Origin of the sequence: Actinomadura chibensis NBRC 106107 (assembly GCF_001552135.1) — a bacterium.
GTDB lineage: Bacteria > Actinomycetota > Actinomycetes > Streptosporangiales > Streptosporangiaceae > Spirillospora > Spirillospora chibensis.
The window spans coordinates 1-115343 of record NZ_BCQP01000027.1 but is presented as its reverse complement, the minus strand read 5'-3'; the positions used below and the strand labels follow the sequence as shown (position 1 = coordinate 115343).

96 protein-coding genes, 1 tRNA gene and 1 riboswitch are annotated in these 115343 nt (G+C 72.2%); of the genes, 34 read left to right on the top strand and 63 right to left on the bottom strand.

The window, feature by feature from the left end; all coding sequences use genetic code 11:
* The first annotated feature begins 35 nt into the window (after nt 1-35).
* From ACH01S_RS16015 to ACH01S_RS15980, 8 genes are all read left to right on the top strand, one after another.
* Nucleotides 36-1145 carry a phosphotransferase enzyme family protein gene (locus ACH01S_RS16015; RefSeq protein WP_169809277.1) on the top strand — a complete coding sequence of 370 codons (1110 nt, stop codon included), beginning with the start codon at nt 36-38 and terminating at the stop codon, nt 1143-1145.
* A 102-nt stretch (nt 1146-1247) separates the two neighbouring features.
* The gene (locus ACH01S_RS16010; RefSeq protein WP_067891790.1) at nt 1248-2114 is read left to right on the top strand and encodes an NAD(P)-dependent oxidoreductase; all 867 of its coding nucleotides are present in this window, start codon (nt 1248-1250) and stop codon (nt 2112-2114) included.
* A gap of 49 nt (nt 2115-2163) precedes the next feature.
* The gene (locus ACH01S_RS16005) at nt 2164-2553 is read left to right on the top strand and encodes a VOC family protein (RefSeq protein ID WP_067891783.1); all 390 of its coding nucleotides are present in this window, start codon (nt 2164-2166) and stop codon (nt 2551-2553) included.
* 13 nt (nt 2554-2566) lie between these two features.
* Nucleotides 2567-3166 carry a class I SAM-dependent methyltransferase gene (locus ACH01S_RS16000; protein WP_067891780.1) on the top strand — a complete coding sequence of 200 codons (600 nt, stop codon included), beginning with the start codon at nt 2567-2569 and terminating at the stop codon, nt 3164-3166.
* Between the two features lie 126 nt (nt 3167-3292).
* Nucleotides 3293-4180, top strand: coding sequence for a hypothetical protein (locus ACH01S_RS15995; RefSeq protein ID WP_067891777.1), 888 nt, complete (start codon nt 3293-3295; stop codon nt 4178-4180).
* Nucleotides 4177-5271, top strand: a complete 1095-nt coding sequence (locus tag ACH01S_RS15990) for a hypothetical protein (protein WP_067891773.1) — start codon at nt 4177-4179, stop codon at nt 5269-5271. Before ACH01S_RS15995 ends, ACH01S_RS15990 begins: the two co-directional genes overlap by 4 nt.
* 7 nt (nt 5272-5278) lie before the next feature.
* Nucleotides 5279-6751 (top strand): hypothetical protein, encoded by a 1473-nt coding sequence (locus tag ACH01S_RS15985; protein ID WP_067891771.1) that lies wholly within the window; start codon nt 5279-5281, stop codon nt 6749-6751.
* The gene (locus ACH01S_RS15980) at nt 6742-8049 is read left to right on the top strand and encodes an AAA family ATPase (protein ID WP_067891768.1); all 1308 of its coding nucleotides are present in this window, start codon (nt 6742-6744) and stop codon (nt 8047-8049) included. Before ACH01S_RS15985 ends, ACH01S_RS15980 begins: the two co-directional genes overlap by 10 nt.
* Here ACH01S_RS15980 and ACH01S_RS15975 read toward each other — a convergent pair.
* Nucleotides 8046-8834, bottom strand: a complete 789-nt coding sequence (locus ACH01S_RS15975) for an ABC transporter ATP-binding protein (protein WP_067891765.1) — start codon at nt 8832-8834, stop codon at nt 8046-8048. The two genes, ACH01S_RS15980 and ACH01S_RS15975, sit on opposite strands and share 4 nt — an antisense overlap.
* A gap of 191 nt (nt 8835-9025) precedes the next feature.
* On the opposite strand from ACH01S_RS15975, the gene ACH01S_RS15970 reads away from it, so the two are divergent.
* From ACH01S_RS15970 to ACH01S_RS15960, 3 genes are all read left to right on the top strand, one after another.
* Nucleotides 9026-9541, top strand: a complete 516-nt coding sequence (locus ACH01S_RS15970; protein WP_067891762.1) for a hypothetical protein — start codon at nt 9026-9028, stop codon at nt 9539-9541.
* Between the two features lie 400 nt (nt 9542-9941).
* Nucleotides 9942-10631, top strand: a complete 690-nt coding sequence (locus tag ACH01S_RS15965) for a hypothetical protein (RefSeq protein WP_083980743.1) — start codon at nt 9942-9944, stop codon at nt 10629-10631.
* Between the two features lie 120 nt (nt 10632-10751).
* Nucleotides 10752-10967 (top strand): hypothetical protein, encoded by a 216-nt coding sequence (locus ACH01S_RS15960; protein ID WP_148344803.1) that lies wholly within the window; start codon nt 10752-10754, stop codon nt 10965-10967.
* Nucleotides 10968-10983: 16 nt separating this feature from the next.
* On the opposite strand, the gene ACH01S_RS15955 is transcribed toward ACH01S_RS15960, so the two are convergent.
* Together ACH01S_RS15955 and pip are read right to left on the bottom strand one after the other, a co-directional pair.
* Nucleotides 10984-12552, bottom strand: coding sequence for a coiled-coil domain-containing protein (locus tag ACH01S_RS15955; protein ID WP_067891753.1), 1569 nt, complete (start codon nt 12550-12552; stop codon nt 10984-10986).
* Nucleotides 12553-12689: 137 nt separating this feature from the next.
* Nucleotides 12690-13649 (bottom strand): prolyl aminopeptidase, encoded by a 960-nt coding sequence (gene pip / locus ACH01S_RS15950; protein WP_067891750.1) that lies wholly within the window; start codon nt 13647-13649, stop codon nt 12690-12692.
* Nucleotides 13650-13705: 56 nt separating this feature from the next.
* Here pip and ACH01S_RS15945 point away from each other — a divergent pair, with 56 nt between their 5' ends.
* Entirely contained in the window at nt 13706-13930 is a 225-nt protein-coding gene (locus ACH01S_RS15945; RefSeq protein WP_067891747.1) for a hypothetical protein, read from the top strand.
* An 18-nt stretch (nt 13931-13948) separates the two neighbouring features.
* Here the strand turns inward: ACH01S_RS15945 and hrpA are convergent, their stop codons facing one another.
* Complete coding sequence (gene hrpA, locus ACH01S_RS15940) at nt 13949-17875, bottom strand: ATP-dependent RNA helicase HrpA (protein WP_218010279.1); 3927 nt, start codon at nt 17873-17875, stop codon at nt 13949-13951.
* 252 nt (nt 17876-18127) lie between these two features.
* On the opposite strand from hrpA, the gene ACH01S_RS15935 reads away from it, so the two are divergent.
* Entirely contained in the window at nt 18128-19537 is a 1410-nt protein-coding gene (locus ACH01S_RS15935; RefSeq protein WP_067891744.1) for a serine/threonine-protein kinase, read from the top strand.
* A gap of 33 nt (nt 19538-19570) precedes the next feature.
* Here ACH01S_RS15935 and ACH01S_RS15930 read toward each other — a convergent pair whose 3' ends face one another.
* Both ACH01S_RS15930 and ACH01S_RS15925 read right to left on the bottom strand, forming a co-directional pair.
* Nucleotides 19571-20224 (bottom strand): DUF4360 domain-containing protein, encoded by a 654-nt coding sequence (locus ACH01S_RS15930; protein ID WP_067891741.1) that lies wholly within the window; start codon nt 20222-20224, stop codon nt 19571-19573.
* Nucleotides 20225-20375: 151 nt separating this feature from the next.
* Nucleotides 20376-20708, bottom strand: coding sequence for a winged helix-turn-helix transcriptional regulator (locus tag ACH01S_RS15925; RefSeq protein ID WP_067891738.1), 333 nt, complete (start codon nt 20706-20708; stop codon nt 20376-20378).
* A gap of 96 nt (nt 20709-20804) precedes the next feature.
* Here ACH01S_RS15925 and ACH01S_RS15920 point away from each other — a divergent pair, with 96 nt between their 5' ends.
* On the top strand, nt 20805-21695 hold the full coding sequence (locus tag ACH01S_RS15920; RefSeq protein ID WP_067891978.1) for an NAD(P)-dependent oxidoreductase: 891 nt from the start codon (nt 20805-20807) through the stop codon (nt 21693-21695).
* Between the two features lie 31 nt (nt 21696-21726).
* On the opposite strand, the gene ACH01S_RS15915 is transcribed toward ACH01S_RS15920, so the two are convergent.
* From ACH01S_RS15915 to ACH01S_RS15900, 4 genes are all read right to left on the bottom strand, one after another.
* Nucleotides 21727-23199, bottom strand: coding sequence for an NADH-quinone oxidoreductase subunit NuoF family protein (locus ACH01S_RS15915; RefSeq protein WP_067891736.1), 1473 nt, complete (start codon nt 23197-23199; stop codon nt 21727-21729).
* Nucleotides 23196-23954, bottom strand: coding sequence for a hypothetical protein (locus ACH01S_RS15910; protein WP_083980741.1), 759 nt, complete (start codon nt 23952-23954; stop codon nt 23196-23198). The genes ACH01S_RS15915 and ACH01S_RS15910 overlap by 4 nt, the downstream gene beginning before the upstream one ends.
* A 77-nt stretch (nt 23955-24031) precedes the next feature.
* Nucleotides 24032-24940, bottom strand: coding sequence for an SDR family oxidoreductase (locus ACH01S_RS15905; protein ID WP_067891733.1), 909 nt, complete (start codon nt 24938-24940; stop codon nt 24032-24034).
* Complete coding sequence (locus ACH01S_RS15900) at nt 24940-25707, bottom strand: SDR family oxidoreductase (RefSeq protein ID WP_067891730.1); 768 nt, start codon at nt 25705-25707, stop codon at nt 24940-24942. The genes ACH01S_RS15905 and ACH01S_RS15900 overlap by 1 nt, the downstream gene beginning before the upstream one ends.
* 76 nt (nt 25708-25783) lie before the next feature.
* Here ACH01S_RS15900 and ACH01S_RS15895 point away from each other — a divergent pair, with 76 nt between their 5' ends.
* From ACH01S_RS15895 to ACH01S_RS15880, 4 genes are read left to right on the top strand one after another with little or no spacing between them, the layout of a single operon-like run.
* A complete protein-coding gene (locus tag ACH01S_RS15895; protein WP_067891727.1) occupies nt 25784-26530 on the top strand; it encodes an enoyl-CoA hydratase family protein in 747 nt (248 codons plus the stop codon).
* Nucleotides 26527-27390: a CoA transferase subunit A gene (locus ACH01S_RS15890; RefSeq protein ID WP_067891724.1), complete on the top strand. Its 864-nt coding sequence runs from the start codon at nt 26527-26529 to the stop codon at nt 27388-27390. Before ACH01S_RS15895 ends, ACH01S_RS15890 begins: the two co-directional genes overlap by 4 nt.
* Nucleotides 27387-28130 (top strand): CoA-transferase subunit beta, encoded by a 744-nt coding sequence (locus tag ACH01S_RS15885; RefSeq protein ID WP_067891721.1) that lies wholly within the window; start codon nt 27387-27389, stop codon nt 28128-28130. The genes ACH01S_RS15890 and ACH01S_RS15885 overlap by 4 nt, the downstream gene beginning before the upstream one ends.
* Nucleotides 28127-29191 carry an NAD(P)H-dependent flavin oxidoreductase gene (locus ACH01S_RS15880; RefSeq protein ID WP_067891714.1) on the top strand — a complete coding sequence of 355 codons (1065 nt, stop codon included), beginning with the start codon at nt 28127-28129 and terminating at the stop codon, nt 29189-29191. Before ACH01S_RS15885 ends, ACH01S_RS15880 begins: the two co-directional genes overlap by 4 nt.
* Before the next feature lie 5 nt (nt 29192-29196).
* Here the strand turns inward: ACH01S_RS15880 and ACH01S_RS15875 are convergent, their stop codons facing one another.
* From ACH01S_RS15875 to ACH01S_RS15860, 4 genes are all read right to left on the bottom strand, one after another.
* Complete coding sequence (locus tag ACH01S_RS15875; RefSeq protein ID WP_067891712.1) at nt 29197-30174, bottom strand: quinone oxidoreductase family protein; 978 nt, start codon at nt 30172-30174, stop codon at nt 29197-29199.
* Nucleotides 30174-31175, bottom strand: a complete 1002-nt coding sequence (locus ACH01S_RS15870; protein WP_067891706.1) for an aldo/keto reductase — start codon at nt 31173-31175, stop codon at nt 30174-30176. Before ACH01S_RS15870 ends, ACH01S_RS15875 begins: the two co-directional genes overlap by 1 nt.
* Before the next feature lie 112 nt (nt 31176-31287).
* A complete protein-coding gene (locus ACH01S_RS15865; protein WP_067891699.1) occupies nt 31288-32148 on the bottom strand; it encodes a helix-turn-helix transcriptional regulator in 861 nt (286 codons plus the stop codon).
* Nucleotides 32149-32185: 37 nt separating this feature from the next.
* Nucleotides 32186-33091, bottom strand: coding sequence for an NAD(P)-dependent oxidoreductase (locus ACH01S_RS15860; RefSeq protein WP_067891693.1), 906 nt, complete (start codon nt 33089-33091; stop codon nt 32186-32188).
* Between the two features lie 47 nt (nt 33092-33138).
* On the opposite strand from ACH01S_RS15860, the gene ACH01S_RS15855 reads away from it, so the two are divergent.
* Nucleotides 33139-33489, top strand: a complete 351-nt coding sequence (locus ACH01S_RS15855; protein ID WP_067891691.1) for a winged helix-turn-helix transcriptional regulator — start codon at nt 33139-33141, stop codon at nt 33487-33489.
* 118 nt (nt 33490-33607) lie between these two features.
* Here ACH01S_RS15855 and ACH01S_RS15850 read toward each other — a convergent pair whose 3' ends face one another.
* The 3 genes from ACH01S_RS15850 to ACH01S_RS15840 are packed head-to-tail and all read right to left on the bottom strand — an operon-like array spanning nt 33608 to nt 37145.
* Complete coding sequence (locus tag ACH01S_RS15850) at nt 33608-34783, bottom strand: acyl-CoA dehydrogenase family protein (protein WP_067891686.1); 1176 nt, start codon at nt 34781-34783, stop codon at nt 33608-33610.
* Between the two features lie 37 nt (nt 34784-34820).
* A complete protein-coding gene (gene glpK, locus ACH01S_RS15845) occupies nt 34821-36347 on the bottom strand; it encodes a glycerol kinase GlpK (protein WP_067891678.1) in 1527 nt (508 codons plus the stop codon).
* 30 nt (nt 36348-36377) lie between these two features.
* Nucleotides 36378-37145 (bottom strand): IclR family transcriptional regulator, encoded by a 768-nt coding sequence (locus ACH01S_RS15840; protein ID WP_067891671.1) that lies wholly within the window; start codon nt 37143-37145, stop codon nt 36378-36380.
* A gap of 248 nt (nt 37146-37393) precedes the next feature.
* Here ACH01S_RS15840 and ACH01S_RS15835 point away from each other — a divergent pair, with 248 nt between their 5' ends.
* The 3 genes from ACH01S_RS15835 to ACH01S_RS15825 all read left to right on the top strand — a co-directional run bounded on the left by ACH01S_RS15835 (nt 37394) and on the right by ACH01S_RS15825 (nt 41547).
* Complete coding sequence (locus tag ACH01S_RS15835; protein WP_067891663.1) at nt 37394-38221, top strand: MIP/aquaporin family protein; 828 nt, start codon at nt 37394-37396, stop codon at nt 38219-38221.
* A 27-nt stretch (nt 38222-38248) separates the two neighbouring features.
* A complete protein-coding gene (gene glpK, locus ACH01S_RS15830) occupies nt 38249-39766 on the top strand; it encodes a glycerol kinase GlpK (protein WP_067891660.1) in 1518 nt (505 codons plus the stop codon).
* Nucleotides 39767-39876: 110 nt separating this feature from the next.
* A complete protein-coding gene (locus ACH01S_RS15825) occupies nt 39877-41547 on the top strand; it encodes a glycerol-3-phosphate dehydrogenase/oxidase (RefSeq protein ID WP_067891658.1) in 1671 nt (556 codons plus the stop codon).
* 9 nt (nt 41548-41556) lie between these two features.
* On the opposite strand, the gene ACH01S_RS15820 is transcribed toward ACH01S_RS15825, so the two are convergent.
* The 9 genes from ACH01S_RS15820 to ACH01S_RS15780 form a co-directional block, all read right to left on the bottom strand.
* On the bottom strand, nt 41557-42711 hold the full coding sequence (locus ACH01S_RS15820; protein ID WP_067891651.1) for an acetyl-CoA C-acetyltransferase: 1155 nt from the start codon (nt 42709-42711) through the stop codon (nt 41557-41559).
* 22 nt (nt 42712-42733) lie between these two features.
* Nucleotides 42734-43351 carry a TetR/AcrR family transcriptional regulator gene (locus ACH01S_RS15815; protein WP_067891644.1) on the bottom strand — a complete coding sequence of 206 codons (618 nt, stop codon included), beginning with the start codon at nt 43349-43351 and terminating at the stop codon, nt 42734-42736.
* 12 nt (nt 43352-43363) lie between these two features.
* On the bottom strand, nt 43364-44143 hold the full coding sequence (locus ACH01S_RS15810) for an SDR family oxidoreductase (RefSeq protein WP_067891639.1): 780 nt from the start codon (nt 44141-44143) through the stop codon (nt 43364-43366).
* Nucleotides 44140-45321, bottom strand: coding sequence for an acyl-CoA dehydrogenase family protein (locus ACH01S_RS15805; RefSeq protein WP_067891972.1), 1182 nt, complete (start codon nt 45319-45321; stop codon nt 44140-44142). Before ACH01S_RS15805 ends, ACH01S_RS15810 begins: the two co-directional genes overlap by 4 nt.
* A 10-nt stretch (nt 45322-45331) precedes the next feature.
* Nucleotides 45332-46570: a glycosyltransferase gene (locus tag ACH01S_RS15800; protein WP_067891631.1), complete on the bottom strand. Its 1239-nt coding sequence runs from the start codon at nt 46568-46570 to the stop codon at nt 45332-45334.
* Complete coding sequence (locus ACH01S_RS15795) at nt 46551-49469, bottom strand: bifunctional glycosyltransferase/CDP-glycerol:glycerophosphate glycerophosphotransferase (RefSeq protein ID WP_067891628.1); 2919 nt, start codon at nt 49467-49469, stop codon at nt 46551-46553. Before ACH01S_RS15795 ends, ACH01S_RS15800 begins: the two co-directional genes overlap by 20 nt.
* A gap of 229 nt (nt 49470-49698) precedes the next feature.
* Nucleotides 49699-50487, bottom strand: coding sequence for a CHAP domain-containing protein (locus ACH01S_RS15790; protein ID WP_067891624.1), 789 nt, complete (start codon nt 50485-50487; stop codon nt 49699-49701).
* An 11-nt stretch (nt 50488-50498) separates the two neighbouring features.
* Nucleotides 50499-50655, bottom strand: a riboswitch (cyclic di-AMP (ydaO/yuaA leader).
* Between the two features lie 455 nt (nt 50656-51110).
* On the bottom strand, nt 51111-53009 hold the full coding sequence (locus ACH01S_RS15785) for a SpoIIE family protein phosphatase (protein WP_067891621.1): 1899 nt from the start codon (nt 53007-53009) through the stop codon (nt 51111-51113).
* 183 nt (nt 53010-53192) lie between these two features.
* Nucleotides 53193-53903 carry a hypothetical protein gene (locus ACH01S_RS15780; RefSeq protein WP_148344805.1) on the bottom strand — a complete coding sequence of 237 codons (711 nt, stop codon included), beginning with the start codon at nt 53901-53903 and terminating at the stop codon, nt 53193-53195.
* Nucleotides 53904-54185: 282 nt separating this feature from the next.
* Here ACH01S_RS15780 and ACH01S_RS15775 point away from each other — a divergent pair.
* Nucleotides 54186-54259 (top strand) — tRNA-Pro (locus ACH01S_RS15775).
* A 125-nt stretch (nt 54260-54384) separates the two neighbouring features.
* Here ACH01S_RS15775 and ACH01S_RS46775 read toward each other — a convergent pair.
* Nucleotides 54385-54612: a tyrosine-type recombinase/integrase gene (locus tag ACH01S_RS46775; protein WP_218010280.1), complete on the bottom strand. Its 228-nt coding sequence runs from the start codon at nt 54610-54612 to the stop codon at nt 54385-54387.
* A gap of 241 nt (nt 54613-54853) precedes the next feature.
* Nucleotides 54854-55162 carry a hypothetical protein gene (locus ACH01S_RS45355; protein WP_067891618.1) on the bottom strand — a complete coding sequence of 103 codons (309 nt, stop codon included), beginning with the start codon at nt 55160-55162 and terminating at the stop codon, nt 54854-54856.
* A gap of 881 nt (nt 55163-56043) precedes the next feature.
* On the opposite strand from ACH01S_RS45355, the gene ACH01S_RS15765 reads away from it, so the two are divergent.
* Complete coding sequence (locus tag ACH01S_RS15765; protein WP_067891615.1) at nt 56044-57219, top strand: amidohydrolase family protein; 1176 nt, start codon at nt 56044-56046, stop codon at nt 57217-57219.
* Between the two features lie 42 nt (nt 57220-57261).
* Here ACH01S_RS15765 and ACH01S_RS15760 read toward each other — a convergent pair whose 3' ends face one another.
* The 9 genes from ACH01S_RS15760 to ACH01S_RS15720 all read right to left on the bottom strand — a co-directional run bounded on the left by ACH01S_RS15760 (nt 57262) and on the right by ACH01S_RS15720 (nt 66741).
* Nucleotides 57262-58233 carry an LLM class flavin-dependent oxidoreductase gene (locus ACH01S_RS15760; RefSeq protein WP_083980737.1) on the bottom strand — a complete coding sequence of 324 codons (972 nt, stop codon included), beginning with the start codon at nt 58231-58233 and terminating at the stop codon, nt 57262-57264.
* A gap of 149 nt (nt 58234-58382) precedes the next feature.
* Nucleotides 58383-59357 carry an alpha-ketoacid dehydrogenase subunit beta gene (locus tag ACH01S_RS15755; protein WP_067891610.1) on the bottom strand — a complete coding sequence of 325 codons (975 nt, stop codon included), beginning with the start codon at nt 59355-59357 and terminating at the stop codon, nt 58383-58385.
* A gap of 52 nt (nt 59358-59409) precedes the next feature.
* On the bottom strand, nt 59410-60417 hold the full coding sequence (locus ACH01S_RS15750) for a thiamine pyrophosphate-dependent dehydrogenase E1 component subunit alpha (protein ID WP_218010278.1): 1008 nt from the start codon (nt 60415-60417) through the stop codon (nt 59410-59412).
* Entirely contained in the window at nt 60414-60989 is a 576-nt protein-coding gene (locus ACH01S_RS15745; protein ID WP_067891604.1) for a VOC family protein, read from the bottom strand. The genes ACH01S_RS15750 and ACH01S_RS15745 overlap by 4 nt, the downstream gene beginning before the upstream one ends.
* Nucleotides 60990-61006: 17 nt before the next feature.
* Complete coding sequence (locus ACH01S_RS15740) at nt 61007-62590, bottom strand: amidase family protein (protein WP_067891603.1); 1584 nt, start codon at nt 62588-62590, stop codon at nt 61007-61009.
* A gap of 39 nt (nt 62591-62629) precedes the next feature.
* Nucleotides 62630-63172: a nuclear transport factor 2 family protein gene (locus ACH01S_RS15735; RefSeq protein WP_067891599.1), complete on the bottom strand. Its 543-nt coding sequence runs from the start codon at nt 63170-63172 to the stop codon at nt 62630-62632.
* A 3-nt stretch (nt 63173-63175) separates the two neighbouring features.
* Entirely contained in the window at nt 63176-64822 is a 1647-nt protein-coding gene (locus ACH01S_RS15730) for a purine-cytosine permease family protein (RefSeq protein ID WP_067891598.1), read from the bottom strand.
* A gap of 106 nt (nt 64823-64928) precedes the next feature.
* A complete protein-coding gene (locus tag ACH01S_RS15725; RefSeq protein ID WP_067891595.1) occupies nt 64929-65945 on the bottom strand; it encodes a TIGR03619 family F420-dependent LLM class oxidoreductase in 1017 nt (338 codons plus the stop codon).
* A gap of 40 nt (nt 65946-65985) precedes the next feature.
* A complete protein-coding gene (locus ACH01S_RS15720) occupies nt 65986-66741 on the bottom strand; it encodes an SDR family NAD(P)-dependent oxidoreductase (protein WP_067891593.1) in 756 nt (251 codons plus the stop codon).
* 175 nt (nt 66742-66916) lie between these two features.
* On the opposite strand from ACH01S_RS15720, the gene ACH01S_RS15715 reads away from it, so the two are divergent.
* Together ACH01S_RS15715 and ACH01S_RS45980 are read left to right on the top strand one after the other, a co-directional pair.
* Nucleotides 66917-67648: an IclR family transcriptional regulator gene (locus tag ACH01S_RS15715; protein WP_067891591.1), complete on the top strand. Its 732-nt coding sequence runs from the start codon at nt 66917-66919 to the stop codon at nt 67646-67648.
* Nucleotides 67649-68113: 465 nt separating this feature from the next.
* Nucleotides 68114-68248 carry a response regulator gene (locus ACH01S_RS45980; protein ID WP_148344806.1) on the top strand — a complete coding sequence of 45 codons (135 nt, stop codon included), beginning with the start codon at nt 68114-68116 and terminating at the stop codon, nt 68246-68248.
* Nucleotides 68249-68281: 33 nt separating this feature from the next.
* On the opposite strand, the gene ACH01S_RS42245 is transcribed toward ACH01S_RS45980, so the two are convergent.
* Nucleotides 68282-68416, bottom strand: a complete 135-nt coding sequence (locus ACH01S_RS42245; RefSeq protein WP_083980735.1) for a transposase — start codon at nt 68414-68416, stop codon at nt 68282-68284.
* Nucleotides 68417-68648: 232 nt separating this feature from the next.
* Here ACH01S_RS42245 and ACH01S_RS15710 point away from each other — a divergent pair, with 232 nt between their 5' ends.
* Nucleotides 68649-69083, top strand: coding sequence for a peptidase inhibitor family I36 protein (locus ACH01S_RS15710; protein WP_067891588.1), 435 nt, complete (start codon nt 68649-68651; stop codon nt 69081-69083).
* Nucleotides 69084-69902: 819 nt separating this feature from the next.
* Here the strand turns inward: ACH01S_RS15710 and ACH01S_RS15700 are convergent.
* Entirely contained in the window at nt 69903-70208 is a 306-nt protein-coding gene (locus ACH01S_RS15700) for a hypothetical protein (protein ID WP_067891586.1), read from the bottom strand.
* A 364-nt stretch (nt 70209-70572) separates the two neighbouring features.
* On the opposite strand from ACH01S_RS15700, the gene ACH01S_RS43540 reads away from it, so the two are divergent.
* Entirely contained in the window at nt 70573-70746 is a 174-nt protein-coding gene (locus ACH01S_RS43540; RefSeq protein ID WP_157406287.1) for a hypothetical protein, read from the top strand.
* Between the two features lie 207 nt (nt 70747-70953).
* On the opposite strand, the gene ACH01S_RS15695 is transcribed toward ACH01S_RS43540, so the two are convergent.
* From ACH01S_RS15695 to ACH01S_RS15680, 4 genes are all read right to left on the bottom strand, one after another.
* Nucleotides 70954-71607, bottom strand: coding sequence for an SMI1/KNR4 family protein (locus ACH01S_RS15695; protein WP_067891584.1), 654 nt, complete (start codon nt 71605-71607; stop codon nt 70954-70956).
* A gap of 2121 nt (nt 71608-73728) precedes the next feature.
* Nucleotides 73729-74595, bottom strand: a complete 867-nt coding sequence (locus tag ACH01S_RS44430) for a hypothetical protein (RefSeq protein ID WP_169809276.1) — start codon at nt 74593-74595, stop codon at nt 73729-73731.
* On the bottom strand, nt 74592-81596 hold the full coding sequence (locus ACH01S_RS15685; RefSeq protein ID WP_148344808.1) for an RHS repeat-associated core domain-containing protein: 7005 nt from the start codon (nt 81594-81596) through the stop codon (nt 74592-74594). The genes ACH01S_RS44430 and ACH01S_RS15685 overlap by 4 nt, the downstream gene beginning before the upstream one ends.
* 135 nt (nt 81597-81731) lie before the next feature.
* Nucleotides 81732-85238 carry a LamG-like jellyroll fold domain-containing protein gene (locus tag ACH01S_RS15680; RefSeq protein WP_246237217.1) on the bottom strand — a complete coding sequence of 1169 codons (3507 nt, stop codon included), beginning with the start codon at nt 85236-85238 and terminating at the stop codon, nt 81732-81734.
* Nucleotides 85239-86012: 774 nt separating this feature from the next.
* Here ACH01S_RS15680 and ACH01S_RS15675 point away from each other — a divergent pair.
* The 5 genes from ACH01S_RS15675 to ACH01S_RS15655 all read left to right on the top strand — a co-directional run bounded on the left by ACH01S_RS15675 (nt 86013) and on the right by ACH01S_RS15655 (nt 95394).
* A complete protein-coding gene (locus ACH01S_RS15675) occupies nt 86013-86231 on the top strand; it encodes a hypothetical protein (RefSeq protein WP_067891575.1) in 219 nt (72 codons plus the stop codon).
* A 621-nt stretch (nt 86232-86852) separates the two neighbouring features.
* Nucleotides 86853-88442, top strand: coding sequence for an outer membrane protein assembly factor BamB family protein (locus tag ACH01S_RS15670; protein ID WP_218010277.1), 1590 nt, complete (start codon nt 86853-86855; stop codon nt 88440-88442).
* A gap of 114 nt (nt 88443-88556) precedes the next feature.
* Complete coding sequence (locus ACH01S_RS45350; RefSeq protein ID WP_218010276.1) at nt 88557-90143, top strand: polysaccharide deacetylase family protein; 1587 nt, start codon at nt 88557-88559, stop codon at nt 90141-90143.
* 41 nt (nt 90144-90184) lie between these two features.
* Nucleotides 90185-94915: a lysylphosphatidylglycerol synthase domain-containing protein gene (locus tag ACH01S_RS15660; protein WP_067891568.1), complete on the top strand. Its 4731-nt coding sequence runs from the start codon at nt 90185-90187 to the stop codon at nt 94913-94915.
* A gap of 134 nt (nt 94916-95049) precedes the next feature.
* Nucleotides 95050-95394 carry an STAS domain-containing protein gene (locus ACH01S_RS15655; RefSeq protein WP_083980731.1) on the top strand — a complete coding sequence of 115 codons (345 nt, stop codon included), beginning with the start codon at nt 95050-95052 and terminating at the stop codon, nt 95392-95394.
* Nucleotides 95395-95563: 169 nt separating this feature from the next.
* Here ACH01S_RS15655 and ACH01S_RS15650 read toward each other — a convergent pair whose 3' ends face one another.
* From ACH01S_RS15650 to ACH01S_RS15555, 20 genes are all read right to left on the bottom strand, one after another.
* Nucleotides 95564-96301, bottom strand: a complete 738-nt coding sequence (locus ACH01S_RS15650) for a GyrI-like domain-containing protein (protein ID WP_148344810.1) — start codon at nt 96299-96301, stop codon at nt 95564-95566.
* Nucleotides 96302-96587: 286 nt separating this feature from the next.
* Entirely contained in the window at nt 96588-98198 is a 1611-nt protein-coding gene (locus ACH01S_RS15645; RefSeq protein WP_169809274.1) for a S1 family peptidase, read from the bottom strand.
* A 133-nt stretch (nt 98199-98331) separates the two neighbouring features.
* Nucleotides 98332-99327, bottom strand: coding sequence for a hypothetical protein (locus ACH01S_RS15640; protein ID WP_169809273.1), 996 nt, complete (start codon nt 99325-99327; stop codon nt 98332-98334).
* Between the two features lie 13 nt (nt 99328-99340).
* A complete protein-coding gene (locus ACH01S_RS15635; protein ID WP_169809272.1) occupies nt 99341-101857 on the bottom strand; it encodes an ABC transporter permease in 2517 nt (838 codons plus the stop codon).
* Between the two features lie 32 nt (nt 101858-101889).
* Nucleotides 101890-102660, bottom strand: a complete 771-nt coding sequence (locus ACH01S_RS15630; RefSeq protein ID WP_067891558.1) for an ABC transporter ATP-binding protein — start codon at nt 102658-102660, stop codon at nt 101890-101892.
* A 238-nt stretch (nt 102661-102898) separates the two neighbouring features.
* On the bottom strand, nt 102899-103378 hold the full coding sequence (locus tag ACH01S_RS15625; RefSeq protein ID WP_083980729.1) for a V-type ATP synthase subunit D: 480 nt from the start codon (nt 103376-103378) through the stop codon (nt 102899-102901).
* A gap of 121 nt (nt 103379-103499) precedes the next feature.
* A complete protein-coding gene (locus tag ACH01S_RS15620) occupies nt 103500-104939 on the bottom strand; it encodes a V-type ATP synthase subunit B (protein WP_083980728.1) in 1440 nt (479 codons plus the stop codon).
* The gene (locus ACH01S_RS15615) at nt 104936-106462 is read right to left on the bottom strand and encodes a V-type ATP synthase subunit A (protein ID WP_067891556.1); all 1527 of its coding nucleotides are present in this window, start codon (nt 106460-106462) and stop codon (nt 104936-104938) included. Before ACH01S_RS15615 ends, ACH01S_RS15620 begins: the two co-directional genes overlap by 4 nt.
* Nucleotides 106447-106971: a V-type ATP synthase subunit E family protein gene (locus ACH01S_RS15610; RefSeq protein ID WP_067891554.1), complete on the bottom strand. Its 525-nt coding sequence runs from the start codon at nt 106969-106971 to the stop codon at nt 106447-106449. The genes ACH01S_RS15615 and ACH01S_RS15610 overlap by 16 nt, the downstream gene beginning before the upstream one ends.
* The gene (locus ACH01S_RS15605; RefSeq protein ID WP_067891551.1) at nt 106968-107192 is read right to left on the bottom strand and encodes a V-type ATP synthase subunit F; all 225 of its coding nucleotides are present in this window, start codon (nt 107190-107192) and stop codon (nt 106968-106970) included. The genes ACH01S_RS15610 and ACH01S_RS15605 overlap by 4 nt, the downstream gene beginning before the upstream one ends.
* A gap of 5 nt (nt 107193-107197) precedes the next feature.
* The gene (locus ACH01S_RS15600) at nt 107198-107449 is read right to left on the bottom strand and encodes an ATP synthase subunit C-like protein (protein ID WP_083980727.1); all 252 of its coding nucleotides are present in this window, start codon (nt 107447-107449) and stop codon (nt 107198-107200) included.
* On the bottom strand, nt 107434-108825 hold the full coding sequence (locus tag ACH01S_RS15595) for a V-type ATPase 116kDa subunit family protein (protein WP_067891548.1): 1392 nt from the start codon (nt 108823-108825) through the stop codon (nt 107434-107436). Before ACH01S_RS15595 ends, ACH01S_RS15600 begins: the two co-directional genes overlap by 16 nt.
* A gap of 19 nt (nt 108826-108844) precedes the next feature.
* Nucleotides 108845-109768 (bottom strand): hypothetical protein, encoded by a 924-nt coding sequence (locus tag ACH01S_RS15590; RefSeq protein WP_067891546.1) that lies wholly within the window; start codon nt 109766-109768, stop codon nt 108845-108847.
* Nucleotides 109765-110217 (bottom strand): hypothetical protein, encoded by a 453-nt coding sequence (locus ACH01S_RS15585; RefSeq protein ID WP_083980726.1) that lies wholly within the window; start codon nt 110215-110217, stop codon nt 109765-109767. The genes ACH01S_RS15590 and ACH01S_RS15585 overlap by 4 nt, the downstream gene beginning before the upstream one ends.
* A 113-nt stretch (nt 110218-110330) precedes the next feature.
* Nucleotides 110331-110606 carry a hypothetical protein gene (locus tag ACH01S_RS15580; RefSeq protein WP_067891543.1) on the bottom strand — a complete coding sequence of 92 codons (276 nt, stop codon included), beginning with the start codon at nt 110604-110606 and terminating at the stop codon, nt 110331-110333.
* The gene (locus ACH01S_RS15575; RefSeq protein ID WP_067891540.1) at nt 110603-110854 is read right to left on the bottom strand and encodes a DUF1876 domain-containing protein; all 252 of its coding nucleotides are present in this window, start codon (nt 110852-110854) and stop codon (nt 110603-110605) included. Before ACH01S_RS15575 ends, ACH01S_RS15580 begins: the two co-directional genes overlap by 4 nt.
* Nucleotides 110855-111086: 232 nt before the next feature.
* On the bottom strand, nt 111087-112136 hold the full coding sequence (locus ACH01S_RS15570) for a class I fructose-bisphosphate aldolase (RefSeq protein ID WP_067891538.1): 1050 nt from the start codon (nt 112134-112136) through the stop codon (nt 111087-111089).
* A 317-nt stretch (nt 112137-112453) separates the two neighbouring features.
* Nucleotides 112454-112930, bottom strand: coding sequence for a cyclic nucleotide-binding domain-containing protein (locus tag ACH01S_RS15565; protein WP_067891954.1), 477 nt, complete (start codon nt 112928-112930; stop codon nt 112454-112456).
* A 71-nt stretch (nt 112931-113001) separates the two neighbouring features.
* On the bottom strand, nt 113002-113847 hold the full coding sequence (locus tag ACH01S_RS15560; RefSeq protein WP_067891535.1) for a universal stress protein: 846 nt from the start codon (nt 113845-113847) through the stop codon (nt 113002-113004).
* A gap of 101 nt (nt 113848-113948) precedes the next feature.
* Nucleotides 113949-114362 (bottom strand): OsmC family protein, encoded by a 414-nt coding sequence (locus ACH01S_RS15555; RefSeq protein ID WP_067891533.1) that lies wholly within the window; start codon nt 114360-114362, stop codon nt 113949-113951.
* A 216-nt stretch (nt 114363-114578) separates the two neighbouring features.
* On the opposite strand from ACH01S_RS15555, the gene ACH01S_RS15550 reads away from it, so the two are divergent.
* Entirely contained in the window at nt 114579-115256 is a 678-nt protein-coding gene (locus tag ACH01S_RS15550; protein ID WP_067891530.1) for a CBS domain-containing protein, read from the top strand.
* Nucleotides 115257-115343 lie beyond the last annotated feature (87 nt).

Below are 115343 nucleotides of genomic sequence, written 5' to 3'. Positions count from 1 at the left end.
GACCATCGTCCGTCCGACGCAGCCGAGGTGCCGAGGTGCCGACGTCACACAGCGCCGAAGAGCGGGGCGCGGAGCAGAGCGCCGACGCCGGACCGCCGCCGCGGCTGCTCGGGCGCTGGGAGATCGGCGCGGCCGGCGGCGCGGATCCGCTGCGCGGCGGGTCCGGCCGCCGGTCGTGGCGCGTCCGGACGGCGGCCGGGGAGTACTTCCTGCGCGAGCACGACCGGCCCGACCGCCGGCGCGTCCTCTTCGAGCACGCCGTCACGACGGCGCTGGACGAGGAGGGCCTGCCCGTCCTCGCGCCGCTGCCCGCGCGCGGCGGCCGGACGCTGGTCACCGCCGCCGGGCGCGGCTACGTCCTGTACCCGTGGGTCGGCGGGCGCGGGCGCGGCGGCCTTGAGCTGACGTTCGGCCAGTGCGAGGCGCTCGGCGAGCTGCTCGGCCGCCTGCACGAGGCCCTCGACCGGCTGACGCCGCCGGTGCAGCAGAGCCTGCTCGTGCCGACGCCGCGCGCCGCCGCCGCGGCGGCCGCCGTCGAGGAGATGCTGCGGGACGTCCCCGGCGACGGCGACGGCACCGACTTCGACGCGCTGACCGGGCGGCGGCTGCGGGAGCGGCGCGCCCTGCTCGCCGAGTTCGCCGGGCACCAGCCGCCGGAGATCGAGGTCAGCACGGTCGGGCATCTGCACGGCGCGTTCGACGCCGGTCATCTGCGCTACGGCGGGTCCGGCAACGTGACGGCCGTCCTCGGCTGGGACGGCCTGACCACCGGGCCGGTCGCGGGCGAGGTGGTGCGGTCGGCGGCGCGGCTGTTCGCCTGCGACGACGAGCGGGGCCTCGACCTCGACCGGGTGGAGGCGTTCGTCCGCGGGCACCGGTCGGCGTTCCCGCTGGACGCCGGGCAGATCCAGGCGGCGGTGCACCGCGAGTGGTGGGAGCGGCTCTGCGACGTGGCGCCGCTGCGGAGCCGCTATCTCGGGGACGGCGGCGAGCACGGCGACGACGCCGAGCGCGGGTCGGCCGCCCTCGTCGCGTGGTGGTCGGCGCACCTCGACCGCACGCTCGACGCGTTCGCCGCGCCCTACACCGCCGCGCACACCGCCTCCTTCACCGACGCCACGGGCGACAACCCCGCGTACGGCTAGGGCGAATCCCTGGCGCGTCCGAAGGCGAGGACGGCACGTTCCCTGGGTAGGCGTCCAAGGGCGGATCCTTTCTGTACCATACGATCCAAAAGGAGGGCGATCATGACGGAAGTGGCGGTGCTCGGCACCGGGATCATGGGCGCGGCGATGGCCCGCAACCTGCTCAGGCACGGGAACCAGGTGACGGTGTGGAACCGCACCCGGTCCAGGGCCGAGCCCCTGGCGGCCGACGGCGCGGCGGTGGCGGACTCCCCCGGCGAGGCGGTCGTCGACGCCGACGTCGTCATCACGATGCTGAACGACGGCGACACGGCGCTGTCGGTCCTCAGCGACGCGGCGGGGGCGCTGCGCCGGGGGCAGGTCTGGGCGCAGATGGGGACGGTCGCCGTCGCGTCCGTGCCGGTGCTCGCCGGGTTCGCCGCCGAGCACGGGGTGGTGTTCGTCGACGCGCCCGTCCAGGGGACGCGGCAGCCCGCCGAGCAGGGGAAGCTGATCGTCCTCGCGGCCGGGCCGCCGGACGCGCGGGCCGTCCTCGACCCGCTGTTCGACGCGGTCGGCTCCCGCACCCTCTGGCTGGACGGCGACGGCGCGTCCGGCGCGGGCACCCGGCTGAAGCTCGCCGCGGTGAGCTACGCGATCTCGCTGACCGCCGTGGTGGCCGAGTCGGTGGCGCTGGCGAAGGGCCTCGGACTCGACCCGGCGTTGCTCGGGGACGTCCTCACCGGCGGCCCTCTCGACAGCGTCTACCTGCAGATGAAGATGAAGGCCATGCTCGCCGAGGACTTCTCGCCGAGCTTCGCCGTCGACAACGCGGAGAAGAACACGCGGCTGATCCACGACGCGGCCGAGGACGCGGGGATCCGGGTGGACGTCAACGACGCGGCGGGCGAGCGGTTCCGGCGCGTCATCGCGCAGGGGCACGGCGGCGAGGACATGGCCGCCACCTACCGCGCGAGCTTCCCCGCGTGACCGGCGCGCGGGGCGCGGCCGCCCGGCGGTCCGTGCGAGGGTGGCGGGCATGGACGTTCTGAGCAGCCGCATCCTGCTGCGTCCCGCCGACGCGGCGCGCACGCAGCGCTTCTACCGCGACGTGCTGGGCCTCGCGGTGTACCGCGAGTTCGGCCCGGCCGACTCCCCCGGCGTCGTGTTCTTCCTCGGGCCCGGCTTCCTTGAGGTGTCGGGGCACGGCGCGGGCGGGACGGGATCGTCCCCGATGATCTGGCTGCAGGTCAGGGACGTCCGCGCGGAGCACGCGCGGCTCGCCGCGGCGGGGGCGCGCGTCACGCGGGAGCCGAGGCCGGAGCCGTGGGGCCTCGTCGAGATGTGGATCGAGGACCCGGACGGCGTGCGCGTCGTTATCGTGGAGGTTCCGGACGACCATCCCATGCGCCGCGACCCACGCTCCTGAGCCGGTGGAGACGATGACCGACTACTGGAACCACAACACGCACTACCACGGGATCATCCTGCGCGGCATGCCGCGCGGATGCGGCGAGGCGCTGGACGTCGGCTGCGGGGACGGCCTGCTCGTCCGCCGGATGGCGCCGCGCGCCGCGCACGTCACCGGCATCGACCGGTCGCCGGACATGATCCTCAAGGCGAAGACGCTGAGCGCCGGGATCGGCAACGTCGACTTCGTCGAGTCCGGGCTGCTGGAGTACGACCTGCCCGAAGACCACTACGACTTCGTGTGCAGCGTCGCCGCGATCCACCACATGGACTTCGCGAAGGGCCTGTCGGCGATGCGGGACGCGGTCGCGCCCGGCGGCACGCTCGTGGTCATGAGCGTGGCGAACAACAAGGGCGCCCGCGACTGGGCGTACGCGGTGGCGGGCGTCCCGGCGCACCATTTCCACCGGTTGCGGAACCGTCGGCGGGCGGGCGGTCCGGACGCCCCGGTCGCCGATCCGGACATGACGTGGGACGAGGTCCGCGACGAGGCGCTGCGGCTCCTGCCCGGCGCCGTCTTCCAGAGGCACCTGCTCTGGCGCTATTCCATCGTGTGGCGCAAACCGCGCTGACTCTGGTTGCACGTCCCGAAACGGCGCGCCTTTCCGGCCGCCGGGACGCCTGGACGCCGGGACGCCGGGACGCCGCAAAACTGGAGAACCCTGGAATTGTCTGGAAGCTCCGGTACTGTCTGCCGCATGTTCCGCTCCCCCGGCGTCCCGACCCCCGACGAGCTGGAGGCGCGCATCACCGAGCTGCGCGCCGCGGTGCGCCGGGCGATGGCGGCGGGCGACCGGGACGGGGCGCGCGGGCTGCGCGCCGCGCTCCGCGACGCCGAGCGCGCGTGGGACGACGCCGTCCTCGGCGACGCCCCCGCGCCCGACCCGCCCGCCCCGGCCGCCGCGCCCGCGAACGGGGACCGGCGCGGGCTGCAGCCCGTCCGCGAGCAGGTGCACCAGGCGCTGACGCTGCTCGGCGCCCCGGCCGCGCCGAAGCTCATCGGGACGGTGTACGCCGCGTTCTTCCCCGGCGAGATCCCCGGGCACCGGCTGGCGAGCCTGCGCCGCGACGAGGAGCGCTCGTTCCGCACCGCGCCCTACGCCCGCCCGTACTACCTGTGCGCCGCGCTCACCGCCGACATGCTCGCCCCCGCGCGCGGGCTGCTCACCGTGAGCACGTGGCCGCTGGAGCGGCGGATCGTCGGGCCGCTGAGCCCGCGCGCCGACTTCCTGACGGCCGCGATCCGGCTCGCCGAGCACGCCGGGCGCGGGACGCCGTCGCCCGACGCGCGGCGGCTGCTGTGGCGGTTCGCGTCCACGATCCCCGGCGCCGCGACCGGTACGGTCGGTACGGTCGACCCGGCGGCGCTCGCCGCGGCGGCCCGCGCCGAACTGGACGTGCACCGCGACCGCGACCTGCGGCGCCGCGCGTCCGCCGCGCGCCGCGCCCGCGACCGGCTGGACGACGCGGAGCGGCTGTTCGGCAGCCGGCTGCGCGCCGTCCGCGAGCCGGGCCGCCGCGCGGCCTCCGACGCGGCACACGACGCAGCACACGACACGGCCCACGATGGAGAGACCGACGGATGACCGAGACCGCGCCGGACCTGGCCCGGCTGCGCGGCGGCGCGCCCCCGCGCAACCACGACGCCCGCACGATCGCCGCGCTGACGTCCAACCCCGGCTGCGCGCGGCGCGGCGTGCTGGACGCGGCGGCCGTCGACAAGGACGCGGTGGCGCGGGCGCTCGGCTTCCCGGCGCCGTTCGGCCAGTCGCAGTTCGCGATCACCCGCGGGAACGCGTTCGAGGCGCAGGTCAAGGCCGACGGCTGCGCCGAGCTGCTGGCGCTGCTGCGCGACCGGCTCGGCCTCACCGTCCCCGAGGTCGCCTACGACGACCTGGAGTCGGTCGCGGGCAACGACGCCCGTGAGCTGCGGCGCGCGCGCACCCGGCGGCTCGTCGCCCAGGCGCTGGAGTCCGGCGAGGGGACGCTGTTCGACCATCCGCTGCTCCGGCTGGAGATCGCCGGGCACCCCGCCTACCTGGAGCCGGACGTCCTCGCGTTCCAGCTCGCCGGGCGGCTGCACGTCATCGAGATCAAGTCGTTCGCGGTCGTGGACGGGCAGGCCGAGCCGGAGCAGGTCGCCGCGGCGGCCCGGCAGTCGGCGGTGTACGTGCTGGCGCTGCGCCGCCTGGTCGCCGAACTCGGGCACGACCCTGCGCGCGTCTCGCACGAGGTGTTCCTCGTCTGCCCGGAGAACTTCTCCAACCGTCCGACCGCGACGCCGCTGGACGTGCGGCCGCAGCTCGCCGTCCTGGAACGGCAGCTCGCGCGGCTCGTCCGCGTCGACGACATCCTCGCGGAGCTGCCCGCCGACCTGTCGTTCGAGCTGGGCGGGGAGCTCGCGGCCTCGGTCCGCGCGGTCGAGGCCCGGTACGCGCCCGACTGCATGTCCGGCTGCGAGATGGCGCTGTTCTGCCGGGACGAGGCGCGCGCCTGCGGCCGGACGGGCGCGCTCGGCCGGTCCGTCCGCGACGACCTCGGCGGCGTCGACACGATCGGCACCGCGCTCGCGCTGGCCGACGGGTCGCTGCCGCCGTCCGACGACCTGGCCGAGACGGCCGAGCAGCTCCGCACGGCGGCGCGGCTGCGCGCCGAAGCGCTGGGCGGGGTCGCGTGATCGGCCGATGAGCGCGCTGTCCTCGCTCGCCCGGGTGCAGGCGGCGGCGGCCGGGGTCGCGCAGCCGCTCGCCACCGTGCGGCACTGCCATCTCGCGGACGCGCCGCTGGTGCTCGTCCCGCTGAAGCTCGCCGGGGAGGCCGCGGCGCCGCTCGCGGTCATGGTCGGCAGCGATCCCGCCGACCCGGCCCTGCTCGTGGTGCCGCAGCCGCGTAACCGCGACCTGCGGTTCGCGTTCGCCGCGTCGCTGGCGAAGATCGTCCTGAAGCACGTAGAGACGAGCCGGGGCGCGGTCGAGGAGCTGCCGCCCGGCAAGGACGGCGAGGAGCGGATCCGGTACGGGGACGCGCCGCAACTGCTCGTCCCGAACCGGGGCGGCGTCGCGTTCCTGCGCCTGATGGGACGTTCCACGCGCTTCCGCAGCACCGAAGGCCCGTACGCGGTCGATCCGGCAGTCCCGGTGCTCGGACGCTGGCTGACCTGGTTCGCCGACCGGTTCGACCATCCCGGCTCGTCGCTGCTCGGCGCGATGACGGAGCTGCTGCGGCTGCACTGGGCGACCGGCCAGAGCTCCCTTGAGGACGGCAACCTCGCCGCGCTGGTCGGCTGGATCGACCCGCCGGACGGCCTGGACGGCCCGTCCGCCGCCGCCCGCGCCGAGGACCCGGTGCTCTGCCCGCCCGCGGGCCCGACGACCGACCCGACGTTCGACAACGAGGTCCTCGCCCCGGCGATCGCCGCCTACGACCGGTCCGGCGGCGACCCGCGCGCCGAGGAGCGGCTGCGCGCGGTCCTCGCCGACCAGCTCACCCCGACGTGGGAGCTGATGTGGCGGGCGGCCGACCTGCTGCGCAAGCTGCCGGAGGGGGCGAGCGTGCCGAAGCGCTGGGAGCGCGACCGGGACGCGTTCACCCACTACCACCAGACGTTCGGCGAGGCGTATCCGCAGGCGCGCCGGGACGCGCCCGTCCGCGCGGCGCGGCGGCTGCACGACCTGGAACGCGCCCAGGACGCCTACGACGCGCAGCGCGCGTTCGACGACCCGCTGGTCATGGCCGAGCACCGGCTCGCCGGGCAGGCGTTCGGCGGGACGGTCACCGACGCCGACCCGACCCGCCTGGACGAGACCGGCAAGCGCCCCAAGCTGCGTCCCCTCCTCCGGGTCGCCACGCAAGACCCGGTGCGCCTCGACGAGGGCACGACCGTATGCAACGCCGCCCGCCCGGGCCTGAAGGGGAGGATCGTGGAGATCGGCGACGGCGACGTCCTGCTGGAGCTGACCGGCGGGATGGGCCGCAAGCTCACCCCGGAGCCGGGCGCGGTCCCCGAGGTGGGCGACCGGGTGTGCTTCACCTCGCTCACCGACGGCTCGTTCGGCGCCGCGAGGTTCCCCGACCGGGAGGACACGCCGTGGACGCACGGCGGTCCGCCCGAGGAGTACGCGCCGACCGCCGAGGACGCCGAGGAGGCATGGTCGTGACCGCGTCCGACGAGGCGGCGAAGGTCGTCGGCGCCGTCATCGCCGACCTCGGCGGCGGGCACCGCGGCGTCGTGGTCGACTCCCCGCCGGGCGCGGGCAAGTCGACGCTCGTCGTGCGGGCCGCCGCGCACCTGGCCGAGTCCGGCGCGCGGCTGATGATCGTGGCGCAGACGAACGAGCAGGTCGACGACCTGATCGACCGGATCGCGGGCAAGCACCCCGGGATCACCCTCGGGCGGCTGTCGGCGTCGGGGTACGCGCCGTCCGAGCGCGTCCTCGCGCACCCGGCGGTGCGGGTCGCGCAGAAGGCCGACGACCTCGCCGAGCACACCGTCGTGATCGCGACCGCCGCGAAATGGGCCACCCTCTCGGACGGCACGTGGCCGTGGGCGATCGTCGACGAGGCGTACCAGATGCGCTCCGACATGCTGCTGCGGATCGCCGGACGGTTCGAGCGGGCGCTGTTCGTCGGCGACCCCGGCCAGCTCGACCCGTTCTCCACCGTCGAGGTGGAGCGCTGGGCCGGGCTCACCTGGGACCCGATGCGCAGCGCCGTGTCGGTGCTCCTCGCGCACAACCCGGAGCTGCCCGTCCACCGGCTGCCGGTGTCGTGGCGGCTGCCCGCGTCGGCCGCGCCCGTCGTGTCCGAGGCGTTCTACCCGTTCACCGGCTTCCGCGCCGGGACGGGCCCCGGCGACCGCCGCCTGGAGTTCGGGACGCGCGGCATGGACACCTCCTACGACCGCGCGGTCGAGGAGGCCGCGGCCACCGGCTGGGCCCTCTACGAGCTGCCCGCCCGGCACACGCTGCGCACCGACGCCGAGGCCGTCCGGGCGACGGCGGCGCTCGCCGTCCGGCTGCTGCAGCGCGGGCCGGTCGCGCATTCGGAGCTGGGCTCGCGTCCCGTCGACGCGACCCGCGTCGCGATCGGCGCGGCGCACCGCGACCAGGTCGCCGCGATCCGCGCCGCCCTCGGCCCGCACGGCGGCGGCATCACGGTCGACACCGCGAACCGGCTGCAGGGCCGCGAGTACGACGTGACGGTCGTCCTGCACCCGCTGTCGGGACGCCGCGACGCCACCGCCTTCCACCTGGAGTCCGGGCGGCTGTGCGTGCTCGCGTCCCGGCACCGGCACGCCTGCGTGGTCGTCGCGCGGGCGGGGATCCCCGAACTGCTGGACGCGCACCCGTCCGCCGAGCCGGTGCACCTCGGTGTGCCGGTGAAGTTCCCGGACGGCTGGGAGGCCAACCAGTCGGTGCTGGCCCACCTCTCCGCCCACCGCGTGGCGGCGGGTTAGGCGGGCCCCGCGGTCGCCGCCCAGCGGCCGTTGTTCCGGGTGATCGTGATCGGATGGTCGAAGCAGGCGCTGACCAGCTCCGTCGTCAGCACATCCGCCGCCGGGCCGGACGCGAGCACCTGCCCCTCCCGCAGCAGCAGCGCGTGGCTCGTGCTGATCGGCAGCTCCTCCAGATGGTGCGTGACCAGCACGGTCGTCAGGTCGGGACGCTCCGCGCGGAGCTGGTCGATGCTGGCGAGCAGGCGCTCGCGGGCGGCGACGTCCAGGCCGGTGGCGGGCTCGTCGAGCAGGAGCAGCGGCGGGTCGGGCATCAGGGCCCGCGCGATCAGCGTCCGGCCCCGCTCGCCCTGCGACAGGTTCGGCCAGCGCGCGTCCGCCCGGTGCGCCAGGCCGAGCAGGCCGATCAGCTCGTCCGCGCGGCGGAGGTCGGCGTCGGACGGCGTCCAGCGCGGGACGAGCTCGATCGTCCCCGTCACCCCGGTCAGCACGACCTCCCGGACGGTCCGCGCCGACTCCAGCGGATGCCGCGGGTTGACCTGCCCGATCAGCTTGCGCAGCTCCTGGACGTCCACCCGGCCGAGCCGCCGCCCGAGGATCTCCGCCGTGCCGCGCGTCGGATGCGTGTACGCGCCGAGGATGCCGAGGAGCGTGCTCTTGCCCGCCCCGTTCGGGCCGATGAGCGCCCAGTGCTCGCCGCGGAGCACGGTCAGCGTGACCCGGTCGAGCAGCGACCGCCGCTCCCGGACGAGATCGATCTTGTCGGCGTTGAGGACGACGTCGGACACGGAAACCTCCCGTTCGGCTGCAGAAGGCGCGGGGATGGGACGCACGAGGGGCGCGGACGGCCGGGATCGCCGGGGACGGCCCGCGAAAGAGAATGGATCTTCAATTTAGCCGAGATCGCGCCGCCGGTACGCGTCGGGGCCCCGGCCGGATACTGTGAGTTCCGGTGCCTCAGCGATCAGGGGAGGGGGACATGGAGGACATCGGCTTCATGTGCGCCCGCTGCGGGGGCGAAGTACACGACGTCACGCACAACCGCGAGGGCTCCCTCGACGGCGTCGGGTACCGCCACAACCGGCGGGTGGAACCCTGGGACCACGAACTCGAACTCGCCGTCGGCGAACCCGCCCAGCAGGACCAGTGCTGCGACTTCTGCGGCGCCGAGGGCCCGAGCTGGCTCTACTACCCGACGCTCGACCCCGACGACACCGACATGTTCGAGGTCGAGCTCGACACGACACACCTGTCGGACGACGACACGGCGGTCGCCGTCCTCAACATGCTCTACCCGTGGTACGCGTGCGACACGTGCTCCGTCCTCGTCGCCGACCGCAACGTCGACGTCCTCATCGACCGCGCCCTGGACGTGACCCCCGTCCCCGCCGAGGGCCCCGTGGACGAGACCACCGCCCGCGCCCGCCTCCAAGGCTCCTTCTCCGTCTTCTTCACCACCCGCCCCGGCCGCCCCCAACCCTCCAGGGCCGTGTAGACCCAGGGGGGCGACCCCCTGGAACCCCCGTCACGACGCAGGCGATCCTCACGCCGCCCATCGGTCTGTCGTGCCCGCACGGACGCGAGCGGCGTCGCTGCGGTCGCTGTGTAGACCCAGGGGGCGCCCCCTGGAACCCCGTCACGACGCAGGCGATCCTCACGCCGCCCATCGGTCTGTCGTGCCCGCGGGGGCGAGCCTGGCGTCGCTGCGGTCGCCTGCGTCGGCGGGTCGTGCGGCCTCCGGCGCGGGGCGCCTCTGGCCGCACGACCCGTGCCGCCGCTGTGGAGCGTTTCAAGGGTGGGTCAGTACTTGGGCAGGTGGGGGCGGTGGGTGTCGGTGGCGCGCATTATGATCGGTGCCGCTTTTGTGTGGTGCGGGTGAGTGCGGGGGGACGCGAGTGATCATCGACAAGCGGTTCCACGGGCCGGACGATTCGGGGAACGGCGGCTACGTGGCCGGGCGGCTCGCCGGGCGGGTGCCGGTCGACACGGTGACGGTGACGCTGCGGCGGCCGCCGCCGCTGGACACCGAGCTGACCGTCACGGCGGCGGACGAGCGCGGGAACGCCGTCCGGCTCTGGGACGGCGACGTGCTGGTCGCCGAGGCGCTCGCGGGCGCGATCGTGGTGCCGCCCGTCCCGCCGGTCCCGTTCGAGGACGCGCTGGCCGCGGCGGAGAAGTACCGGGCGGCGGGCGAGCACCCGTTCCCGCGCTGCTTCGTCTGCGGTCCGGAGCGGGAGGCGGGCGACGGGCTGCGGCTCGAACCGGGCCCGGTCGCCGAGGGCACGGTCGCCGCGCCGTGGACGCCCGAGCAGGTGCCGGGACGCGAGCTCGTGTGGGCGGCGCTCGACTGCCCCGGCGGCTGGTCGTTTGACGTGCGGGGCCGTCCGGCCGTGCTCGGCACGATGACCGCGCAGGTCATGGACGTGCCGGACGCCGGTGAGCGGTGCGTCGTGATGGGTTACGCGCGCAGCCGCGAGGGCCGCAAGATGCACGCGGCGACCGCCCTCTACGGCGCGGACGGACGGCTCCTCGGCCGCGCCGAGCAGATCTGGATCGAGATCGACCCCGAGCGGTTCGGGAGCTGAGCCGGGCCCGGTCGATGTCGGCCGGGCCCGCGTGGTTTTCGGAGAATGTGTCGCCGGACGTGGTGCGGACGTCCGGTTCCGCTGTTGAATCGAGCTTCCGCGGCAACGGAGGCGGGTCTGATGAGCGGAGAAGGGTTACTGGTCCTGGGGCTCGTGGTCCTGGCGATCTCTACGGGCGTGCACTGGGGGCGCGCCCGCCGCGCGGTGACCGACACGCGGTCGCGCCGCCAGCGGCTGAGCGAGCTGCGGCAGGCGGTCGCGCGCGAGCGCGGCCAGAGCGCGATGGTCACGGTCGTGACGGTGGTGGCGATGTTCGTCCTGGTGACCTACCGCTAGCGGGGGCGTGCACCGGTCAGGGGCCGGTGAACAGCGGGTCCTCCCGGTCCGCGCCGTTCAGCGGGCGGCCGCGGCGCGGCGGGACGCCGGGCTGCGGGTGGCCGCCGGAGCCGAGCGGGCCGTCGGCGGGCGCGCCGAGCGGGGCCCCTTGCGCGCCCGCCGGAACGGGTGCGCCGGGCTGGGCGTTCGGTGCGCCGGGCTGCGCTCCGGCCGGGACCGGGCCGCCCGGACCGGCCGGGGCCGGGCCGCCGATCGGCGGCGGGCCGGGCGGGACGGACGGCTGCTGGTGCGCGGACGGCGGGGCCGCCGGGCCGCCGCCGGGCATCCGGCCGCCGGGCGGGAAGTTCGACGACAGCGTGTGGTGCGTGAACTGGTCGATCTGGCGGCGGGCGCGGTCGGCCTCGGCGCGGGCGGCGTCGCGCTCCTCGGCGAGAGCGGTGAGCGCCGCCTGCTGCTCGGCGACCGACTGCGACAGCTGCCGGAGCTGCACGCCCTGGTCGTTGACCTTCGCGGTGAGCTCGTCGCGCTCGGCGATCGCGGCCTTGGCCTGGGCGTGCGCGGCGTCGCGCTCCTTGACGGCCTCCTCCACCCGGGCGTTGGCGCGGACGACCTCGGCCTCCGCCTCCGACTGGGCGCGCAGCGCGGCGGTCCGCTCCGCCTCGGCCTTGCTGGTGGCCTGCATCGCGCGCTGCCGCTGCGCCTCGGTGTCGCGCATGGCGTTGCGCAGGTCCTCGGCGCCCTGCTTGGCGACCGCGGCCTCGACCCGCTGCGCCTCGGCGGCGCCCTCCGCCTCGGCGAGCTTGGAGCGCGCGGCGACGAGCTCGGCGCGGGTGCTCTCCAGCGCGGCGAGCAGCTCGGTCTCGCGGGCGGCGATGCGGTCGCGCTCGCTCTCGGCGGCGAGCTTCGCCGTCATCGACTGCTGCGCGACCTGGTGCGCCTCCTCCCACGCCTGCTGGGCGGCGTCGCGCTTGGCGGTCGCGAGCTTCGCCTCCTCGCGGGCGCGCGACGACTCCCGCTCGGCGGTCTCGGCGCGCTGCCGGGCGGACGACGCCTCCTGCCACGCCTCCTCCGCCTTGCGCTGCGAGGCGTCCCGCTCGCTCTGCGCGATGGCCAGCTCGCGGGCGGCCTCGGCCCGCACCTCGGCGACGCGCCGCTCCACCCCGGCGACGCTCAGCTCGGAGGTGAGCGAGTCGGCGAGCAGGTCGGCGGCCTTCTCCAGCCGCTCCACCATCTCCCACGTCGAGGCGACCTGGCCGGTGAGGCCCGGCGCGTCCCGGCCGCGCTCGCGGCGCTCGCGCGCCTCGCGGGCGCACGCGCCGTCGTTGTCCTGGCAGTACCGGACGGTCCGGACGGCGCCCACCGGCTGCGGGACGGGACGTCCGCAGTTGGCGCACGGCCACACCGTCACCGGCTCCCCGAGCCGGGCGACCGCCGTCTCACCCGACTCCGCGGGCCCGGCGGGAGCGGGGCCCGCAGGCCCGTCCGCCGTGTCCTCGGCACCGTCCCCCGCGCCTTCGGCGACCGCGCTCTGGGGAGCCACGGCCGCCTCCCGGCCGCTATTGTCGCGCTCTTCGCTGTTAGGCATGGAATGAACCATACGCACTGTTCCTCGATGTCGCAGTGAGTTGTGAGGGACATGTGGGGACGGTCATGCCGTGGCGGAGCGGGCACCGGGGACCACCGAAAGCCGGGAGGCCCCGCCGCGCGGGGCCCCGCGCGAGGTCACCGGTCGCGGAACCGGTCGGTCGCGGCGATGAGGAGGTCGCGGGTCCCCGGTTCGGAGCCGCCGTGGCCCGCGTCCTCGACGACGTGGAACTCCGCCTCGGGCCAGGCGCGGTGCAGGTCCCACGCCTGGTCGGGCGGTGTCTTCATGTCGTAGCGGCCGTTGACGACGACGGCGGGGACCGACCGGATGCGGTCGACGCCCGCGAGCAGTCCGCCCTCGGGCAGGAACCCGCCGTTGGCGATGTAGTGGTGCAGGATGCGGGTGAACGCGAGCACGGTGGCGTCGTCCAGGTCCGGCGGCGGGACGGGCAGCAGCGTGTTCGCCGCGAGCTCCCAGTCCATGAACGCGCGGGCGGCGGGGACGCGCACCGCCGGGTCCGGGTCGTTGATGCGGCGGCCGTAGGCGGCGAGCAGGTCGTCCCGCTCGGCGGCGGGGACCGCGCCGCTGAACGCCTCCCATTCGGCCGGGAAGAGGTGCGCCAGGCCGGTCGGGGCGAAGGCCCACTCCACGTCCGGCGGGCGGACCAGGTAGATGCCGCGCAGGACCAGTTCCGTGACGCGGCCGGGGTGCGCCTGCGCGTAGGAGAGGGCGAGGGTGCTCCCCCAGCTTCCGCCGAACACGAGCCATCGGTCGACGGACAGGTGCTCGCGCAGCCGCTCGATGTCGGCCACCAGGTGCGGCGTCGTGTTGTGCTCCAGCGAGACGTCAGGGTCCCCGGCGTGCGGCCGGCTCCGGCCGCATCCCCGCTGGTCGAACAGGACGATCCGGTACGCGGCCGGGTCGAAGAAGCGCCGGTTGTCCGGCAGCACCCCGCCGCCGGGGCCGCCGTGCAGGAACACGGCGGGCTTGCCGCCAGGGTTCCCGCACGTCTCCCAGTAGATCTCGTTGCCGTCGCCGACGTCGAGCAGCCCGGAATCGTACGGCTCGACCGGTGGATAGAACTCCCGCAGACCCATGTGATCAAGTAGTACCGCATGAACGATCATGACTGGACCGCACTGATCTCCTGGAGATGATCACGGTGACGTGCACGCAATGCGGCGGCGAGAACATGGAGCCGGGCTTCGTCGAGGACACCGGCGAGCACTCGCGCGGCTACGCGCGCTGGATCGCCGGGCCGCTGGAGCGCGGCGTCTTCGGCGGCGCGAAGCGGCTCGGCAGGCCGCGCTGGCAGATCGACGCCTGGCGGTGCGTCCAGTGCGGGCACCTGGAGCTGTACGCGCGCAACCCGGCGTGAATGGCCCCGGAGGGCGGGCTAGAGCTGGGCCAGCGCCTTGCGGACGCGCTTGTCCGAGACGGGGTAGCGCGTCCCGAGCTGCTGCGCGAACAGGCTGACGCGCAGCTCCTCCAGCATCCAGCGGACCTGCCGGACCGGCTCGTCGTCGCGGCGGGCCGGGGGCAGCCGCCGCACCGCCTGCTCGTACTCCTGCCTCAGGACGTCCACCTGGTGCGCGAGCATCCGGTCGCGTCCCGGGTTCTCGGGGAGCTTGTCGAGCCTGACCTGCAGGGCGCGCAGGTAGCGCGGCAGGTCGGGCAGGCGCGCCCATCCGGTCGCGGTGACGAAGCCGGGCCGGACCAGCCCGTCGAGCTGCCCGCGGATGTCGGTGAGCGCCGGGACGAGCGTGAGGCTCGTCGTCCCGCGCAACCGGCGGTCGACCTCGTGCGCCTCGGCGAGGACGCGCTCGACCAGCGCGACGACCTCGGCGGTCGCGTCGTGCAGGTCGGCGCGGACGCGGTCGTAGAGGGCGCGGAAGCCGTCCTCGTCCCAGGCCGGGCCGCCCGCCGCCGCGATGAGCCGGTCGGCGGCGGCGGTGACGCAGTCGTCGAACAGCGCCGCGATCGACCCGTGCGGATTGTGGCTGAGCGCGAGTTTGCCCTTGTTGGTGAGACGGCCCTGGATGAGTTTCACCGGGGACGGCGCGTTCAGCAGGATGAGCCGCCGGGTGCCGAGCCACATCGCGCGTGCCTGCTCGGCCTCCGTCTCATACATGCGGACGGCGACGCTGCCGCCTTCGTCGGTGAGCGCCGGATACGCCTTGACGTCGTAACCGGCCTGGTTGCGCTCGTAAGTGCGGGGCAGTTCGCCGATCGTCCATTCGGTGAGGCCGGAGCGTTCGATGGTGGACGCGGCCTTGGACAATGTGCCGCGTACCTTGCCCGCGAGGCGGCGTTTCAGTTCGTCGAGGTCGGGGCCCTCGCCGAGGGTGCGTCCCTTGTCGTCGACGACGCGGAACGTGATGTGCAGATGGGCGGGGAGGCGGGACGTGTCCCACGCCTCCCGCGCGACCGGCACGCCCGTCATCGCGGTGAGTTCGCGTTCGAGGGCGGTGAGCAACGGCTCGCTGCGCGGCGCGACCCTTTCGAGCACCTTGCGCGCGTAGTCGGGCGCCGGGACGAAATTGACGCGCAACTGCTTCGGCAGCGACCGGATCAATTCGGTGACCAGTTCGCCGCGCAGGCCCGGGACCTGCCATTCGAAGCCGTCCGGCCGCACCTGGTTGAGCACCTGGACGGGGACGTGGACCGTCACGCCGTCGGCGTCGGCGCCGGGCTCGAACTGGTAGGTGAGGCGCAGCCGAAGCGCGCCCTGTTTCCACACGTCCGGGTAGTCGGCCTCGCTGACGCCGCCCGCCGTCTCGTTGATGAGCATCGACTTCTCGAACCCGAGCAGGTCGGGGTCGGAGCGGCGGGCGTTCTTCCACCAGGCGTCGAAATGGCGGCCGGAGACGACGTCCTCGGGGATGCGCTCGTCGTAGAAGTCGAAAAGGGTCTCGTCGTCCACGAGGATGTCGCGGCGGCGGGCCCGGTGCTCCAGTTCTTCGACCTCGTCCAGCAGGGCGCGGTTGTCGTGGAAGAAGCGGTGGTGCGTCTCCCAGTCGCCTTCGACCAGCGCGTGCCGGATGAACAGTTCCCGCGACGTCGCCGGGTCGATGGCGCCGTAGTTCACGCGGCGGTCGGCGACAATCGGCACCCCGTACAGCGTCACCTTCTCGTGCGCCATGACGGCGGCCTGCTTCTTCGACCAGTGCGGCTCGCTGTAATTGCGCTTGACGAGGTGCCCGGCCAGCGGCTCGATCCAGTCGGGTTCGATCTTGGCGTTGATGCGCCCCCACAGCCGGGACGTCTCGACCAGTTCCGCCGACATCACCCAGCGCGGCGGCTTCTTGAACAGCGCCGAACCGGGGAACACGGCGAACCGCGCGCCCCGTGCGCCGAGGTACTCCTGGCCGCGCCGCTGCGGTTTGCCGTCCTTCTTGTCGGCGTCAGCGAGCCCGATATGCGACAGCAGGCCGGACAGGAGCGCCACGTGGACGCGGTCGGGCGGGGCGTCGGCGTTGTTGAGCGTCACGCCGAGCGACTTCGCGACCTGCTTGAGCTGGCCGTGCAGATCCTGCCATTCGCGGACGCGCAGGAAATGCAGGAACTCGTTCTTGCACATCCGCCGGAACGCGCTGCCCGACAGTTCCCGCTGCTGCTCGCGCAGGTAGTTCCAGAGGTTCAGGTAGGCCAGGAAGTCGGACGTCGGGTCGGCGAACCGCCGGTGCTTCTCGTCGGCGGCCTGCTGGTGCTCGGCCGGGCGCTCGCGCGGGTCCTGGATGGACAGCGCCGCCGTGATGATGAGCACCTCCCGGACGCAGCCGTTCTTGTCGGCCTCCAGGATCATCCGTCCGAGACGCGGGTCGACGGGGAGCTGCGCGAGGCGGCGGCCGAGCGGGGTGAGGCGTTTGCGCGGGTCCTTCTGCGCCGGGTCGATCGCGCCCAGCTCATGCAGAAGGTCGACCCCGGCCTTCACGTTGCGGCGGTCCGGCGGCTCGACGAACGGGAAAGCGGCGATGTCGCCGAGTCCCAGCGAGGTCATCTGCAGAATGACGGAGGCGAGGTTCGTCCGCAGGATCTCCGGGTCGGTGAACTCGGGACGCGACTCGAAATCGTCCTCGGAATAGAGGCGGATGCACACGCCCTCCGACACGCGGCCGCAGCGTCCCTTGCGCTGGTTCGCCGACGCCTGCGACACCGGCTCGATCGGCAGCCGCTGGACCTTCAGCCGGTGGCTGTAACGGGAAATGCGCGCGGTCCCGGGATCGACGACGTACTTGATGCCGGGAACGGTCAGCGACGTCTCCGCGACATTCGTCGCGAGGACGATCCGCCGCCCGCGATGGGCCTGGAACACCCGGTGCTGCTCAGCCGAGGAAAGGCGGGCGTAGAGCGGCAGCACCTCCGCCGTCTCCCGCCGCCGGGTGAAATGCTTCGCCAGCGCGTCGGCCGTGTCGCGGATCTCGCGCTCGCCGGAAAGGAACACGAGCACGTCGCCCGGGCCCTCGCGGGACAGTTCGTCCACCGCGTCGAGAATGGCCTGGATCGGGTCGCGGTCCGGGTCGGCGGACGGGTCGTCCGGGTCCACGACCGGCCGGTACCGCACCTCCACCGGGTACGTCCGCCCGGACACCTCGACGATCGGCGCGTCCCCGAAATGCTCGGAGAACCGCTCCGGGTCGATCGTCGCCGAGGTGATGATCACCTTGAGGTCGGGGCGGCGCGGCAGGATCTCCTTGAGGTAGCCGAGCAGGAAGTCGATGTTCAGGCTGCGCTCGTGCGCCTCGTCGATGATCAGCGTGTCGTACTGGCGGAGCAGCCGGTCGGTCTGGATCTCGGCGAGCAGGATGCCGTCGGTCATCAGCTTGACCAGCGTGTCGTCGCTGGACCTGTCGGTGAACCGCACCTTGTACCCGACGGCGTCGCCCAGCTCGGTGCCCAGCTCGGAGGCGATCCGGTCGGCGACGGTGCGGGCCGCGAGCCGCCGCGGCTGGGTGTGCCCGACCGAGCCGAGCACGCCGCGTCCGAGCTCGAGGCAGATCTTCGGGATCTGGGTCGTCTTCCCCGAGCCGGTCTCGCCCGCGACGATCACGACCTGGTGGTCGCGGATCGCGGCGAGGATGTCGTCCTTCTTCTGCGAGACCGGGAGCTGCTCTGGGTAGCTGATCGCGGGCACGGCGGCGCGCCGCCGCTCGACCCGCCGCTCGGCGGCCTCGACGTCGGCGGTGATCTCCGCGAAGACGGCGGCGCGGCGGGCCGCGTCGCTCATCTTGCGGGCTCCGTCGATCCGGCGGCGCAGCCGGTGCTGGTCGCGCAGCATGAGCTGCGGCAGGCGCGCGCGCAGGTCGGCGAGCGGCGTTCTCACACTCGTCCTTAGGGGTAGCGATGGGGCGGCGGGCCGTCCGGCGGTTCCAGGCCCGCCGGTCCCGCTCGCCCCGCAAACCTTCGCACCGTAACCGGAACGCCCGGCGAAGGCGATCCATTTTCCGGTGCCTTCACCGTAGAACGTCCCTCCCGGAGAGGGCATTCCGCCCCCGGGACGCCACGGAGCGTGGCGGGTCGTTCGCGGTGAGGATGCGCCGCCCCGGTCCGTCGTCCATCATTGGGAGGCGTGGACATGCCGAGTGCCGCCGGCCGCTACCGGATCGACCGCCTCCTCGGCACGGGCGGGTTCGCCTCGGTGTGGCTCGGGCACGACCCCGAGCTCGACTCCCCCGTGGCGATCAAGATCCTGGGCGAGCACTGGACGCTCCGCACCGACGTGCGGGAGCGGTTCGTCCGGGAGGCGCGGCTGCTGCGCCGGGCCGACTCGCACCGGGTGGTGCAGGTCTTCGACATCGGCGAGCTGCCGGACGGACGCCCCTACTTCGTCATGTCCTACGCCGACCGGGGCACCCTCGCCGAGCGGCTCGCGGACGGCCCGCTCCCGCTGAACGAGGCGGTGCGCACCGCGCGGGAGATCATCCTGGGCGTTGAGGAGCTGCACCAGCTCGGGGTGGTGCACCGCGACCTCAAGCCGTCGAACGTGCTGCTGCGGTCCGCGGCGGGCGGCGCCGAGCGGCTGATGATCTCCGATCTCGGGATCGCCCGCACCGAGGACCACCTGTCCAGCCTCACGCTGCCCGCCGGGTCGCCCGGGTACATGGCCCCCGAGCAGACGCAGGTCGACGGCGCGCCGGACCGCCGCTCGGACGTGTACGGCCTCGGCGCGCTCACCTACCACCTGCTGACGGGGAAGCCTCCCGCGTCCCCGGCCCGGCCCCCGTCCGAACTGCGCCCCGGCGTCCCGCCCCGGGTGGAGACGGCCGTGCTGCGCGCCCTCGCCCCGGACCGGGAGAAGCGCTGGCAGTCCGCGGCGGCGTTCGAGTCCGCTCTGTCCGAGGTCGCCAGCGATATCGACACCGACCCGCTCCCCGACGCTCCCCCGCCCCGACGCCGCGCCTGGCGAAGGCGGCGCGTCGCGCTGGTCGCCGGGACCGGCGCGGCGGTCGCCGCGACGGCCGCCGCGGGCGCGATCTGGGCGCTGACCGGCGGCGGCGGCTCCGAGCAGAGCCGAGCGGACGACCGCTGGCTCCGCGCCGACTCCGACATCCCCGCCCAGTACCGGGACCTGATCGTCCGCGCCGGGACGTGGTGCGAGATGCGCGGGCTCAGCCCGGCGCTGATCGCGGCGATGCTGAAGGCGGAGAGCGGGTTCGACCCGCGTCTCGCCGACCCGGCGAAGAACGAGTACGGGATCGCCCGCTGGACGCCGGGCGTCCTCGTGTTCTGGCAGCCGGGCGGCCTCAACAACCCGGAGCCCAAGCCGGAGCAGATCACACCCGAACTGTCCATCCCGGCGATGGGCCGCTTCCTCTGCTACTGGGGCAAGGACCTCAAGGACGTCCCGGGCGACCCCGCGCTGAACCTGGCGGCGACGTACCGCAGTTCGTCCAAGACCATCGTGAAGGCGGGCGGCGTCCCCGCCAGGTTCAGGCCCTACACCGACAAGGTCCACCGGTACCTGGAGGCCTACCGCCCGCGCTGACGGCAGGCAGGGCCGTCCACGCCTTGACGCGGGTCAGGGGCATTCCTTCCAGACCAGGTGGTAGGTCGTTTGGAAGGTGCCGTCGGCGGAGTTCATGGAGACGGAGCTGACCTTCGACAGGTCCGAGGTTCCCGGGGCGACTCGCAGTTCGGTGTTGACGCCGATGGACCGCGTGTCCTCGCATATCTTCCACACGAGTTCGTCCGCGGGCACAGTCTCGGTGATCTGGTAAAGGTCGTTCAAGGGGCCGGACATGCTGAACGTTTTGAGGTCGCTCCGATCGGAGCCCAGGAAATTGTGTTCGGCCTTCAAGGTGGCCTTCGCGCCGGACTGCAGGGCGGGGGTCAGGCGGTAGTCCACCCGCGAGACGGCGTAGGTCAGGTTGTGGCGGGTGGTCACCTTCACGGCCAGCGCGCAGTTCTTGCGAGCGTCGGCGGGCTTCGAGGAGCCGCCCACCTGGGCCGTGTAGTCGCGGTAGTCGATGGTGAAAGCCTCGTTGCCCCACTTGAAGGCCGCGCCGGTCGTGGCGGTCGTGCATCCGGAGCCGTTCGCGGTCGTGATCTCGACAATGGCGTCGTCGGGCCCTTCGGCGGTGGGCTGGGCGGAGGCCGAAGCGGACGCGACCGGAGCGGCGGTCAAGGCGAACGCGGCGGCGGCCGCGGCGGAAAGTGCGATCCCCTTGCGCATACGGTTCCCCTCCACGGAATTGACGGTCCGGTCAATGGAAATCGAACCATGATCGTTTTACCGGGAAAGTAATCGAGTATGCGAGTGCTGTCAATCAGCCAAAAATTCACTTCGAAGAACGAACCAGTGAAAATCCAGCCCGGGTCGGGCTCTACGTCCGGGCGCGGCCCCAGGCGGCGAGCGGCTTCAGCGCGGCGTTGAGGCGTTTGCCGTCCTCGGTCAGCGAGTACTCGACGCGGGGCGGCACCTCGGCGTAGGAGACGCGGCGCACCACGCCGTCCGATTCGAGCTCGCGCAGGTGAGAGGCCAGCACCTTCTCGGTGATCCCGGGGACCAGCCGACGCAGCTCGCCGAAGCGGCGGTAGGGGTGCTCGTGGAGCGCCCAGAGGATGAGCACCTTCCACTTGCCGCCGATCACCTCCATCGCGGTGTCGATCCCGCAGACGTGCCCGCCCCGGGTGGCCGGCCGGTTCGACGTCGTCATGCCTCGCCCTTCCGACGTGCTCGCTCACCCCGGGGTAAGTACCCACCACGAAGTGCGTACTTGATCGCCTCCGGAGCTTTGACCAGCCTAATCGGCATGGCACAGAACACCGCTGAGAAGACGTCCGTCACTTTGCTGGGGCTCGGCGCGATGGGCACCGCGCTGGCCCGCGCCTGGCTAGCCGCCGAGTACCCGCTCACCGTTTGGAACCGCAGCCCCGCCCGTGCTGAGGCACTCGCCTCCGAAGGGGCGAAGGTCGCCAGCACCGCCGCTGAGGCGGTCGAGGCGGGCACCCTGATCGTCGTCTGCCTCCTGGACGACGATTCGGTCGCCGAAGTGTTGGAGGGTACCGATCTGGGCGGCAAGGACCTCGTCAACCTGACCACCGGTACGCCCGCCCAGGCCCGCGCCCGAGCCGACTGGGCCCGCGAGCGCGGCGCCCGCTACCTGGACGGCGGGATCATGGCCGTCCCCCCGATGATCGGCGTTCCGGAGGCGGGCGGTTACGTCTTCTACAGCGGGTCCCGGGAGCTGTTCGAGCGGCATCGCGGGACGTTGGGCGTCCCGACCGGCACCAACTACGTCGGCGAGGACGCGGGCTTCGCGGCCCTCCACGACGTGGCCCTGCTCAGCGCCATGTACGGGATGTTCGCCGGCGCCGCACACGCTTTCGCCCTGATCCGCACGGAGGACATCGACCCCACGGCGTTCGCACCGCTTCTCACCGACTGGCTCGTCGCGATGGCTCCGGCGCTTCACCGGACCGCCGGACAACTGCGGAGCGGCGACTACACCAAGGGCGTCGTCTCGAACCTGGCCATGCAGGTGGCCGGTACGCCCACTTTCTTGAGCACCGCCGAGCAGCAGGGGGTGAGCCCCGAACTGCTCAGCCCCTATTTCGAACTGATGCGCCGCCGCCTGGCCGAGGGCAGCGGCGAAGAGGACCTGACCGGCGTCATCGACCTGCTGGTGAACGACAGGCCCTAGAGCGACGACGGCCTCGGCGCCGCGGGTGGTTTCAGCGGACGCGTGGGACGAGGCGCAGGGCTAAGCCCGGGCACATCGCCACGGCGCGGCGCGCGTCCGCTTCCAGGCGGTCGGGGATCGGCTCGGACGGGATCACCGGGTAGTCGTGTTCGTCCATCCGGACGGTGCCGCGCAGGATGTCCGCGCACAGGCCGTGGCCGTCGCAGCGGCTCCAGTCGACCTCCAGGCTCAGCCGGGCGTCGGTCCCGGCGGGGAGGACGCCCCGGACGGGACGTCCGCAGCCGCCGTGCTCGATGTGGCGGGCGACGTCGTCCGCGAACACGTCAAGGGCGGACAGGACGAACCGGGCCGAGCCGTCGGGATGGGCGCAGGCGCCGCGTCCGGCGGCCATCCGCGCGGCGCGGCGGACGGTGTCGCGCGCGGCGGCGGCGTCGCGTCCGGCGGCGAGGTCGGCGAAGGCCCCGGCGACGTCGGGCAGGCCGAGCCGGCAGGGGCCGCACTGCCCGGCGGACTCGGCGGCGAGGTAGCGGGCGACCCGGGCGCATTCGCCGAGCGGGCAGGTGCCCCGGCCGAGCGGCATGACGATCCCGGCGCCGAGGACGCCGCCGGACTCGGCGAGACCGGCGCGGGAGACGCGGGTCCGGGACGCGCGCTCGCCGGTCAGCCAGGCGCCGTGGTAGCCGCCGACCAGCACGCCCTCGCCCGCGCGGGCCCCGCACAGGTCGAGCAGGTGGCCGAGCGGCGCCCCGGCCGCCGTCTCGACGACGGCGGGGAACCGCGCCGCGCCGGTCACGGTGAGCAGGACGGTGCCCGGCTCGTCGGGCGTCCCGGCGCGGGCGTAGGCGCGGGGGCCGAGCCCGGCGAGGACGGCGAGCTGCGCGTAGGTCTCGGCGTTGGAGAGGAGCGTGGGCAGGCCGTCGACGCCGCTGGTGGACGCGCGGCCCTTGCGTCCGGGCGGGATCGGGCGGCTGCCGTTGATCCCGCGGACCACCGAGCCGCTCTCGCCGGTGACGAAGTGCTCGGGCAGCCGGACGGTCCGGGCGCGGGCGCCGAGGCCGCGTTCGGCGATCGCGTCGTCGAGCGAGCGGGCCGCCTCCTCGTCGGTGACCGCGACGACGATCTCGACGGAGCCGAGCGCGGTGGCGGCGAGGGCGGCGCCGTCCAGGACGAGGTGCGGGGCGCGTTGGAGGAGCACCTTGTCCTTGGCGCTGCCGGGTTCGCCCTCGGTGCCGTTGACGACGACGACCGTGCGCTTGCGGCGGCGCACGGCGCTGTCGGCGGTCGCCTTCACCTTGCGCGCGAAGGGGAACGCGGCGCCGCCCCGGCCGTGCAGGCGTCCCGCCTCGCACAGCGCGATGAGCTGTGCCGCCGTGAGCGGGCGCGGGTGCGGGTGGAGGGCGCGGTGGGCGTCCCAGCCGAGGCGGGCGCCGCCTTCGAGGCCCTTGGTGAGGCGCGGCGGGCCGATGTGCCGGACCGCGACGCGCGGGGGCGCGAGGGTCGTCACGACGTCCTCCCGGCGCGCCGCCGCAGGACCGGGCGGGCCGCGACGGCGAGCGCGACCCCGGCGAGGCAGAGCAGGTATCCGGCGGTGACCCAGGGCGCGGGCGGACGTCCGGACGTCAGCCCGTGCAGGACGCCGACCGGCCAGGCGGCGTAGGCGGTGAGGTGCAGCGCCCGCCACGTCCAGGGGCGGCGGGCGGCGGCGAACCGGCCGCGCGCGATCCCGCCCGCGAACGCGACGACCATCAGGTAGAGCGCGAGGGTGCCGAGGCCGTAGTCGGCCAGGTGGTCGGCGGAGAGCGGGAGGAACGCCTGCGCCGCGCCGATCCGGTGCCGGGCGATCTGCGAGGCGATGTGCAGGACGAGCGTCGCGACGGCGAGGAAGGCGAGCGCCCGGTGCGCCGCCTGCGCGCGGACGCGCCGGGCCGGGGCGAGGATCGCCTGGTCGGTGGCCAGCACCCCGACCATGACCGTCAACGAGAGGGAGACCAGCGCGAAGACGCCGCAGTAGAAGTCGACGAACGATCCGACGGCGCGCAGCTCGGGCAGCAGGACGCCGGTCGAGACGCCGAGCCCGAGGAGCAGCCCGGCGCAGCCCGCGGCGGCCGCGCGGCCGGCGAGCCGGAGCCGGGGTCTGGCCCGGTTCCGGCGCCCCTGCGGCCCGCTGCGGTGGAACCCGTCCGGTGCTATGAGGAACGCTTGGGTCCCCTCATGGGCGAGGCCCTGCGGCGGCCCCGGACGTTCCCGTCCCCTTCTCATTCAACGCCCCCTTGTCGTGTGGATCGGCCGACAAGTACGACGCGTGATCAAGCTCTCTCAGTTCAGTGACATTTGTGTCAACCCGCCCCATAAACGGGTTCGGGCGCGGGCGATTTCGCGAGCAGGCCCGCGACCACGTCGCCGACCTCGGCCGGGTCCCAGCGGGCGCCCTTGTCGGCGGCCGGGCCGTGGCGGAAGGCGTCCATGACGCAGATCCGTCCGCCCTCCGCCTCGAAGACGCGCCCGGTGACGCCGCGGGACGCGGCCGAGCCCAGCCAGACGACCAGCGGCGAGACGTTCTCGGGCGCCATCGCGTCGAATTCGCCTTCGGCGGGGGCCGCCATCGTCTGCGCGAAGACCTCCTCGGTCATGCGGGTGCGGGCGGCGGGCGCGATCGCGTTGACGGTCACGCCGTAGCGGGCCAGTTCGGCGGACGCGACGAGCGTCAGCCCGACGATGCCCGCCTTCGCCGCCGAATAGTTGCCCTGGCCCACGCTGCCGAGCAGGCCCGCGCCGGACGAGGTGTTGATGATCCGGGCGTCCACCGGGCGGCCCGCCTTGCTCTCGGCGCGCCAGTGGCGTCCGGCGTGCTTGAGCGGGAGGAAATGGCCCTTGAGGTGGACGCGCATGACGGCGTCCCACTCGTCCTCGCCGAGGTTGACCAGCATGCGGTCGCGGAGGAAGCCCGCGTTGTTGACGAGGGTGTCGAGCCGTCCGAACGCGTCGAGGGCGGTGGCGACCAGGGCGGCGGCGCCCGCGTCGGTGGCGACGTCGTCGGTGTTCGCGACGGCCCGCCCGCCGAGGGCCTCGATCTCGCGGACCACGTCGTGCGCCGGGCCCGCCGACGCGCCGCCGGTGCCGTCGCGGGCGACGCCCAGGTCGTTGACGACGACGTGCGCGCCCTGCCGGGCGAACTCCAGGGCGTGGGCGCGGCCGAGCCCCCGCCCTGCCCCGGTGATGGCGACCACGCGACCCTTGCAGATCATCACTGCTCCTTGTTCACGCTGGCGGCGTCCAGAAAAGCGGGACGTTCTCCGCCGCCGTGCAGCAGGAGCGACGACCCGGTGATGTAGGCGGCCCGGTCCGACGCCAGGAAGACGCAGGCCGCGCCGACCTCGTACGGGTCGGCGAGGCGGCCCATCGGGACGGTCCGCTCCACCGCCGCGATGCCCTCCACGTCGCCGTAGTGCAGGTGCGACTGCTCGGTGCGGACCATCCCGAGCGTCACCAGGTTCACCCGGATGTCGGGCGCCCATTCGACGGCGAGCGACTGCGTGAGGCTCTGCAGCCCGGCCTTGGCCGCGCCGTAGGCGGCGGTGCCGGGCGACGGCCGGATCCCGCTGACGCTGCCGATGTTGATCACCGAGCCGCCGCCGCGCTCCAGCAGCCGGGGCCGCAGCGCCCGCGCCATGATCAGCGCGGTGGTCAGGTTGAGTTCGAGGATCTTGACGTGGGTGCGCAGCGGGCCGTCGGCGACCGGCAGGAACGGGGCGCCGCCCGCGTTGTTGACGAGGATGTCGGCGCGGTCGAGGCCGTCCGCGAACGCCTCGGCGGCGTCGGGGTCGCGGGCGTCCAGGGAGACGAACCGGGGCGTCCGGCCGCCGGACTCGGGCAGCGTCTCCGGTTCGCGCCGGGCCACCGCGACGACGTCGGCGCCCGCGTCCAGGAGGGCGCGGGTGATCCCCGCGCCGACCCCGCGCACGCCGCCCGTGACCACGGCGGTCCGGCCGTCCAGATCGAGCGTCAGTGACATCGCGTCTCCTCTGCGATCCCCGAGTTCCGCCTCTGCTACCTTCTGTTCTAACAAATGTTTGGTGGAAAGGTAGCGCATGGGAGTCTCCACCACGACCCGGGACGGGGTCGCCGAGATCGTCGTGGCCGCCCCGCCGGTCAACGCGCTGACCGTCGCGGGCTGGTACGAGCTGGCCGACGCGGTGGTCGCGGCGGGCCGTGATCCGCGGGTCGGAGCGGTCGTGCTGCGCGCCGAGGGACGGGGCTTCAACGCGGGCGTCGACATCAAGGAGATGCAGCGCACCGACGGCCACACCGCCCTGGTCGGCGCGAACCGAGGCTGCTTCGCGGCGTTCGCCGCCGTCTACGACTGCGAGGTGCCGGTGGTCGCGGCCGTCCACGGGTTCTGCCTCGGCGGCGGGATCGGCCTGGTCGGCAACGCGGACATCGTGATCGCCTCCGACGACGCCTACTTCGGCCTGCCCGAGGTCGACCGGGGCGCGCTCGGGGCGGCGACGCACCTGGCGCGGCTCGTCCCGCAGCACCTGATGCGCGCGATGGTCTACACGTGCCGCAACGTCACGGCGGACGAGCTGCACCGGCACGGGTCGGTGCTTGAAGTCGTCCCGGCGGACGGACTGCGGGCGAAGGCGATGGAGGTCGCCGCGTCGATCGCCGCCAAGGACCGGTACGTGATCCGCCGCGCCAAGGAGTCGCTGAACGGGATCGACCCGGTCGACGTCAAGCGCAGCTACCGCTACGAGCAGGGCTTCACCTTCGAGCTGAACCTCGTCGGCGCGGGCGACGAGCACCGCGACGCGTTCGTCGCCAAGGGGGCCGAATGAGTTCCAAAGTGCTTTCGATCGAGGCGGTCGTCGGGTCGCTGGAGAGCGGCATGACGCTCGGGATCGGCGGCTGGGGGTCGCGGCGCAAGCCGATGGCGCTCGTCCGGGCGATCTGCCGGTCCCCGATCACGGACCTGACCGTGGTGACGTACGGCGGGCCGGACGTCGGGCTGCTGTGCGCGGCGGGCAAGGTGCGGCGGCTCGTCACCGCGTTCGTGACGATGGACTCGATTCCGCTGGAGCCGCATTTCCGGCAGGCGCGCCAGTCCGGCAAGATCGAGCTGACCGAGTACGACGAGGGCATGTTCATGTTCGGGCTCTACGCGGCGGCGCACCGGTTGCCGTTCCTGCCCACGCCGGTCGGGCTCGGCTCGGACGTCCTGCGGATCAACCCGGAACTGAAGACGATCCGCTCGCCCTATGAGGACGGGCGGGAACTCGTCGCCGTCCCCGCGTTGACGATGGACGCGGCGCTCGTCCACATGAACCGGGCCGACGCGCGCGGCAACGCCCAGTACCTCGGCCCCGACCCGTACATGGACGACCTGTTCGCGAAGGCCGCCGACCGCACGTACGTGTCATGCGAGCGGCTCGTCGACACCGAGGACTTCGCCAAGGAGGGGCCGGTGCAGTCCCTGCTGATCAGCCGGGCGCACGTGACCGGCGTGGTGGAGACGCCGAACGGCGCGCATTTCACCGACTGCGCCCCCGACTTCGGACGGGACGAGAAGTTCCAGAAGCTCTACGCCCGGTCGGCCGCCGACCCGGCGGAATGGGCGGAGTTCAGCGACCGGTTCCTGTCCGGCGACGAGGCGGCGTACCAGGACGCGGTCCGGGTGTGGCGGGAGGAGAACCGATGAACGCGACCACCCACACGGCCACAAGGGCCGAGGTGTGCGCGGCGGCGTGCGCGGACCTCTTCCGCGGCGACGGGGAGATCGTCGCGGCGGCGGTGGCCGGGTTCGTGCCGATGCTGGGCTCGCGGCTGGCGCGGTCGACGTTCGCGCCCGACCTGCTGACCACGGACGGCGGGCCTGCGCTGAGCGGCGAGCCCGTCCCGCTCGGGGCGTCCGCGACGACGGTCGAGGGGTGGCTGCCGTTCCGCGACCATCTGTGGCTGGTGCTGAACGGTCGGCGGCACGTGGTGATGGGGCCGAGCCAGATCGACGCGCACGGCAACACCAACATCTCGTGCATCGGCGAATGGGAGCGCCCGACGCGGCAGTTGCTCGGGGTGCGCGGCGGGCCCGGCAACACGCTGCTGAATCCGACCAGCTATTGGGTGCCGAGGCATTCGACGCGGGTGTTCACCGGGAAGGTCGACATGGTGAGCGGCGTCGGCTGGGACCGGGGCGCGCACGAGATCCGCCGGGTCGTGAGCAACCTCGCCGTGCTCGACTTCGACACCCCGGACCGGCGGATGCGGCTCCGCTCCGTCCATCCCGGGGTGAGCGTCGCGGATGTCGTGGCGGCGACCGGGTTCGAGCTGGTCGTCCCGGACGAGGTGCCCGAGACCCGCCTCCCGGACGCCGAGGAACTGCGGATCATGCGCGAGGAACTCGACCCGAAGGGACTGCGGGAGCGCGAGGTCCCGTCGTGAGCGGACAGGTGCTCGACACGCCGTTGACGCGGCTCGCGGGAGTCAAGCATCCGGTCGTGCAGACGGGAATGGGCTGGGTGGCCGGGCCCCGGCTCGTCACGGCGGTCGCGAACGCGGGCGGGCTCGGAATCCTGGCGTCCGCGACGATGACGCTCGACCAGCTCGCCGACGCCATCCACGAGGTGAAGGACCGGACGGGCGCGCCGTTCGGCGTCAATCTCCGGGCGGACGCCGGTGACGCGGGCGACCGCATCGACCTTCTCATCAAGGAGGGCGTGAAGGTCGCGTCCTTCGCGCTCGCGCCCAAGCGGGAACTGATCGGGAGACTGAAGGACGCGGGCGTCGTCGTGATCCCGTCGGTCGGCGCGCGGCGGCACGCGGAGAAGGTCGCGGCGTGGGGCGCCGACGCCGTGCTCGTGCAGGGCGGCGAGGGCGGCGGGCACACCGGCGCCGTCGCCACGACGCTGCTCCTCCCCCAGGTCGTGGACGCCGTCGACATCCCGGTGATCGCGGCGGGCGGGTTCTTCGACGGGCGCGGGCTCGCCGCCGCGCTGGCGTACGGGGCGGCGGGCGTCGCGATGGGCACGCGGTTCCTGCTGACGTCGGACAGCTCCGTCCCGGACGCGGTCAAGCAGGTCTACCTGAGGACCGGCGAGACCGTCGTGACCCGGCAGGTGGACGGCATGCCGCACCGCGTGCTGCGCAGCGAGCTGGTCGACACGCTGGAGCGGTCGGGACGGATCGGCGGCCTCGTCCGCGCGGTGCGCAACGGGGCCCGGTTCAAGCGGCTGTCCGGGATGTCGTGGCGCGCGATGATCGCGGACGGGAAGGCGATGAAGCACGGCAAGGACCTGTCGTGGTCGCAGGTCCTGATGGCCGCGAACACGCCGATGCTGCTGAAGGCGGCGATGGTGGACGGCCGTCCCGACCTCGGCGTGATGGCGTCCGGGCAGGTCGTCGGCCTGATCGACGACCTGCCGAGCTGCGCGGAGCTGATCGGGTCGATCGTGGCGGGCGCGGCGGAGGCCATCGCGGCGCAGCAGGCCCTCCTGGTCCGCTAGCCGGGCTAGCGGCGCACGGCGAGGACGAGTGCGCCGGACACGGCGCCCGACTCGATGCGCCGGTGCGCCTCGGCGGCCCTGTCCAGCGGCAGTTCCTCGACCTCGATCCGCAGGTCGCCGGAGGCGGCGGCGGTGACGGCGCGGCGCAGGGCCCGGCCCGTCTCGTCCGGGAACGTTCCAGCGAACGCGGCCAGGTCGAAGCCCGACACGGTCTTGTTGGCGGCCCGCAGCTCGTTCACCGGGACGACCGCGTCGGCCGCGCCGGACGCGTCGCCCGTCACGACCATCCGGCCCATGGGCGCGAGGGCGTCGAGGCTCGCCCGCAGGGCGGGGCCGCCGACCATGTCCACGACGATGTCGAACCCGCGTCCGCGCGTCAGGGCGGAGACGGCGCCGGGCAGGTCGTCGCGGAGGACGACCTCGTCGAAACCGGACCCGCGCGCCGTCCCGATCTCGGCCGGGGACCCGACCGTCCCGGCGACCCGTCCGGCGCCGAGCAGGCGGGCGGCCCGGCCGAGCGGGCCGCCCGCTCCCCCGGCCGCCGCGTGCACGAGCACGCTCTCGCCCGGCTCGATGCGCGCGACGCGGTCCAGGACGAGGAACGCCGCCGTCCCGTTGGCCGGGACGGCCGCCGCGACGTCCAGCCCCAGCCCGTCGAGCGGCCCGTCCAGCGGCACGACGAGGTCCGCCGAGGCCACGGCGACCTCGGCGTAGCCGCCGCCGGCCACGACCGTCAGCGCCGCGACGGGCCGGCCCCCGCGCAGCCCCTCGACGCCGGGGCCCACGGCCCGCACGTGCCCGGACACCTCGATGCCGGGGACGAACGGCCGCGGGGCGTCCCGCCGGTGGAGGGCCCCGGCGTGGTGCGTCCCCGCGTACGCCACGTCGACCGAGACCTGGCCCGGCCCGGGCTCGGGGACGCCGACGTCCGCCACGCGCAGCACGTCGGCGCCGCCGAGCCCGGGGCCGGTGATCGCCCTCATCAGTACCGTGTCCCGACCGGGTCGGGGACGCCGTCCAGGTCGGCCAGGTCGGCGTCGGTCAGGTCGAGGTCGGCGGCGCCCGCGTTGTCGAGCAGGTAGTGCCGCCGCTTCGTCCCGGGGATCGGGATGACGTGGTCGCCCTGGGCGAGCGTCCAGGCGATGGCGACCTGCGCCGGGGTCGCGTCGTGCCGCTCGGCGACCCGCCGAACCACGTCGACGATCGCCATGTTGGCCTTGAGCGCCTCCTCCTGGAAGCGGGGGTTGCCGCCGCGGAAGTCGGACGACTCGAAGTCGGCGGAGGTGACCGTCCCGGTCAGGTAGCCCCGGCCGAGCGGCGAGTACGGGACGAACGCCGCGCCGTTCGCGGCGCACCAGCCGACCACGTCGCCCATCTCCTCCCCCTCCGTGGCGCCGGGCACGGCGCCCGCGAGCGCGCCCGGGACGCCCAGCGGGTCGCGCGTCCACAGCGACAGCTCCGACTGGATCGCCGCGACCGGGTGGATCGCGTGCGCCTCCGCCGCCTGCGCCGCGCTGACCTCCGACAGGCCGAGCCTGCGGACCTTGCCCGCCGCGACCAACTCCGACAGCGCACCCCACGTGTCGGCGAGCGGATACCTCGGGTCGACCCGGTGCAGGTAGTACAGGTCGATCACGTCGGTGCCGAGGCGGCGCAGGCTCTCCTCGGCGGACGCCGTGACGAACTCAGGGCTTCCGTTCCGGGTGATCTTCCAGGTGGGCTTCGTCTCGACGATCAGACCCGTCTTGGTGGCGACGACCGCGTCGTCCCGGCGGCCCGCGAGCGCCCGGCCCACCAGCGTCTCGTTGTGGCCGGCGCCGTACGCCTGCGCCGTGTCCAGGAACGTCACGCCGTGGTCGACGGCCTCGCGGATCAGCGCGACCGACGCGTCGTCGTCCGTCGCCTCGCCGTACACCCCGCTCATTCCCATGCAGCCGAGCCCGACGGCGCCGACCTGCGTTCCCGCGAAATCACGCGTCCTCATGTGCTTCCCTCCGTGGTTCTCTCTTACGAGAACGATCCTGCGGCACGGAGCGGGGACGAGGCAGACGCGGCTCATCCTGGGTCTGGCACCACCAGGCTCGGGCGGACGCCGGTCAGGTCGCGGCGATCAGCCCCCGGCGGGCCATCAGCGCTTCGAGCCGCTCCTGCGTGCCGGTGCCGGGACGCGGGTTGTTCAGCACCAGGAGCTGCCCGGGCCGGTCGGCGAGCGGCAGCAGCGTCCCCTCGAACACCAGCTCGCCCGCCTCCGGATGCCTGATCGCCTTCACCGCCTGCGCGGGCGCGCTCACCTCGTGCCGCGGCCACAGCTCGGCGAACTCAGGGCTGACCGCGAGCAGGTCGTCGACGATCCGGGTGAACTCGGGGTCGTCGGGGAAGCGCGCGGCGTCGGCGCGGAACCGGGCGACGACGCCCGGCGCCGCCGCCACCCAGTGCGCGTACACCGACCGGTACCGGACGTTCGTGAAGAACGTGACGAGGCAGTTGTGGTCGACGTCGCCGTACCCGAACACCTCGCGCGCCGCGTCGTTGATCGCGACGAAGTTCCAGTGCCGGTCGCGGACGTAGGCGGGGCGCGGCGACCAGGCGTCCAGGATCCGGCGCAGCTCCGGCGTGATCGGGACGGCCGGGCCCGCCTCCGCCTGCGGCGGGTTCAGCCCAGCGAGCAGGTACAGGTGCTCGCGCTCGGCGCGGTCGAGGCGGAGGGCGCGGGCGATCGCGTCCAGCACGTCCCCGGACACCTTGATGTCGCGGCCCTGCTCCAGCCACGTGTACCAGGACACCCCGACCCCGGCGAGCACCGCGACCTCCTCGCGGCGCAGCCCCGGCGTCCGGCGGCGGCCGCCGTCCGGCATGCCGACGTCGGCGGGGGCGAGCCGGGCGCGGCGGGTCCGCAGGAAGTCGCGCAGTTCCCCGTGGCGGCGGCCGGGAGCGGAGGCTGAGGCGGGACTGGCCATGCCGTCCACGATAACCGCCGCTCCCGGCCGGCCACGGCTACCGGACGGCGGCCTCCGCCCGCCCGCCGGGCCGCCGGAGGAGGTCGGTGACGCGGATGAACCCGTCCGCGCCGTGGCCCGTCCCGATGACGCGGCGGGCCAGGCCCTCGGCGGCCCGCATGACGCCCGCCTCGATCCCGTGCCCCTCGGAGGTCTCGATGATGTGCGCCATGGACGAGGCCGCCGAGGTGATCGGGTTGCTCTCGCCGGAGTAGTCGCCGCCGTCCACGCCGGCCGCCAGCTCCTCGAAGATCGGCGGCAGGATCGCGCCGATGCCCGTCGCGAACGGGGCCAGCTCGCGCGCGGTGATGCCCTCCGCCCGCGCCACCGCGAGGGCGTGCGCGTAGCCCGCCATCGCGGTCCAGAAGACGTCCAGCAGCGCGATCTCGTAGGCGGCGGCGCGGCCGGGGTCCTCGCCGAGGTGGGTGTGGGCGCCGCCGAGCGCCTCCAGGACGGGGAGGTGCTCCTGGTAGAGGTCCTTCGGGCCGCTGTGGAGGAACACGGCGTCCGGCGTCCCGATGGTGCCGATCGGCGTCATGATCGCGCCGTCCAGGTAGCGGACGCCGTGGCCGGACGCCCACGCGGCGGCGGCGCGGGACTTGGCGGGCGTGCTCGCGGAGAGGTTCACCACCGTGCGCCCCTTGAGCGCGCCGGTCACCGCCTCGCGCCGCAGCACCGAATCCGCCGCCTCCTGATCCACGACGCACACCACGGTCAGTCCGCTCACGGCGGCCGCCTCCTCGGGCGTCCCGGCGCGGACCGCGCCGAGTTCGACGAGTTCGCCGTCCCGGCCGGGCGTTCGGTTCCAGACGGTGGTCCGCAGCCCGGCGCGGACGAAGGCGCCCGCGAGGGCGCGCCCCATCGGGCCGAGGCCGATCACGGTGACGCCAGACCGATCGGTCATCGATTAACCTCCATAAAAGAATCGACCAAGCGGCAAACGGGAATTCGATGACGCGCAAACAGGCTCGGGAGACGGGCGTCTGCGGGGTGACCGCCGCGATCGCCGTGATCGACGGCAAATGGAAGACGACCCTGCTCTGGCTGCTGGAGGACCGCCCGTACCGCCCCGGCGAACTGCGCCGGAGGCTTCCGGGGCTCAGCGAGAAGGTGCTGACCCAGGCGCTCCGCGAAATGGTGGACGACGGCCTGGTGCACCGCGAGGTGCACGAGGGGCTGCCGCTGAAGACGGTGTACTCCCTGACCGGGTTCGGCCGCGACCTCTCCGAGGCATTGGCCCCCTTGTCCGACTGGGGCCACCGGCGGCTGGAGAAACTGACCGCCGCCCAGCCGGCCAACTGAACGCGCGCCACCTCCGTTCTTCCTGGTGGGCGGCCGGTCGACCGCCCACCACCCACCTTCGTCCGAATGGCGCGCCCAGCCAAGTACCCACAAAAAGGTGGGTATCGCGGAGGGCCGGTCAGCCTTCCAGGAGGCGGCGGCCGATGATCATCTTCTGGATGTCGGCGGTGCCCTCGCCGATCAGCAGCATCGGGGCCTCGCGGTAGAGGCGCTCGATCTCGTACTCCTTGGAGTAGGCGTAGCCGCCGTGGATGCGGAAGGCGTCCTCGACGACCTCCTTGCAGTATTCGCTCGCCAGGTACTTCGCCATCCCGGCCTCCAGGTCGTTGCGCTCGCCCGCGTCCTTGCGGCGCGCCGCCATCACCGTCATCTGGTGCGCGGCCTCGACCTTCGTCGCCATTTCCGCGAGGCGGAACAGCACGGCCTGGTGGTCGGCGATCGGGCGGCCGAACGTCTCGCGCTGCCGCGCGTAGCCGAGGGCCAGCTCGTAGGCGCGGCGGGCGACCCCGCAGGCGCGGGCGGCGACGTTGACGCGGCCGACCTCGACGCCGTCCATCATCTGGTAGAAGCCGCGGCCCGGCGTCCCGCCGAGAATCCGCGCCGACGGGATCCGGTATCCGTCGAAGACCAGCTCGGTGGTGTCGACGCCCTTGTAGCCCATCTTCTCGATCTTGCCGGGGACGGTCAGCCCCGGCGCGACCTCCCCGAACCCGGGCGTCTTGTCGACGAGGAACGTGGTCATGCCGCGGTGCCCGGCGTCCGGGTCGGTCTTGGCGAGGACGGCGACCAGGTTCGCCGACCCGCCGTTCGTCACCCACATCTTCTGGCCGTCGATCACGTGCCGGTCGCCGTCCGGGACGGCCCGCGTCGTGATCGCGGAGACGTCCGAGCCGCAGCCGGGCTCCGACATCGAGAACGCGCCCCGGACGTCGCCGGTGGCCATTCTCGGCAGGTAATGCGCCTTCTGCTCGGCGGTGCCGTGCTGCGCGATCATCCACGCGACGATGAAATGGGTGTTGACGATTCCGGAGACGCTCATCCAGCCGCGCGCCAGTTCCTCGACCACGAGCGCGTAGGTCAGCAGGGACTCGCCGAGACCGCCGTGCTCCTCGCCGATCGTCAGGCCGAACAGCCCGAGGTCGCGCATCCCGTCGACGATCGCGTGCGGATACTCGTCGGCACGTTCCAATTCGGCGGCGACCGGGAGGATCTCCTTCTCGGCGAACGCCCGGACGGTCGCGACGATCTCGCGCTGCTCGTCCGTCAGCCCGTGCGTCTGCTGCAGCCTGCTCACTCGGGTTCCCTTTCGCGAAGCGCGTGTCGCGCCGGTGTCACGGCCGCGCGGCCGGGTCCTCGCCCGCGCGGATCCAGTCGAACGTGCGCTCCACGGCGCGTTTCCAGTTGCCGTACTCGGCGGCGCGCCGCGCGGGCTCCATCGCCGGGACCCAGCGGGCCGCGCGGTGCCAGTTGCGGCGCAGCCCCTCCAGCCCCGCCCAGTAGCCGACCGCGAGCCCGGCCGCGTAGGCGGCGCCGAGCGACACCGTCTCCACCACCATGGGGCGTTCCACCGGCACGTTCAGCATGTCCGCGACCATCTGCATGACGAGGTTGTCGGACGTCATGCCCCCGTCGGCCTTCAACTCCCTCAGGCCGAGGCCGGAGTCGGCGTTCATCGCGTCCACCACCTCGCGGGTCTGCCAGCCGGTCGCCTCCAGCACGGCCCGCGCCAGGTGGCCCTTCGTGATGTAGGACGTGAGCCCGACGATGATCCCGCGCGCCTCGCTGCGCCAGTGCGGCGCGAACAGCCCGGAGAACGCGGGGACGATGTAGCAGCCGCCGTTGTCCTCGACCGAGCGGGCGAGGGTCTCGATCTCCGGCGCGGTGGTGATCAGGCCGAGGCCGTCCCGGAACCACTGGACGAGCGCGCCGGTGATCGCGATCGAGCCCTCCAGCGCGTACACGGCGGGCTCGTCGCCGATCTTGTAGCCGACGGTGGTGAGCAGCCCGTTGTCGGACCTGACCGGCGTCGTCCCGGTGTTCATCAGCAGGAACGCGCCCGTCCCGTAGGTGCACTTCGTCTCGCCCGGGGAGAAGCACGTCTGGCCGAACAGCGCGGCCTGCTGGTCGCCGAGCGCCGCGCCGACCACGACGCCCGGGATCACGCGGCGGGCCGTCCCGTAGGTCTCGGTGGACGACCTGATCTCCGGCAGCATCGCGCGCGGCACGCCGAAGAAGTCGAGGAGGCCGTCGTCCCAGGTCAGGGTGCGCAGGTCCATGAGCAGGGTGCGGCCGGCGTTCGTCACGTCCGTGACGTGCACGCCGCCGTCGACGCCGCCGCTCAGGTTCCAGATCAGCCAGCTCTCCATCGTGCCGAACAGCACCTCGCCGCGCTCGGCCCGCGCCCGCAGGCCGGGCGTGTGGTCGAGCAGCCAGCGGACGCGCGGCGCCGAGAAGTACGTCGCGATCGGCAGGCCGCTGCGCTCGGTGACCATCGCCGCGCCGGGGGCGCGGTTCAGCTCGTCCACGAGCGCGCCGGTGCGCATGTCCTGCCAGACGATAGCGCGGCCGATCGGGACGCCCGTCAGCCGGTCCCACAGGACGGTCGTCTCGCGCTGGTTGGCGATCCCCACCGCCGCTATCTGCGATGTTGTGGCACCCGCCTGGGCGAGGGCCTCCGGCGCGACGCGTTCCAGGTTGCGCCAGATCTCCATCGGGTCGTGCTCGACCCAGCCGGGCCTCGGGAAGTGCTGGCGGTGCTCACGCTGCGCGACCGACACGAGCCGCCCGGCGTGGTCGAACAGGATGCAGCGGGTGGACGTGGTGCCCTGGTCGATCGACATCACGAAGCGCTCGGTCACGTCCGGTCCCCTCCCCGGGCGGGCCGGGCGTCACCAGCGGGAGCCGCCGAGGTCGCGGGAGACGGCGCGGGCCGCGTCCCGCACGAACGCGACGAGCCGCGGCTCCGGGACGCGCCGGGAGTCGCAGATCCGCTCGACCGCGCCGGAGATCCCGATCGCGCCGACGACGAGCCCGCCGTGCCCGCGGATCGGCGCGGCGATCCCGGCCTCCCCGATGGACAGCTCCTCGGTCTCCGCGGCCCACCCGTTCTCGCGTACCTGGGTGGCGGCCCGTGCGAGCCGGCGCGGATCGGTGATCGTGCGCCGGCAGTAGGACTCCAGCTCCGTGTCGCGGACGGCCGCCATGGCGTTCGCGTCGTGCGCCAGCAGCGCCTTGCCGAGCGCGGTGGCGTGCAGGGGCAGCAGGCTGCCGACGTCCATCGCCTGGAGGGTGTCGTCGGGACGGAACACGTGGTGCACGACGAGGACCTTGCCGTCCAGGAGCGTCCCGATGCGGACGGCCTCGCCGCTGCGGGACGCGAGCGCGTCGGCCCAGTTGATGGCGCGCGAGCGCAGCTCGTTGACGTCCAGGTAGCTGGTGCCGAGGTGCAGCAGGGCGGCGCCGAGCTGGTACTTGCCGGAGCCGCCGTCCTGCTCGACGAAGCCGACGCGCTCCAGCGTGCGGAGGATGCCGTGCGCCGTGCCGCGGGCGAGCCCGAGGGACGCGGCGATCTCGCCGACGCCGAGCCGTCCGGAGCTCGCGGCGAGGAGGCGCAGGATGGCCGCGGCCCGCTCGATCGACTGCACGGGTCCTGGCATGGGCCGAATGCTAGTTCTACGGGCGAACCGCCGACAATGTCGGCGCCCGCCGCGCTCCCCGTCCCGTGCGCCCCGAACTGCCCGGATTCGGTGATCTGGTGCACACCGGGGAGGGTAACCGCCGCCGCGCGGCGGGGAAAGTGTTCGACATTGTCGGCACCCGCCGGTTGTCGGGCGGTCCGTCCCGGCCTAGCGTCCGGGGCAGCCTCCCGGGGGCCCGCTTCCACCCAGCAGCACGAGGAGTGCCCATGGCGGAACGTCCGAGAATCCCCGCGCTCGCCGGCGAGCTCGCAGCCGAGTTCGCCGGCACCATGATCCTCATCCTGTTCGGCGTCGGCGTCGTCGCGCAGGTCGCCGGCGCCGACATCGGCGACCACGACAGCATCGCCTGGGCCTGGGGCATCGGCGTGACGCTCGGCGTCTACGTCGCGGTCCGGACCAGCGGCGCGCACCTGAACCCGGCGGTGACCGTCGCGCTCGCCGCGTTCAGGGAGTTCGCGTGGCGGAAGACCGCCCCGTACATCGCCGCGCAGACGGCGGGGGCGTTCGTGGCGGCGCTGATCGTCCGGTGGAACTACAGCGAGGTGCTCGCCAGGGTCGACCCCGGGCACACGATCAAGACGCAGGGCGTGTTCTCCACCCTGCCGGGCAACGGGACCCTGCCGGTCGGGACCTGGGGCGCGTTCCGCGACCAGGTGATCGGCACCGCCATTCTGCTCTTCGTGATCAAGGCGCTGACCGACGCGCGGAACGCGCCGCCGCTCGCCAACCTCGCCCCGTTCCTCATCGGGCTGCTGGTGGTGGCGATCGGGATGGCGTTCGGCACCGACGCCGGGTACGCGATCAACCCGGCCCGCGACTTCGGGCCCCGGCTCGCGTCGTTCCTCACCGGCTACGACACCGCCTGGCGCGACCAGCACGGGGATCTGTACTTCTGGGTGCCGATCGTCGGGCCGCTGATCGGCGGCGTGCTCGGCGCCGGGCTCTACAAGGTCCTGGTCGGCCGGTTCCTGCCGCCCGCGGGCGAGAGCCCGTCCGTCCCCGCCGAGCCCGAGCCCGAGTACGAGAAGGCGTGACCGCACACCCCTCAGGAGAACCCACGCATGGCTGACTTCGTCGGAGCGCTCGACCAGGGCACCACCAGCACGCGCTTCATGGTCTTCGATCACGGCGGCAACGAGATCGCCCGCCACCAGCTCGAACACGAGCAGGTCCTGCCGCGGGCCGGGTGGGTGGAGCACAATCCCACCGAGATCTGGGAGCGGACGCGCGCCGTCATCCAGAGCACGCTGCACAAGTCCGATCTCGGTCACACGGATCTGGCCGCGCTCGGCATCACCAACCAGCGCGAGACGACGGTGGTGTGGAACCGGCGGACGGGGCGTCCGTACTACAACGCGATCGTCTGGCAGGACACCCGCACCGACCGCATCGCCGCCGCGTTGGAGCGCGACGGGCGCGGCGAGACCATCCGCCGGAAGGCGGGCCTGCCCCCGGCCACGTATTTCTCCGGCGGCAAGATCCAGTGGATTCTGGAGAACGTCGACGGGGCTCGGGAGGCCGCCGAGAGCGGCGACGCCCTTTTCGGGACGACCGACAGCTGGCTGCTCTGGAATCTGACGGGCGGTGTGGACGGCGGTGTGCACGTCACCGATCCGACCAATGCCAGCCGCACCATGCTCATGGACCTGGAGACCCTGGACTGGGACGACGAACTCCTGTCGTTCTTCGGAATCCCGCGTTCAATGCTGCCGCAGATCAAGCCGTCGTCCGCGCCCGACCCCTACGGGGTGACCCGCCGCGACGGGCCGCTCGGCGGCGAGGTCCCGCTGACCGCCGCCCTCGGCGACCAGCAGGCGGCGACGGTCGGCCAGGTGTGCTTCGCGCCCGGCGAGGCCAAGAACACCTACGGCACCGGCAACTTCCTGCTGCTCAACACCGGGCATGAGCCCGTCCGGTCGTCGCAGGGACTGCTGACCACGGTGTGCTACCAATTCGGCCGCGAGAAACCCGTCTATGCCTTGGAGGGGTCGATCGCGGTGACGGGGTCGGCGGTGCAGTGGCTGCGCGACCAGCTCGGCATCATCTCCGGCGCCGCCCAGAGCGAATCCCTGGCCCGGCAGGTCGACGACAACGGCGGGGTGTACTTCGTGCCCGCCTTCTCCGGCCTGTTCGCCCCCTACTGGCGCTCGGACGCCCGCGGCGCCATCGTCGGCCTGTCCCGCTACAACACCAACGCCCACCTGGCCCGCGCCACCCTGGAATCCATCTGCTACCAATCCCGCGACGTCGTCGAAGCCATGCGCGCCGACTCCGGCGTCTCCCTGGACGTGCTCAAGGTCGACGGCGGCGTCACCGCCAACGAACTGTGCATGCAACTCCAAGCCGACATCCTCGGCGTCCCCGTCTCCCGCCCCGTCGTCGCCGAGACCACCGCCCTCGGCGCCGCCTACGCCGCCGGACTCGCCGTCGGCTTCTGGAACACCACCGACGAACTCCGCCAGAACTGGAACGAGGACAAACGCTGGCACCCCGCCTGGGACGACGACCAGCGCCGGACCGGCTACGCCGGATGGAAGAAGGCCGTGGAACGGACCTACGGCTGGGTGGACATCGACTGATCCTTTCGCCGGGCCGCGGCGAACTGTTGTCCGGGACGTCCGTCCCGGGACGGCTCGCCGCAACCCGGCCGACCGACACTCTTGACGGACCTCTTCTCGGGAGCATCGCAGTGACATCGGTAGCCCTCGGACCGCTCTACCGCGCGGACGCCGTGCGCGGCCTCACGGAGACGGAGTTCGACGTCCTGGTCGTCGGCGGCGGGATCGTCGGCGCGGGCGCGGCGCTCGACGCGGTGTCCCGGGGCCTGTCCGTCGCGCTGGTGGAGGCGCGGGACTGGGCGGCCGGGACGTCCGGCCGGTCGAGCAAGCTGATCCACGGCGGGCTGCGCTACCTGGAGCGGCGCGACTTCGGGCTCGTCCGGGAGGCGCTGCGGGAGCGCGGCCTGCTCCTGCACCGGCTCGCGCCGCATCTGGTGCGCCCCGTCCCGTTCCTGTATCCGCTGCGCGGGCGCGTGTGGGAACGGGCGTACGTGGGCGCGGGCGTCACCCTGTACGACTCGATGGGCGGGACGCGGGCGCTCCCCCGGCACCGGCAGCTCACCCGGCGCGGCGCGCTGCGGGAGGCGCCCGCGCTGCGCCCGGACGCCCTCGTCGGCGCGATCCAGTACTACGACGCGCAGGTGGACGACGCCCGCTACACGATGATGGTCGCCCGCACCGCCGCCCAGTACGGCGCGCAGGTCGTCACGCGCGCCGAGGTGACCGGGTTCCTGCGCGAGGGCGAGCGGGTGACCGGCGCGCGCGTCCTCGACCTGGAGGGCGGGCGGGAGATCGCCGTCCGCGCCCGCCGCGTCGTCTGCGCGACCGGCGTGTGGACGGACGGCGCCCAGGCCATGACCGGCTCCCGCGCCGCGTTCGGGGTGCGGGCGTCGAAGGGCGTCCACCTGGTGGTGCCGCGCGACCGGATCCCGATGGACACCGGCCTGATCACGCGGACGTCCAGAAGCGTGCTGTTCATCATCCCGTGGGGGCGGCACTGGCTGGTCGGGACGACCGACACCCCGCACGAGGACGGCCCCGACGAACCCGTCGCCACCCACACCGACGTCGGCTACCTGCTCGACCAGGCGAACGCCGTGCTGCGCACGCCGCTGACCCGCGACGACATCGAGGGCGTGTACGCGGGGCTGCGGCCGCTGCTGTCCGCCGAGGCGGACGACACGGCCCGGATGTCGCGCGAGCACGCCGTCGCCGAGCCCGTGCCCGGCCTCGTCGTCGTGACCGGCGGCAAGTTCACCACCTACCGGGTGATGGCGCGGGACGCGGTGGACGCCGTCGCCGCGAGCCTGGACGACGCCGTCCCCGAGTCGGTCACCGGGCGCCTCCCGATCCTCGGCGCGGTCGGCTTCGAGGTGCTGTGGAACGAGCGGCGGCGGCTCGCCGCCGCGTCGGGGCTGCACGTCGCGCGCGTCGAGCACCTGCTGCGCCGGTACGGGTCGTGCGCGCGGGACGTCCTGGACCTCGTCGCCGACGACCCGGCGCTCGCCGCCCCGATCCCCGGCGCGGACGACTACCTGTGCGCCGAGGCCGTCTACGCGGTGACGCACGAGGGCGCCCTGCACCTGGACGACGTCCTGGTCCGGCGGCTGCGGATCTCGATCGAGGAGTGGGACGGCGGCGTCGCCGCCGCCGCCCGCGTCGCCCGCCTGCTCGCGGACCGGCTCGGCTGGAGCGAGGACGACGTCGCCGCCGAGATCAAGCGGTACGTCCTCCAGGTCAGGGCGGAGCGGCGCGGCGGCCCGGCCGTCGCCGAGCCCGAACCGCCCCTCACGGCCGTCTAGAACCGCCCTTCAGAGGCGTTCGAGGATGGTGACGTTGGCCTGCCCGCCGCCCTCGCACATCGTCTGGAGGCCGTAGCGCCCGCCGGTCCGCTCCAGCTCGTGCAGGAGCGTCGTCATGAGGCGGGCGCCGGTCGCGCCGAGCGGGTGGCCGAGGGCGATGGCGCCGCCGTTCGGGTTGACCTTCGCCGGGTCCGCGCCGGTCTCCTTCAGCCAGGCGAGCACGACGGACGCGAACGCCTCGTTGATCTCGACGGCGTCGATGTCGTCGATCGCCATGCCGGTCTTCTTGAGCGCGTAGGCGGTGGCGGGGATCGGCGCCGACAGCATCCGGATCGGGTCCTCGCCGCGCGCCGAGACGTGGTGGACGCGGGCGCGCGGCGTGAGCCCGTGGTCCTTCACGGCCCGCTCGGACGCGATGAGCAGCGCCGCCGCCCCGTCGGAGATCTGCGACGACAGCGCGGCGGTGAGCCGTCCGCCCTCGACCAGCGGCTTCAGCCCGGCCATCTTCTCCGGCGAGGTGTCGCGGCGCGGCCCCTCGTCCGCCGACACGCCCTCGTAGGCGACGATCTCGCGCTCGAACCGGCCCTCGTCGATCGCCCGGATCGCCCGCTGGTGCGACTCGAACGCGAACTCCTCCATCTCCGCGCGGGAGATGTCCCAGTCGCGGGCGATCATCTCGGCGCCGTTGAACTGGGAGACCTCGGCGTCGCCGTAGCGGCGCGTCCAGCCGGCCGAGCCGTGGAACGGCCCCCGCGTGAACCCGAGCGGCTCGGCCGCGGTCATCGCGAACGCGATCGGGATCTGCGACATGTTCTGCACGCCGCCCGCCACCACCAGGTCGGACGTCCCGGCGAGGACGGCCTGCGCGGCGAAGTGCACGGCCTGCTGCGACGACCCGCACTGCCGGTCCACGGTGACGCCCGGCACCTCCTCGGGGAGCCCGGCGGCGAGCCAGCAGGTGCGGGCGATGTCCCCGGCCTGCGGGCCGACGGCGTCGACGCAGCCGAACACGACGTCCTCGACCGCCGCCGGGTCGACCTTGGTGCGTTCCATCAGCGCGGTCAGCACGTGCGCGCCGAGGTCGGCGGGGTGCGCGCCGGACAGGCCGCCGCCGCGCCGCCCGACCGGAGCGCGGACCGCGTCGACGATGTAGGCCTCGGCCATGGGACTCTCCTTCGTACGGGGGCTAGCCTGCCTCGATCCCCTCCAGGAACAGGGCGAGGTACTGCTTGGCGATGTCGTCGGCGGACAGCCGTCCGCCGCGCTTGTACCAGTTGGCCGCGACCCAGACGGTGTCGCGGATGAACCGGTAGACGAGGCCCGGGTCGAGGTCGGCGCGGAAGGAGCCCTCCCGCACGCCGCGCTCCAGCAGCGCGAGCCACATCTCCTCGAACCGGCTCCGCGACTCGCGCAGGTACGCGAACCGCTCGCTGGTCGCGAGGTGCTTCGACTCGTTCTGGTACAGGACGACGGCCGGGCGGTGCCGGTCGATCGTCCGGAACGACTCGACGACGATCCCTTCGAGCGTGTCGCGGGCGCTGAGCCCGGCGCCGAGGACGCGCTCGTAGGCGGCCCACATCTCGTCCAGGAAGGTCGACAGGATCTCGTCGGCCATCGCCTCCTTGGAGTCGAAGTGGTAGTAGAGGCTGCCGCCGAGGATCCCGGCGGCGTCCGCGACCTGCCGGACGGTCGTCGCGGAGTAGCCCTGGGAGGCGAACACCTCGGCGGCCGTGGCGAGCAGTTCGGCCCGCCGCTCCGCGCGGGCGGCGGCGGTGCCCTCGGCGTCGCGCCGTCGTGGACTCATCGTGGATACGTCCTATGCGTGCTGTGAGGAGACGGAGACGACCTCGCCCGTCATGTACGAGGAGTAGTCGCTGGCCAGGAAGACGATAACGTTGGCCACCTCCCATGGTTCGGCGTAGCGGCCGAAGGCCTCGCGGCGGGTCAGCTCGTCCAGGAGTTCCTCCGAGGTCACCTTGACCAGGTGCGGGTGCATGGCGAGGGACGGCGACACCGCGTTCACCCGGACGCCGAAGTCGGCCGCCTCCAGCGCGCAGCAGCGGGTGAGCGCCATGACCCCGGCCTTGGCGGCGGCGTAGTGCGACTGCCCGCGCTGCGCCCGCCAGCCGATCACCGACGCGTTGTTGACGATCACGCCCGAGCCCTGGTCGCGCATGGTCCGCAGGGCGGCGCGGGTGCAGCGCATGGTGCCGGTGAGCGTGATGTCGAGGACGCGCCCCCACTGGTCGTCGGTCATGTCGACGAGGTCGGCCGTCCCGCCGAGCCCGGCGTTGTTGACGGCGACGTCGACGCGCCCGAACCGCTCGACGGCGCGGGCGTACAGGGCGACGACCTGCTCCTCGGACGTGACGTCGCAGGCCAGCGCCGCGACCCGGTCGGCGCCGAACTCCTCCGCCAGCTCGCGGGCGGACGCGGCGAGCCGCCGCTCGTGCGCGTCGGAGACCAGGACGCGGGCGCCCTCCTCCAGGCAGCGCCGCGCGGTCGCGCCGCCGATCCCGGCCCCGGCCGCCGCGGTGATCACGACGGCGCGGTCCGTGAGCAGCCCGTGCCCGGGGACGTAGGCGGGCGGCGTCATCCGCGGGCCTCCCTCGGCAGGCCGAGGACGCGCTCGGCGATGATGTTGCGCTGGATCTCGTTCGACCCCGCGTAGATCGTGTCGGCGCGGGAGAACAGGAACAGCCGCTGCCAGTCGTTCAGGTCGTAGGGCTCGCCGTCCATGACGAGCCCGGCGGCGCCGAGGACGTCCATGGCCAGCTCCCCGAGCTCGCGGTGCCAGGTGCCCCAGACGAGCTTGGAGATCGACGACTCCGGCCCCGGCGCGCCCGCCGCGACGCCCGCCATCGTCCGGACCGCGTTCAGCCGCATGATCTCCAGGCCCATGTAGGACCTGGTCAGCCGGTCGCGCAGCAGCGGGTCGTCGATCGCCCCGGTGCGCCTTGCGAGCTCGGCGACGCCCTCGAACTCGCGCCGGAACCCGACCTGCTGGCCGAGCGTCGCGACGCCGCGCTCGAACCCGAGCGTCGCCATCGCGACCTTCCAGCCGTCGCCTGGCGCGCCGACGATGTTGGACGCGTCCGTGCGGGCCCCGTCGAAGAACACCTCGTTGAACTCGGACGTGCCGGTGAGCTGGACGATCGGCCGGATGTCCACGCCGTCCTGGCGCATCGGCACGAGCAGGTAGGACAGTCCCTGATGCCGGGACGAGCCCGGCTCGGTGCGGCAGACGGCGAAGCACCAGTCCGACTCGACGGCGAGGGACGTCCACACCTTCTGCCCGGTGATCACCCACTCGCCGCCGTCCAGCTCGGCGCGGGTCTGCACGTTGGCGAGGTCGGACCCGGCGTCCGGCTCGGAGTAGCCCTGGCACCACAGCTCCTCCGCCGCCACGATGGGCGGCAGGAAGCGGGCGCGCTGCGCGTCGGTGCCGAACGCGATGAGGGTCGGGCCGAGGAGGTTCTCCCCGATGTGGTTGACCCGGGCGGGCGCGTCGGCGAGCGCGTACTCCTCGTTGAAGATCACCTGCTGCTCGACGGTGGCGCCGCGCCCGCCGTACTCCTCCGGCCAGCCGACGCAGGTCCACCCGGCGGCGGCCATGTGCCGCTCCCAGGCGAGCCGCTCCTCGAACGCCTCGTGCTCGCGGCCCGGGCCGCCGAGGCCGCGGGCGTGCGCGAACCCGCCCGCCAGCTCGGTCCGCAGCCAGTCGCGGACCTCGGCGCGGAAGGCCCGGTCCGGCGGGGACTCATGCTCCGTCACGCCGAGCACTCTACCAAACACTTGTTAGAAAGACCCCCCGGACCGCGGGTTCCGCGATCGGGCCGGAGCGCGCCGCGCGCTCCGGCGCGCCGGACGGCGGGTCGCGGTGCAGCAGGTCGAACAGCCGGTCCCAGCGGGCGAGCACCGCGTCCGGATGGAACCGCAGCACCGAGGCGCGGGCCTGCGCGCCGAGCGCGCGGCGCAGGTCCGGGTCCTCCATCAGCCGCTCCAGCTCCTTCGCGAACAGGGCCGTGTCGCCCGGCGGGACGAGCACGCCGCCCCGGCCGTCCTCGATCAGCGCGCGGACGCCCGGCGCGCAGTCGAAGGCCACCGTCGGCAGACCGTACGCCATCGCCTCCAGGACCGACATCGGGAACCCCTCCGCGCGGGACGGCAGCGCGAACACCGACGCCTCGACCAGCGCCTCCTCCACGTCCGCGACCACGCCCCGGAACTCCACGGAGCCGAGCGCGGCGGCCTGCTCGCGGAGGCGCTCCTCGTCCGGGCCCGCGCCGTAGACGTGCAGCCGCCAGCCGGGATGCCGAGCCGCGACCCGCTCCCACGCCTCCAGCAGCAGGTCGACGCCCTTCTCGTAGGAGAGGCGCCCGACGCAGGCGACGACCGGGAGGTCGAGCGTCGGATGGACGACCGGCGTCACGTGCACCGGGTTCGGGATGTAGTCGGCGTTGGTCATGCCCGCCCTGGCCCAGGCGTCGGCGTCCTCGGCGGTGAGCACCAGCATCCGGTCGGCGTCGGCGTAGTGCTCCTTGACCCGCCGGTAGCGCGACGACGCGCGCGTCGCCTCGAAGGACTCGTGGCTCATCGCGACGACCCGCAGCCCGGAGGTGTCCGCCCGCCGGACCCACTCCATCGCCCACACCTGCGCGGCGATCACGACCGCGCCGGGACGGGCCCCGGCGAACAGCTCCGACAGCCGGGCCGCGCCGCGCCGCTGGACGGCCGTCCGCCACGCGCCGCGGACGCGGGCCGCGACGTTCAGCCGCTGCGCCGCCGTCACCGGACGCCAGGCCAGCACGGGCGGGCGCCACTCCGGGTGCAGCACCTCGACGGCATAGGAGCCGTCCCGGTCGTGGTGGTGCGGGAGGTCGCCGCGGGTGATCCCGACGAGCGTGACGCGGTCGCCGCGCTCGGCGAGCCGCCGCGCCATGTGGTGCGCCCAGCGCTGCAGGCCGCCCATGTCGTCGGCGTTGTTGCAGACGATGAAGACGTCACGCGGCGCGGCGGCCATGGCGCTCCCTCCTCCGGGCCGTCCGTCCCGCGGGGAAACCGCGCGCGGGGAAATAGCGCTCTACGACGGCCCTGGCCGCCGATCCCCGGTCGTGCTCGCCGAAGCGGGCCGCGAACGCGCGGCGGCGGTCGGCGTGCCGGGGCGCGGCGTCGTCCAGGGCGGCGAGCGCGGCGACCAGTTCGTCCTCGGTGCGGGTGACCGGGCCGGGGGCGTGCCGCTCCAGGTCGAAGTAGCCGGGCGCGAGGTCGCCGCCGTCCGGCAGGTGCAGGACGATCGGCCGGTCCAGCAGCGCGAAGTCGAACATGATCGACGAGTGGTCGGTGACCAGGGCGTCGGCGAGGAGCAGCAGCGGGGTCACGTCGGGGACGCGGCCGACGTCCCGCATCACCGCGCGGGCGCCCGGCGGGACGTTGGCCCGGCACAGGTAGTGCGGCCGGACGAGCAGCACGGCCTCCTCCCCCAGCTCCCGCGCGAACACCTCCGGGTCGACGGGCGGGTCGAGGAGCTTCACCGGGCGGCCGCGCGGGCCGGTCGCGAACGTCGGCGCGTACAGGACGGCGCGGCGGCCGTCGTCCAGGCCGAGCGCGCGGCGCAGCGCGGCGACCTCGGCGGCCAGCTCCGGGTCGCCGTCCAGCCCGTTGACCAGCGGGTCGTTGCGCGGATACCCGGCCGCGAGCAGCTCCGAGCGGACGCCGAGCCCCGCGCACAGCGTCTCCACGTCGTGCCCGGACCGGACGAGGAAGCAGTCGAACCGCTCCACCATCCGCCGCAGCTTGGCCCGGTCGGCGGCCGGGCCGTGCTTGAGGCGCGGCTGGTCGAGCCCCATCAGCTTGAACGCCGAGCCGTGCCAGGTCTGGATGTAGGTGGTCTCGGGGCGCTTGCGCAGGCCGTCCGGGAAGCCCTGGTTGTCGATCCAGTAGCGGGCGCGGGCGAGCGCCAGGTAGTACGCCCACGTGCCGCGCCGCACCAGGCGGGCGTCGTCCGGGAAGCCCTCCCGGGACGACGCGTACGACCACACCGCGTCCACCCGCCTGCCCGACCTGCGCAGCTCCCGGTAGATGTACTTCGGGTTGTCGGAGTATTGGCGTCCCATGTGGCTCTCGAAGACGGCCAGCCCGGGTTTGACGGGGAGCCTGCTCAGCACCCGGTTGAACACGGCGGTCTTGGTCTTCCTGGACGTCAGCGCCGCGCGGACGCCTTTCCTCGCGCGCCGCGCCCGCCGCCCGGTGTGCCGCCAGGCCAGCCGCCCGGCCCGGGAGCGGACGGCCCGGCGCGCGGCCGCCGCCGCCCGCCGCGCCCACGGGCTCCCCGCCTCCAGGGCGAACGCCAGGTGCCCGCCCTCGGTGACGTACGAGCGGAGCCGGTCGGCGGCGAACCGCGTGAGCCGGGGCCGGACGGGCAGCGCCACCCCGTCCAGCGGCGGCGCGCCGGGGCCCGGGCCGGGCCGGGTGACGATCTCCTCGCCGTCCACGCGGAGGCGGAGCCGGACGTCCCACACCGGGTCGACGAGCCCGACCGGCCTGATGCGCCGCCGCGGGTCGAACTCGGCCCGCCAGCCGATCCGGTCGCCCTCGTACCGGACGGACGCGGGCACCCGCCCGCGCGGGGCGCGGCGCCGTCGGTCGCGGAACTCCAGCGTGCCGGACAGCTCGGCGTCCGGGCCGATCCGGTCCAGCGGGTTCAGCACGTGCCCGGCCATGCGCACGCGTCCGTCCCGCACCTCCAGCCGGGTGACCGTGTTCGCCGGGCGCAGCTCCTTCAGGGGCCGGACGTGGAAGCCGAAGCCGGTCACGTCCAGGACGCGGTGGCCCAAGGACCCGCTCGGACCGCTCGCTCCCCAGAAGACCCGCCCGTCCCGCTCGACCAGCCGCGCCCGCAGCTCGGCGCGCCCGGCCGGGTCGTACTCGGCGGCGGCGAGCGCGCCCGCGTGGTCGCCCTCGCGGATCAGGTAGGCGGCGATCGCCGACAGCGGATTGGCCTCCTCGAAGACCCGCGGGTCCAGGTCGGCCAGGTAGGCGGCGGCGAGATCGAGGAAGCTCGCCCGGTAGGGCGCCTCGCGGTCGCGCAGTTCGCGCAGGTAGAGCATCAGGTCGTGGTTGACGAACTTGACGTCCTTGGCGCGTCCGAGCGCGTGCGCGCCGCGCCCGTCGAACAGGCGGTCGATGCGGCGGTGGATCTCCAGCCGGTCGGCGAAGTTGGCGAGTTCGGCGCGCCGGTTGGAGATCGACGGGGCGGGCGACCGCTCCCGGACGAGCCAGTTGTAGACGCGGTGCGGGATCAGCGCCGTCCGTCCGGACGCGAGATAGGCCTCGGCGGTGAACAGCAGGTCTTCGTAGTGCAGCCGCTCCACGAAACGGAGGTCGTGCTCCTCCAGGAAGCCCCGCCGGTACGCCTTGTTGGTCGAGAGCGTGTCGTAGAGGAGGTCAGGGTTGTCGTCCAGGGACTCGTACACGGCCCTGTTCCGGTAGAGCCACGGATACCAGGGGCGGACGCGTCCCTTCGCGCCCGCGGGCACGTCCAGGAAGATCCGGTCGCACAGCCCGGACGCGATGTCGGCCCCCGCGTCCTCGGCGGCGGCGAGGAGGTTCAGGCAGGCGTGCCGGTCCAGCAGGTCGTCGCTGTCGAGGAACATCACGTACCGGCCGGAGGACGCCTCCACCCCGGTGTTGCGGGGACGTCCGCAGCCGCCCGAGTTCACCGGCAGGTGGACGGCCCTGACCCGGCCCGGATGCGCGGCGGCCAGCCGGTCGGCGGTCTCGGCCGTCCCGTCGGTGCTGGCGTCGTCGACGACGACCGTCTCGACGCCGCCGAGCGACTGCGCGAGCACGGTGCCGACCGCGCGGGGCAGCCGCCGCGCGTCGTTGTAGGCGATCACCACGACGCTGACATCGGGGCGCACGGCGACCTCTCCTTCCCACGCTCCGGCCGGACGCGGTGTCGGATTCCTTTCCAGAAACGCCGCAGTGAGGTCCAAGGGCGTTCAAAGGCTGTCAACGCTTGGCATTACCCGACTTCACCGGAGGCATGGGTCACTTCACCCGGAACGCCAGAAGGCGCCCGGCCGGGGAGCCGGGCGCCTTCCTCCTGAATGGCTCGGGCGTCCTGAGCGGATCAGGTTTCCGAGTGGGTCAGGACGCGTAGTCCGGGTAGCCGTAGCCGACCACCTGGGCCTTGTCGCGGACCTTCTTCTTCACCGCGTTGTCGGTGTTGCCCTCGACAGTGGTGATCTTGCCGTTGCCGTTGTCCTTGACGACGATGCCGACGTGGTCGATCCCGCCGATGCCGCCGCTGGAGCCGTTCTTCCAGTCGAAGAACACCACGGCGCCGGGCTTGGCCTTGTGGCCCCACCGGTCGGTCTTCTTGAACCAGGTGGCGTGCTGGACGGTGTAGGCGTCCCAGCCCATGTTCTTGACGCCGGTCTGGGCGCCGAGCCACGAGACGAACATGTTGCACCACTGGGCGCCCTTGTAGTCGTCGACGGAGAAGCCCCCGTCACGCTCGGCGGTCGCGGCGGCCTGCGGGGTCGACACGTACCAGCGGTGGTACTTGGTCATGCCGCCCTTGCCCTCGTGGGTGCCGATCTGCTTCTCGGCCAGCTTGATGACCTCGTCGGGCTTGACGGCGCGGGGCGCCACCTTGAAGCCCTCCGCGCGGGCGTCGGCGGCGGAGACGTTGCCCGTCCCGCCGTCGGCCTTCTCGGCGGCCTTCGCGGCCGCCGGGGACTCGGCGGACCCGCCCTGCTGGACGACGGCCGCGGCCTGCGGGGCGGCGGCGTCGGCGGCGGCGCGGTCGCCGGCGAGGGGGTTGAACACCGCGAGGCCGATGGCCCCGGCGAGGACCGCGCTGGCGGCGACGCCGACGGCCTTGTCCTCGGGCGTGAACCTGCTCAGGGAAAGACGATCGAAACGACCGGTCATGCAGGAAATCTCCTTACTCCCATGACGCCTACCGGGTTAGCTGACGGATTCGGGCATGGAAGCAGCCCTACGGCGCGGCTCTCGGGTCGCGCCGATTCACCCCTGGAACCTGGGTCCCCGGCTCCGTTCCGGTCGTGTCGACCAGGACGGACTCGGCCTCGCACCGCGGATCGCGGTGCCGGATATTCGGATTGATCTACTGACTGATCTTGATGGGATGCAGCGCCCCTGGTCGGGTGCGCGTTCGCGGGCGGGATCCGCTCCGCGATCCTCGGCCGCGCGCGGCGCGACCGGCGGCAACGCATGGGGTGCGTTGCGTGATTCGGACTGAAGGTACCAACCTTCTCAAGGAAAGCAAACCAGGCACAAAACTCCGTCGCGCCCGCTCAAGGCCTCCTCAAGAATCCATCAACACCCCATGGCCCGGGGGTGTTCCCGATCTTTCCCGGATCGCCCCTCAGCCCCTTGCCCAGCGGCCTTACCGGCCTTCTCGCATTTGGTAAAGAACCCTTGGGCGCCCGCTGCCCCGACAAGGTCATCCGGTTCCGGGAGGGCCTCCAGGCCCGCCTGCGGTGAGACGCAAGTCACACGGGGTGATCATCGCAGGTCAGAGATGCCGTCCGTCACTCCACGTGCAGGGCGAAGAGCGTGGTGTCGTCGGCGGCGCGGTCGTGCCCCATCCGGGCCAGGACCTGGTCGAGCATCCGCTCCGGCTGGCGGGCGCAGTCCCGCAGGATGCCGGTGAGGCGGGCGATCCGCTCGTCCAGGTCGGCGTCGCGCCGCTCCACCAGCCCGTCGGTGTACAGGAACAGCATGTCGCCGGGGAGGAGCCGGGTCGCGACCGTCATGTACTCCCACTCCGGCATCGCGCCGAGCAGCGGGTCCCGGACGGCCTCCAGCGGCACCGCCCGCTCGTCCCGGATCAGGATCGGCGGCGGGTGCCCGGCGCAGGTCCACTCGAGGACGCGGCCGCGCGGCTCGAACTCGGCGACGATCGCGGTGCCCGTCGCGGGCGGCTCCATGCTGCTGACCAGGTCGTTCAGCCAGCCGACGAGCCGCCCGACCGGCTCGCCCGTGCAGGACAGGCCGAGCAGCCCGTTGCGGGTGCGGGCCATCGACGCGGCCGCGGGCAGGCCGTGCCCGGCCGCGTCGCCGATCGCGAACAGGGCCCGGCCGTTCGGCAGCGGGCGCAGCGCGAACCAGTCCCCGCCGATCCGGGCGGTGCTCTCGGCCGCCATGCTGCGGATCGCGGTGCGCAGGCCGGGGAGCTGCTCCACCTCGTCCTCGTCCGGCATGATCGCGCGGCGCAGCGTCACCGCGACGCGCCGCTCCTGCGCCATGCGCTCCTGCTGCTTCAGCATCTGCCGGCGCGTCTCGGCGAGCGCCCGCTCCACGCCCCGCCGCCGCGTGATGTCCTGCGAGACGATGTTGATCGACACCGGCAGCCCGGACTCGCCGAGGACCGGCTCGGCGAACACCCACAGGTTCCGCGGCGTCCCGTCCTTGCCGATCACCCGGTGCTCGGCCTCCACCGGCTCCCGGCGCGAGAACATCGTCTGGACGGCCTCCTCCACCAGCGGGAGGTCGTCGTCGGCCACGACCTTCGGCAGGTCGTGCGGCATGGGCGGCACCTCGTCCGGGGCGAGGCCGTAGTTGGCGAGCATCTGCGGCGTCCAGTCCGCCTCGCCGGTCGCGAGGTCCCACTCGCCGAACCCGATCAGGGCGAGCCGCTCCACCCGCTCCAGGCGCCGCGCGATCCGGTCCTCGTGGAAGTGGTAGCGCCAGGTCACGCAGACGCCGGTCGGCACCGCGACGCACCGCACGCTCATCCGGGACGACCGGGACAGCCCCCGCTGCGCCGTCGAGTAAAGAATCGAGGAACGTTCCAGGCTGGGGCCGCCCTCCAGCACCTCGACGTACTCGTCGAAGAGCCCGCTCAGGACGGCGCCCGGATCCGTCTGCAGCAGGCGGAGCCCGGTCAACTCCTCCTTGCCGCGCCCGAACATGTCCCGGGCGACGTCGTTGAGGTCGGCGTAGAGGAAGTCGGCGACGCGTCCGTCCGGCCCCCGGACCGGGACCAGGTGCGTCGCGGAGTCGAGCGCCCCGTCGAGCACCGCCCGCGCGGCCGGGTCGTCCGGCACCGCGGCGAGGATCTCCGCGTCGCCCGCGGTGTCCTCGGCCGTCACCCGGCGCAGCACGTCCTCGGCCTCGGACAGCACGACCTGGCGCTCCGCCGTCGCCTCCTGCGCGCGGGGCGCGTTCCGGCCCGCCGCGACGGCCCCGACCGCGCCGCCGCCCGCGTCCTTGACCAGCAGGGACGCGGCCTCGGCGAGGTCCATGTCGAGGTCGCGGGCGAGCCAGATCAGGTGCTGCAGCGCCTCCGCGGGCGGGACGCCGAGCCGCCGCGCCAGCACGACCCGCGCCTCCGACAGCACCGCGCGGTCGTGCGCGGCGTCCCGCAGGTCGTCCAGGTCCGCCACGTGCGCCCCGTGCTGCGCCGAGGCGCCCTCCGCGTCCGCCAACCTGTCCCCCGTTCCGGCGAGGCTGCTCTTGGCAGAAAAAAGCTACATACGCCACCCACGGACTATTCGCCTCGAACCGCGCAAACAGTCCAGATCTTTGCCCGACTTTTCCGTTGACGTCCGAACTCGACCGGTTCCGATGACCTTCCTCGGACGGAACCGTGGACCAGCGCGTGACTCGCGTCACACCCGCACGAGCTGCCTCGCCAGATCCGTGACCCGCGCGGCGGCCGTACGGAACGACGTGCCCGCCGGCTGCAGCGTCAACACCACCACGATCTTGCCGTCCCCGACCACGCCGGTCGTGTGCAGGACGGGCCGTCCGAGCCCGAGATCGGGCCGCCACGCCGCGGGCCGCGCCCCGCCCTTCCGGCACGGCTCCGCCGGGACGTCCCCGAACCCCGACCACCCCTGCTTCACGGCCCACGGCCGCTTCGCGGCGCTCGGGATCCCGAACGTCTGGTCGAAGCCGTCCGTCCCGCACGGAGTCGACCTCCGCAACTGCTCCAGGACGAACTCCCGCTGCCCCTTGGGCGCCTTCTCCAGCAGGTACCGGTACGTCTTCACCACGTCCCGCGCGCTGAGCGCCGTGTACCCCCAGAACCCGGGCTTGTCGCCGGGCGGCGGCGCCGTCTCCGCCAGCCCCACCCTCTCGACCATCCGCTCGACGACCTGCCGCTGCCCGCCCCGCCGCCAGAACTCCGTCGCCGCCTTGTCGTCACTGGACCGCAGCATCACCTGCAACAGCGCCCGATCCGCCGCCGACACCCGGTTCCGCTCCAGGAAGTCGAGCGCGATGAGGATCTTCACCACCGACGCCGACCGGAACGTCTGCCGCGACCGCCGCTCCGCGACGACCCGCCCGCGCTCGAACACCACATAGGAAACCCGCACCCCACGAGGCACCCTGACCACCGGGGGTTTACGCGCGGCCTTCTTGGACGCCTCAGGACTCCCACTCGCCACCGGAGCGCTCCCACCGCCGTCCCGCGGCCCGTCCCGCTCCACCCCACCACCGCCGCCGCACGCGCATAGCAACCCAAGGCACACGATCCCGGCCAGCCCCGTCCGCAACCACACCATCCGGCCTGCCTACCAGAGATCCACGGCCTCGTATCTCGGTACGCACGACCTCGCAGACTGCGCTACAGTAATCACGCCCGCTCCAACGGGCACCGGGACGTAGCGCAGTTTGGCAGCGCACTTGACTGGGGGTCAAGGGGTCGTGGGTTCAAATCCCGCCGTCCCGACAGCAGGTCGAAGGCCGGATCCGATCTAGCGGACCCGGCCTTTTCCCGTCCGTCCAGCAGTGAAGTACAGCTACCACTCCAAGGGCGGTGGGCAAGGATCGCGGATGGACGCAGCAGGTGATCCTCTAGGCGCTTGAGCGCTGCCTTGGTGACCTCGGTCGGCACCTGGCGTAGACCTCCATGGTGATGCTGATCTGGCTGTGTCTGAGGATCTGCATCGCCGTCCGAGGGTGGACGTCCAGCGCGGCCAGAAGCCGACCGCAGGTATGCCGGGTGTCGGGCACCCGGATGGCTCGGATGCCAGCTCGCTGGCACCGGTGGGCGAAGCTACGGTTGAGGTTCCGCGGTTCGATCGGCCTTCCCGTTCGGGTGGTGAAGACGTCCGGGCATGTGTGAGAGCAGCCCTCAGCGTGTTACCTACCGCTTGAATAGTGCGGCGGCTCGGGTAGGCCCGGCAGCATCGCCCGATAGCGCAGCACCTTTGCCGCCTACGTGGATTGGAGTGTCGTTTCGGTCTGGCGGCGTCCTTGCTCTGCGCGCAACACTGGCGCGTCTTCGGCAGGCGCGTGACCCGGGTCTGTACGTCCCGGACGGTCAGCCGGTCCAGTCGCTTCGGCCAAGTGCGGGGATGACGTACAGCCGGGCCATGGTCTCGTATTGGGCGTAGGTCTGCGCCTCGCGGTTGGGTTCGATGACCTCGCTCAGCCAGTAGGTCGGGTATTTCTCGTCGGTCGGCACGGTCGTAGCTATCGGCCGTTCCTTAGTTTCATTGAGAAGCTTGATGTACTTGTCATGGACGACGTCGCGCGTCTTTCCGTAGACCCAACGCTGGACGTTGGCGCGGGCGCGATTCCGTCGTTTGCGGTTTCCGTTGTCGTCCGGTTCTTCCGGGTTGCCGAGCATGGTCTTTGTCGTGTAGCGGACTTTCGTGACTGGCGGGCGGGCGTGGATCAGGCAACGTGTTCGGCCTGGCGGCGCCGGGGATGAGGCGGGAACGGCCTTGCTTGACCGACCGCAGGCGGCCGGAGCGGATGAGTTCGAAGACGGTGTTGCGACCGAGAGACGGCAGGGTCATGACGTCTTCGACCTTGAACAGGCGCATGTCGGGCGGCACGGCCAGCGGCTGTTCGGACATGATGGGGCGGCCTCCTTGGTGAGGTAGGCCCCAGCGGGTGTGCTTGGTTGTGTGTCCGCCGGGGCGGTCTGAGCGTGGGTGAATGAGGAACGGCCGCCCCGGAGGTGGGGGCGGCCGTTGTGCTGTGTGTGGGACCCTCCGTCGTGGTGTTCGACCCAGAACACGTTCCGGTTGCCGCGTTCGTGTTTGCCGGAGCGGATGACGTAGTCGCCGCGCCACCGGCCGGTCTGGCCTGTGAGCAGGCGGCCCAGGGGCAGCGCGTTGGGTAGGGGGCCGGTGTGGATCAGCCCGGGGACACGCGGGAGGCGGGACGCCCGCTTGGCGCCTGCGGAGCCGTCGAAGACGCCGTCTTCGGAGGCGTAGAGCGTGCACGTGGACGACCGCGCCGTCGGCGTTGTCGTCAGCGGCTGTCGATCCCGTGGATCGCGTCGAGCGCCCCCGCTCCCCCGTACCGGTGACCGGCCCGAACACGGCCGGGGTCTTCAATGCAGTGCGCAGGAGGGGCCGGCTGGGCCGTCGTTGTTCTCCAGGGGGCCCATGCTTGTGACTGCGACCAAGCATGCGGACGCGCGCCAAAGGGCACATGGTGCGCGCCAATTTCTCTGCACGGTCTACGGCGTTCTTGGGCCGTCCGGATACCGTTCCTCGGGTGAGCAGACTTGCGATTGGTGTGGACGGGCTGTTCGATGGCGAACAGTCACTTGACGGGCCGACCTTGGTGCTGGTGGAGGACGGACGGATCGTCGGCGTCCAGCCGGGCGCGGAGGCGCCCGATGGGTGGACGACGCGGCGGCATGACGGGACGGCGATGCCCGGCCTGATCGACGCGCACGTGCACCTGTGCGCGGACGGCGGCCCTGGCGCGCTCGAACGCGTCATGGACTTCTCCCAGGGAGAAGTGCGCGCCACGATTGAGGCGTCGCTGCGCCGGCACCTGGCCGCGGGCGTGACCACCGTACGGGACTTGGGCGACTATCAGGACGCGGTGCTGGAGTGGAGGTCACGGAACAGCCCCGGGCTGCCCACGGTCGTGGCATCCGGGACGCCGATCACCAGCGTGGGCGGGCACTGCGCGGCGCTGGGCGGGGAGGCGCGCGGCGTGGCGGAGATACGGGCGGCGGTCCGGCGGCGGGCGGAACGCGGCGCGGACATCGTGAAGCTCATGGGCAGCGGCGGTGTGCTGACGCCCGGTACCGACACCATGAACCCGCAGTTCACCGAGGTGGAGGTGCGCGCGGCGGTCGACGAGGCCCACCGGGCCGGACTGCCGATCACCGCGCACGCGCACGCCCTCGACGCGGTGCGGCAGGCCGTGGCCGCGGGCGTCGACGGCATCGAGCACTGCACCTGCCTGACTCGTGACGGCGTGCGCGTCGACGACGCGCTGCTCGCCGCGCTGGCCGAGGCGGGGACCGCCGTCTGCGCCACGCTCGGGTCGGACCCCGACGTCGTGGTCCCACCGGAGATCATCGCCGTGGCCGCGCGCGCCGGTATCACCGAGGCGGCTCTGCGTGATGCCGCCGTGCGGCTTCACCGGGGCGGGATCCGGCTGGTGGCAGGCTCGGACGGAGGCATCGGCCCGGCCAAACCGCATGGGTTGCTGCCCTTCACCCTGGAGGAGTACGTGCTCGCCGGGCTGCCCGCGACGGCGGCTCTGCGAGCCGCCACGTCGGCCGCCGCCGAAGCGTGCGGCCTGCCGGACCGCAAGGGACGCCTCCGGGCCGGATATGACGCCGACCTGCTGATCGTGCCGGGCGACCCGGCCCGCGACATCACCGCGTTGCGGAAACCCGTTGCGACCTATCTCGCCGGGCTGCCCCAGTAGAGCGGGAGAAGCCGGTCCGGGCCCCCGTCCCGGACCGGGACGCTACGGCTTCGGGTCGCCGCCCGGAGCCGTGGCGACCTCTCGCGCGACGCGGCGGAGTTGCTCGCCGAGCCGCTCCGGCGGGAACAGCCACAGCCCGAGGGAGTCGGCACCGGCCGCGCGCAGCTCGCGCAGCCCGCTCCGAACCCGGTCCGGAGTACCGGCGACGGCGAACTCGTCGATCCACTCGTCCTCCACGACGAGCGGGTCCCTCTCGCCGAGGCCGGCGATCCGCTTCCTGATCTCGGCGCCGTGTTCTGATCGGCCGACCAGCGCGGTGTGGGACTCCGCCCGCAGGAAGAAGCCGACGGCCTGCCGTACGGCGTCGCGGGCCGTGCGGTCGTCGTCGGCCACCGCGGCCAGGACGAAGGCGCTGATCGGCGCCGTCCCCACCTGGCGCCTGGCCCAGGCCACATAGGCGGGACCGGCCAGCACCGACAGCAGCACCCCGTCGGCCAGCGCGCCGGCGGCCCGCAACGCGCGCTCGTTGACGGCGCCGATCCACAGCTCCGGCGGTTGTTCCGGCGCGAACTCCAGCCGGACGTCGTCGAACACATGAGCCGTGGTCGTGCGGGAGACGGCCGCGCCGGTCAGAAGTTCGCGCAGCACCTCGAAGGTCTCCGTGACAGCGGTCAGCGGACGTTCGGGCAGCAGGCCCATCTGCCCGAGCCAGTGACTGTTGCCGAGGCCGATCGCGGCGCGGCCGCGGCCCGGGTACATGCGGGCCAGGCCGGCCAGTTCCATGGCGAGGATCGCCGGGTGCCTGGTCATCACGCTGGCCAGGCCCAGCCCGGCGGGCACCTTCCGGGTCGCCGCCAGCAGCTGGGTCAGTCCCGAAAGGCCGCCGGTGAAGAAGCAGTCCTCGGAGAACCACAACTCACCGAAGCCCAGTTCTTCCGCCTGGGCGGCGGCGTGCGTCAACTGCTCCGGCGGAGTCAGGCTGCCGAAGACCACGCCCAAGCGGCTCAGATCCATCTCGTCTCCTCTTCAGGCGAAGCGGGCCCGCATGGTCCGGGACAGTCGGTTCGGGGAAAGGGGTTGATGTCCATAGCGTGGACAACCTTCCATCGCGGGCTCTTCTTCCGGGCCACGGTCCGCTTATGGCAGATTCGCGGTGATGCCGATCAGTCCAGCGACCTCCGGATCGTGTCCGCGATGCGCGCGACGCTCGGCAGCGCGGCGTCCTCCAAGGCGCCGGCGGCGGGTAGCGGGACATGGGGTGTCGTGATCCTGACCAGCGGCCCGTCGAGGTCGTTGAAACGTTCCTCGGCCACGATGGACACCAGCTCGGCGCCCCAGCCGCACAGCCGCGGGTTCTCCTCGACGGTGAACAGCCGTCCCGTCGCCGAGAAGGCGTCCAGGATGGTGGTGGTGTCGAGCGGGACCAGGGATCGGACGTCCACGACCGTCGCCTCCACGCCCTCGCGGGCCAGTTCCTCGGCGGCGGTCAGCGCGCGCGGCACCATCATGCCCAGCGCGGCGATCGTGCAGTCGCCGCCTTCCCGGACGATCCGCGCCGTCCCGAGCTCGTCGACGATCTCGCCGTCGGGGACCTCGGCCTTCGTCGCGTACATGCCCTTGGCCTCGAAGAACAGCACCGGGTCGGGGTCGCGGACGGCGGCCGCCATCAGCCCCACCACGTCGGCGGGAGTGGCCGGGGCGACCACCTTCAGGCCGGGGACGGCCATCGCCCAGTTCTCGATCGCCTGCGAGTGCTGGGCGCCGAAGCGCAGGCCGCCGCCGTTCCCCGACTTGACGACCAGCGGGAACGTGACCTGGCCGTTGGTCATGTACCGGGACTTGGCGATCTCGTTGACCACGATGTCCCAGCACACGGCGTAGAAGTCGCTGAACATGATCTCCGCGATCGGGCGCAGGCCGGTCATCGCCGCGCCCATCGCGGCGCCGAGGATGGCCTGCTCGGAGATCGGGGTGTCGCGGACCCTGTCGGGGCCGAACTCGTCCAGCAGCCCGACCGTGGTCTTGAACACGCCTCCGGCGGCGGCGACGTCCTCGCCGAGGAACACCACGCTGTCGTCGCGGCGCATCTCCTGCGCGATCCCGCGGGCCACGGCCTCCCGGTAGGTCAGCGGTGCCATCACGATCCTCCGTTCATCTCGTCCGCCGTCGGGCCGGCCGGGTTCTCGCGCCTCACCTGCGCCATGCCGCGCCTCCGTCGGCCCACACGTCCTTCTCCACCAGCTCGGCGCCCGGTTCTGCGCCGGCCTTGGCCTGCTCGGTGGCCAGGTCCACCGCCGCGAGGACCGCGGCGTCGATCTCGTCGAGCCGGCCCGCCGGTACGCCGAGCCCGAGCAGGCGGTCCCGGTAGGCCGGAAGGGGGTCGCGGGCCAGCCATGCGTCGACCTCGTCCCGGGGCCGGTACTTGCCGGGGTCGGCGCGCGAGTGGCCGCCGTGGCGGTAGGTCTCGGCCTCGATGAGGGTCGGGCCTTCGCCCGCGCGGGCCCGTGCCAGCGCGGCGACGGCGGCCGCGTGCGTCTCGTCGGCGTCGTTGCCGTCCACCACGACCGGTTCCAGGCCGTAGGCGGCGGCCCGGTCGGCGGCGGGACGCGGAACAGCGGTCACGGCCGAGATCGGCGTGTACTCCATGTAGTGGTTGTTCTCGCACACGAACACGACGGGCAGCTTCCACACCGCCGCCAGGTTGAGCGCCTCGTGGAAGGCGCCGATGTTGGTGGTGCCGTCGCCGAAGAAGCAGACGGCGACCTGGCCGGTGCCGCGGTACGCGGCGGACCACGCCGCTCCCAGCGCGATCGGCAGGTGCGCGCCGATGATCGCGTAGGAGCCCATCATCCCGTGCTCGACGCTGGTGAGGTGCATCGAACCGCCCTTGCCGGCCATCAGGCCGTTGGCGCGGCCCATCAGCTCCGCCAGCACGGGCCCCATCGGCACACCGCGCGCGAGCGTGTGGGCGTGGCCCCGGTAGGTGGCGAAGGTGTAGTCGCCGGGACGCATCGCCACGCCGAAACCCGCCGCGATCGCCTCCTGCCCCAGGGACAGATGGCTGGTGCCCTTGACCAGGTTCTGCATGAACAGGTCGTAGGCGCGTTTCTCGAACAGCCGCATCTCCCGCATCGCGCGGTAGAGGCGCAGCCGGACGTCGAGGTCGACGCCGGCGGTGTCCGGATGAGTGGTGGTCACGCGGGGCCCTCCGATCGTGGGATGGATGTGGCCGGGGCGGCGCCGGCCCGGTGGCTCAGGTCCCAGGCGTCCAGGGACGGGCGGCGGCGGGCGGGACGCTCGATGGCCTCGATGATCACCTGGTAGTCGTCCAGGGTGTCGAAGTAGGCGAACGCGCCGTCCCCGTCCAGCCCGTAGCCGCGGCCCGCCTGGATGACCTCGTGGCCGCGTTCCGCCATCGCGGCGGCCGCCCGCTCGACCGAGTCGACGAACACTCCCACGTGGTGCAGGCCCTCGCCCGCGGTGCGCAGGTGCTCGTCGTAGACCGAGGGGCCGTCCACCGGCTCGATCAGCTCGATCTGCGGGTCGGCGCCGCCGAGCGCGATGTGCGCGGTGAACTCGCCCGGCCCGTGCCGGTATTCGAGCACCGGGACGGTGCGCGGGCCGTAGGTGTAGCGGAGCCAGGAGCCGATGCCGAAGATCCGGCCGTACCGCCGGCTGGCGGTGACGATGTCGGTGACGACCAGGCCGATCTGGCCGACCGGCCCGAGCGGCGGATCTTCCGGCGGGGATCCTGTGAAGGACGTGGTCATGTGCGGTGCGCTCCTGATCAGTTCGTTCTCGGGGCTCGCGGGGTCCGTGGGATGTCCGGTCCGGTCAGGGGCCGGCGGCCGAGCGCGGCCTCGCAGCGCGCGGCCGTGCTCAGCAGCTCGGCGTCGGCGAAGCGGCGCCCGACGAGCATCACCCCGACGGGCAGCCCCGCCGCCTCCGCGAGGGGCAGCGATATGGCGGGGTGCCCGGTCAGGTCGGTCGGCGTGGTGTTGGCCAGCAGCGCCCAGCCGCGCCGGACGTTGTCGCCCGGCGAGGGCGGCGGGTCCAGGGGGAAGGGCAGGCCGGGGGTGGTGGGCAGCAGCAGGGCGTCGACGGTGCTCAGCGCGCTGTCGTACGCCGCCGTGAGCGCCGGGCGCAGGTTCTGCGCCCGCGCGTACACGGCGCCGCCGTACCGCTCCTGGAGGTAGCTGCCGACCATCAGCGTGATCTTGATCTGCGGGCTCAGCGCGTCGGCCGACTCCCGCAGACCGCGCTGGACGGCGGCGGCCAGGTCGGGCGAGTAGCGGCCGCGCCACTGGTAGCCGTTGCCGCCCGACCGGAGCAGCGGCGGCGTGCCCTCCAGGAAGGTGGCGTAGGCGATGCCGCCCGCGGTGAGGTGCGCGGGCAGGTCGACCGGGACCACCTCGGCACCGCGCCGCCGCATCTCGTCGGCGGTGGCGTGGACGGCCTTGACCACCAGAGGGTCCGCGCCGACGTCGTCCGAGATCGCCTGCCGGACGAGGCCGAAGGTCAGCCCGCGCAGGTCACCGCCCGCGGCGGCGGCCTCGGCAACGGCGGCGACGTAGTCCTGCGGGACCGTTCCAGCCGGCTGCCGGGGGTCTCCGGGGTCCGGCCCGGCGAGCACCGCGAGGAGTTCGGCCGCGTCCGCGACGGTCCGCGCGAGCGGGCCGGCGTGGTCGATGGTCTGGTCGATCCCGGGGATCCCGGTGTAGGGCACCAGCCCGTGCGTGGGTTTGAGGCCGACGACGCCGCACCAGGCGGCCGGGACGCGGATGGAGCCGCCCTGGTCCGTCCCGACGGCCGCGTCGATCTCCTCGTACCACAGGCACGCGGCCGAGCCGCCGGACGAGCCGCCGGAGGTGCGGGACGGGTCGAACGGGTTGCGCACCGGCCCCCGGGCTCCGGTGTCGCCGCCGCCGCTGAAGGCCAGGTCGTCCATGGTGGTGACCGCGACCAGCCGCGCGCCGGCGGCCAGCAGCCGGGCGGTGACCGCGCTGTCCTCCGCCGGGACGAAGTCCTTCAGTAGGTGCGATCCGCAGGTCATCGGCATCCCGGCGATCGGGATGGAGTCCTTGACCGCGATCCGCCGCCCGGCCAGCGGGCCGAGGGCCGCGGGCGCAGCGACGTCGATCCAGCGTGTGATCGCGTTGAGCGGGTCCTCCTCCGGCGAGGCGGGGCCGCTGTCGCGGCGGTCGCGGGGCGGCCGGGGCTCCCCGGCGGCGTGGGGCTCGTCGACCTCCTCCACGACGGCGAGCAGTTCGTTGCCGAGGTCGCGGAACTCCGCGATCGCCTCGTCGGTCAGCTGCAGCCGGAAACGGCGCGCGAGGTCGCGGACGTCGTCCCCGGTCAGGCGGCGGATCATGAGCTTCTCCCTGGCGGGTCTGGGCCGGACGCCGGGGCGTCAGACCGCGCGTCCGGCCGCGACGTCGGCGGGCGCCCCGCCGCGGTTGGGTTGGCGGGCCCAGCCCGCGTCCAGGTTCGACACGTGGTCGAAGTCGATCTGGATGCGGGTGAACTTCCACTCGCCGTCCACCTTGCGGAACCGGTCCTGGTAGAAGCCGGTCATGATGACCGCGTCGTTGCCGACGAAGCCGTCCAGCGCCGGCATCGTCGCCAGCTCCAGCAGGAGCCAGGTGCCCTCGGCGGTGAGCCCGTCCGGGGCGACGCGCACGGTCGGGTTGACCATGTAGTGCGCGGCCCACCGGATCTGGTCGCCGATCCCGGAGAAGTAGGCGTGGATGGCGTCGCGTCCGGCGTGCGTCCCGAAGACGTTGCTCTGCCAGACGACGTCGTCGTCGGGCGCGAACAGCCCGGTGATGGCGTCGGCGTCGAGGCCGGTGTCGCACAGCCGCGCGTAGTGGTGCTTGAGGGCGCGGATCGCCTCGGCGTCCTCCAGGCGCGCCACGCGGTCGGCCAGCGAGAGGTCGTGGGATGCGGTGGTCATGGCTCAGCTCTCCTTCGTCTTCGATGTCGAGGTCATGGCGGCGGTGCTCTGGATCTGGAGCAGCCGGGGGGACTTGCACAGCTCCTTGCAGGCGCCGTCGGAGGCACAGCAGACCGAGCAGATGAGTCCCTCGTGGAAGGGACAGGTCACGAACTCCGCCAGCTCGAAGCGGTCGGCGCACCGGACGCACTCCCGCTCCTCGTCCGACGGCTCCGCCGTGCCCGCCGCCGCGGACCCGATCGGGACCAGCGCCGGGTCGGCGTTGACCGCCACGGACGGGACGATGTAGTGCCTTCCCCGGGTCACCAGCGCCACCACGGGCACCAGGACGAAGCTCAGCCCGCCCGCCAGGAAGGGCGCCAGCGTCTTGCCGTAGTCCCCGGCGAGGCCGAACGCCAGCGGCAGCGCCGCCAGCAGCGCGAACACCACGGGCACGACGCCCACCGGGTTGAAGGCCGAGGTGTGCGCCCGCTTGTAGGGGAAGTCCTCGGGCGAGAGCTTCAGCAGCTTCTTGTTCACGGTCATGTCGGCGACGACCGCCATCACCCAGGCGATGATGAACACGCCCTCGAACGTCAGCGCGTCGTTGAGGTGGCTGTAGACGTCCCCGAACATCAGCGCGGTGCCGAGCACCACCGTGAGCACGACCCACCAGTGCCGTCCGGGCGTGAAGTGGAAGGCCCGGCAGAAGAAGTTCGAGTAGGCCAGCGAGCCGGAGTAGACGTTGCTGGTGTTGATGCGCAACTGGGTGGCCACCACGAACAGCACGCCCCAGACGCCGAATACCGAAGGCAGGTACCTACCGGGGTCGGTCTCGCCGAAGCGCAGCGACAGCCAGGCGCCCAGCAGCACGGGGACCAGCAGCGTCATCGCGACGAACACCGGCCCGACCAGGAACGCGCCGATCCGGCGGCGGTGCGGCGGGATGAACCGCGCCATGTCCGTGGCGACCGGGACGGTGGACGACAGCGCGAGCGCGGTGGCCATCAGTTGCAGGATCGGCGGCCCGGCCGCCGCGGCGACGGGGCTGGACGGCTCGTAGCCCCAGAAGTCCACGGTCATCGGACGCTGGGCCGCCTCCCACACGGTCAGCCCCAGGAAGACCACGATGACCGGCAGCGTCACCCACATCAGGATGTTCATCAGCCGCAGGCCGTACCAGGTCAGCGGGATGCAGACCAGCCCGGTCACCGAGTAGACGGCCGCGGACGGGATCTGCGGCCACCGCGCCATGACGGCGTTGGCCATGATCGCGCCCTCGACGGCGAAGAAGAGCAGGAAGTTGAAGGTGTAGATGATGGAGGTGAACGCCGACCCCATGAAGCCGAACCCCGCGCCCCGCGAGAGCAGGTCGGAGTTGAGCCCGGTGCGGGAGGCCAGGTCGGCCCACAGGTAGCTGATCGCGCCGAGGATCGCGCTGGCGACGACCATGCCGACGACCAGGTCGCGCGTCCCGTACGTCTGGACCAGGACCCCGCCCCAGGCCAGGAAGAACAGCGCGGTGGTGATGCCGAGCATCACCCCGAACAGGGAGAGCACGCTCCAGTGCCGGAAGCCGACCGGGACGTAGCGCAGCGCGAAGTCCTCGCGGCTCTCGGACCATTCGGCGGTCGGTGCGGATGGTGGACCGGATCTACTCGCGGTTTCCATTGCGAGTTCCTTTCGGGCATGGGTCGGGGTGGGGTGAGGGCGCGGGCGGCTTCCATGCGGATTCCATGCGGATTTCGAAGGCCCCCGAGAGCCTTTCCGGCGTTTTTCAGAAAAGGTCGCGGTGGGTGATTCCGGCGGCCTCGGGGAGGATTTCCGTCCCGAAGCCTTCGAACTGCTCCTCCCACTCGGCGGTCGTGCCGGCCGGGCAGTCGAAATGCACGGTGATGTGCGAGTAGCCCAGGTCGGCGAAGCGCCGCAGGTCGTGCAGGATCTGCTCGGCCGATCCGGTCAGCGGCGGCCGGGCCGCGCCGAACCGGTCGTCCGGCCGGTCGGTGACCATGACCTGGCAGAAGGCGCCGAGGCGGAACCCGGTGAGGTCGCGGCCGCGCCGTCCGGCCTCGTCCCGGATGACCTCGATCAGCGGGGCCAGCCGGGTCGGGTCCGCGGAACCGTCGAGATACATGGGATAGAAGCCGTCGCAGAACCGGGCCGCCCGGCGGGCGGCGACCGGTGACATGCCGCCGTACCAGATCGGCGGGTGCGGGCGCTGCACGGGTTTGGGGTCCATCGACACGTCCCGGATGTCGAAGAACTCCCCGCGGAAATCGATCCACGGCTCGGTCCACGCGGCCCGGTAGACCTGGATCGCCTCCTCGATGATGCGTCCCCGGTCGGCGTAGGACACGCCCAGCGCGGCGAACTCCCCCGTCTCCCAGCCCACGCCGACGCCGACGATCAGCCGGCCGCCGGAGAGGTTGTCCAGCGTGGCGAACTGGTGGGCGGCGTTCAGCGGATGCCGGTACGGCGCGATGTAGACCGAAGGCGCGAGCCGCAGCGTGGTGGTCCGGGACGAGATCGCCCCGAGCGTGGCCACCACGTCCAGCATCACCGGACGGTCGGGGTAGACCCGTGCCCCGGAGGCGTTGGACGGGTGCGCGACCGTGGTCGCCCGCTCGGTCACCACATGGTCCGACAGCCACGCCGAGTGGTAGCCGAGGGCCTCCGCCCGCACCGCGTACTCCACCGGCCGCATCTCCGCGGCCGGCAGGTTGCGGAGGATCGCGTCTCCCCCGGCCGTCCTGGTCATCAGGCCGTGCGTCGGGAGGGTCACTCCGATGTCCACGGGACACCTCCGCGACGGTCCGCCGGGCCGGTCCGGGCGGTCACGGCGCGGCCCATCCGCCGTCGACGAGGATGCTCTCCCCGGTGATGAAGGACGCCTGGTCCGAGGCCAGGAACACGGCCAGCGGAGCGATGTCCCGTGGCTCGCCGATGCGTCCCAGGGGTGTCCGCGCCTCCAGGTCGGCCTCGTACTCGCGCTCAGCGAGAAGGTCCTTGTTCATGGGGGTGCGGATGTGCCCGGGCGCGATGGCGTTGACCCGCACCCCGTTGGGGGCCTCCTCCACCGCGAGGGTCACGGTGAGCCGCTCCATCGCGCCCTTGGTCGCCGAGTACGCGGTGGTGCCGGGCAGGCCCGCCTTCGCGGCGACCGAGGTGATCATCACCACCGATCCGCGGGCGGCGCGCAGGGCGGGCAGCGCGGCCGCCGTCAGCGCGTACGGGGCCCGGACGTTCAGCGCCCACTGCCGGTCGAGCGCCGCGACGCCCTCGTCGGCCGCGCCCACCTCGAAGAGCCCGGCGCCGTGCACCAGCGTGTCGAGGGTCTCGTAGGCGGCCAGGGCCTCCCGCACCACCTCACCGGGCCCGTCCTCGGCGGTGAGGTCGGCCGCCACCGGCCGGGCGGTGCCGCCGCGGGCGGTGATCTCCTGATGCACCGCGCCGAGGCGCTCCTTGTCGCGGCCCACGAGGACGACCCGCGCGCCGGCGGCCGCCATGGCCCGCGCCACCTCCGCCCCGATCCCCGAGCTGGCGCCGGTGACCACCGCGGTCTTGCCCGCCAGCGGGAGTGTGTCGCTCATGGCGCTTTCCTCCGGATTCTCGCCCTACCGGTAGAACTTCAACATTGATACTGTTAGTGTGGAATTACTAAAGTATTGGCGTGCCAGTATGAGCACGTCAACCCCCGAAGGGAAGAAAGTGCCTGAGGAACGTAGTAGCTTGCACAATGCTGAAGTTAAGCCGCGCAAGGGGTTGGTGCAGTCGGTCTCCCGGGCCCTCGCCGTGCTGGACACGGTGGCCGAAGCCGGCGCCCCGCCCCGCGCCCAGGAGATCGCCACCCGGCTCGGCCTGAACCTCACGACCGTGGTGCACCTGCTCAACACGCTGGTCGAGGGCGGATACCTCACCAAACGCGGGCGCACCTACTCCTGGTCGCGGACGAAGATCCTCGACCTGCACGGCCGGCTCGCGCCCGACGCCAAGCCGTCCCCCGCCGCCCTGGCCGCCCTGCAACGGGCCGTCCAGGCGACCGGCGAGTCCGGATACGTGTCCAACTGGACCGGCGACGACGTGGTGATAGCCGCCGTGGCGGAAGGAGACCACGCGGTGCGCGTCGCCGGCCTGCGGGTCGGGCTGTCCGGCGACGTGCACGCGCGGGCCTCCGGCAAGTGCCTGCTCGCGTTCGGACCACCCGCGCGAGCCGCAAACTACCTCGACACCACCTCGCTGATCGGGCGCACCCCCGCCACCATCGTGGAACGGGACGCCCTGGAAAAGGAACTCGCCGAGACCCGGCGGCGCGGCTACTCCATCGACCGCGAGGAGTACCTCCAGGGCGTATGCGGCATCGCGGTCCCACTACGCGAAGGCCAGTGGGCCAACTCCGCCCTCGCGCTGACCATGCCGGTGGACCGCTTCCACACCAACCGGACACACCTGATCGACGTCCTCCAGGAGGTCGCCGACACCGCCCACGAAACCCACTAGCCGCGATCGAGCTCCCTGACGATGAGACGAAGTCCTGGTCGTCCAGGCGCTCCCATGCCAGCTCGCCGTCCGCGAGAAACGCCGGATCCGGCACGCGCTAGGGGTGGAGTACGACAACTGGGCAGGCCAAGAGACGCTTGTGTCGCTGTGGCGTTGATCTCAACTGCTCACCGCCCTGTCTGATCCCAGCGGTCGCGAGGATAGGTGACTGACATCGCCGAGCGGCTAGGCGTTGGAGGAGTTGCTGTTCAGCATCGGTCCGGGCGCACCCAGGTCGAGGCGCTGGATGGAGGAAGTCCCGCGTGGGCCGTGGAACAGGGCCGCGTCACCCACTTCCGTGAGTTCGCTCCCCGGAATGGTTGGGTGGACTCGGCGGACAGTGCGCGGTGAAGGCGTGGACCGGCGGGGGGCGCGCGTCCACGCCGTCCTGCCGCCAGAGCCGCTGCGCCTCGCACGGAGCGCGCCGTGACGCCTCGGGTACTGCTCGCCGACGACCATCCGGCGTACCGGGACGGCCTGCGGCTGATCCTGGAGTCCATCGCCGAGATCGAGGCCGTGGGGACCGTCCCAGAGGGACGGTCGCCGTCAAACCGCTTGTAGACGTTGATCCACTCCCCGAACTCCGGCAGCAGATCACGCCAGGGCACCCCCGGTCCGCACCCGGTGACAGATTCCATTGATCACCTGAGGATGATCGGCCCACCGGCCACCCCGGCCACCCGTTGGCGGCAACAGCGGCGCCAGCCGCTCCCACTGCGCATCGGTCAAGTCACGACCGAACCGTCAACCACAGTGACCCAACCAACGCCCACCGTTGTTCGATCCAAGAAACAGGGCCCTAGCCGTCACTCAGGTCGCGAACCATCCCGCATGACCTGGCCAGGGCTCACCCCAGTCGGTGTCATTGCCGTAAACAGACCCGACAAGGGTTGTCCTCCCTCACTGTGGCGACAGATTGTGACTATGTAGCCACACTCCGCAACAGAAGGGGGCATATTCAATGTCGCGCCTGACTGCGCCGCATGGCGTCGCGCGCATTACCACCGCGCTGGCCAGCGTCTTGGCCGTCCCGGCATCCGCTGCGGTCTTCGCTGTCCCGGCGTCCGCCGCCGCTCACCCGGAGGCGACCACGTTCACCGGTTCCAACTGCCCGGCGAACAGCCTGTGCATGTATCGCGACTTCAACTACAGGGGCGGCGGCGTCGCCCTCACCAGAGGCAAGGGCGCCAGGGACTTCCGCCATCCCGACCTGAACTTCAACGACCAGATGTCTTCCTGGTCCAACGACTCCGGCGTCCTCTGCTACTGGTACGAGCACGACGACTACAGGTCCGAGCCCGGCCAAGACCACCCGATGAAGAACGGCTACCGAGTCAACCTCACGTCGAGCGAGAACGACACAGCGTCTTCTGCCCGCTGCTTCAACAACAATTAGCCGCCGCTCATATGAGCATCCATGTCAGCGCTCCGTTCAGCGCAAGGCCCTGACATGAACAAGTCCTCGGGCGTGTGGTCATCCGGAATAGCGGCCGCGGGCCCGAGGACTTGACATCGCGATCAAACGCCCCTGCCACCGCAGTGGTCTTCGACGTCGGGGGGCGATCTCAGCCTCTTCACGGGCAGGTCACAGACGGCGGTTTCCTTAACCGTTGTTGCAGACCTGCTCGCGGACGCTTTACTCCGCCGGCGTCCTCTGTGTGGGCCTAGGGCCTGCTTCTTGGATCAGGTGCGCAGCTGGAGGAGCAGGACGGCGACGGTGATGGTGCCGGTGAGGAGGTAGCCGCTTCTGTCGAATCAGATTGCGGCGGCTCGGAACTGTTTGAGGCGATTGATGGCGCGTTCGACGGTGTTGCGCTGCTTGTAGCGCTCGGCGGCGAAGTCGAGCGGGCGCCTGCCCCCAGCGCCCGTAGTCGCTGCGATGCTGCTGCTGGTCGGCTGGAACAGGAATCGTGTGCCCGATCCCGCGTCGGCGCAGGTAGGCGCGGTTGGCGTGTGAAGAATAGGCCTTGTCGACCAGCACGTGCTCGGGACGGCGGCGCGGGCGACCCGGCCCCACTCTTGCGACGTTGAGAGGTCCAGGACAGTGATGAACTGCGGACTGTCGCCCACTAGCCGAGGGTGAGGTGGACTTGGCGTTCCTCGTGTGGGTCCGCACCATGGGATGCGGCCTCGACGGGAGCAGGCCGGTTGTCTCGGGCTGCGCGGTAGCGGGCGGCGTGCGCGTTCGCGGTGTTCGTCCTCCTGGTCGGGACCGTTAGCCGGAGGTTGGAATAGGGCATGCGCAAGTAGGCGCGGATGATGTTAACGATGGTCTGCTGATGTCGGGGTTGTCGTTGGCCAGCCGTTCCAGGGTGTAAAGGGCGGTGAGGCGGACCGGGGCCTTGTCGGAACCGAGCCGCTCGGCGGCGTTGTACAGCTCGGTGATCCGCCGCTCGCCCGCGTCCAACTGCCCCAGCGCGGTCGCCAGCTCGGCGTTCCGCTGCCGCCGGAACGCCAGCATCAGCCCGACCACCGCACCCGCGCCGCCACCGGCGGCCAGGCCGGTGCGCACGGCGTCCACCCGGATCTTGGTCCGGTCGGTGCCGGCGGGGCGTCGTCGGCGACGTCCAGCATCCAGGCGGTAGTCAGCCAGATCGCCAACGCAGCCGCCCCTGCTGCCGCCAGCATCCAGAATCCCGCTGCCAACGGCCGCACCCGTAACGGTTTGCCATCACGCCGAGCTCGGCCACACACGCCCATGCGCGCCGCCCGGCGCCACCTCGCCCACAACGCTCCGACGCAGTCACCACGCCCGCCGTTCACGATGCCGTGATCGGTGACGACGACCGCATCCAGCCTCGTCACCACCTGCACCACACCCGCACCACCGAGAACCCATCCGACCTAGCCAATGCCCTGACCAGCCTCGCGATCGCCCTGGGCAAGTGGGTAAGCACGACGAGCAACTGCGGGTGGCGAGGGAGGCGGGCGGGCTGTACTGGGACCTGGCCGCCCGCTATCCGAAACGGTTCCGCCAGCTCTCCATCGACACCCGAGGCGACCTGCACCGACGATTGGCCCAACGCGGCGACAGCGATGGCATCACCCTCGACCTCTAGCACCCTGAGTCCTGTGCACACGACTCCGGGCATCTGTGCACACGACTCCGGGCATCTGTGCACACGACTCCGGAAATCGACAAGCACCCCCGGTTTCGTGCACTGCGACGCCACCGCAGCGACTGTACGGTGCACCGTGCCCAAGCCCTGACCGAGGGCGGACCGATTCAGGGCGGGGCGGATCCCAACGGGGCCGCCCGCCTTAGGTCACCTGGGTCCGTCGAGGACAACCGCGTCGATGTGCGGATGCCTCGCATCCACCCACGTCAGTCCGTTCCGGTAGAGCGCGGGACGATCCCCCGCTATCTCGGCCCCGTTCGGAAGCTTCATCGGACGTCCCTGTTCGAGAGCAACGGCGATCTCTGTCAGCCAGTCCGGCAAGGGCCACCCGTCGGAGGGCCACGGGTACGGCTCGTCCGCCTGATCGACCGCCCAACTGCCGAGGTTGCCATAGGAAGGCTCGCTCCCACGCGCATCGACGTACCACCCGTACCAGGTGTCCCCGGGCGTCCGCGCGAACGGCAGGATGCCCGCTTCCCGGTCGTCCCACTCCTCGGTGTGCGTCCGGTACTCGCCGACCAGTCGATCGAGCGGAAGCATCGCCTTGCCCGTCGGAAGGATTCCGGCGACCTCGACCGCGTCGGGCGTGCGCTCCTCGTCGACCCCATCATGAATCCGGTACCAGGCCGCCAGAGTCGCGGGCAGTCCCACCCCCATCGCCGCCTCCGCCGCAACAACATCAGCCTCGCTGGCCGGCGGGCGCAGCAGCACGGCAGACCCCGGCGCATGCACCTCAAGCCAGGTCTCTATCCGACCCCACGCCGCCACCAGCCGCTCCACACCTTCAGCATCGGCACTCATGGGCTGATGCTACGGACACTGGAAGGAATCCTTTTCTTGGTTCAGTGCCCCGCTGCGGCAGACCTCTGTGAAGCTTGTACGCAGGCATCCGGACGGGCCCGGGGTTGGCCGACGTGGTGCGGCGCGCTGGCCGCCGAATTGGACCCGTCCCCGGACGCCTATGCAGTCAGGACCTGAGCACACTCCGCGCTGTGCGCTGGGAGGATGCCGTGTCGTGCCCGCCGCTGGCCCAGCTCGGGACCGGGCGGCATGGAGCCTGCCCACCTTCCGGATGGCCGTGGGCGCCGGGCCCTGCCACCGCGCCCACGCCCAGGGCACTGACATCACCGCCCTCGTCCAAGCAGCCGCCAACGCCGGTCGGCCCGGTCGACTCGGCGGGCCTGCTGAAAGGCCCCATCCACCGGCGCCTCGGCGAAGCCCTGCACAGGCCCGACGCTCAATACCTCGACGTCCTGCGCGCTCACCTCCCTCAACACTCGGAGATGGCAGCTTCCAATGAGGTCGCCGCCGACCCGGCCTGGAAACCGTCCTCGCCAATCTCCGCAAAGCCCACGCCGTCGGCCACCAACCAGAGAAACTACTCCAGCGCGCCGTCACCAACAGCCGAGCTTTCAAAAACCCAACTCGATCGCCAGAGTCATCGCCTGGCGCATCGACCACCTCACCGGCCGACCGACACCAAGCCGACCGAGCACCGGCCCACAACTCTGGAACCGGCGGCCCAGTTCCCGCCTGCCGGCCGAGCGCGGTCGAAACTCGTGACCACCCCTGCTGTGACGGTCTGGTAGCGGTGCGGCGCCGACTCGTCCACGCCGGTCAGTGAGCGACTCTGTCGCTCGATCGCCCCTGCCGCTGAGTGATCGTCCCGACCTCGATCAGCTCACCAGAGTCCAGCCGCAGCGGGCTCACGTGGATGTACACATACGCCGTAGCCGAGCGCGGCAGAGGCTTGCACTCGCCGGGGAACACAACATGGCAGCTCCCCCACAGGGCCGTATGTCCGTACACCCGGCCGTCGTCGGTCGTGTCGGCCCGTCGAACCGGGGGTCGGCGCACCAGGCCACCGTCCTCGTACCGCGAGCTGCGGACTGTCCTGCCGGACGCGCCATGCCTGCACCTGACGGTGGACGACTACGTGCGCGCCCTAATCCTGACCGGGCACCGGCACGCGACACGGTACCTGCAGATGACGCTGCGGCAGGCCGGATGCGACACGGCATCACCTCGCCGAGATGGTTGCGCGGCGTCGACCTGTGGGCCGCGCGGATGCGGCAAGGCGCGAAGATCGCTCGTGTCGAGGCCACGGTGACCACCGGAGTGTCCGAGGCGATCCGCAGGACGTGGCGCGCTGGCCCGCCCCTCTTATATGGATCGACCTGGTCGAGCGGCTGATCATCCCGCGGCTCTTGACGGCGTGGGGTACCGAGTTCGCCCGGTACGCGCAAGCCGCCGCGGTGGCGGCCCCGGACCGGGAGGCGTATCTGCAGGAGGTGTCCGACGACCTGTCCCCGCGGAAGTGGCCTTCCGAGGTGTTCGAACTGGTCCGCGCGGAGCTGGCCGAGGCGATGTCGCATGGCGAGCGGCCCAAGTCAGATGCGGGGATCGGCTGGGTGACCTGCTGCAGATCAACGCGGCATCCCCCGCGCTGCGGACCCGTGCCGCCGAGCTGCACCGCATCCGTAACTCGGCCAGCTCAACAGCGTGAAGGTCGCGGCCAGGCGGCGAGAGCTGCGCGGCGTCTACCAGCGGTTGGACGACGCGGACCGGCAGCGGTACGGCGGCGTCCGGCGGATCGCGCGGACGGAGACGATCGGCGCGCTGAACGGGAGCGCGTACTCGGGGGCGTGGGTGCCAGCGTCCGGTGAGCGGTGGTGGAAGCAGTGGCTCGCTACCGACGACGAGCGGGCCCGGCCGACCCACCACCACGCGGACGGGCAGATCGTCCCGATCGAGGGAGACGTGCGAGGTCGATGGTGCCCGACTGGAGTTCCCCGGCGACCCGAGCGGCCCGGCCGCCGAAGACCAGGCCGGAATACCTCAATGGTATCCAGCTCCCGACATGTCAACAAAATCCGTTCACGAATTGCGGCGGAAATGCTTTTGCGACGCCTGGACTTCCACTTAGCGATCGACCAAATTCTCCAAAGCCTGCTCCAAGAATTCCCCGGGGTAGGACTGCCGGTAGGAGCCATCGAGAAGACCCACTGCGCGCGCCTCATCAATCTCGATCAGCCGAATCTCCCCAGACGGCTTCTCGGCGGCACCGAATTCACCGAGTTCCATGCCGGGCCATTGCAAGTCCGGCGCGTGATAGATCTCCGGTTCCGCAGGGAATAGAGATAGGAGATCATCGTCATGGCCGACGACCTTCCAGGCTCCATTAGCAACGAGCCGATCATCCGTGTAAATAGGAAACTGACGCACCGTCAGATTTCCCCCGCTCACGATCCTCGGGATGTCAAATTTTCCACGAAGAAGACCGAGTGCAGTGCCAAAGCGGTTTCGCGCCACGACCGAAGCCAAATAATATCCGCCACCCCTAGCTGGGCTAGCTGGGATAGCCAGGATAGCACCGATTCTAGGCTTACTGATGTTCTTTACGGCATCGACAGTCAGTTCCGCGATATCACCTCCGGCAACATCCTCCAGAGAAATTCTGGGATCCTTGAGGGCCGACGTCAGAGACGAGGCCAACTTCGACGTCGACGAAAGGCGACCATCTGCGCCCTCCGCCATGGCGGCCAGAAATGAAGTGGCGTCAACGAAGATCGAGTCGTTCAGCTCGCCCACTAGTGAGCCGCCCAGGCCCGAATAACGCCTGCCCCCTTTCAAGTTCACGTTGAATGCGAGCGGCGCCGGATACACTCCATGCGATGCCCATCCAAGGAGTTCCAGAAGTTCTCCAAGGGACGGCCTCCTGCCGACTTGCTCCCCGAACTCTGCCGAGATTGAAGCAAGTTCGGAAACCAATGCTTCGACGTCACTCACGGGCACCCTCCAAGCTTCTTCGCCTCGTAACCTTCGTATTCGACCCGCTTCTTTCCAGCAAGCGGATTCTGGCGATTGCCACGGTAGTTGTTACCGTTTCGACCGATATATGTACCGTACTGCTCCATGAGCCGCTGCTCCATGAGCCGAGCCTCACCATACGTCCTCGTTCCAGGCATCAACCTCATGGAGTCTCCGTTCGCGAGGCTGAACCGGTTGTGGTTGTTCCCGTGGCGATACTGAGTACTCGCCGGGGTAGCGCCCGGACCGAACATTCCGGAGTAGTAAACGTTACCGCCGCGATCGACAAGTACATAATTGCTGTACCCAGGGCGATCGAGGTACCTGAACCTAGCATCTCCCCCGGCATTGTGAACCAGGAACGGCGTAACCCCTGCCAGCACATAGTACGTGTGAAAGTTGGCGGTTGTAAGGTTATGGACGCGCTGGTGTTGGACGGTCCAGTGCCTGGTTGTGGTGATCTGGACGTAGGTGCCAGCGCTGGTGCGGAGCCACATGCCGGGTTTGAGCTCGGCGGCCTTGACCCAAGCGTTGATGTTGCCGGCGACCCAGAAGGGATGAGCGTCGGTGGCGATGACGACACCGCTGTTCGCTCCCTTCAGGGTGTGAGGCTTGGAGGCGCTACGGCTTGGCTCATCACCGGTGAGCTGGAAACGGACCGGGGCGTCTCCATCGATGCTGATCTGGATTAGGTTCTTGTCGCCCTTGCTGGTGATGGTGCCCAGCACGGGTTGGGCCGTGGTCATCCCTGTTTCCGGGTCGGTAGCAAGAACCTTGTCGCCGACTTTGATGTCCTCGATGGCCTTCTGGCTGCCGTCGGCCATGAGCACCGAGGTACTTGGGACAAAGCTGCTACACCCTCCGAGTCCTCCCCCTGCTCCGGGGCGACCTCGCCCCATTCCACCGATGCCCTCGGCGCCGGTGACGCCGCCGTCTCTGCCGAGGGACCCGTCCCAGCCACCTATCCCTGCACTGAGGAATTGTCCTCCGGACATGCGATCACATGTGAAGTGGCCGATTTGGCAGATTAGTTTGCCGAAGTTGCCAAGACGACCGAGGTCTCCGATTCCACAGGCACTACTGTCCCCACTGTTGACGCCGCATTCAGGCATCAACTGCGGGTCCAGCGGACCGAGATCCCCATTGTGGCGGTCATATACCATTTGGAGCATCTTGTAGACGGCGGTCCAGTACACTACGAGGTTCGGGGCATGCACCGTCTGGTCGCCCCAGCGGGCCTTGACTGGCTTGTCGACTGGGTTCCCATCGGCAGAACGGGTAGGCGGGTGTCCGAAACCGCGAGGCGGGTTTCCGCAGTCGTGGCCGCAGCCGCCATTTTTCGCTGGTGTCTTGTGACCGACGTTGATAACGCCGTTGCCGCAGATGTCGGGAGGGCAGGTGCCGTCGGGGTCGGCGTAGGTGGTGGGGTTGTTGTTGGCGTAGGTGTAGCCGTTCATCTGTTGGGGGTCGGCCTGGTCCATAAGGGGGTCGACGGAGATGAAGCGGCCGGTCTGGGGGTCGTATTGGCGGGCGCCGAGGTGGGTGAGGCCGGTCGGGTCCTGGGTGCCGCCGACGAAGCCCTTTTCGCCGGGCCAGGTCGCATCCTCGTCGAAGCCGCGGATGTTGCCGAAGGGGTCGAAGCGGCGGATGGTGGTCTGCTGGCCGGCAGCGTTGATGGCGGCTTGGGCGCTGCCTTGGGTGTCGGCGGTCAGGTAGGTGAGGGCACCGTCGGAGGTGCGCATCACGACCGTCTGGTCGGCGAAGGTGTAGTAGCGGGTGCCGGTGGCGGTGGCCGCGCCGTTGAGGGCGCGTAGCTCGGTGCCATCGGGCATGTACAGGGTGGCGCCGGCGGGGTCCTTTCGGATGAGGCGGTTTCCGTCGGCGTCGTAGACGTAGGTCTCGTCGTTGCCGTTCTCGGTGACTTTAGTCAGTTCGCCTTCGGTGCCCCAGTCGAAGGTCTGGGTGCTGGTGGACGGGCTGCCGTCGGCGGTGGTGCGGGTGGTGGTGTTGCCAGTGGCGTCGTAGGCATAGGTCTCGGTGCGGTCGCCTTCGCCGCCGGTTTGGACGACCGTGTTGAGCCGGTTGCCGTTGCCGGGGGCGGCGTAGGTGTAGGTGCGGGTGGTGTCGGGTTTGCCGCCGGTCCCGTGCAGGGTCTGGGTCTTGCGGTTTCCGGCGGTGTCGTAGGTGAAGGTCTGCCAGTACGGTGCGGGACCGCCGATCAGCGCCGTGGTGGGTTCGGTGGCGCAGGGGTCGGTGGTGGTTTGGGTCCAGGCTTCGGTGAGGCGTTGCAGGTGGTCGTAGGTGAAGCATTGGTTGTCGGTGCCGTCGCGGGAGTTGTCGGCGATGGAGGTGACGGTGCCGGCGTCGGTGTAGTGGTAGGTGGCGTTGCGGTCGGCGCCGCTGATGCCTGCGCGGGTGGTGCGGGCGTTGGCCAGACGCTGGGTGCCGTACTCGTAGGAGAAGGTCTGCCAGGCCTGTTTGGTGGGGTCGGTCCCGTACTCGACGAGCGTGGGTTTGCCGGTGGGGGTGTATTGGGCTGTGTTGACATAGGTGGCTTTACCGGTCAGTCCGGTGGGGCGCTGCCAGGTGTCGTAGGAGTAGACGAGGCTTTCGCCGGGCAGTCCGCCGGCCGCGGGCATGGTCTGGCCTTTGACGGTGCCGTCGGCGTTGTAGGTGGTGGAGAAGGCGTAGGTTCCCGCGAGGGGGCCCTGGGAGGCGGGGACGGTCAGGGTGGTGGTTTCGGGGCGTCCCAGGGTGTCGTACTTGTAGACGCCGTTGGTGTAGTCGCCGTTGGCGGTGTGCCGGGTGGCTGAGGCGAGCTTGCCCTTGCCTCGAGTGCTGGTGTCGTAGGTCCAGGAGGCCAGGATCGGGCCGTCGGCTGATCCGTCGTGGGTGGCGGTCTTGCGGCCTTGCCCGTCGTAGTCGATGAAGATCTTCTTGCCGCGGGCGTCGGTGGTGGAGGTGACCTGGTCCAGGTCGTTGTAGGTGAAGGTGGTGGCGCCCTTGTCGGGGTCTGTGGTTTGGGTCTTGCGGCCGCGCAGGTCGTAGGTGGTGGTGAAGGTGTTGCCGGACGGGTCGGTGACCGAGGCGATCTCGCCGGCGGGGGTGTAGGTGTAGGTGGTGGCGTCGTAGTCGCCGGTGGGGGTGGCGGCCTTGTACTGGCGGCGTTGGATGACCTGGCCGCGGGCATCGGTGATCTGGGCGGTGGGGGTGCCGCCGCTGGGGGGTGTGACCGAGACGCGGTTGCCGCCGCCATAGGCGTAGGTGGTGCGCCACAGTTCGCTGTCGGGCTGGTCGCCGTTGCCGGTGCTCAGGCGTTCGACGGTCTTGCGGCCCAGGCCGTCGTAGTCGGTGTGGGTCTGGGTTTCGATCTCGCCGGGAACGTCGACGCCGAACAGGGTGGCTTCGGGGGCTCCAGTGGCGCTGTAGGGAGCGTAGGTCTTGGTGGCCTGCCCGCGGTTGTCGTAGAAGGTGTCGGAGATCAGTCGGCCGTCCGGGCCGGGGGCCTGGATCTGGCGGGTGCGGAGCAGCCCGTCGAGCAGTTCGATCTGTCCGAGTTTCTGGTTGCCGTCGGCGGTGAGGGTCTTGGTGGTGACCGCGACAATCTGTCCCTGGGTGACCCGGTAGGAGTATTCGTAGGTGGGGTTGTCGGTGGCTTTGCGGCGGTTCGGCAGCCAGACCTTCAGCAGCCGTCCGAGCGGATCGTAGGTCAGGTCGGTGCGCAGGTTGCCGTTGGAGACGTCCAATTCGGTGACCGGCAGGCCCAAGGCGGGGTCGAGTTGCTGGGTCCGGGTCAACGATGTGGAGGAATCCCCGGGTTTGGCCGGAGGACCGGTCGTGGTGACCTGGGTGGTGAGGCCCTGGGTTTCGCTGTAGGTGCTGGTAGTGACGTGGCCGGCGGCGTCGGTGGCCTGGATGGTTCGCCCGTAGGCGTCGTAGCGTGTCTCCGCCTGGGTGGCATAGGTCGCGGCGGTGCCGTTGTGGGAGGCGATCTTTTCGACCTTGGTGACGTTCCCGACCGTGGGTCCGTCGCCGAAGCCGCCATTGTCGTAGTAGGTGCGGACGTCGGACACGACCTGGGTGGACCGGTCGGGGGTGGTCGAGCAGTTGACCGCGACGGTTTCGACGCGGGACGGGGAGTTCACCATCCAGGCGCCGGTGTTGTCGGCGTAGTTGGTGGTGGTGCATTTGTCGTCGGCCGCGGTGGTGACGTCGCCGAGGTCGTCGACCTTGGTGGTGCGGCCCACGCCGGGGCCTGAGGCCTGGTAGGTGTTGTCGCTCTTGGTCTGGGTCCAGCCGCCGCCGTCCTTGGCCGTCCAGGTCTGGGTGGAATCGGTGGCGGTGACGTTGGCGGTGGTGGTGCCCCATGACCGTGTCCGGGACGCGGTCTGCGCCTTCCACGGGGTGTTGACGGTCTTGGTGTAGACCGGGCCGCCGGGCTTGTCATAGGTGACGGTCTTGAGCGTGAACCCGGCGAAGGGGTCGTGGTCGGTATGGGTGCCGCCCTCACCGTCGGAGACGGTGACCGACTTTTCGCCGCCGTCTTTGTTCTTTCGGTCGCCGTCCATTCCACGCAAGTAGAAGGTGTCGGTCTGGGTGGCGGGATCGTTGTAGTCGCCGGTGAAGGTGCGGACCTGGCCATAGCCGCGCCATTGCGACCAGGTCTTGTTCTTGTCCTTGGTGAGGCCGTCATCGTCGTCGTAGTGCCAGGCGGCGCCGCCCAGGTACTGGTATTTGGTGACCATTTCCGGTGAGCCGCCGGTGAGGTCGGTCTGCATCACGCTGGTCACCACGTACTTGTGGAACCAGTCGGTCATCGGTTCTTCGTGACCGGGCGGTGTCCAGATCACCGGCATGCAGCGGGTGGTGTTGGTCTCCGGGGTGGGCCGGTCCGTCGGGGAGCAGCTCGATTCGGGGGTGGAGTAGCTGACGTCGATCTGCCCGCCGGACTCGTCGTCGATCGCTCCGACCCGGTAGCGGACGTAGCGCTGGATGTCGTCGCCGGTCCTGTCCAGCCGGTTGGGCAGTTGGACGTTGCTGATCGTGGTCTTCGGCAGCGTGACGAACGTCCCGTCGGCGGCGTGGCCGGTGTGCTGGATGCTGGTCAGCAGCAGGTCGCGGTCGATGTCGGCCAGGCCCCAGGCGTGGGTGAACGCCCAGGAGTCCACCGGCCGGTACCCCGAACCGTCCGGTTTGAGGATCTGGGTGGTGACCTGGGCGAGGCGTTTGCGGGACCAGAACGTCGGCGAGAGCGTGCCGTGGGTGTCCTTGCATTCCTGGCCGGAGTCGCAGTGCATGTCCCACGGGACGTCCCACCACGAGTCCGGCTTGTCGTCGATCTTGGACGGGTCGCAGTCGAAGGTCGCGTCCGGGATGCAGCGTTCGGCGGGGGTGAAGCTCACTTGTGCGGGCGCTTTGTCGAACAGTTTGTCCTTGCGCATCCCATAGGAGATCGTCTTCAGATATCCGCCGCGCACGTAGGGGGTTTCGTCTGCGGCCTTGAGGTTGCGGCCGTAGTGGTTGGTCTCCTTGGCGTAGCTGTAGACAATGGCGTTACCGGACGGGTCGACGACGTAGTCCAGGTTCCATCGGTAGGCCTGCTGACACCACGAATCGGCGAAGGTCGACCTGTGGCAGAACTCGTTATCGTCGTCGCCGAACACCGGAGTGGTCCAGGTGGAGTCGGTCTCGGGCTTGTCTTTCACCCAGCCGGGTACGCGATTGAGGCCGAAGAAATACTGGACGCCGTCGGTCGTTGTGACCTTCCAGTACTCCCCGTCGTCGTCGCCGTTGCCGGTGTCCCTGTCGGCGAGCTTTTCGAACTTGGTGCCGTCGTCGCCCTTCATCCGCCAGGTACCGTCGGAGGCCTTGATCAGTTCGCCGCCCTTGCCGTTCCAGGTAACGGTCGCGTTGTCATATCCCCAGCACAGATCGCCTGGCGAGTTTCCCCACTCGTCCTTGGGCGCGCCGTCGTCCTCGCACGACTTGTAGCGCCGTTCGATGTAGCCCGGCCAAAGGTCGAATCCTTCGCCGAGCCAGGACGGCTGGCCGTTGGTGTTGGCGGTCTTGCCGTCGACGCTTCCCGATGAGTAGGTGACCGCGACGTTCGGGGTGAGGCCGCCGGGCACGGGCGGCACCCGCATCGGATACGACCAGCTGAACTCGCCGCCGCTGCCCCCGGCCTGCCAGGTCGCCGACGCCTCCAGTGAGGTCGCCTTGAAGTCACCTTGCGGCCCCGACGATCCCCCCGCGGCGACCAGGAGCGTTCCCGCCGGGCCCCCGGACGGGGCCGCTGTGGCAGTCGGGGCGGGGGCGGCTGTGACCTGGGCGGTGAGGGTCTGCTCGCGACCGTTGTTGACGGCCTTGAGCGGCGCGGCCAGTCGGCATTCGGGCCTGTCGGGAGTGCTGAGCGCGCACGCGGGCATCTGGTACAGGCGCAGTCGGGATCCGTAAGAGCCGCCGAACGCCTGCGCGAATTGCGAATAATCCAGTTCGACGCCGACCTGACCGGCCTGTGATTTGTCGGTGCGGGCCACGGTGAACGCCAATCCGTCCACACCGGCTCTGGGCGCGGTGGCGCGGTCCAGCACCGATACCCGCACTTTCGCAGCGGCCCCTATCCCGTTGCGTACGCCACGCTTGTCGGCGGGCAGCACCCGCACCGGCAACGCGTCCGCCCGCACCTTCTCCTTGGTGTCGGCGGGCACGGACACCTCGCTGGTGCCGGGCCTGGGCCAAGCGGCCTTGGCGGGCGGCCCCGGTTTCAACGTCGTCGTCTTGCGCGGCCGGACTTTCAGGTCATGGCCTTTGACCGGATCTTCGTGATCGCGGATGGTCGGACGGTGTGCGTTGGGTGGTTCGGCGAGCGCGGGCGGCGGAGCCGACAACAGCCCGGCGGCGAGGGTCACGGCCATGACCGCCGCGACCGCGCGGGCGCTCCGGGGACGGGACAGCACCAGGGTCTTGCGGCCTGTTCTCACGGCTTCCTCCTGCGCCCACGCGCGCCTGCTCCAACCCCGAGAAGGCCCGGGGCCACGAACCGTTGGATCTGCTGGATTCGGCGGCAGGCGCCCGTGCACATGGCACAAGGCGTCTGCCGCGCATGGGTGCGGTGTTTAGGGTCCGTCGTCGGTGTCGAGTTCGATCGGCTGGCCGAGTTGGGCGATCTGGGTGGGGCTCAGGACGCCTCGATACAGCCAGACGTCGTCCAAGGCCGTAGGCCAGAAGCCGGTTCCCGCACCTCCCCCACCGAGGGCGTTGCGGCCGACCTGCAGCCCGCCAGTGCCTTTGAAGGGACGTACGTCGCCTTCTTCGGAGTCGCCTTCGGCGCCGTTCACCATGGAACCGTTGATATACAGGCTCATGGTCCGGTTCGTCGCGTCGTAGACGACCGCGATGTGGTCCCAGTCGTCTTCGGTATAGGCCGAATTACTGGTCAGGCGCTGTGGCTTGGAGGCGTCACCGGCCGGGAGATCGGCGTTGTTCATCTCCAACTGCCATACACCCAGATCCGCCGGCTCGGCCGCGTCCGGGACATAGCGCAGCGCGAACGCATTGGTCTGAGTTCCGGGGACGGAGAACACCGTGGCCGTCGACTGCGGCCGCTGCAGGTTCTGCACCCAGCCGGACAGGGTGAAGCTCTCGTCGGTGGAGATCAGCGCTTGCCCCGCCGCAGGATCGACCGGGTCGGCCTCGGCGTAGGCGCCCAGTCCGTTCAACTGCAGTCCCGCTGTCGACACGAAGGGCCCCTTGAACCCCGCGCCGGACGAAATGGTCGCACCATTGCGCAGCTTCAGCGGCAGCGTCGTTCCACCATGGGTTTCACCGGCGCTGAGGTCGCCGGTCGCCGCGTTGAGTTTCCATCGGGCCTTCAGGACCGGGGCCTGCTGGTACAGGTCCGTGATCTCCTTGGCGGAGAGGATCCGGTCATAGACGTGGACGTCGTCGATCATCCCGTGCCACTGGTCGGCGGGATTGCCGAGCCATAGGCCACGCCCGATCTGGAACCCGTGGGTCGCGTTCCACGCCGCGGGCACGACCGGGCTGGGAGTGCCGGCGTCGCCATTGACGTAAATCTGCAGCTTCTTGGTCTGGTCGTACACGCCGACCAGATGGGTCCAGGTATTCAGCTCCGCCGGATTCTTCGATACCGCCTGGGTGGTGCCGGCTTCAGCGGAGTCGGACGGCGCCATCGCGAACACCCATTTGTTCAGAGCGCCGTCGTATTTGAGGTAGAAGCCACTCTTGGACGTTCCGTCCTGGCTGAGGACGGTCTGCGTCACGCCCGCCTGGGTCAGGTGCGCCCACACCGACACCGCGAACGGCTTGCCGGTGTCCAGGATCGGCCCGCTGGTTCCAGCCGAGCCCGTCCCGTCCAAGGTCAGCGCCGTCCCGAGCTGTCCCCGCTGTCCGAACGTCCCGCCGCCGCCCAGGGCGGCGGTGACCGCCGGTTCACCGTCGCGGGTCTGCGCCGCCGCGGCTGTGGAACCCGCCGGTTCGTTCAGCGTGAAGTGCGCCTTGGCCGGGGCTCCGGCATTGACCAGGAAACTGAGGCTGGCGGTCGCCGAGTCCTGCGCCGAGGACGCCAACGCCATCACGCTCACCGAGTTGGGGCCGTACCGGTCAGGTGCCAGCGTGATCGTCCGCGCGGCGCCGGCGGTCGTGGCCACCGTCATGACCGGTTGTTGGTTGAGTCTGACCTCGTATCGGTCGGCGACTCCCTCGGGATCGGCGATGGTGAACGATCCCGCCTGCCCGACGCCGCCGTGCCACTCACCGTCATCGGGATAGTCGGTCGAGGTGATCGTCGGAGCGGGTTTGGACGGGTCGTAGATGAAATAGCAGGCCGGTGCCGCACCCGTCGAGGACCAGGGCCCATACAGTTCGCCGTCCCACGCTCGCGCGTGCCAGCCGATGAGCGTCTTCTGCGGGATCGTGCCCGGCATCACGACACTGCGCGGCGTCCCCGATCTGGCCGCCGGAGCGATCAGCCCGGACGACCACCGCTGAATGAAGCCTTTCCCGTCTCCGGTGTCCCAATGGGAGGCGAACTCCGGCTGCACCTTGTTGGCGTCCTCGTCATCGGGATCCCAGAAGTACCCCGTCAACTTCGGCACCCGGTTGATGACGACCGGATCGTTCCCGGGTGCGCACAACCCGCCGGGATCGGTGCTCATCGACTTGTAGTTGACGGTGTAGGGAGGATTGTTGTACTGGATCGTCAGGAAAGCGTCGCTAGAGAACCGCTTCCACCAATCCATCGTCGACTCGCTGTAGGCCTTCAGCCCGAACGTGATGTCGCCATATCCCTTGTCCAACGCCGACTGCACATGCTCACGCAGCAACGACCCGCCGAACTCCACCGGCGCCCTCGAACAGTACGCCACATCCCGCGAGGTGAGTCGCTCGCCCCAGGCTCCCCCGTCGTTCCACGACCCGACCGTGTTGTTCCAGGTCGCATACGACTTCAACTGCAGAGTCCGCCACAGCTGGATCGAGGTCGGATTATTGCAGTCGTAAGCACCGGTCTCGAAGGCGGTGAACTCCACAGCCTGGACGTAGCGGCCCTTCAGCGACGGCAATTTCACCTTGTAGAACAGCCGCTTGGTCTGGTTCTTGACGCAGTTGCCGTCCTTGGCCACCTCACAGCGTCCGACACCCTCGGTCGACTTGCCGCCGAACTCGTAATACGACTGGCTCGGATAACCCGATGACACCATCCCCCACGCGGACGCCTTGTGCGCTCCCCACACCGGATCGATGTACACCGGGAACGTCGTGTCCGGCGCGGTCAGCAGGCCCTGATCGGGGGTCAGGGTGAGTGTGCCGCCGGAGATCGCGACATCGACCGGCGCCGTCTTGGCCCCTTCCGCGGGCCCCTCCCCCGTGTCCATCGCCCGCGCCTGCGGCACGGTCGCCGTCGGCGACCCCGCACCGCCGGCCGCTGTGGAGGAGTCCCACATCATCGGCGACGGCGCGTCGAACACCGTCATGCCCGAGGACGTCCTGGCCGACAGCACCCCGCTCGCCGGCTCCCGCGTCACCGACAGCCCCGGAGCCGACAACGCCAGCGCCAACTGCGCCAGCCGCGGGTCCTTGGCGGCCTCGGCCGTCTTGACCACCAGCGTGTGCGCGAAACCGTCCGCCTCAGCCCGCAACTGCAGATCGACGCCCGCGCCCAGCACACCCGCATACGTCGCGGTGTCACCGGCGATGGACGGCTCCGGCAACGGCTGTGGCCACGTCAACGCCAGCTTGCGACCGGCACGTGTCATCTGCGCCATCGGGCCGCTACCACCGCCAGAGAACCGCAGCCCGACCGTCGTCGCGCCCGGGACCACGCCATCGCCGGAACGTTGCAAGCCGGTGTCGATCGCGGCCCACTCGCCGTCCTGGCGAGCACGGATCGGCTGGATGTGCTGCTCGACCTCCATCCGCCCGTTCGGCAGCGCCCGCACCGTCCGGTCCTCGCCCCGCCCCGCCAGCACCTCCACCGGCTCACCCGACCGCCGGGCCGCCGCCAACGCCTGCTCCTCAGTCGCCTCCGCCCTCGGCTCGGCAGCATGAACCGCCGGACTCGGCAGCACCGACAACAAAGGAACCTGCACCAATGCGGCGACCATCACCAACACCAAAAGGTGGGCCAACGACGCCGGACGCCGCCATAACAACGACCGAAGAACAGACGCGCAACGGCAAACAAGGCCGCGACCCATATGAACCCCAAGACGTAAAGGGTGATCAAAACCGCCTCAACGTAACCCGCCACCCGAAACCTGAAAAGATCTCCGATTGATCCTTCTTTGTGATCTAAATCACATGAATGCTCGGTAGGCCCGAAGGGGACGCTGAACGTCTCCCTTTAATCGATCCAGGCAAGAGTGACGGACAGTCGCTTATCGATATCTGTACGCGATCAGAGAACTGACCGGTTTCGGCCTCAGCATGGCGTTTCGATAGATAGCCAAATGGATAGAGCAACAATCCGCGCCCTGCTTCGGAGGCGAGAAAAGCCCCACTCACCAAGCCCCGGCCCAGCGCTCGGCGGCCTACGACTCATCCGCCTACAAGCGGAAACCAGAGTGCAGAGTGACGCACCCGCCATTCAGCACCGAACGTATCCACCCACCATCTCGACCATACGGTCGCCGACAGCCTCGGCGACCCGACGGCCAGGCATCCCCGAAATGAGCATCCCCGCCGGCCGACCTCGCCATCCAGCAGCCGTGACGGGTCGGGAGACGACGCCGACAACACACCGGACACCATGCCCCAGGCGAGCGTCCTTGCCGCCACGCCCTGGACCCGAGGCCACTCCGGCAGCGACCTGTGGGCGGCGTGCCGGACAGTCCCTCCACCCAGGCGGCGACTCTTCGACGACCAGAGGGACACTGTGGATGTGCGCCTTCACCGACGAGTTGCCGAAGCCGTCCACGGCGCGATGGCGAACAACCCCCCGCAAAGGCGCCTCTCACACTTGGAACGACATCGGCAACCAGATCGTCGACGTCATCATCCACGCGATAAGCCTGGTGGAACTACAGACGCTCGACGGCGAGAAGATCCTCGCCACAAGGCTCGCAGCCATCGCCGAACCCTCCGGCCTGCCCGGCTGACTCGGCCGATCAGCGAGCCCTATCGAGCTTCATACCGTTCTCGCGCGTGTCTCCGGCCGCACGTCCGGGATGGTTGACACCGAGACATCGACCAGCGCCAATGGCTCGTGAGCGTCGGCATCGTCCAACATCGAGCTGCCGTTCGACGCGGCCGCTGTTCGCCAATTCGTCGTCCCGGCCGGTCAGCATGGAGGCCCGCTCTGTGATCAGCAGGGCTCCCAGGTCGTCGGTGATCTCCTTCTGCGGCCCCTGATCCCGCTTCGGGGCCGCGCGCTTGCCCCGCAAACGCCGCATGGTCGGCGGGTTGATGCGGATGTGTCTTGTCTTCCGGCGTTTCGGGGGACGTCCGAGAATCCGTTCAACTTCCCGGGTGTCCTTGGCGTCGGTGTGGAATTGAGCGCGTGCTGGGCTGGCCGGGCCTCGGGATCGCTCCGTTGGGGAGGTCGGCGCCGTGCGGCGGATCATCTGGCTCGCGCTTGCCAACTGCAGGGTTGCACGTCGCTCGGGTCGGACACCGGGCCTGGTTTTTGTGAAGTCGCGGATCTTGTGTCAGGGGCGGATCGACGTGATCCGGTGCCGCTGTCAGACTGGTGGAAATGTCACGATCTAGGGGTGGTTTCCGTGCGTCGTTTACGTGGTCTGCTGGTCCTGTGCTGTCTTGTGGCGCTGCTCGGCGGCACGGCCGACGCCGCGGCGGGTGAGGACGCCGGCGTCGCGCGCGGCGACTGGCCTAGTTGGCAGGGTGATCCCGCCGGATCGCGGTTCAGCCGCGCTGAGCACCGGATCACCCCGGGCACCGTGGGGCGGTTGAAGCTCAAATGGGCGTTCGCCTACCCGAAAACCGGGGCGTGGGTGAAGAGCCAGCCCGCGGTGGTCGGCGACGACGTGTTCTTCGGCGGTCCGGACCGGATGTTCTACGCGGTGGACGCCAGGACCGGGAAGCCTAAGTGGCGGTTCGACCTGGGCTCGGTGGGGTCGAGCCCGATGGACGGGGTCGCGTTCAACGGCGCGACCGGGGCGGCGGTCGCCGAGGGCAAGGTCTTCTTCGGCGACAGCCGCGGCTATGTGTACGCGCTGGATCAGCACACCGGAAGGCTGATCTGGGCGGTGCAGACCGAGGACCATCCACGCGGCTGGCATACCAGTTCGCCGCTGTACTACCGGGGCAGGATCTACCTCGGCGCGTCCAGCGCCGAGCACGGTGTCGGCAAGGACTACCCGTGCTGCACCTTCCGCGGGCACATCGACTCGCTCGACGCCGCGACCGGAGCGCTGGTGTGGCGCCGTTACACGGTTCCCAAACCGCGTCCGGTGGGGACCTGGCCCAGCGGCGCGACGCGGTACGAGCCTTCCGGCGCGGGCGTGTGGGGCTCACCGGTCATCGACGAGGCGACCGGCACGCTCTACGTCGGCACCGGGCAGAACTACTCCGGGAACGGCGGGGACTTCGACACCCTGTTCGCACTGGACGCGGCCTCCGGAGCGGTGCGGTGGAAGCGCCAGGTCACCGACGCCGACAGCTGGCGCGATCTGTGCAACGTCCCCGATGGTGCGGGGTACTGCCCCGGTCTCAAGGACAACACCGCACTGGACTTCGACCTGGGCTCTACGCCGAACCTGTTCCCGGTGCGGGGACGCCTGCTGGTGGGGGTCGGCCAGAAGAGCGGCGTCTACCACGCCTTCGACGCGCGGACCGGTGAGGTGCGCTGGCGGCGGCAGCTGTCGGTCCCGTCACCGCTGGGCGGGGCCACCGGCATCCAGTGGGGCGCCAGTTACGACGGCACGCACCTGTACGCGGCCACCTACTACGCCGATCCCGGCACCCTGAACGCCCTGGACCCGGCCACCGGCAAGGTGGTGTGGACCACGCCCAACCCCGCTGACGGCTGCACCCGGGGTGGCGCGGCGCAGTATCCCGGGCAATGCGTGCTGGCCCACACCCCGGCGGTCACGTCGAGTCCGGGGCTGGTCTACGAGGGCAGCACCGACGGCAAGATGCGGGTGTACTCCGCGCGGACCGGCGCGGTGCTGTGGGAATACGACACCATCCGGGATTTCGCGGGTGCCAACGGGATACCCGGGCGCGGCGGCTCGATCGCGGGCAACGGCGGCGCGGTGGTCGCGCACGGCACGCTCTACGTCCAGACGGGATACGAGCCGATGTACCCGAGCGAGCGCGGAAACGTCCTGCTGGCCTTCGACCTCCCCTGAAGCCCCGGCGGCATTGTTCGAGTCCTTCGGCGCATGGTGGAGGACGTTCGTCCGCTGCCCTGGCCAACGGCGGCGGCGGACGCTGAAGGCCCCCACGAAGGACGGTGAACGACGATGCGACGCATCACAGCGCTCTCAGCGGCCGTGCTCCTCCCGGCGACCCTGGTGACGACGCCCGCCCTGGCCGCACGCCTTCCCGTTTCCATGGCCCGCGCGGCGGCCGCGGACGTCCCCACCTCCACGCCCGGCGTGGCCGGATGGCCCGACGGCGACGGCTTCGACGTGGCCTACCGGGCCTCGACCACCAACGTGCTGTACCGCCGGTTCACCGACGGCGCCTGGTCGGCGCCCCTCGACCTGAGCGGCCACCTCGTCGGCGGACCGGCCGTCACGTTCGCCGCCGGGAGCCCCCACGTCTACGGCCGCGGAACGGACGGACGCCTGTGGGAGCGGATCCGCCTCAACGGCGCCTGGCAGCCCTGGACCAAGGTCGACGACCTGGTCGTCAGCACCGCGCCCGCCGCCGTCGGACACCCCGACGGGCGCGTCGAGGTGGTCGTACGCGACGCCGCCGACCGGCTCAAGACCAAGACCTACACCCCCGGATCGGGCTGGAGCGGCTGGACCGACCTGGACATGACCGCCGACACCGCGCCCGCCGCGGCCCTCACCGGGACCGACGCCGTCCGCGTCGTCGTCACGGGCCGCGACCACGCCGTCTGGACCCGCACCCGTACCGGCGCCGCCTGGTCGGACTGGACGTCCCTGGGCGAGACCACCTACAGCGTCCCCGGAATCGCCGCCGACGCCGCCACCGGCCGCACCTGGGTGTTCGTCCGCGACGCCGCCACCCACCGGCTGCGCGTCCGCGCGTTCACCGGCGCCTGGGGCGACTGGCAGATCATGGGCGGCCTGTACGTCGACGGGCCCGGCGCGTCCTTCGCCGGGGGCAGGACCGTCTCCGTCGGACGCGGCCGCGACGGCGCGTTCTGGACCCGCACCATCACGGGCACCACCTGGACGACCGACCGGCTCGCCTGGGCGCCCGGCCCGCCGCCCGGGGTGCCGTCCGCGCTGCGCGGCAGGAACGTCACGCGGATCCCGACCACCGCCAAGGTCGCCGCGCTGACCTTCGACGCCGCCTGGGACGCCTCCGGCGTCGCCTCGATCCGCGCCACCCTCCAGCGTGAGAACGCGCCCGCCACCTTCTTCCTGGTCGGCGACTTCACCCGCGGATTCCCCGTGTACACCAACCTGCTGGCCGGGTCGGGCTTCCGGATCGGCAACCACAGCGACACCCACCCCGACTTCACCAAGATCAGCGACGCGACCGCCCGGACCCAGGTCACCGCCGCGCGCACCGCGATCTTCAACACCGGCGGCGCCGAGCCGCGCGCGCTGTTCCGCTTCCCCTACGGCGCCTACACCGCCTCCGACGTCACCCTCCTGAACGGTCTGGGCTACGTCCCGGTCGGCTGGACGGTCGACTCCCTCGGCTGGCAGGGCACCTCCGGCGGCCAGACCGCCGCCAAGGTCACCGCCCGCGTGCTCGCCGCCGCCCGCCCCGGAATGATCGTCCTCATGCACGTCGGCGCCAACCCCGACGACCGCACCACCCTGGACGCCGACGCCCTCCCCGCGATCATCAAGGGCCTGCGCGACGCCGGCTACTCCTTCACCACCCTCGACGCCCTGAAATGACCCGGGGCCGCGGGTCGAACGTCCCGGGAAGGAGCGCACCGGTGAGCCACACCGTCGAGCGCGAACCCGTCGGCTCACCGGCGTCCCGTGGCGGCGGCGAGGCCCGGGGACGCGGCCGGACCTGGTCCGGCCGCGTCCTCGCCTTGCTGATCGTCACCGCGATCTTCGGCAAGGTACTGCCCCATCTGGTCGACCTGGAAAGGGTCGCCGAGATCCTGCGGACGCGGGTCAGCGCGCTCGACCTGGTCGTGCTGTCGGCACTCACCGCCCTGTCGGTGCTCGCCTCGGCCGCCTGCCTCAGCGCGGCGCTCCCGGGCCTGGGACTCGCCCCGGCCTCGGTCATCAACGTGGTGACCACCGCGCTCTCCTACGCCCTGCCGGGCGGCGGGGCCGCCGGGGCGGCGCTCAACGTCACGATGTGCCGCGACCTCGGTTTCCGGACGGGCCCGATCGCCCTGCAGGTGCTGGTGACCGGCCTCTGGAACGTCCTCACCCGGCTCACCCTGCCGCTGCTCGCGCTGGGCCTGCTCGCACTGGCGTCGGACGCCCCCGCACAGGTGCGCGGGGCGGGGATCCTGGGGCTCGCCCTGGCCGCCGCGCTCCTCGCGCTGGCGGGCGCCATGCTCTGGCACGATCGCGCGGCGTCGGCCGTCGTGGCGCTCGGCGCCCGCGGCGCCCGGACCCTCGCGCGGCTGCTGCACCGCGAGATCGACGACCACGCCGCCGACGTGGCGCGGTTCCAGGCCGGGGCGCGCGAACTGATCCGCGACCGGTGGCCCGCGCTGACCCTGTCCTCCGTCGGCTACCACCTCTGCGTGTTCGCGGTGCTGTATGTGTCGCTCCAGGTGGCGGGCGCCACCCGGGTGGGCGTCCTGGAGGCGTTCGCCGTGTACACGGTCGCGCGGCAGGTGACCGTCGTCCCGCTCACCCCGGGCAGCGCGGGCGTGCTCGAACTCGCGCTGATCGGAGGACTCGACCTCACCGGGACGGACCTGCCCGCGGCCACGGCGGGAGTGCTGCTGTTCCGGTTCTTCACCTACCTGCTCTACCTGCCCGCGGGCGGGCTCCTGTGGCCGTGGTGGCGGTGGGTCCGCCCGGCCGCCGCCGCACGGCCGCGCGAGGCCGCGTTCCGCCACCCGATGGACGCCGTCCGGCTGGCGCTCGCGCTGGGGTCGCTGGCGGTGCTGGGCGCGGTGGGCCGGGGCGTGCCCGGCTGGGACGCCGATCTGTTCCGGCTGCTGAACGACCTCCCCGACGCGATCGAACCGCCGATGTGGCTGCTGACGCAGGTCGGCTGGATCGGCGCGACCGCCTGCGCCGCGCTGGCCGCGGCCCTCCTCCGCAGATTCCGCCTCGCCGCAGCGTTGGGCGGGAGCGGGGCGCTCGCGTGGATCACGGCCGAGGCCATCGCGGACGTCTCCCGACGCCCGCGTCCAGCGGCGCTGCTGGACGATGTCGCGCTCCGCGCTGACGCCACCGCGTGGGGAACCGGGTTCGTCGCCGGGCACATGGCGGTGGCCGCCGCCCTCGTCACGGTCGCGGGCGCCTACCTCCCCCGTCCGTACCGGCGCGTCCTCTTCGCCGTGGCGGCCGCCGCCGGCGTGGCGGAGGTCTATCTCGGAGCGCACTTCCCCGTGGACGTGCTCGGCGGGGCGGCGGCGGGCTGGGCGGCCGGAGCCGCGGCGCTGCTCGTCGTCGGGACGCCAGGGCACCGGCCCCGGCTCGCGGCGGTCCGAGACGCGCTCGCCGGCCATGGGCTGACGGTGACGGACGCGCGCCGGACGCCGGGCGACCAGCGGCACGCCGTCCCGTACACGGTGACCACGCCCGCCGGACGGCTGTTCGTGAAGGTGATCGGCCGCGACCAGCGCGACGCGGACACGCTGCACCGGCTCGGACGCCTGTGGCGGCGCAGGCCCGGTGAGCCGCCCTTCGCCACCGCCAAGCATCTGGCCGAGCATGAGGGCTACCTGCTGATGCGGGCCCGGCGCGCGGGGGCGCGGGTCCCGGCCGTCCAGTTCGTGACCGAAGTCGCCCCGGGGAGTTGGGCCCTGGTCGTGCAGCATGTCGACGGACGTCCGCTGGACGAAGCCGACGGGGCGTCCGAGGAGACGATCGACGACCTGTGGCGGCAGTGCGCGGCGCTGCGCCGCGACCGCATCGCCCACCGCGACCTGCTGCCGGAGAACGTCCTGGTCGACGAGCGGGGACAACCCTGGATCGTCGGCTGGGGACGGGCGGAGACCGACACGCCGCCGGCGCCGCTCGACGACGACGCGGCCCGGCTGCTCGCCATGACCGCGCCGGTCACGACGCGCGCGCGGGCGCTGACGGCGGCGCGGCGCGCCCTCGGCCCGCGCGCGGCGGCCATGCTCGCCGGCCCCTCTCCCGGCCGCCGGGAAGGGACGCGATCCTTCCGGATACCGCGCCCGCGGGTGGGCCGGTTCGCAGTGTTCCCGCCGAGGGCACCGGCCACGGCCCGGCATCCGGCCGACGTCCTCCGGCTCGCGGTCGGGCTCGGTGTCTGCCTGTCGTTGGCCGTCTTCGCCGCGGACGGCTTCCTCCTGCGCCCGGAGGCCGACGCGTTCCGGCTCGTCAACGATCTGCCTGGCTGGCTGTTCCGGCCGGTCGAGATCGTGATGCAGGCCGGCGCGCTCGGGGCGGTCGCCGCGACCGCGGCGGCGGCCCTGGCCGTCCGCCGGGTCCGGCTCGCCGTCGATCTGACGCTCGGCGGTTCCCTGGCGTGGCTGCTCGCCAAGCTGGTCAAGGACCTCGCCGACCGCGGCCGGCCCGGCGCGCTGCTGTCGGAGGTCGTGCTGCGCGGCGCGCACGAGGGCGGGCTCGGATTCGTCTCCGGCCACGCCGCCGTGTCCGCCGCACTGGCCACCGTCGCCGCCGCGCACGTCTCCCGCCCCGTCCGCCGGGTCCTGTGGACGGTCGCGCTCGCGGTGCCGGTGAGCCGCGTCTACGTCGGCGCCCACTTCCCTCTCGACGTCGTCGCCGGAGCGGCGCTCGGCTGGGCGGTCGGCGGTGCCGTCCACCTCGCGCGCGGGACGCCGAACCACGTCCCGGCACCGGCTCAGGTCGCCGCCGGGCTCGCCCGCTGCAGCCTGGACGGGCCCGACGTGAGGCCGCTCGACACCGACGCGCGCGGCTCGGTCCCCTTCACCGCCGTCACCGCCGACGGCCGCGCCGCCTTCGTCAAGGCCCTCGGCCGCGACCAGCGCGACGCGGACCTGCTGTTCAAGGCGGCCCGGTTCCTGCTCTACCGCGAGGTCGAGGACGAGACGCCGATGGCGAGCCCGAAGCGGCAGGTGGAGCACGAGGCGTACATGCTCATGCGCGCGGCCGCCGCCGGCGCCCGCGTTCCCGCCCTCATCGGTGTGGCCCCCGCCGGTCCCGGTACGTGGCTCCTCGCCGAGGAGGCGATCGACACCGACGGGGACCTGGCCCGCGCGCTCGACGACGTCTGCCTGCGCCGCCTGTGGTCGGAGGTCGCGAAGCTGCGCGCCGCGCGCATCGCCCACCGCGACCTGCGGCTCGCGAACGTCCTCGTGGACACCGGCGGGAACCCGGTGCTGGCCGACTTCGGTTTCGCCGAGGACGCCGCCGGGGACGCGCGGCTGGCCCAGGACGTGGCCGAACTCCTCGTCTCCACGGCCCTCGTCACCGGCGCGCGGCGCTCCGTCCAAGCGGCCCTCGACGTGCTTGGCCTCCCCGCCACCGAGGCCGCCGCGCCCTACCTGCAGCCCCTCGCCCTGGCACGCTCCACACGGACGACGCTCCGGGACCGTCCATATCTCCTGGACGAACTCCGCGAGGCGCTCACCGGCGTCGGCGCCACCCGCGCCGCCCCGCGACCGCTGTCCCGGCTCCCGTCCCGGCCCTGGTTCCTGTTGATCCTCGTCGTCGCCGGATACGTCACCTACCACGCGCTGATCGGCATCACCGGTCCGCGTTCCCCGCTGACCGTGCTCGCGCACGTCCACGTCCGCTGGCTTGTCGCGGCGGCGTTGCTGGTGACGGCCTCCTACGCGGCAGGCGCCCTCTCCCTGATGGGCGCCTCCCCGCGCGACCTGGCCTTCGGGCGGACCCTCCCGCGCCAGGCCGCCGCCTCGTACGTCTCCCGCCAGCACCCGACCGGACGGGGCGGCGACGCCGTCCTCGGCCGGTACCTTCGCGACCACGGCGCCGGACCGGCCGAGGCCGCCGCGACCGTCGCGCTCACCAGGCTCACCGGCGGACTCGTCCATCTGGTGGCCCTGGTGCTGGCCGTGCTCTCGGCCACGGCACAGGGCTGGGGATCGCTACACCCGCCCGGCTGGGCCGGGCCGCTGATCATGGTCGTTTCGACGATCGCGGCGTTCGGCGCCGTCCTGCTGTGGCGCCGCCGGGGCGAGATCGTCCCACCGCTGCGCGCCGCCGCCACCGGGCTGCCCCAGCGGCCGCACCGTCCCGCGCGCCTCCTCGTACTGCTCGGGGGCAGCTCCGCCGTCACCACCTGCTCGGTGCTGGCCTTCCTGGCCGTGTGCCGCGCGACGGACATTCCCGTCTCCGCGACCGTCCTGGCCGCGGCCTACCTGCTGCTGATCCCCCTGCGACTCCTCGGCCCCCTCCCCGGCGGCCTGGGCATCGTCGAACCGGTCCTGGTTCTGGCGCTGGTCACCTTCGGGACGGGACCGACCGAAGCCTTCGTGACCGTCCTGCTCTACCGGATCCTCAGCTTCTGGCTCCCGATCCTCCCCGGCGCCCTGACCTACCACCGCCGGTGAGGTGGACCGGACGCCCGAACACGCGTCCTTAATGGACGTTGGCGGGTCACGGTGGGGACGAACGTCCCTACTGGGGCATCGGGGCGACCAGAGAGTCTCTGAGTAACGGGAAAGGCTCTCGGGGAGGAACCGTCATGGGCGCCATTCTGCAGGGCGAATCCGAGCAGTTCGCAACCGTGGTCAAGAGCACGGGTGGACCACCGCGCGTGTTCGCCTCCGGCGAGCTGGACCTCGCGTCCGCCGCCGACTTCGGTAGGGAACTGACCCGGCTGATCGACGAGCGGGGCCCGGACGTCGTCGTCGACGTCTCCTCCCTGGCGTTCTGCGACGCCCGAGGCTTGGCGGCGTTCGTCGCGGCGGAGAGGGCCGCCCGCCGCCGCGGCGGCGGGATCACGCTGGCCGGTGTCCGTCCGCAGCTGGCCAAGATCCTTCGGATCACCGGCCTCGATCGCACATTCGCGAGGCGAACGGCCTTGTGAGGCGGCACATCACGATGAGCGCCTACGTCCGGCACCGCCCGCGCCGTGCGGCCTCCACGATGAATTCCGCGCCGCCCTCTTCGATCAGCGCCACCGTCGCCGACTCGGCGTCGGCGATCTGACGCACGCGCTACGCGACCAGCGTGGTCACCTGGCCTCGAACTCCTCCTCAGCCACCCCGACCGTGACGACGGTGTTCCGGCTGGAGAAGCGCGCATTTCCGTTCGGCGATCAGGCGCGGGTAGTCGCCAAAGGAGCCACGGCTTCGATGGGGTGACGCAGGATGGTGTGCAGCTTTTCCGGAGGGCTGCGGCGCGGGTCGCTGAGATAGATCTCGTGGTGCAGTCCTCTCGGCCGGTGGCCGGTGGCCGGTGGAACGGATGCCATCGTGCAGACGGGCGATCGAGGGCGTTTCGTCGGCGTAGGGGCCGATGTGCAGCACCTGGGCGCAGCGGCCTTCCTCCCAGCGTTCCAACCGCAGTCTGTCCAGAGCGTGCGGGTCGGTGTGCGCCCTGACCCGGCCGACGGCCGCGGCGACCAGGTCCGCGCCGACACCCTCGGGCTGGACGATCACCGCCCGCCAGCGCCATCGGTCACGGTCGGCATCGGCCAGGGACGCCTGCCCCAGCGTCACGGCCTTCAGGAGAGCGAGCTGCCCGGGGTCGTCCACCCACCACTGCGCCTCCAGCGGCATCACCGCCGGCGCCTGGCCGCGTTCCCTCCTCAGCCGGAAGTGGACGGCGTAACTCACCGCGTACAGCATGGAGGTGGCCGCCGCGAACGCCTCGCCTCCCGGAGCCCCGCGGCCGTCGATCATCAGATAACCCAGTTCGGGCACGTCCACGATGTCGAACGCACCCTTGCGGACGCGGTACAGCGATGCCAGCTCCGCAGGTAGTCCAGCCATGGCGTGTGCTCCTTCCGCGGCGTCCCCGTTCTCGCGGGGTTCCTGGCATCCACGTTCCTGACCGGGCACGGGCGTCGCCAGGGGCGAAAGGCCTCAGCCGACCGGGATCTCGCGCGACCCGGCGGCCCGTTCACTCCCTCTGGTGCGCGGGGCGCGCGGGATCTCGGCCCGGCCGAGGACGAGTCGTCCCCGGTCCCCGGGACCTCGCGGTCGCTGGGCCGCGCGATCGGGGTGACGAATGGGGCCCGTCCCCGATCCCGGTGGACCGGAGACGGGCCCGGCGGGTTCAGCGAGGGCAGAAGGAGTTGACGTTGGCGTCCGCGCGCCGTCCCTCGGCGTCGAAGACCGACACCGAGACGAAGACGTCCTTGTCGCGGCCGCACTTGCCGTTGATGCCGACGTGGTTCTCGTCGTAGTCGTTGATCCGGGTGGCCGACAGCGCGTTCGTACTCACCTGGACCTGGTCGGGGTCGGTGCCGCCGTCCCAGTACAGGTCGCAGAAGAAGGAGGAATACGGCTCCCCTTCGGGGCCGGGCGGCCCGCTTACGGTGTCACAGGCGAACGCGGTGATGAACGGGGCGGGGAAGGAGGGGGTTGGGCCGGACAGCAGGAGCCGCACGTTGAGGTCGAGCTGGGTCTGGTTGATGGGCTGATAGCCGGAGGTGTCGAGGGGCGGCTGACCGCAGGCCGAGGTCGAGACGGTGCCCTGCGCCTGACCGGTGATCGGGTCGAACACCGGGCCGCCCGAGTCGCCCGCGGCGCTGCAGAAGCGCACGTCGTTGAGGTTGCGGATGGTGACCACGTCGCCTGGGCCTCCCTCGAACTCGGCGGGTCGGTCCCGGTCGATTCTGACCAGCGGCCCGCAGCGGTACTGGGACGTGTTGCCGAAGCTGCACAGCGTGTCATTGACCCTGGCCGCCTGTGATCCCAGGACCGGTATGTTGCCGACGTTGGTCCGCACCAGCGGTTGCGGCTGGGGGACGACCCCGCCGAGGATCGGGGCGACCTGGACGAATGCCTGGTCCCGTAGGCGCCTGGGGCTGATGGGGTTGAAGGACTGGAAGGTGGACCGGACGGTGTTGCCGACCGCCTGGCCCCCGATGGTGATCAGGTCGGTGGCGAGGGTGCAGTGCCCCGCCGTGACGAAGCCGGTGGGCCCGCCGACGAGCGGCCGGACGCCGAATCCCACGGTGCAGCCGCCGCGCCGGCTCCGGAACCCGTCGCCGCCGACCAGGTCGGCGGTCAGCTTGGCTGGCCCTGGGCTCTTTTCATAGGCCACCAGGTCGGCGGACACGCCGGCGTCGGCGACCCAGCGGGCGGCCGCACGCCGCGCACCGGGCGCCGCCGAGACCACCAGCCGGTTGCGCACCGGGTCGATGTACCAGCCGTCCACGGCCTTGCCGGGCAGTTCACCGGCGCGGGCGCGCAGCTTGAGCCGGGCCGTCTCCAGCTCGCCGCGGGCGTGGGCGACCAGCGTGGGGGTGGCGCCCGCAGCGCGAACGGCCGGGGCGACGCGCTGGTCGGTGACCGCGACCATCAGCGCCGAGCCGTCGGCACTGAGCCAGGAGCCCGCGAAGTACCGTCCGGCGGCGCGGCGGGCCCGTGACTCGACGGCGTCGGCCGCGTGCTGGCGGCCGAGCCGGGTGATCGCCTGGGCGCGGGTCAGGTGCATGTCCCGCCGCATGGCCTCGATCACCTTCGGCGACGACCGCGCCGTTCTCTCGCCCACCCCGGGCGTCGGCGTCAACAGGACCGGCCCCGCCGCCGGGCTCGGCGCGGGATCGGGTTCGGCGGCCGCGGGACGGGCCGGCGCACCGGCCACGACCAGCGCTGCCAGCAGCATGCACGACGCCGCCGACAGGGCCGAGAAGGAGGAACGAACCAGCGATGTTCGCATGGGACACCTCGGAATCGAGCCGAAATTCGGACGGTGGGTATTCGCCCGTCCGGCGCCGCCCGGATGAGGCGCCCGCCGACGTGGCCAAGACCGGCCGCGGGGGCACCCCGGGTGGAGAGGTATTCCTAGTAGCTCATCGGGTCCAGAGGACCGCGTGGAGGTTCGAGCCGTCGGGGGACGTCGCGGAGGCGCCGACGAGCTGGCCGCGATCGTTGATGCCGTAGGCCGCGGCCGAACCTCCGCCGGGCAGCCTGGGCAGCGAGACGGGCCCGCCCCGTCGCCAGACCACGGCCTCGGCGTCGATGAAGCCCGCGACCTGGTCCAGGTTGTTGATCGCATGGACCTGAGCGAACTCGCCGGGCGGTGAGGCCAGCGGGACCAGAACCCCGCGGCGCCAGATCGAGGCGTGCCCGCCGCTGTCGTTCAGGGCGACCCGGTGCCGTTCGTTGGCCGCCGCCGGGTAGGACGGGGCGTCCGGCACGAGGGTGACGGGCACATCGTGCCGCCATGCCGTCGCACGCCCGTTCATGGGGTCCTCGGGCAGGTAGCGGTGGCCCACGATCCAGCCGTCGTCGGTGATGTCCCGGGCGAATGACGCCTGTCCAGCGGGATCCAGATCGATCATGCGGCCCGCGTGCCACCGGAAGGCATGCCGGGCGTTCCCGCCGGGGACGGTGCTGTTGCCGACGACGTCGCCGACGTTGTTGATGCCCTCGGCATAGCTGTCACCACCGCCCGGAAGCGTTCCGAGATCGCGCATCCGCCCGTCCTTCCAGAGGAAGGCGTGCGTACCGCCCGGCGTCATGCTGAATCCGACGACCTCATCGCGGTCGTTCAGGTCGGTCGCGACGCTGAACAGCCCACCCGGCAGCACCCCGAGGTCGATGACGCGGCCGTCGCGCCAGAGCGCGGCGTGATCGTCGCTTTGCCCGGCCGCATGGCCGGACTCGTTCACCGCGTACGCCTCAGAGCGGCCACCCGCGGTCAGGCTCCCCAGATCGACGACGCGGTAAGCCGGGCTGTCCTGAACACGCGTGGCGGCCGTCGCGGAGGGCGCGCCGAACAGCGCGGCGCCCAGGGCCACCGCGATCGCGCTCGCCGAGCCGGAATTCCGCAGAGATTGGTTCATCATTGTGACCGTTTCATTCGGCGGTGACTGCGCGGAGGATGTCGATCCTGGCGGCGCGGCGGCCGGGGAACACCGCGGCCAGGACGCCGGCCAGGGCCGCGGCGGCCAGGAAGGCGAGCAGCGTGCCCACGGGGACGGCGAACTCCGTGATGCCCTGACCGCGCAGTGCGCGCACCAGCGTCCAGCCGAAGACGACGCCGACGGCCAGTCCGAGCACGCCGCCGAACACCGCGATGATCACGGCTTCCCAGCGGACCATCGCGCGGAGCTGCGCCCTGGTCATGCCGACCGCGCGGAGCAGGCCGAGCTCGCGTACCCGTTCGAGGACCGACAGCGCCAGCGTGTTGACGATCCCGATGAAGGCGATGATCACGGCCAGGGCGAGCAGGACGTAGAACAGTGCCAGGATCTGGTCGATCTGCCGCGCCTGGTCCCGCTTGTACTGCGCCTGGTCCTTGACCTGGACCACGGGGAAGTCGCGGACGGCCCGCTCGACCGCGGCGCGGGCGGCGGCCGCCGGTACCCCCTCCGCGGCCTTGACGAACGCCAGGGAGTCGAGCTGGTCGGCGTAGTGCCGGGTGTAGTCGGTCATCGCCAGCAGGTAGGCGTCGTTGAGCCGGTTGTCCTTGAAGATCGCCTTGATCGGCAGCCGTTGGACCCCGCCGACCGGGAACTCCATCGCGACGGTGTCCCCCACCTTCCAGCCGTGCTCCTCGGCGGTCCTCTCCCGTACCGCGATGCCGCCGCCGGCCATGTCGGCGAGGTCTCCGGACACGGTCTCGGTCCGGACGGTCCTGCTGTAGGCGATCGGGTCCACGCCGGCGAGCCGCTGCGTCCCGCCGTCGAGCTTGAACAGGCCGAGCCGCAGGCCGCTGGCCGACTCGATCTCGGGCTGCGCCGTCAGGCGCCTCACCACCTCGGGGCTGAATCCCTGCCCTCCGCCGGACGGGCCGGTGAGGATGTAGTCCGCGGTCATCGTCTCGTCCAGGACGCCGCTGACCGACGCCTTGATCGATGAGGCGAAGATCGCGACGACGCTGACCAGCGCGAGGCCGATCATCAGCGCGGCGGCCGTCGACGCGGTCCGCCGCGGACTGCGCATCGCGTTCTGGCGGGCGAGCCGGCCCGGCTCCCCCGCCCACCGCGCGAACGGCCAGCCGAGCAGCCTGGCCAGCGGCCGGACGATGAGGGGGCTGAGCGCGGCGATGCCGAGGAAGACCGCCAGCGCGCCGGCGGAGACGTTCAGCAGCCGGTCGCCCCGCCCGGCGAAGAGCCCGTTCAGCAGCAGCGCCGCGCCGGTCGCGGAGATCAGGCCGCCGGTCAGGGCGCGGCGGCGGACGCCGTGGTCGCGCTCCGTCACGACCCGCTCCCGAAGGGCCGCCACCGGCGGCACCCGCGTGGCCCGGACCGCCGGCAGCACGGACGCGACCACGGTCACGACGAGACCGACGAGCAGCGACACCGCGACCGTCCGCGGCCGGACCACCAGCGTGGTCGAGGGCAGGTCGACGCCGAGCGCGGCGAACGCGGCGTTCAGCGCGACGGCGATCAGCACGCCGACCCCCAGCCCGATGAGCGAGGCCGCGAGGCCCACGATGGACGCCTCGCCGAGCACGGAGGCCAGGAGCTGGCGCCGGGACGCGCCGAGGCAGCGCAGCAGCGCCGACTCGCGCGTCCGCTGGGCGAGGATGATCGAGAAGGTGTTGACGATGATGAACGAGCCGACGAACAGCGCGATGCCGGCGAACGCCAGCAGCGCATAGTTGATGATCTTGGTGAATTCGGCGATGCTCCTGCTGTTCTCCTCGGCGAGCTGCTCGCCGGTGAGCACCTGGTAGGTCCCCCCGACCCGGGCCTGGACGCGGTCGCGCAGCGCCGCGGCGTCGGTCCCCGGAGCGGCGACCACGTCGATCTCGTCATAGACGCCAGGACGGTTGAGCACCCGTTGCGCGGTGGGCAGGTCGAAGCCGGCGAGCGTGGCGCCCGCGAGGCTGTCGGCCTTGCCGAAACCGATGACCCCGACCACGGTGAACTCGCCCGGCCGCCCCTGGAAGAGGATCTTCACGCGGTCGCCGACGCGAAAGCCCTCCCGCTCGGCGGTGCGGGCGTCCACGGCGACCTCGTCCGGACCGCTGGGCCGGTGCCCCGCACGGACCGTCCCGGACGCCTGCAACTCCGGCACCGCGCCCAGCGAGACGCCGATCGTCGGCGCGCCGCCCGTGGTCACCGGCCTGCCGTCCTTGCCGACGAACTGGGCGTAGCCGCTCACCGAGCCCTCGACGGCCTTGACTCCCCGCGTCCCGGCTATCCGGTCCCGCAGTGCGGCGGGCATCGGCCCCCGCTGCTCGCCGTTCTGGCCGACGAAGGCGGCCCTGGTGCGCACCGCGACGTCGACGCCCTTGGTGACCTGGGTGAAGAGCTCGTCGAAGGTCTTGTTGACGGTGTCGGTGAGCACGTAGGTGCCGGTGACGAATCCCACCCCGAGCACGATCGCCAGCGCCGTCAGCATCAGCCGCAGCTTGTGGGACAAGAGCCCCTTCAGAGTCAGTTTCCACATCGGGATCAGCCACCGAGCCGCTTCATCAGGTCGAGCACCTTCTCGGCGGTGGGATCGCCCATCTCGTCGACGATGCGGCCGTCGGCCAGGAACAGCACCCGGTCGGAATAGGCGGCCGCGGCCGGGTCGTGGGTCACCATCACGATCGTCTGCCCGAACTCGTCCACCGACCGGCGCATGAAGCGCAGCATTTCCGCGCTCGACCTGGAATCGAGGTTGCCGGTGGGTTCGTCGGCGAAGATGATCGTCGGCCTGGAGACCAGCGCCCGGGCGCCGGCGACACGCTGCTGCTCCCCGCCGGACATCTGCGCCGGACGATGCCCCAGCCGGGCCCGCAGCCCGACCGCGTCGATCACCCGGTCGTACCAGGCCCGCTCGGGCCGCCTGCCGGCGATGGCCAGCGGCAGCTCGATGTTCTCGGCGGCGGTCAGGGTCGGGATCAGGTTGAACGCCTGGAACACGAAGCCGACCTTCTCGCGGCGCAGCAGGGTGAGCCGCCGGTCGGACAGGCCGCTCAGCTCGGTGTCCCCGATCCAGATCCGGCCGGCGCTCACCCGGTCCAGCCCCGCCAGGCAGTGCAGCAGAGTCGACTTGCCCGAGCCGCTCGGCCCCATCACGGCGGTGAACTGGCCGGATGCGAACTCGACCGTGACGCCGTCCAGGGCGCGTACCTCGTTGTCCCCATGGCCGTAGACCTTGCGGACCCCGACCGCCCGCGCCGCGAGAACGCCCGCCGCCCGTCCACTCCGGACCCGCTCACCGATGTCGTCGGTCATGGCCCCTCCCGGTTCGCCGGCGCCGTCGCCGAACGTAGGCCGCCGTCCCGGCTGGAAGGCGCTCTGCTAGTGACTATCCGAGGCGCACCTCACGGCCGGAAAGGGCCCTTCGTCCCGGCCTCGGCGCGAAGGGACCCTGGACTCGTCCAAGATGTGTTCGGCGATGTCCCCGAAGAGGAGACGACGCTCCCCGCCCTGACACCCGCGCCGGGCGTCTCGGCGAGCGGGAGGCACGCCTTCATGATCGGTTCTTGGTGGTGAGGCGGCGCAGCCGGGCGCCGTCCTCGCGTTCCCGTTCCTCCAGCGCGAACTCGATGCCGGCCAGCGCGTCCCGCAACCGGGGCAGGCGGCGGCGCTCGATCGCGCGGACCCGCTGCCCGGTGGCCGCGACCTCGGCGTCGAGGGCGGCGACCGCCGCGGTGGCGGCGGCGTGGGCGCAGGCGGCCTCCAGGGCCGCCTCGCAGGCCCGCCGGGCGGCGGCCAGCGCGGTGCCGCCCGGTGCGCGCGCGGTTTCGGCGGGCGGCTCGAAGACGATGCGCGCGGGATACCTCACCCCCATGGAGTCGGCGTACTCCACGCTCACGTCCGCGAGTCGCCCGCCGGAGACCAGGGGGAGCACCCGGCGACCGCCGAGCAGGGTGGCGCGGAGCAGGGTCTCGTCCGCCTCCGCGCAACGGCGGTGCCATTCCTCTTGCGTGCGGGCTGCGAGCAGGCGCATCCTGTCCCGCTGGTCTCGCAGGATGGTCAGCTCCGCTGGAGGAGTTCGACGGCGTCCTCGGCGAGCCCGATGCGCTGCCGGAGCCAGAGGCGTCCGGCGCGCCCCTGCGGCGGTCGGCCGGTCACCGGGTCTCCTCGGTGCGGTGGGCGTCGATCATCGCCCCCGGCAGCATCGTGAGTTCGCGCCGGGGCAGGGCGGCCAGTGCCCGCCAGGCCCGGTCCAGGGTCTCGGCCAGCGGACGGAGCTCGGCGACTCCCTGCGAGACGAGAATCTCCTGGTAGGCGCGCTCGAAGTCCAGGTAGCGGCGGTCGGTCTCGCTGAGCGCGCCGGAACCGACGAGTTCTCCGAGGTCGTGCGCGTGGCGGGCCCTGGCCAGTGCGGCGAGGACCTGGGCGGCCACGTCCAGGTGGTCGTCGCGGGTGCGGTTCGGCCCTGCGGCCTTGCGCATCAGCCGCGACAGCGATTCCAGCGCGTCGACGGGCGGGTACACGCCGCGTGCGTGCAGGTCCTCGGAGAGGACGATCTGGCCTTCGGTGATGTATCCGGTGAGGTCGGGCACCGGGTGGGTGATGTCGCCGCCGGGCATCGTCAGGACCGGTATCAGGGTGACCGAGCCGGGCCTGCCGCGGACGCGTCCGCAGCGCTCGTACAGGGAGGCGAGGTCGCTGTAGAGGTAACCGGGATAGGCCCGCCGCGCCGGGATCTCCCCGCGCGCGGCCGACACCTCGCGCAGCGCTTCGCAATAGGCGGTCATGTCGCCCATGACGACCAGGACGTGCCGCCCCTCCTCGAAGGCCAGGTGCTCGGCCACGGTCAGCGCGATGCGGGGCGTCAGGATCCGCTCGATGACGGGCGCGTCGGCGAGGTTGAGCAGCAGCACGAGGTCGCCCGCGGCCGAGCGGTCCTCCAGGGTGTCGCGGACGGCGGCGGCGTCGGCGCGGGTCAGTCCCATGGCGGCGAAGACGACGCAGAACGGATCGCCGCCCGCCGAGGCCTGGGCGGCGATCTGCGCGGCCAGCTCCAGGTGCGGGAGTCCGGCGCGGGAGAAGATCGGCAGCTTCTGCCCGCGGGCGAGGGTCGTGAGGGCGTCGATGGCCGAGACTCCGGTCAGGACAGGCTCGGCCGGTGGCTCGCGATGGACGGGATTGAGCGGGACGCCCGCGGCCGGCGCGTCGGCGTCGGCCATGATGGGCGGGCCCCCGTCCAGCGGGGCGCCGAGCCCGTCGCAGACCCGCCCCAGCCAGGACGTCCCGACCGGGACGCGCAGCGGGGTTCCGCTGAAGGCGACCCGGGTGCCCTCGAAGCGCATCCCGCCGGTCCCCTCCAGCACCTGGACGAGCACCTGGTCGCGCGCGGTGTCGAGCACGAGCCCGTGCCGCGCCTCGCCCGAGTCGAGCCGGATGTCGGCGAACTCGTCCCAGCCGACGCCCTCGGCGTCGCGGACCACCATCAGCGGCCCGTGGACCCGCGAGACACGCGTGTACGCCGGTCTCGCCCACCGGCCGCCGTCGGCGCGCGAGGCTTCGCCGGACCGCTCCGGCGCACCGTCGTTCCCGGTCATCGCAGTTCCCCCAACCGGTTCAGCATCGCCTCGCGGCGGGCGTGGACGTCCGCCACGGTGGCCGCGTCCTCGCGGGCCCGCACGATCGGTGAGAAGTCCTGCTCCTCGACGGCGCTTGCCGGGACGCCCCGGTCGACCGCCGCCTGGCAGCGGTCGACGACCGCGAGCACGGCGTCGGTCAGGGCGGCGCCCCGTTCCGGGGCGCAGAAGGCGTCGCGGGGGCTGAGCGCGCTCTGCTGGAGGACGCCCTCGCGCAGCAGCCGTCCCGCCAGCAGCACCATGCGCTCGTGGCCTGGCAGGGTGCCGGCGCCGACGAGCTCGGCGAGCGCGGCCAGGCGGTCGGACTCGGCCAGGAGAGCCGCCGTGCGGGCGCGTCTGGCCGCCCAGTCGGGATCGCCGGCGGCGGCGTGGTGGCGGGCGAGCGCGGCGTCGTCGCGGGCGAACGAACCCGCCCAGGACACGGCCGGGTAGTGCCGCGAATAGGCCAGGTCCTTGTCCAGGCTCCACCGCGCGCGGACGAAGCGCTCGGTGTAGGCGGTGACGGGCTCGGTCATGTCGCCTCCCGGCGGGGACACCGCGCCGATGATCGTGACGGACCCCTCGGCGCCGTGCGGCGTGCGGACCCGTCCGGCCCTCTCGTAGAACGCGGCGAGCGCCGACGGCAGCGCGGCCGGGTACCCCTCCTCGCCCGGCAGCTCGCCGCCGCGGGAGGCGAACTCGCGCAGCGCCTCGGCCCAGCGGGACGTCGAGTCGGCGATGACGACGGCGTCCTCGCCCTGGTCACGGAAGTACTCGGCGACGGTGACACCGCTGTAGACGCCCGCCTCGCGCGCCATCATCGGCATGTTGGAGGTGTTGGCGATGACGACGGTGCGGTCGGCCAGCCGACCCCCGGTCCGCGGGTCTTCGAGCGCGGCCAGCTCGGCGAGCACGTCGGCCATCTCGTTACCGCGCTCGCCGCAGCCGACGTAGACGATGACGTCGGCGTCGCACCATTTGGCGATCTGCTGCAGCAGCATGGTCTTGCCGGTGCCGAAACCGCCGGGAACGGCGACGGTCCCGCCGCGCGGCACGGGGAAGAGCTGGTCGACGACGCGCTGGCCGGTGTGCAGGGGCACGCTCGCGTCCAGCCGCTCGGCGTAGGGGCGGGGTTCGCGGATCGGCCAGAGCTCGACGGCCCGGCCGTCGCCCGCGGCCGGACCGTCGCCGCCGAAAGCGCGCCGTGCCGGATCGAGCCAGACCCCCGCGGACGAGAGCGGCCGCAACAGCCCGTCGTACACCCCGCCGAGCAGATGCGGGCCGAGCGGCGCGGACAGCGCCCGCCCGGTGGTGCGGCCGGGTGCGCCCGGCGCAAGCCCCCCGGTGTACTCGTACGCCTGGACGGTGGCGACGTCGCCGTCCAGGGCGACGATCTCACCGGGCAGGAGATGCCCTCCCACTTCGACCACGTCGCCCATCGCCGCGCCCACCGCGCCCGTCACCTCCACCAGGGGGCCGCTGACCCGTATCACCTCGTGTCCCACAGCCGTGCCACCTCCGCTCCCAGCGCCGCCACCGCCCGCTCGGCGAGGACGTCCGCGGACAGGTCGAGCTCGGCGTGGGCGGTCCGCGCGACCAGCCCGCCGCCGGGCGCCTCCGCGGTCCGCGCCGCGGGCCCGAGCCGCCGTCGCGCCGTCGCCTTCAGCCTGCGGACGGTCTCCGGGCCGCCCGCGCCCGCGCACAACGCGCGCATCTCCGCCCGGACCTGGCGGCACAGCTCGTCGTAAGCCCGCCTGCGAGCCGCCAGCACGACCGTGCGGGCCTGGTTCCGCGTCCGCGAACGTTCGGCGGCGCCGGCCGCCGCCCCGTCCGCGCGGCCCGCCGCGCGTGCCTCGTCCAGGATCCGCGCGGCCTCGCGGCGGGCCGCCGCGAGGGTCGCGGCCGCCTCCCGCTCGGCGTCCGCGCGGACGTCCGCCGCCCGCTCGCGGGCGCGGGCGAGGAGCGCGTCGCGCACCGGCGCCAGCGCCGCCTCGGCGCCGGGGACGCCGGTCATGGCGGGGTCACCACGATCAGTACGGCGTCCGGGTGCCGCTCTCGTTCCTCTTCGAGGCACCGGGCGGCCGCGGGGGTCAGCACGACGACCGACACGTCGTCGTCGAGCGCGTGCCAGGCCGCGCGGACCTCGTCCGGGTCGTCCGCGGGGACGGCCAGGGCCCCGCCGAGGGCCCACCCCTCCACGCGGGCGCGCTCTCCGATGACGGCGATGTGCGCCATGGCCCTCACGCCTTCCCGATCAGGATGATGCCGATGATCAGCCCGTAGATGGCGATGCCCTCGGCGAGGCCGACGATCACCATCGCGCGCCCGAACAGCTCGGGCCGCTCGCTCATCGCGGCGAGCGCCGCTGCGCCGACGTAGGCCACCGCGATCCCGGCGCCGACTGCGGCACCGGCGACCGCGATCCCGGTGCCGAGATAGGGGGCCCAGTTCGAGGCCGCGGCCTGCGCCGTCGTGATCATTTCTGCGGACATGAGCCGTCCACCTCCTGCGTGATCATGGGTATGTGCCAGGGCCGGAACGGACGGCCCTGGGTCAGGAAGAGCCGCGAGAACAGCTCGTAGTACTCCAGCCGGAGCGCCTGGACCCCGGCGACGAGCGCCTCCAGGGCGAACGTCACGGCGGTGCCCGCGGCGAACACGAGCGGGGCGAGGACGGCGAGCACACCGCCCCGTCCCCAGAGGGCGGCCGTCCCGGACCAGACGATCCCGGCGAGGGCCGCGTGGGTGAGCCCGAAGGCCGCGAGCCGCGCGAACGACACCAGGTTCGCCCCCAGCCGCACGACCAGGTCGAACAGTTCGACGACGGCCTCGACCACGCCGGTGCCGCCGCCACCGCCGGAGGCGAGGAAGCCGGTGAAGGCCAGGCCGAGACCGAGCGTCCCGAGCACCCCGCCGGTGGCGGCGAGCGGGAGCAAGCCGAGGTAGGCGCCGCCGGCCAGGGCTCCGAGGCCGAGGAAGGCCGCGGCCCCGGCGATGCCGGACGGCTCGTACAGCGCGACCGGCCAACCGCCCTCCCGCCACCGGTTCACGATGCCGATCGCGTACGCGCCGGCCAGCAGGACGGCACCCACGCCGATCGCCGCGACCAGCAACTCGACCGGGGCGTCGAGCGGAGCGAGCCACACCTCCGGGATGACGTGCGTCGGCCCGAAGAACTCGCCGTACAGCACCCCGAAGACCGTGCCGGTCACCCCGGCGCCCAGCACGAACGGCCACACCCGCCGCAACCTAGAGAAACGTCGGGGGCGCCCGGCCAGCAGCGCCACCGCGGCGGCGACCAGCATCAGCCCGTGCCCGACGTCGCCGAACATCATCCCGAACATCAGCACGTACGCCGCCCACGCGAGCGGCGTCGGGTCCAGATCGGCGTACGGCACGGTCCCGTAGGTCTCGACCAGGGGCGCGAGCGATCCCCGCCCGCCGGTCGCACGGGACGCCTCCGGCAGCAGGGTCGGCGCCTCGGCGCCGCGCGGATGCGGGAGCGGCACCACGGCGGCGCCGGTCTCGGCGAGCCTCGCCGCCAGCTCGGTCCGGGTCGCCTCGGGGGTCCATCCGGCCAGCGCCGCGACACCCTCCCTGCGGAACGCCGCGGCCGCGTGCTCCTGCAGGTCAGCCTCCCCCGCGAGCAGATCGAAACGCCGCCCGGCGGCCAGCTCGTCCAGGTCCGGGGCCGTCTGAAGGATCGCCGCCCCGCGGGTCCCTCCCCCGGCGTGCCGCAACGCCTGCGCCGCCTCGCCCCGCGGGCCCCGCTCGGGCGGGAGGTCGAATTCGACGACGCCGGCGTCGGCGGTCCGCGCCAGGGCGTCCCGCAGCGAGTCCAGCGGCGCCACCACGGCGACCCGCGCCATCCGCACGGGCCGCAAGCTCTCAGGCCACCGCATCGTAGGCTCCGATCGGCCCGCCGCCCCGCGCCGCCACCTCCAGCGCGGCCCGGACCCGCCACGCGTCCACCGCCAGCACGCCCGCCGCGCCCAGCACCGGTCCGGCGCCGAACTCCGAGCCGCGCAGCAGCAGCTCACCGTCCCGGTCCAGGCGCCTCCAGCAGCGGGCCTCGGCCCGCCACAGCTCGGCCGGGTCGTCGACGCCCGCGAGGGGCCAGCGCGCGTCCCGGTCGAGCCGGGCGGTCATGGCGCCGAGCGCGGACGCGCCCACCGCCGATCGGCCGAGCAGCCTGGCGGCCCGCTCGGACGCGGCCGGGGAGAGCTCCCGCCCGGCCCCGAACCGTTCGCCCGCCACGAGGACGGCGGCGGCCCCGGAGGCCCAGGCGGTGGCCCGTCCGCCGAGCCCGTGCACGCGGGCCGCCCACGACAGGCGGAGGAACAGCCGGATCGCCCAGGGATCGGTCTCGCCCGGGTCCCCCCACGAGCTGGCGGCGAGGCGCTCACGCAGTTCCGCGATGTCGCGGGCGTCCCGCAGGCGCGGCCATGCCGTCCCCAGGGCGCCGAGGACGTACGGCTCCTCCGCGGGGCGGCCGTCCAGCCGCTGCAGCAGGCCGTCGACGTTGGCGAGCTCGAACCATCCGGCCACCGCCCGCAGGGCCGCCGCGCCGCCCCGGGGCAGCCAGCCCGCCAGCACCCGCAGATGCCAGAGCAGCGTCTCCGCGACCGCGTGCTGCGCCGACGCGAGATCCTGGCCTTCGGCGACACCGTGTCCGTAGGGCGTCGCCGCGAGGCTCGCGAGCGCGTCGTGCAGCGAGCCGCATCCCGCGAGCGACCTGGCGCGCCCCGGGCCGAGCCGCCGCCGCGCGAGCCCCCGCGCCCGGACCCGACCGGCCACCCATCCGGCGCTCACGCCTCCTCCCCGGGGGACGCGGTCCCCCCGCCCAGCAGGACGTCGACGGCGCGCACGGCCCGGCCGACCAGCTCCGGCGACCGTGCCGCGGCGACGGCCTCGACTCGCGCGGCCTCATCCCGCGCGGCGGCCATCAGGGCCCGCCGGTCCTCGGCCGCGCTCCGCTCGACGGCGGCGCGGGCCGCCGCCCTGACCGCGGCGGCCTCGCGTCTGGCCTCCTCCACCAGGACCGCCGCCCGCTCGCGGGCGGCGGCACGCGCGGCGCGCGCGCCCGTCTCCGCCTCGTCGGCGATGCGGCGCCGGTCGTCCTCCACCCCGGTGAGCAGCGCGAAGACCGGTTCGAGCTCGGCGGCGAGGACGGCCCGCCGGTCCGCGGGAACGGCGACGGCCGCCGCTCCTGGAGCCCCGGCCGGACGAAACCTGTCCAGAAGATCGCGGACTGTCGGCATGACGCCTCCCCTGTCGTCTCTGCTCCATCACTTCTGCCCTGCCGGAGGCGGTCCAAGGGCCGGATGACCACGGTCCCGGTCGCGGGCGGCCGCCGCCGTCCTCGGTCGCGGGGTCACGGCGACCGGGGGCCGTGGCGCGCGCGCCTGCGCCCCGCGCCGGCGTGCCGGGTCCGCCTGGCGGCGTGCACGGCGATCCCGAACCTCGCCGTCAGGGGAAGGACCGCCACGGCGGCCGCGCAGAGCAGGACGACGCGGGGAGCGACACCGAGCCGCAGGGCCCCGGACGTCACCGCCGACGCGATGGCCAGCACCACGAGGTAGTGCAGCCGCGGGGATCCGGTCGAGACGGCCGGACGGGAAGACCCGGGCGCGTCCCGATCGGGGCTCATGCCGGGCCCGCGAGCTGCGCGATGTCCTCACCGGCGACGTGGTGGAGCCGGTCGGCGAGGTCGGCCAGGGCGCGGCTCACGGCCAGCTCGTCGCCGATCTCCGGGACCTCGCGGTCGGCCGGGTTGCGGCGCGCGCGGCCGCGTCCGGTGGTCTTCTTCTCGCCACCGCTGAACAGGACCGCGCGGGCGACGGTGTCCGTGCCGTCCTCGGTGATGTAGAGCTCCACGCTCCATTCCTTGGCCTTCATGGCGAGCCTCCTCGACTGGGGCCTTCACTTTCATCGTCCGAGTCCGACAGCGAGCCCGGCAGGGCCGGAGGTCCCTCGCCCGCGGGGCCGACGACCCGGACGACCGGTCAGCCTCGGCGGGTGAGGTAGGCGACGCAGCCGTCCAGGGTGAACAGCTCGAGCCGGCGGGCCAGCGAGGTCGCCCTCTGCCCGGTCGCCGCAGAGGCCGCCTGCTCCATGGGCCTGCCCGCGGTCAGGCGATGGTGACGGAGTCGTCGAGGTAGACGTCCTGGACCGCGTGGATGAGCGCGACGCCCTCTTCCCGGGGGCGCTGGAACGACTTGCGCCCGACGATCAGGCCCATGCCGCCCGCCCGCTTGTTGACGACCGCGGTACGAACGGCCTTGGACAGATCCCCTCCACCCGCCGACGCGCCGCCGGAATTGATCAGACCGACCCGCCCCATGTAGCAGTTGGCGACCTGCCAGCGGGTGAGGTCGACGGGGTGGGACGTGGTCAGCTCGTCGTACACGCGGTCGTCGGTCTTACCGAAGCCGAGCGCGCGGAACCCGCCGTTGTTCTCCGGCTGCTTCTGCTTGACGATGTCGGCTTCGACGGTGGCCGCCAGATGGTTGGCCTGTCCGGTCAGGTCGGCGCTGACGTGGTAGTCGACGTCGTCCTTCTTGAACGCACCGTTGCGCAGGTAGGCCCACAGGACAGTGAACATGCCCAGCTCGTGCGCGTGCGCGAACGCCTCCCGCACCTCCTGGAGCTGCCGCATGCTGTCCGGCGCGCCGAAGTAGACGGTGGCTCCGACGGCGACGGCGCCGAGGTCGAAGGCCTGCCGGACGGAGGCGAACATGACCTGGTCATAGGTGTTGGGGTAGCTGAGGAGCTGGTTGTGGTTGAGCTTGGCGATGAATGGGATCCGATGCGCGTAGCGACGGGATGTCATTCCGAGGACGCCGACGGTGCTGGCGATGGCGTTGCAGCCCGCCTCAACGGCCAACTGGCACAGGTTCGCCGGGTCGAAGTAGGCGGGGTTCGGGGCGAACGACGCGGCCGCCGAATGCTCGACGCCTTGGTCGACCGGGAGTATCGACAGGTACCCGGTGCCCGCCAAGCGGCCGGTGTCGAACACGTGCTGCAGATTGCGCAGGACGGCCGGCGGCCGGTCACTCGCGGCGAGCACCCGGTCGACGAAGTCGGGCCCCGGAAGCTGCAACCGGTCACGCGAGATCGTTTCGCATTCGTGGGCGAGGAGGAACTGCGCCTCGTCGCCCAGCGTCTCCTTGAGTTCCATGGGGCCAGCATCCGTCGAGGCCGCGGGGCCCCCTAGGGGCGAAGGTCCCGCTGCCTGGACCGGTGGGCGGCCTCCGACGCGCGAGCGCCCGCGCGGCCGTAGGGACCTTCGTCCCTGGTCGCCGTCGCTCCGGCGCGGTGGAATGTAATCGGCGAGAGAAGCCCAGGAATGGGACGGAGAAGTGGGAGACCACGCACCGTCCAGCTCGAAACGCTGCCTAAGCGGCGGAGGGCTTCTCTCGCCTCGACCGTTCGGGACGGTGACGAGGCGGCCTGGCGAGTGCCCCTGCGCACCCGGGCGGAGTCACCGTCGATCTCTCAGAGCATCGCCGACGGGGTTGGGGGTGTCCCTGTGGGCGTTGTCAACCATGTCCGGGCGGCCTCAAGTCGTTCGACGATCAGTTCGCCGAAGCGGCGTGTCAGCTCGTACCCCAGCGATGGATCGATCGCGCAGAGCGTCCGGGCCAGCCGCCCGTCGAACTCGATCCCCGTGACCGGCGTGGTCGCGACTCCCCCGAACCGCCACAGGTGCGGGCGGAACAGCCACGACCAGCCCACCACGGAACCCGGGCCCAACGTCTCGATGACGACCCGCCCGCGGTCGGGCGTGTGCAGGTCGACGTCCACCGTCCCCTCCTGGAGCAACCAGAACCGCTCGGCCGGAGTCCGCTCCTCGAAGAGGCGCCGCCCCTCGGGGACGACGGTGAACCGGGCCGCGGTCGCCAGCCGCGTCAGATCGGCGGTCCGCATCCCGCTCAGGAACGGCTCGCGCTTGAGATCGTCCGCCGTCACCATGGTCACCTGACTCGTCCTCCCTCCGAATCTCCAGAACCCCGCGAGCACGGGGCCGGTGGGGCCCCGTGACGTCACATGAACCGCTGCGGGACGACGGCCACCGTGCAGGGGGCGTGCTTGAGCAGGGCGTCGCTGGTCGCGCCGAGGGTCAGCGCCTCGACCACGCCGGTGCCGCGCGCGCCCACCACCGCGAGGCCGGCGTCCTCGGCGGCCTCGAACAGCGCCTCGCGCGGCGACTTCAGCACCAGCGACGTCGTGGCCTGGACGTGGGGATACTTCACGAGCCACGGCGCGACCGCCCGCTCGAGGACGCGCCCGCAGACGCGGCGCAGCCTGTCCTCGTCGCCGAACAGCGACAGATCCCCGTCCGGAGCCGCGCCGGGCTCCCAGCAGCCATATACCGCCCGCAGCCGCCAGCCGCGCAGCGCCGCCTCCTCGAAGCCGAACGCCAGCGCGGCGTCCGCGCCCGCCGAGCCGTCGACGCCCACGACCACCAGACCGTCGCGCGAGTCGGGCGACCGCACGGCCACGACCGGACGGTTCGCCCGAGTGGACACCCGCAGCGCGGTCGAACCCACCGGCATCTCGTCCGGCGCGTGGGAGCCCACCACGATGAGGTCGGCGTCATGTCCAGCGCTCATGAGCGCGGCGTAGGCGCTACCGTTGTCCAGCCGCCAGCGCACGTCCAGTTCGGGCGCCAGCTCCCGCGCCAACGCCACCCCGTGGTCGAGGAGGTGCTCCCCCATCCTCTTGATGATGGCGACCCCCTCGTAGTCGATGTGGCTTACGGGGAACGGCCAGCGCCAGACATGGCAGACCGTCAGCGGCAACCGCCGCAGCCGGGCCTCCCGCACCGCCCACCGCAGCGCCAGCTCGCTCTCGCTCGTTCCGTCATAACCGACGAGGACCTGGCTCATGACGTCCTCCTCCTTCTGAGGTCGTCTCCATCCCACCGCCCGGTGAGGCATGGCTCCCAGGGCCGAACGACCCCTCGGAGCAGGACCTCCCTCCCGCCGGGTCAGGCGGCTGTGACCTCGTTCTCCAACCGCACGTCGACGCGCGGCGGATCCAAGATCGAGTTGTGGACGGTGCAGCCCGTCACGGCGGCCAGCAGCCCGCCGGTGTCCTCGTCCGACAGCCGGACGGGAGGGCGCAGCCGCACCTCGACCCGGGACACCCGGGCGGGGGCGCCCGCGCTCATGGTGAAGCCGACGGTCACCTCCAGCCCGTCCGCCGGCAGGTGGCGCCGCACCAGGTACCGCCGCGCGTAATGTGCCGCGCAGGCGGCCAGGGACGCCACGAACAGCTCGACCGGCGTCGGGCCCGCGTCCATGCCGCCCGCCGCGTACGGCTGGTCCACGTGGATCACGTGATCGCGGACGAGCACGGCGAAGGCGTCGCCCTCGCGGTGAACGACCCTCATCTCACTCATCGGGCCACCCCTTTCCAGGTCGGGTCCTCACCCACCTTCAGTGTCGATCGCCTCGTTTCCGCAGGTAAGAGCCGAAGGTCCCGGGTACGGAGGGAGGGACGTCGCCGGATCGGGCCGCTCGGCGGCGGGGCCGAAGGTCCCGGCCGCGAAGGACGCTCGGCACTGACCCGCCGCCCGCCCGGGCGGGACGGTGGAGGTGACCGAGAGGAGAGAGCGATGAAACGCCTGACGGTCGCGGACGTCATGACCAGGCGCGTCGTGACGGTGACCGGGGACGCCCCGTTCACCGAGATCGCCGACGCGATGACCGAGCACCGCGTCAGCGCGGTCCCCGTCGTGGACGGCGACCGCCGCCTCACCGGCATCGTCACCGAGGCCGACCTGCTCTACAAGCAGGAACGCAAAGGCGACGCCCGACCAGGCCCCCGTCGGCTGCGGCGGCCCGCTCAGGCCGAAGCCAAGGCGCGGGCGGTCGACGCCCGCGGGCTGATGAGCAGCCCGGTCGTCGCCGTCGCCGCGCACACCACGATCGCCGAGGCCGCCCGGCTGCTGAACGCCCACGGTTTCAAGGCCCTCCCGGTCGTCGGCGACGACGGGCGGCTGACCGGCATCGTGGCCCGCCGCGACCTGCTGCGCGTCTTCCACCGCTCCGACGCCGACATCCGCGACGAGATCGTCCGCGACGTCCTGATCCACCGGCTCTGGCAGGACCCGGCCGAGGTGAACGTCCGCGTTCAGGAAGGGGTCGTTCACATCATCGGACGCGTCGAGCAGAAGAGCCTCATCCCGATCATCGTGCGCATGACCGCCGCGACGGAGGGCGTCGTCGACGTCGTCCACGACCTCGCCTACGACCACGACGACACCCGTCCCACCTCCTTCCCGAGGGCGTGAAGCCGGTGGAGGGTGCCGCCGTCACCGAGACCCACATCGGCGTGGTCGTCTTCGTCGGCGACCGCGCCTACAAACTGAAAAAGCCGA

Excerpts from the sequence above, each read along its gene's own strand:
- ACH01S_RS16010 (WP_067891790.1), top strand. The coding sequence starts at position 1,248 with ATGACGGAAGTGGCGGTGCTCGGCACCGGGATCATGGGCGCGGCGATG.
- ACH01S_RS16005 (WP_067891783.1), top strand. The coding sequence starts at position 2,164 with ATGGACGTTCTGAGCAGCCGCATCCTGCTGCGTCCCGCCGACGCGGCG.
- ACH01S_RS16000 (WP_067891780.1), top strand. The coding sequence starts at position 2,567 with ATGACCGACTACTGGAACCACAACACGCACTACCACGGGATCATCCTG.
- ACH01S_RS15995 (WP_067891777.1), top strand. The coding sequence starts at position 3,293 with ATGTTCCGCTCCCCCGGCGTCCCGACCCCCGACGAGCTGGAGGCGCGC.
- ACH01S_RS15990 (WP_067891773.1), top strand. The coding sequence starts at position 4,177 with ATGACCGAGACCGCGCCGGACCTGGCCCGGCTGCGCGGCGGCGCGCCC.
- ACH01S_RS15985 (WP_067891771.1), top strand. The coding sequence starts at position 5,279 with ATGAGCGCGCTGTCCTCGCTCGCCCGGGTGCAGGCGGCGGCGGCCGGG.
- ACH01S_RS15980 (WP_067891768.1), top strand. The coding sequence starts at position 6,742 with ATGGTCGTGACCGCGTCCGACGAGGCGGCGAAGGTCGTCGGCGCCGTC.
- ACH01S_RS15970 (WP_067891762.1), top strand. The coding sequence starts at position 9,026 with ATGGAGGACATCGGCTTCATGTGCGCCCGCTGCGGGGGCGAAGTACAC.
- ACH01S_RS15960 (WP_148344803.1), top strand. The coding sequence starts at position 10,752 with ATGAGCGGAGAAGGGTTACTGGTCCTGGGGCTCGTGGTCCTGGCGATC.
- ACH01S_RS15955 (WP_067891753.1), bottom strand. The coding sequence starts at position 12,552 with ATGCCTAACAGCGAAGAGCGCGACAATAGCGGCCGGGAGGCGGCCGTG.
- pip (WP_067891750.1), bottom strand. The coding sequence starts at position 13,649 with ATGGGTCTGCGGGAGTTCTATCCACCGGTCGAGCCGTACGATTCCGGG.
- ACH01S_RS15945 (WP_067891747.1), top strand. The coding sequence starts at position 13,706 with ATGATCACGGTGACGTGCACGCAATGCGGCGGCGAGAACATGGAGCCG.
- ACH01S_RS15935 (WP_067891744.1), top strand. The coding sequence starts at position 18,128 with ATGCCGAGTGCCGCCGGCCGCTACCGGATCGACCGCCTCCTCGGCACG.
- ACH01S_RS15930 (WP_067891741.1), bottom strand. The coding sequence starts at position 20,224 with ATGCGCAAGGGGATCGCACTTTCCGCCGCGGCCGCCGCCGCGTTCGCC.
- ACH01S_RS15925 (WP_067891738.1), bottom strand. The coding sequence starts at position 20,708 with ATGACGACGTCGAACCGGCCGGCCACCCGGGGCGGGCACGTCTGCGGG.
- ACH01S_RS15920 (WP_067891978.1), top strand. The coding sequence starts at position 20,805 with ATGGCACAGAACACCGCTGAGAAGACGTCCGTCACTTTGCTGGGGCTC.
- ACH01S_RS15910 (WP_083980741.1), bottom strand. The coding sequence starts at position 23,954 with ATGAGAAGGGGACGGGAACGTCCGGGGCCGCCGCAGGGCCTCGCCCAT.
- ACH01S_RS15905 (WP_067891733.1), bottom strand. The coding sequence starts at position 24,940 with ATGATCTGCAAGGGTCGCGTGGTCGCCATCACCGGGGCAGGGCGGGGG.
- ACH01S_RS15900 (WP_067891730.1), bottom strand. The coding sequence starts at position 25,707 with ATGTCACTGACGCTCGATCTGGACGGCCGGACCGCCGTGGTCACGGGC.
- ACH01S_RS15895 (WP_067891727.1), top strand. The coding sequence starts at position 25,784 with ATGGGAGTCTCCACCACGACCCGGGACGGGGTCGCCGAGATCGTCGTG.
- ACH01S_RS15890 (WP_067891724.1), top strand. The coding sequence starts at position 26,527 with ATGAGTTCCAAAGTGCTTTCGATCGAGGCGGTCGTCGGGTCGCTGGAG.
- ACH01S_RS15885 (WP_067891721.1), top strand. The coding sequence starts at position 27,387 with ATGAACGCGACCACCCACACGGCCACAAGGGCCGAGGTGTGCGCGGCG.
- ACH01S_RS15875 (WP_067891712.1), bottom strand. The coding sequence starts at position 30,174 with ATGAGGGCGATCACCGGCCCCGGGCTCGGCGGCGCCGACGTGCTGCGC.
- ACH01S_RS15870 (WP_067891706.1), bottom strand. The coding sequence starts at position 31,175 with ATGAGGACGCGTGATTTCGCGGGAACGCAGGTCGGCGCCGTCGGGCTC.
- ACH01S_RS15865 (WP_067891699.1), bottom strand. The coding sequence starts at position 32,148 with ATGGCCAGTCCCGCCTCAGCCTCCGCTCCCGGCCGCCGCCACGGGGAA.
- ACH01S_RS15860 (WP_067891693.1), bottom strand. The coding sequence starts at position 33,091 with ATGACCGATCGGTCTGGCGTCACCGTGATCGGCCTCGGCCCGATGGGG.
- ACH01S_RS15855 (WP_067891691.1), top strand. The coding sequence starts at position 33,139 with ATGACGCGCAAACAGGCTCGGGAGACGGGCGTCTGCGGGGTGACCGCC.
- ACH01S_RS15840 (WP_067891671.1), bottom strand. The coding sequence starts at position 37,145 with ATGCCAGGACCCGTGCAGTCGATCGAGCGGGCCGCGGCCATCCTGCGC.
- ACH01S_RS15835 (WP_067891663.1), top strand. The coding sequence starts at position 37,394 with ATGGCGGAACGTCCGAGAATCCCCGCGCTCGCCGGCGAGCTCGCAGCC.
- glpK (WP_067891660.1), top strand. The coding sequence starts at position 38,249 with ATGGCTGACTTCGTCGGAGCGCTCGACCAGGGCACCACCAGCACGCGC.
- ACH01S_RS15820 (WP_067891651.1), bottom strand. The coding sequence starts at position 42,711 with ATGGCCGAGGCCTACATCGTCGACGCGGTCCGCGCTCCGGTCGGGCGG.
- ACH01S_RS15815 (WP_067891644.1), bottom strand. The coding sequence starts at position 43,351 with ATGAGTCCACGACGGCGCGACGCCGAGGGCACCGCCGCCGCCCGCGCG.
- ACH01S_RS15810 (WP_067891639.1), bottom strand. The coding sequence starts at position 44,143 with ATGACGCCGCCCGCCTACGTCCCCGGGCACGGGCTGCTCACGGACCGC.
- ACH01S_RS15800 (WP_067891631.1), bottom strand. The coding sequence starts at position 46,570 with ATGGCCGCCGCGCCGCGTGACGTCTTCATCGTCTGCAACAACGCCGAC.
- ACH01S_RS15790 (WP_067891624.1), bottom strand. The coding sequence starts at position 50,487 with ATGACCGGTCGTTTCGATCGTCTTTCCCTGAGCAGGTTCACGCCCGAG.
- ACH01S_RS45355 (WP_067891618.1), bottom strand. The coding sequence starts at position 55,162 with ATGCTCGGCAACCCGGAAGAACCGGACGACAACGGAAACCGCAAACGA.
- ACH01S_RS15760 (WP_083980737.1), bottom strand. The coding sequence starts at position 58,233 with ATGGATCTGAGCCGCTTGGGCGTGGTCTTCGGCAGCCTGACTCCGCCG.
- ACH01S_RS15755 (WP_067891610.1), bottom strand. The coding sequence starts at position 59,357 with ATGGCACCGCTGACCTACCGGGAGGCCGTGGCCCGCGGGATCGCGCAG.
- ACH01S_RS15745 (WP_067891604.1), bottom strand. The coding sequence starts at position 60,989 with ATGACCACGTCCTTCACAGGATCCCCGCCGGAAGATCCGCCGCTCGGG.
- ACH01S_RS15740 (WP_067891603.1), bottom strand. The coding sequence starts at position 62,590 with ATGATCCGCCGCCTGACCGGGGACGACGTCCGCGACCTCGCGCGCCGT.
- ACH01S_RS15735 (WP_067891599.1), bottom strand. The coding sequence starts at position 63,172 with ATGACCACCGCATCCCACGACCTCTCGCTGGCCGACCGCGTGGCGCGC.
- ACH01S_RS15730 (WP_067891598.1), bottom strand. The coding sequence starts at position 64,822 with ATGGAAACCGCGAGTAGATCCGGTCCACCATCCGCACCGACCGCCGAA.
- ACH01S_RS15720 (WP_067891593.1), bottom strand. The coding sequence starts at position 66,741 with ATGAGCGACACACTCCCGCTGGCGGGCAAGACCGCGGTGGTCACCGGC.
- ACH01S_RS15710 (WP_067891588.1), top strand. The coding sequence starts at position 68,649 with ATGTCGCGCCTGACTGCGCCGCATGGCGTCGCGCGCATTACCACCGCG.
- ACH01S_RS15695 (WP_067891584.1), bottom strand. The coding sequence starts at position 71,607 with ATGAGTGCCGATGCTGAAGGTGTGGAGCGGCTGGTGGCGGCGTGGGGT.
- ACH01S_RS15680 (WP_246237217.1), bottom strand. The coding sequence starts at position 85,238 with ATGGTCGCCGCATTGGTGCAGGTTCCTTTGTTGTCGGTGCTGCCGAGT.
- ACH01S_RS15675 (WP_067891575.1), top strand. The coding sequence starts at position 86,013 with ATGTGCGCCTTCACCGACGAGTTGCCGAAGCCGTCCACGGCGCGATGG.
- ACH01S_RS45350 (WP_218010276.1), top strand. The coding sequence starts at position 88,557 with ATGCGACGCATCACAGCGCTCTCAGCGGCCGTGCTCCTCCCGGCGACC.
- ACH01S_RS15655 (WP_083980731.1), top strand. The coding sequence starts at position 95,050 with ATGGGCGCCATTCTGCAGGGCGAATCCGAGCAGTTCGCAACCGTGGTC.
- ACH01S_RS15650 (WP_148344810.1), bottom strand. The coding sequence starts at position 96,301 with ATGGCTGGACTACCTGCGGAGCTGGCATCGCTGTACCGCGTCCGCAAG.
- ACH01S_RS15645 (WP_169809274.1), bottom strand. The coding sequence starts at position 98,198 with ATGCGAACATCGCTGGTTCGTTCCTCCTTCTCGGCCCTGTCGGCGGCG.
- ACH01S_RS15640 (WP_169809273.1), bottom strand. The coding sequence starts at position 99,327 with ATGAACCAATCTCTGCGGAATTCCGGCTCGGCGAGCGCGATCGCGGTG.
- ACH01S_RS15630 (WP_067891558.1), bottom strand. The coding sequence starts at position 102,660 with ATGACCGACGACATCGGTGAGCGGGTCCGGAGTGGACGGGCGGCGGGC.
- ACH01S_RS15625 (WP_083980729.1), bottom strand. The coding sequence starts at position 103,378 with ATGCGCCTGCTCGCAGCCCGCACGCAAGAGGAATGGCACCGCCGTTGC.
- ACH01S_RS15620 (WP_083980728.1), bottom strand. The coding sequence starts at position 104,939 with ATGACCGGGAACGACGGTGCGCCGGAGCGGTCCGGCGAAGCCTCGCGC.
- ACH01S_RS15610 (WP_067891554.1), bottom strand. The coding sequence starts at position 106,971 with ATGACCGGCGTCCCCGGCGCCGAGGCGGCGCTGGCGCCGGTGCGCGAC.
- ACH01S_RS15605 (WP_067891551.1), bottom strand. The coding sequence starts at position 107,192 with ATGGCGCACATCGCCGTCATCGGAGAGCGCGCCCGCGTGGAGGGGTGG.
- ACH01S_RS15600 (WP_083980727.1), bottom strand. The coding sequence starts at position 107,449 with ATGTCCGCAGAAATGATCACGACGGCGCAGGCCGCGGCCTCGAACTGG.
- ACH01S_RS15595 (WP_067891548.1), bottom strand. The coding sequence starts at position 108,825 with ATGGCGCGGGTCGCCGTGGTGGCGCCGCTGGACTCGCTGCGGGACGCC.
- ACH01S_RS15585 (WP_083980726.1), bottom strand. The coding sequence starts at position 110,217 with ATGCCGACAGTCCGCGATCTTCTGGACAGGTTTCGTCCGGCCGGGGCT.
- ACH01S_RS15580 (WP_067891543.1), bottom strand. The coding sequence starts at position 110,606 with ATGAGCCCCGATCGGGACGCGCCCGGGTCTTCCCGTCCGGCCGTCTCG.
- ACH01S_RS15575 (WP_067891540.1), bottom strand. The coding sequence starts at position 110,854 with ATGAAGGCCAAGGAATGGAGCGTGGAGCTCTACATCACCGAGGACGGC.
- ACH01S_RS15570 (WP_067891538.1), bottom strand. The coding sequence starts at position 112,136 with ATGGAACTCAAGGAGACGCTGGGCGACGAGGCGCAGTTCCTCCTCGCC.
- ACH01S_RS15565 (WP_067891954.1), bottom strand. The coding sequence starts at position 112,930 with ATGGTGACGGCGGACGATCTCAAGCGCGAGCCGTTCCTGAGCGGGATG.
- ACH01S_RS15560 (WP_067891535.1), bottom strand. The coding sequence starts at position 113,847 with ATGAGCCAGGTCCTCGTCGGTTATGACGGAACGAGCGAGAGCGAGCTG.
- ACH01S_RS15555 (WP_067891533.1), bottom strand. The coding sequence starts at position 114,362 with ATGAGTGAGATGAGGGTCGTTCACCGCGAGGGCGACGCCTTCGCCGTG.
- ACH01S_RS15550 (WP_067891530.1), top strand. The coding sequence starts at position 114,579 with ATGAAACGCCTGACGGTCGCGGACGTCATGACCAGGCGCGTCGTGACG.